The following is a 115343-nucleotide window of genomic DNA, read 5'->3' as shown; positions in this document are numbered from 1 at the left end:
GTAATTGCTCCGCCCCTTGAGCAGAGCAGCCCGGAACGGTGGCAAACCGGCAGCGGCAAAGATTCGTTGCAAGTCGGGAATATCTTTATTGTAAAGTTGATCTTGCAGATTGATCGTGTTGGTCGAAATCACCACGCGCTCGCCACGTTGGGTTGCGTACAACGTGGCCGGCACAAGATAGGCCATACTTTTCCCGGTACCGGTACCCGCTTCTACCATTAATGGCTCACTACTGTTGAATGCTGCGGCTACTGCGCGAGCCATCTCGACTTGGGGCGGACGCGCTTCGTAGCCGGGGAAGGTCCGACCGAACGGGCCATCGGGGCTAAAGAATGCACCGATGGCGTCGAGATCGAGCGGACGCTGATCACCGGTTGGCCGTAAAGGCGGTGGTTCAGGAGTCAGCGCATCGACTGGTTCCGGTGGCGCAGCGATTGGTTCGAGAAAAGCATTCCGCGCCTTTTGGCGCAAGGTTTCTTCAAAGAGATCGCGTAATGGCAACCCGATCTTGCTCATCAATCGCACCATCTCACCCAACGTCGTCAGATCGAGTTGGAGCATACGCTCACTCAGCACCGCAAAGAGCTGGGCCGCGACCTCAGCATCATTAAGGGCACGATGGGCATCAGGATGAGGAATACCGAGTTGGGCGGCCAATGCCGATAACTTATAGCTTGTTGCTTGCGGTAAGAGGAGGGTCGCCAGCTCAAACGTGTCATAGATAGGCTGGTTGAAATTCATACCCTGCGCCCGCAGCATCATCAGATCAAACCCAATTGAATGGCCAACAATCGGACGATTACCGATAAAGCGGGCCAGATCGGCGCCAATTTCGTTGAAACGAGGAGCCTGCGCCAGCGCCGCCGGATCAATGCCGGTCAAGCGCATAATTTTGAGTGGCACCGATTGTCGTGGGCGAACCAGCCGCTCGAAGCGGTCGAGAATGTCGCGTCCACGAAAGGTAACGGCAGCTACTTCGATAATTTCATCAAGACCGCTTTGCAGACCGGTCGTTTCAACATCAATCGCAACGTAAATACGGTTGTTCATGCACAGATCGCTGTTGGGCTAGGAGCTTGCGTGCCGATTGGCGTGGCCCAATTGTACCACGCCCCAGCCGGTGTTGTGCGTCAACGTGACGTGTTACCGACCAAGAAAGGCGTAACCTGTGCGATGAATGCTTCCGGTTGCTCGTCTTGCACCAGCAGACTAGCTTGTGCGATCGTGACCACCTTGACCCCGGTACGGCTACGAACAAAATTACTGACCAGCCGTAACGGACTGATGGTTGCATCGCTGCCCCAGACCAGGAGGGTTGGTATTGTCAACCGGGCAAATGCTTGGGCAATGTTGCAGTTGAGCAGCCCACTAAGAAAACAGATCGGAGCATAGTAAGCTCCGGGTTGACGACAGGTGCGGTAGTATGTCTCGATACGTTCACGGGTGACGTTTGCCGGATTGGCGTAGGCCTGTCTGGTGAGGAAAAGACGAATGCTGGTGCGCGTAGTGAGGAGCCGATAGAGAATCCTGCCGATTGGGCTGCGAAGGTATTGGTAGATCGTATACGCACCAATATCGGGACTACGGTCGAGTTGACCGATCCCGGTTGGACAGATCAGGACCAGCCGACTGACCAATTCAGGCCGATGTTCTGCGGCTACAACCGCGTAAGCGGCGCCGAGTGAACTGGCGATCACGGCAATTGGGGCAGTTGGAGTGCCGATACGTTCGATCAATGCCTGGATCAGATCGACGTAGATCGTAGCGCGGTAACGCCATTGTGGGCGGCTCGAGTTTCCGTAGCCCAACAGGTCGCAGGCATGCACCTGAAAGTGCTGGCTTAACCGTTGAAATGGTTCACGCATCTCGAAAACCGATGCAGCAGCATTGATGCTGTGGATGAGCAATACCGGTTGACCGGTGCCGGCCTGGTACATGGCAACCTCTTCATCTCGCCATGTAAAAAAGGTTGGTTGAACCGGTAGGAGTGGTAATAGCGATTTGTACGTCATCGCTGTATATATTCCTGTTGATAATCGTTGCGCCAATAATGCTTGAGGATGCCGGCGAGAATGTCGGATGTGATGCTATTATGCGATACCGTTAAATAAAATGCAATGATATGTTTTATATGCAAAGAATCCGTATCGGCCACTGACAGGGTATAATGCTCTACAGGAGTCGATCAACACTCGAAGCGTGGCTTCGGCTATCGGATCGCACGTACCTGTGCTTGGCAGAGCTACGACGTTTCTGCCGCTACTGGAAGTCATTATGTCGTCACCAAACCGTTTTATCCCGGCGCCACTCGATGAATATGCCGTCAAAGTAACGTATGGCTTGGCCTACACCGGCGGTCTGCTCGTGTTACCACAGCTCTTCGCCTATCTGGCCAATCTTCGCTGGAACGGCTTACAGGTACCGTTGGGATTAGCTGGAGCACTTGCACTGTTTCTCCTCTTGAGTTATGCGTTTCAGCCCAAAGCGTATCGGATCGACGCCGATACGCTGGTGATTGAACGGCGCTGGGCGCCGGCAGTGCGTATCTCGTTCGATCAGATCAGTGGTGTATCTCTGGCGACAGTGTTGGCCGATATGCCCCGATTCGGGTTGCGTTTTGCCTTCAACCCCGGTGTATTCGGCTATCAAGGACCATTTCACCTTGATCCTTACGGTAAAGTCACGCTATTTGCCACGAACCGGCGCCGGCTCGTAGCTATTGCCCGGTATGATGCTTCGGTCGTGATCATTAGCCCAGATCGACCGCGTGACTTTATAACTGCACTCAACGAACAGCGACTGGCTGCGGCTACAAGCCGTATGCAGGCATTGACGGAGGTAAACTCTAATGTTTGAAAGTGTGGTCTTTCGTGTATTTAGAAACATCGCAAATTACAACCCTTGCGATATATAGACAACAACGTGTCGTTGTGCTTGTCTGAGCAACCGAAGATGCGTGCCTGTCTCATCGAATTGCCCTATCTCCAACACTTCAACAGGCAGAGTACTTCAAACGCGCCTGTGGTCCAGCCAGGTTTGTCTGGAATTGAGCATTGGGACAATATGCAGCAGGGTTAAGACCGAATGTGATGGCGTTGAAAAAGCAATGTAACACCATCAAGGATCGACAATTCCTATGGCTTGCGGATGCACATCTTATAAAGGTTTGGTGGCGGTACGTTACCGATAGTAAGGTGGCTAAACAAGTGTATGCCCCGCGTTTCAAGAAAAAATGTAAGTGTCGTGATAGTCTCTACGTTGCCGATGACCGGTTGGCAATTTTTGATTCGGCTGCCGAACATCGGCGAGGGAGCAATGGACGAGACGTTACGCTTTGCAGGAAAAATCCTCGGTGCAACGGTTTCACGTACTGCTGACCGCCGGTTTGCCACTCTGCCGGTTGCCCTACTGGATCACACCCACGACAGAACACGCACAAAGAACGGCATTGTCGGCGTTGATCTCGGTGTGAAGGCAGCAGCAACGCTTTCAATAGGTGAGATCTTCCACGCGCCGAAATCACAGACAGCCGCACTGCGCCGTCCTCACATTCGCTGTCGCCGCTTGAGTCGCAACATCGCCGCAGCTAACGTAAATCTTGCATTAAAACCACATGCGTCGTTGCCTAAGGGGACAAATGTGCCCATCTGCTAAAACCGTGTCCAAGCGACACCGACGATTGCCCGACTGTATGCATGTATTGGCATTGGTTTTGGGAAGTTTCGCACGCAACGTGTATACAAGGTGCAGTGCTACGGTTTTCAACTCACTATCGCAGATCGCTTTGATCCGATTAGCCACCTGTGCAGCGTGCGTCGCAAACCATGAAGTATTTGCATCGTCAGATCGCAGATGGGCGTGTCCGATACTGCATACCGGACACAACCGCGATTACCATGCAGTGGATAACCTTGCACGGTTGGCAACCGAAACTACTCTACCCGTGGCGAGTTCGGCCGGTAATGGCGAGAACTTGACCGATGATGTTAGGGACGCGAAAGTGACGCCTGTCAGGTACGATTGCGTGGTGCAATCGAGGCAGGAACAGAACCGTGCGCACATTCGTGTATATTCTGGAAAGCAGGTTAATAATGCGGTTTCGCGCTTTGAATCGTCTTGCCCTCCGCTGCCGTTACGAGCAGTTTATTCCCGGTGCGCTACACCCTGACGGCCAACGCTATTTGCCGCAGATTGTCGTAACGCTGCTGGAGGTTGGGCCGGATACTGTACCGGGTACGCAGCTTTGTCTGGTTGATCGCCACCACCGCGTCGATCCGCGGCTGGTCGGTCAGGTAGTCATTGTACGGCTGCTCTGCGCGCTGAGTACCATTCATCTCCAAACGCCACCGATACGGGCCGGTTTCGTATCGTCAACGAATCCACCGACGATGCCGCTCAGTGAACCGGTGGTTTATGGTCAAGTGATGGAGACAGAAGCATGGGAAGTGCAGCGCTCGCATCTCCCGTTCGAGACGCTCTACACCGAGTTAGTCATCGGGCTGGCAGATGAGGTAACAATTGGCTTGCGCACCACGCTCAGTGCGCCGCGCATTGCCGATCTGATCGGCTGTGAGCGACTCACACCCGGTGATTGGATCGAAGTGCGCCGTTCGCGGATCGATATTTTGGCCCTCGAAGCCGATCTCGTCTCAACGTCACCCTAGGTCGAGTGCAGTTATTCATAGCGTAGTGGCGCTAACCTGGTCGTCTTCCCAAGCGGCGATGCGACATTGCTCGCGTGTAATACCCCATGAGTTCATCCATCACACTCGGCCACGATCGTCGTTCGGCAGCAACGCGTCCGGCCAGCCCCTGTGTGATCCGACGGCTGTCGTTGGCGAGTAGTTCGCGGAGGCGGGCGCGCAGATCGGTAACAACGCCGGGAGTAAACAGATACCCGTTGTAGCCGTGGCGTACCAGATCGATCGCACCACCGGCCCGTGCAGCCACGACCGGCAAACCGGATGCCATCGCTTCTTGAATAACTTGTCCGAAGGTGTCGGTATCGGAGGGGAAGACAAACGCATCGGCGCTCGCATAAGCTACCGCCAAAGCCTCTCCCTTAAGATAACCGGTAAAACGCACCGGCAGACCAACGCAACGCCGCTGCAACTCGGCACGGAAGGGACCATCGCCGACAATCACGAGGCGGACGTTCGGTAGGCCGCGGATGGCTTCCGGTAACAGATCAACCCGCTTTTCGGCGGCTACCCGACCTACATAGAGCACGACCCGCTCACCCGGTTGTGTCCCGATAGCGGCCCGCCACGCTTCACTACGATAGCGCGGGTGGAACCGTTCGATATCAACGCCGCGTCCCCAAATCCGCAAGCGGCGAAAACCGGCGGCACGGAGGACGTTGAGGGTAAAACTCGAAGGACAAAGATTCATCCGGCAACGATTGTGAATCCAGCGCAGCCAGGCATTGACGCCGTGTTGTAAAAAACCGAAACCGTAATGTCGGCTGTATGCTCCAAAGTCGGTGTGGTACGAGGCGATCAGAGGTAGTCCGAGCCGACGGACGATACCGGGGACAATTGCCCCTAACACTACCGGTCCGACTAAATGCACGACGTCGGGTTGAAAACTACGCAAGCGGGCCGTTAGGCCGGGTTGTGGTGGGGTGAGTTTGACTTCAGGGTAGAGCGGTAACGGCATGCCGCTGAGCGGTACGACTTCTGTACCGGCATAACTTGCCGGCGCACCTTGGGGTGCGAATAGCACAGCTTCGTGACCGGTGCGCTGTAAATACTCCAGGAGGCGACAAAGTGTTGTCGTTACCCCATTGACATCGGGGAGAAACGTCTCGGCAATGAGCGCCACACGCATGGCATCAACTCCAGACGCGTAAGGCATGTATGATTATTACCATTACGATACAATGATCGTATTAAGGGGGTATGCAGGGTTAGTTAAGTATTGGCTAACTGTTGGCTAAATGTTGCCGGGTCGCCCTACCATCGTTGTGCAGACTCGGTATAATAAATAATGTAGATAGCTGTCAAAATTGGTACGCGCAATGTTGTTTCGTTTTTGGGAGGTAGTACATATGGCTGATGAACTGGCGACCGGTCGCAATGCGTGCTATCAGCGATTAGCAACGATCTTTCCTGCCGGAGCGCTAGTTTGGATTGAGTCTGAAGAGTATGACGCCGAGAATATGTGTTGGCGCGTAACCTTGCTCCACCGGAATACATCTGGTCAATGGGAGCGCTTTCGGTATCGTTACGACGTAGTAGCCGATATCCTTCATTTCACCGGCATGACGCCGGTACGTGATGAGGAAGCAGTCCGAATTCGGCGGACTGCTCCTCGCTTCACTACTGGTCGAACCTTGCAAGCGAGGAGTGCATGACACTGCAACCGATTGATTCACCGCGCCGGTTTGGCAAGCGTAGTCTAATAGCCTTGGCAGTAGTGGGAATATTGCTCGTTTTGATCTTGGTCGCGCTCAGTATTGATGCGGGTGAGCAAACCCGCTTTCTCACCGGCAGCGGTAGTGTGCTGGTATTGGCGCTTCCGGCTTTTTTGGCCGGCGTGCTTAGTTTTCTTTCGCCGTGTACGTTACCGATCTTGCCGGCCTATTTCGCCTTTACCTTCCAAGCCAGCGGGCACGGGCGGGCGCGGATTGCCTTGATGGGAATCGCGTTTTTTCTCGGTCTCGCCACTACGATGACCTTGCTAGGGGCAAGTGCGACTGCGCTGAGTAGCCTGCTCTTTGCCAACCGGAGCGCACTCACATTTTGGGGCGGCTTGATCATTATCGGTTTCGGCGTGATGGGCATGCTCGGTAAAGGTTTTGCCGGGCCGCAACTGCAAGAGCGGCCAGCGGCCACATTTGCCGGATCGTACCTCTATGGGGCAACCTTCGCCCTTGGCTGGACGGCATGTGTCGGGCCGATTTTGGGAGCGTTGTTGACCCTGTTAGCGGCTACCAGCGACATCGCCGTTGTGCAAGGCGCTGTGTTGGCATTCATTTATTCGCTAGGGTTGGGTTTACCGCTGATCTTAATTGCAACCTTCTTCCACCGACTCGGCACCGGCTCGCGGGCCTGGCGCTTCTTGCGTGGGCGTGGTTTTACGGTCAATGTGTTCGGGCGCGAGTTGTTTCTCCATACGACCAGCCTGCTTAGTGGCGCATTAATGGTTGTGATGGGAGTGCTCCTGGCGACCGGACGACTTGAATGGATTTCACAACAAGCAAACGCAACACCGATGGCGCAATGGTGGGTGGAGATCGAATCGGCAATTGGTCGACTGTTTGGACTATAGAGGTACTATGACGGATTCTCCCATTCGCGCTGCCGGTTGTGTCGTGCTAGCCCGTGATGCGACCGGGCGGCCTCTGGTCTTGTTGATACAGGATCGGCAAGGAGTTTGGACACTTCCCAAAGGACACATTGACGATGGCGAGAGTGATGAGGATGCAGCAGTTCGTGAAGTGGCGGAAGAGACGGGGATCGTCTGCACCCTTGCCGAACGGCTTGACCGGATCACATATCCGATCTATCGACTTGGACACTGGCGCGATAAACAGGTGACCTTTTTTCTCGCCAGTGCCTCGCCCGAACCACCGGTGCCGGCAGTGGCTGAAGGCATCCGCTCGGCGGCATGGGTCCCGCTTTCCGATGCTATTCGTCAGATCGGCTATCGTCAGTTGCGTACCCTGCTCCAGCGTGTCGCATATCGGATCGAGCGGGGAAGACGGTGATCTGCACCGACAACCAAGGTGAGCGGCCTATTCATCATTACTCCGTTACATATGACAAGCAGACGTGCTATAATGCAGCATACGGCGCACCGCTATGCTGGTGGCAAGCGTCTGAACCGAGCCTGCGCCTTCGTTGTGTTGCAAGTGCATTGTGGTAAGGATACTACCGTGAAAGTTACGACCGAAAGACTGCCAAAGAGTCTCGTCTCATTGCAGATTGAAGTCGATCGAGACCAATTCGAGCGCAGCCTCGATCAGGCAGCGCGCCGTTTGTCACAAAAATTTCCAATCCACGGCTTTCGGCCCGGGAAAGCACCGCGCTTTCTAATTGAACGCACCTTCGGGCGAGCCGCGCTGATCGAAGAGGCAACAGAAGATTTGATCAATAATGCCTACAAAAAGGCAATCCAACAAGAACAAATCGAGGTTGTCGGTCCGCCACAACTCGAACGGATCGACTCGGTTGAGCCGTTTGTCTTCACCGTCAAAGTCCCCGTCCCACCAACGGTGACGCTCGGCGATTATCGCAGCATCCGCGTTCCGATGTCGGTTGAGCCGATCACCGAGGAGATGGTTGAGGCCGAACTCAGACGTATGCGCGAAGAGCACGTCACCTTGCAAGAGTTGGACGAGCCACGTCCGGCGCAGCAAGGTGATCAGGTGCGGGTGTTGCTCAGCACACGGGTTGAGGACGAAGACGCGACGACTGAGGACGAGGCCGCTGAGGATGATGCGAGCGGTGAGAGCGAAGCGGCTCAAGCGCAGGAAGACGGCGAACCTACCGGATCGGAAGAGACGCTTGATCTCGAACCGGGGCATCTCGTCGATGAGCTGTATGAAGGCCTGATCGGAATGAATATCGGCGAGAAGAAAGAGATCGTTGCCGTCATGCCTGACGATCACGCCGAGGAATCGATCCGCGGTAAGAAGGTGACGTTCAAGGTCGAACTGCTCGGGATCAAGCGGCGCATTGTGCCGGCGTGGGAAGAACTGCCGTCGCTAGTCAATTTTGAGGGCACGCTCGATGATCTGCGCGCCAAGGTACGTGCCGATCTCGAAGAAGCCGAGCGGCGACGGGCCGAACAGGCGCTGCTCAATGCTTACATCGAGCAACTGGTTGAGCAGACGACCTTCGATATTCCTGATGTGATGATCCACGAGCTGGCTCATTCGCTGTTGCACGATCAGGAGCAGCAGTTCGCCCGCTACGGCATTACGCTTGAACAGGTGTTGCAGTATCGTGGGATTAGTCACGATCAGGCGGTTGCCGAATTGATGCCTGAAGCTGAACGGCAGACAAAAGTGACGCTGGCGCTGAGTGAGGTGATCAAGCGGGAAGGTTTGGCCGTTACTCCTGAAGAGATCGATGCCGAAATTGAGCGGATTTTGGCCGACTACGAGGAGGAGCGTCGTCCACAGATCCGCGAAACGCTAACAACCCAGTTGCTCTCTTCGGTTGCCAATATTGTGCTCGATAAAAAGTTGCGGGCGCTGATTTCGGCCATCGCTCGTGGTGAGCAGACCGAGATGACCACCGAGGCTGCCCAGTCGGATGCGTTGGAATCTACTGTTGACGCGGTTACGGCAGCGGAATCATCCAGCCGTCCTACGAATGAAACGTGAGGAGTACCTATGCATTGGTCAACGCGCTATAGCCACGAATGGCGCAGTATGCCGAGTCCGGAATGGCTCTCGCAACGACCGGAATTGCTTATTCCGATGGTTGTTGAGAGTACCAGCCGCGGCGAACGCGCTTTTGATATCTATTCACGGTTGTTAAAGGAGCGGATCGTTATACTGGGAACACCGATCGACGATCAGATTGCTAATCTGATCGTTGCACAGTTGCTGTTCCTTGAGAGTGAAGACCCCGATCGCGATATTTGGCTCTACATCAATAGTCCGGGTGGGTCGGTCACAGCCGGCCTCGGCATCTACGATACAATGCACCACATCCGTCCTGATGTGGCGACAGTTTGTGTTGGGATGGCCGGGAGTATGGCAACCCCAATTTTGGCCGGTGGTGCTAAGGGTAAGCGCTACAGCCTGCCGCACTCAACGATCCATATGCACCCGGCAGGCGGTGGTGCACGCGGCTATGCGCCAGATGTCGAGATTATGGCACGTGAGTTGCTCCGCCTCCAACAATTGGTGCGGGAGCTGCTGGCTAAAGATACCGGCCAACCGATTGAACGGATTGCCAAAGACTTCGACCGCGACTTGTTCATGACGCCGGAACAGGCGAAAGAGTACGGTATTATCGATGAAATCCTCATTCGTGAGGATGTGAAGAAGTAATGACGCCCGGGTGGGCGCAGGTTGTGGCGTCCACCCGCTCGTCTGGAGAACTCCCCATGACTCGTACCCGTAATCCCGGTCGTGATCCGTATGTTTGCTCGTTCTGCGGGCGTGGACAGGATGAAGTGCAACGCTTGATCGCCGGTCCCGGTAATGTGTTTATCTGCGATGGGTGCGTGGCGATGTGCAGTCAGATCATCGCCGAAGAAAACGATCAGAGGGTACCGGCGGCCCGTCGCACGCCTCCGCCCGGCCCAGCGCGCTTGCCCACGCCACGCAAGCTGCGTGAACGCCTCGATCAGTATGTGATCGGGCAGGATCGAGCAAAGGTCGCACTCGCGGTGGCAGTCTATAATCACTATAAACGGGTGCGGGCCGGTGCCCGCATCGATGATGTAGAGATTAGCAAGAGTAATATCTTGCTCATTGGGCCGACCGGTAGCGGTAAAACGCTGTTGGCCCAGACAATGGCTCGCATCCTCGATGTGCCGTTTGCCATTGCTGATGCAACCGCCCTGACCGAAGCTGGGTATGTGGGTGAAGATGTCGAGAATATCTTGCTGCGTCTGATTCAAGCTGCCGATGGCGATGTGGAGCGCGCTCAGACCGGCATTATTTACATCGACGAGATTGATAAGATTGCACGTAAGTCCGATAATCCCTCGATTACTCGTGATGTGTCGGGTGAGGGTGTGCAGCAGGCGTTACTCAAGATACTCGAAGGTGGTGTTGCCCACGTGCCCCCGTTGCCCGGTCGTAAACACCCTCAGCAAGAGTATATTCCGTTTGATACCACCAATGTGCTGTTTATCTGCGGTGGTGCGTTCGAGGGTATTACCAAGATCATCGCCAAGCGGCTGCGTGGGAAACAGTTGATCGGTTTTGGCACCAATCCGGTCAGTCCGCTGGAAGAAGAGGGCGCTCTGTTGGCCCAAATCATCCCCGATGACTTGATGCATTTCGGTTTTATTCCTGAATTTGTCGGTCGGTTGCCGGTGATCGTGGCGCTCGAACCGCTGAGTCGTGAGGCAATGCTTCGTATCCTCACCGAACCGCGCAATGCGATTATTAAGCAATACCAAAAATTGTTTGCCCTCGATCATTGCGAGCTGGAGTTTACCCCCGATAGTCTCGAGGCGATCGTTGATCGGGCAATGAGTGCGCGCACCGGTGCCCGTGCATTGCGCAGTATCGTCGAAGAAGTGTTGCTTGATGTGATGTTTGAGCTGCCTTCACAAGAGCATATCGGACGCTGTATCGTGAATGCTGAAGTGATTCAAGGGCGTGGACGCCCGATTCTGGTGCCGCGGTCCGAGTATCGCCGTCGGCTCGATGAGGCGGTATAGCGCCGAACGGGTAAGCTATGCCTGCGGGTGCCCATCAGTGTTGGCGTCGATAGATAATGACTATGCCACTCTTCCATCGTACAACTCAGCGTGCTGCCGATCAGCCACCGCCAAAACGACGGATTTTGGTGGCCGATGATGATCCCTCGATTGGCCGTCTGATCCAGACGGCATTACCAGCTCAGCAATACGAGACGGTTGTGGTCGCTAATGGGATGGAAGCGCTCGAAGCGTTCGATCGCGGACAATTCGATCTGGTCTTTCTCGACGTGATGATGCCGTTCGTTGATGGATTTGACGCTTGCGAGCGAATCCGCGCCAAGAGTGATGTGCCGATTGTTATCATCACTGCCCGCGATGGCACCGATGATATTGTGCAGGGATTCCGGCGTGGCGCCGATGAGTATATCACGAAGCCATTTCGTGTGGCCGAGTTTGTGGCGCGCGTCGAAGCGATTTTACGTCGGGTTGATATGCAAAAGGCGCGGACTGCGCCGCCGTTGGTGCATGTCGGTGATCTGGTCATTGATGCGACCGCGCATAAGGTGTCGGTGCGCGGCGCCGAAGTCAAACTGACACCGATGGAGTTTGAGTTACTCTATTTTCTTGCTGCAAATGCCGGACAGGTCTTTACCCGTGAGGTGCTGTTCCGTGAAGTTTGGGGCTACGAATACGTCGGGGAAACGAATCTGGTCGATGTGTGTGTCCGGCGGTTGCGCGAAAAGGTTGAAGTCGAACCCTCAAAGCCCAAGATCATTGTCACCGTCCGTGGAGTTGGGTATAAGCTCGAACGCGCGTAGCCAAGAGTAAATATAATGTTGCGAACGCAGAGATGCAATGCCGATCACCGGTGGCAGGCGGCTATACCAGGCCGCTTCGCTTCCATTTCGTTGCGTCTGTGCGTTTTTTGGTAGATTCAGCACGTGGGATTGAATATGTCACCACAAGTCTTTGTTTCACGACATCCGTTAGTTCAACATAAGCTGGCGCTGCTGCGTAGTAAACGGACTGAGCCGAAGAAGTTTCGTGAATTGGTGCGCGAGATTGCTCAGTTGTTGTTTTACGAGGCGACCCAGGACCTCGCCTTGGCACCCCTTACCATCGAGACCCCCCTGGCTGCTTGTGAAGGTTTCGAGGTAGCCGAACGAATCGGTATCATTCCGATCTTGCGTGCCGGCTTGGGGATGGCTGAGGCGATTGTTGATATTTTGCCGACAGTGCATGTCTGGCATCTCGGCCTTTACCGGGATCACGAGACGTTACAGCCGGTGACCTATTACAATAAGTTGCCGAGTAAGCCTGATATCGATTTGACAATCATTGTCGATCCGATGTTGGCAACCGGTGGCTCGGCTGTCGCGGCGGTTGATATTCTCAAACGTTGGGGTGCGCAGCGGATCAAGTTTCTTGGCTTGATTGCCGCACCGGAAGGGGTAAAAGCCCTGAGCGAATCCCATCCCGATGTGGCGATCCATCTTGCGGCAATCGATAGTCATCTCAACGAACGGGGTTACATCGTGCCCGGTTTGGGTGATGCCGGTGACCGACAGTTTGGAACGGGGTAGTTGCTTGGCCGGTATTGGAATACGTTGCCGATGGCGCACTTTGAACGTGAAGCGATGATCACATGCCTGTTATTCTGGCTCTGATTAGTGTACCGCTGATCGCCTTCGTCGTTACGGCCTTGCTCACCCCACCGCTGATTACCTTGGCCCGACGAGAAGGATGGGTAGCAAAGCCCGGCCCACGCCACGTGCATCGCGAACCTACACCGGTTGTTGGCGGTTTGGCGATGATAGCCGGGTTGGTCGTCGCATTGATCGCCAGTCTTGGGTTTGAGCTGCTGACGCCGGTATTGCACCGTTCGCCGTTTGAACACTTACGGATCGGCTTGCTTCTGATCGGTATTGCCATTATTGCCGGTGTCAGTTTGCTCGATGATCTCTATGACTTGCCGGTGTTGCCTCGCTTAGGGGTCCATATCATTGCGGCGCTCGTCGCCATTGGCCCGTATTTGTGGGATCATACGCTCTACTCTGACGCACTTGACCAACCAACAGAAGCGCGCGGGATTATTCTCACGGCCTTCAATTTTCCCTTCGTGTATCAAATCCATCTCCATAACCTTAGTCCGTGGTTGGCGATTGCCGCAACTGTGTTCTGGATTGTGGGGATGCAGAATATGGTCAACTGGCTCGATGGGCTTGATGGGTTGGCTGCCGGTGTGACGTTGATTGCCGGTGTGGTCTTGGCTTTGCATACCCTCACCCTCGAACCACCACAAATCACGGTGGCATTGCTCCCGCTGGCGCTAAGCGGTGTCTGCGCAGCGTTCCTCCTCTATAACTCGCACCCTGCTCGCATTTTTATGGGTGATGTTGGGGCGATGACGATCGGTTATACGCTAGGTATTTGTGCCCTCATCGGTGGAGCTAAATTGGCGACCGTCCTCCTTGTGCTTGGGGTGCCGCTGGTTGATATGACCTGGCTGATCTTAACCCGGACCTTACGGGGGCGCTCGGCAGCGCAAGCCGGACGTGATCATCTCCATCACCGACTCCTCGATCTCGGTCTGAGTCAGCGGCAGGTAGTGGCCTGCTATTACGGGTTGAGCATCGCTTTTGGCGCCATTGGTTTGCTCGACTTTTTTACCCCTCTCATGAAGCTCATTGCGTTGGTGCTGTTGGGCTTGGTTGTCCTCGTGATATTGATCGTCTTACAACCAAAGCCGACAACGCACGCGGCACGACTGTAACAGCAGTGCTGTTGCCATCGCAGCGATAGAGCCTTCCGTCTACAGACTGTTGTGTATGTCTTACCCCTCTCATATCATGAGAGGGGTTACGTCCTACACATCGGATTGCTCAGCAACAGGCAATACCTATGCGACGCTTGTTGATGATCGTCGTTGTGCTCTGCCTGATCGGTGTGGATCGAGTCGTGAGTGCCCCAACTGCCCATACCGACCAGGATGGTCTGTATGTCCGCCCGGCTCCACCCACTCGACCCGGTCCCACTATCGAAGCGTATGTGCGACCCGAGTTTGCTGCCCGTATGCGTCGCTCACGCAGTACGATCCTGGCCGCCGCAGCACGACATAATCATCCGCAGTTATCGGGGATGAGTGACCGCGAATTTGCCATTGTCATGGCGACCATTCTCTATAACGAAAACTTTGGTTGGGCTGAAGAGCTGGCGCCGCCGTTACGGATGGTGACGCCGTTGTATCAAGAGGCGCAACAACAGGTAAACAGCGGGATAGGCGCAAACTTCAGTGTCTGGCCGGCTAACCTACGCCCTTCAGTTGCTGCTGAAATTTTGGCCGGTGAGGTGCCTCTCGCCGATGGCAGCATATTGCACATACCGCTACGAGTCGAAGGCAGCCAGATCGATCTGCGACAATATCACGACCAACGAGCACTTTTCGCTGCGATTACGACCGAAATTAGCCACGACGAACTCGCGATCAACTATCTTGCCGCCAACCTTGAACGTGGGGTGTGGCGTGCGGCGATCGAAGGTCAGCCTATCTCGTGGCGCACGCTGGCTGCCTGGCACAATCAGGGCATCGTCGATCCAGTTGCTATTCGGGCGAATCCAACAGCACGCGACTATGTGCGCCGGGCTGCGGCTTATTTGCCGGTGGCACGTATGTTATTTGCAACCACAGACCCTGCCGAAATGAGCGCTTTGTGAGTGTTGGACAAGTGAAGCGGTAGGGTGAATGGGCCGCCCGCGTGGCGGCCCGCCTTCTCAATCGGGTACTGAGTTACGACATTCCCGAATAGCACCTCACCGGCCTGTAGTACGCTTAGGCAGGGCATCGTGGTTAGCCGTTGGTTTGTCGCCGTAACACCCATTTCGTCATCTCCAACACCGGTACCACCGTTAGCGCGACGAGCGTAATGATCAGCCAATCGATCGGTGACAGTGGGAAGGTACTAAACGGTTCGTGCAGAAACGGGAGATACACCACTGCCAATAGTAAGAGTAATTCCCAGATGATAGCAAGGTTCAGCCAGTGATTGGCAAAGGGCCGGTGAAAGACCGATAGGTGGTCGGAGCGGAAGTTGTAGGCTTTGAAGAATTGAATGAGCACGAGCGATACAAACGTCATGGTCATCGCCTCAACCATACTCCGCCCGCTCTGCATCGCCCACACAAAGAGCGCAATGTTGACCAGTGCTGACCACAGCCCGCCTACCATCATCAGTCCGACGACAGGACGGGTGAAAATGCCACGGCGTGGGTCGCGTGGTGGCTGTTGCATGAGATCATCGTCGGGTGGATCAACCGCTAAGGCGAGTGCGGGTAGGCCGTCGGTAGCAAGATTGACATAAAGAATTTGAGTGGCCGTGAGGGGTAACGGCAATCCGGCAAAGGTTGCGCCGGCCATAAGCGTGATCTCGCCAATGTTCGATGAGAGCAGATACATCAAATACTTTTTAATGTTGCCAAAGATGCGCCTTCCCTCTTCCACTGCCGCAACAATCGAAGCAAAATTGTCGTCGGTGATGGTCATCGCTGATGCTTCTTTGGTCACATCGGTCCCGGTGATCCCCATTGCAATACCAATGTCGGCCTTCTTCAATGCCGGCGCATCATTGACACCATCGCCGGTCATTGCGACCACATACCCTTTCTGTTGCAATGCAGTGACAACGCGCAGTTTATGGATCGGTGCTACCCGTGCATAGACATCGACCGTTTCGACGATGTTGGCAAAGTCTTCATCACTGATGGCATCGAGTTCACTCCCGGTCATCACCTGACCATGCACAAGCAAACCGAGTTCACGAGCAATGGCGGCTGCCGTGAGGGGATGGTCACCGGTAATCATCACCACGCGAATGCCGGCGCGCTGGCAGGTCTGGATGGCCGTCTTCGCTTCAGGACGGGGCGGGTCGATCATACCGACAAGACCGAACAGGGTCAATTCGTGTTCGGCAGTGTCTAAGGTGGCTGGCGTCTTGCCGGCGATTGCCAGGACACGCAGCGCTGTACTAGCCATCGTTTGCGCTGCGTCAAGTATGCTTACCCGATCTTCTGCAGTGAGCGGGGCGAGGCCGGTCGGCGAGAGCCAGTGGCTGCACGCATTGATGATGACCTCTGGGGCTCCTTTCGCATACGCGACGGTAACGCCCTGCTCGGTGTGCAGCGTGATCATGCGCTTAGTTTCCGACGAAAACGGAATTTCGGCAATACGCGGTGCCTGACGAACCAATTCGTCGACGACAAGACCGGCTTTGGCTGCTGCTACGACGAGCGCCGCTTCAGTCGGGTCTCCTTGGGCTTGCCAACGTCCATCGCGATAAACGACGCGCGCGTCGGAGGCGAGGGCGGCACCCCGCAACAGTTGCTGTACCGCGGGATCAGGGGGAGTCGGTTGATCGGCAAAGTAGAACTTGCCGTCGGGGGCGTACCCTGATCCGCTTAGCTCCCACCAGCGCCCGGCCACAAACAAGCGTCGGACGGTCATTTCGTCTTTGGTAAGGGTTCCGGTTTTATCGGTGCAGATAACCGATGTGCTACCCAGTGTCTCGACTGCCGGCAAGCGGCGCATCAAGGCGTTACGCTTTGCCATACGCTGGACGCCGATAGCCAGCGAGATGGTAACAACGGCAGGTAACGCTTCCGGTACAACGGCAACGGCCAAGGCGATCCCGAAGATGATCATCTCGACCAGCGGCTGGCCGCGCCAAAGGCCGAGCACGGTGATGATTGCCACAATGACCAGTGCTGCTCGAGCCAGCATGTGCCCGACTCGGTCGAGATTTTCTTGCAAGGGTGTGCGTCCGGTCTCGATGGTTTGGAGCATTGTGGCAATAGTGCCAAACTCGGTATGCATACCGGTGGCGACGACAATCCCGCGGCCACGGCCATAACTGACTGACGTACCGGCGTAGACCATGTTTTTGCGGTCAGCCACCGGTGCGGTCGGTGGTAGGATCACTGCTGCGTTCTTTTCAACCGGCACCGATTCGCCGGTAAGGGCTGCTTCCTCGATCTGTAAATTGACCGCTTCGATGAGCCGGAGATCGGCGGGCACCCGATCCCCGGCTCGCAAGAGCACAACATCGCCGGGCACCAGCTCGCGCGCCGGAATAGCCTGCTCGCTGCCGTCACGTAGGACGGTTGCATTCGGTGCCGCCATCCGGCGCAAGGCTTCGATTGCCCGTTCGGCGCGATATTCTTGGATAAAGCCAAGAAGGACGGCAAATAACACGATAACGATAATCGCAACCGATTCGATCCCGTGACCGAGCAAGAGTGAGAGTCCGGTGGCGATCAACAGGATGATGATCAGGACGTTTTGGAATTGGGCCAGCAGGATTTTCCATGGCGAGATGCGGATGGCAGCTTGCAACTCATTCGGGCCGTAGCGAGCTAAGCGTTCAGCCGCTTCAGCGCTACTTAGGCCGTTTGGTGAGCTGTTGAGTTGTGTGTACACTTCAAGAAGATCGGTGCTGTGCCAAGCTGGGCGTGTTTCATCACGCCTAAGGGTAGATGTTGCCATTATCAACACTCCTCGTGTTTCCGCCAGAGAGCTATCGATTGGAAACGTATCAGCGTGAGGGTAGGCCACGCCTTACTGTGAGCATAGCACGTTGGGGGTGGTGATACAACCCATACGTATGGATCGGTTTGCTAACCGGCGGTTAGAGGGTTATCTGCCTCTAATCGGCAAATGCGCTCTGCTGTTGGACCGCGCGACGCGCAGCACGACGGTCGGCGACGATCCGGTGGGCGCGACGCAGGGCTGATGTGCGCGCCGGTATGGCCGGTACGGCGAGGGCCAAGATGGTAGCGCCGATGCGCAGATCGAAGGTGGGGGGTATGATTTGAGGAAACGGGTAGTAGACGAGAGCTGTTGGTTCGAGGAGCCGCAACGTGGCGATCACGATGGCTGCACTGACAGCGGTAAGACAGGTGATGGTATCGTGGTGGTGCCACCTTTCACGGCGATACGTCGTTCGGGATACGGTCCGACTGAGTTGGTGGGACGACCACCAGACGAGTGCTAGCCCGATGCCGCCAAGTGGAGCCATAATCGGTAGAACGGTGGGGCCAGCCCAGAGCCAGCTTATCAATGTGGTAGCGAGTATACTAAGCCCAAGCAGCAGGCCGATCATACGACCAGTACTTGGTTTGGTGAGCGTGCGTCCGTATCCGCGGGCCTCTAATGCTTCGGCGAGCTGCAATGCGCGTTCGAGGCTCCCGGCTAACAGTGGTCCGACGAGCGCCCACCAGCTCCGGATGCTGCCAAAGCGGTGGCCGCGTGCGCGTTGCGCGGCGATAATTTCTTGCCCACTGCGCACTAGTCCCGGTGCGAAAGCGATGGCAATCGTGACGGCTAATCCGGCGTGAAAGAGTGAGCGTGGCACGAGACGCAGCAACCGATGGTGATCAACTAAGGCATTGAACGTACCGAAGATCAGCAGAAGCGTCCATAAGCTCAATCCGCGCGTCGCTCCCCACGCTAATGCTTCGGCGGTGATCGGTCCACCCAAGACAATTCCGCCTAACCATACCGGTAATTGGTATGTCGGTGCGTTGAACAAAACTGTGGCCCCGCGTGGCCCACCCACTGTGATCACCGCAAAAACAATGTAACTGAGCCAGATCACTGCTCCGGCACGGGCAAACAGTGGGAAACTACGTGCCAGTGGGCGATCATCACGGCGCGCTACGAATACATAGCCGACCGCTAACATGATCAACAGGTGGTAAAGTGGGTGTGGGGCCAGTATTGCGATCGCTGTAGTAGCAGCCAACCACACCAGCCACGTGCGGGTATGCATGCGCAATCCTTCTTCGTTGTCTTTTGGGCGCGGGGCGGGTGATAGCCTACATCGTCGGTACGTACCGTCTCCGATCCACTACCTCCTATGACAGGTTTGCCGTCAGTACGGCCAGCGCCACAACTTCACCGATTTCACAGAGCGCACCATAGGTGTCGCCGGTGAGACCGCCCAGATCGCGTACCCACCAGCTTGCCAGCAGATGCGCAACTCCTAACACGAATACAGCAGCCACGATTCCGGTGATACCGGCGACAAGCCATGCCGCACCGAGCATCATAGCCGAAGACAACCACAGATCTTGTTGACGTACTTGCGCGTTAAAGGTCCGGCCCAGTCCACCTTCGCGGGCAGCGGGAAAGCGATAGATCCCATAGCAATCGGCCCATCGCCCTAGCATCGGGGCCAACAGCAACGCCGGCCACACGTTTGTCGCTTCTGTGATGAGTGCTACTTTGAACATAATCAGTACGATCAGCGCTAATGCACCCATCGCCCCGATCCGACTATCTTTCATGATTTCGAGTTTACGTTCACGCGACCGCCAACTCATCACCGCATCGAAGGTGTCACTCAGACCATCGAGATGGAGACCACCGGTAATGATGCCCCAGATCGCCATCACCATCACTGCCGCCGTTAGATCACCCCACAGTGGGCGGACTATGCGATCGGTAGCTACCAGCGCACCGCCAATGACCAATCCGACTATCGGAAACCACGGGATGGCCCGTACCACACTCTGTTCATTCATTGGCGGTATGCCGGGTAGGGGGATAATGGTCAAAAAGCGGATCGCTTCGATGAAGCCATTGACCGAGCGGACCGGCATTTCGTTCATAGAAAGCTCCATGCGCTAGCGTATCGGTGGTACGTTGTTAACCATGCGGATAATGATCGATGAGCCGTATATGTCAAGGGCAGTCAGGCTGCCCAGATCGATCCGCCAACGCCAATGTTCGGCTACCGGTGTCTGACAACAGAAACAGAGTACCAATTGGATAGGGGTAGCATGAGTGATAACGATCACTCGTTCGCCGACATAGTGTGAGCGTAGTTCGTGCCAGGCTTCACCAACGCGAGTCGCTACGTCGGCCAGACTCTCGCCACCGGTCGGTTTGCCGTTGATCCCATCGGTCCAGCGCGCTTGGGCATCGCCGGGAAAGCGTTGAAGTACCTCACGGTACGTTAATCCTTCCCATTGTCCCTGATCGATCTCGCGCCAACGCGGGTCTTCGGCGATAGCAATCGATGGGCGGTGTTTGGTGATGGCAACCGCCAGCGCGCGGGTGCGTTCGGTCGGACTAACGATGGCGTGGGTGAATGGCAATGCTCGCAAGCGACAGACGACAGCTTCGTGCTGTCGCTGACCGTAGGTAGTCAGCGGGCTGTCACCGTGACCTAGATAGCGACGGGCGCGATTGGCAACGGTTTGGCCGTGGCGAACAAGCCAAATGCTGGTGCGCATAAGTAAGCTCTTCCAGGTCGGTACGGTTAGGTAGATGACGAGATCGTGCTACCCCAACTACACCATCTGCACCCGTTCATCTGTGTGATCAAGTGGCACCCCTTCGTCTGAGCGTCACGACGATTGCTCCGAGCAAGAGGGCTACTAATGCTACAAAACCCCACCACTGGCTGCTATCGCCTGAAGTAGTCGATGTCTCTTGAGAAACTCCGCCTGCCGGCAGCACAGTTGCAGTTGCCGATGGTACGGGCGTGGACGTGGGCATGACCGGTGCCGTCGCAGTTGCCGATGGTGATGGTACGGGCGTGGACGTGGGCATGACCGGTGCCGTCGCGGTTGGCGGTGGTGTCAGCGTTGGCCCGACAGTTGCCTTCGCGGTCGGTTTGGGCGTAACCGTCGGTGCTGTCGTCGAGTCTGCTACCGTCTCCCGCAGACAAACGTCGGCGAAGGTAAGATCGGGTGGAACGGCCCCACCACTGGTGTCACCTGGACCCCATGCCCAACCATGTAAATCACCATCACCGACCCGCACATTACTCGCACCGAGGTTAGAATAGCGCCACCCATCTTGATCACGCAGGTAAAAAGCCCAGTAAACTACTCGACCCTGCTCGCGGGCACAGAAGCAGCTTGTAGCCGGGTAGTCACACCCTTCGTCCCCGATTTTGCAAACCGCAGCGCCAATCCTGCTCTGCTGACTAATCACCGGCAAGCCACTGCGTTCAAGGAGTTCGAGACCGCTGATACTCGGTTCGCTAAACGTCACGCATGCTGTAAAGACTTCACCGTTACCAAAGCGAACTACTATCCCGGCGCGGTTGACCGCCGGTTGCGCGGCGGCTACGCCGGAGAGGAGGGCGACGGCGAACAAAATCAACAGAAATCGCAGTGATCGCATAGGTAACTGGTAAGAGCTTTCGGTCACAAATTCATACTTGGGCCGATGTGCGTCGCAGCGCTACCCCGGCAACCAGTAATCCCAACCCGCCGACAACCAACAACGGTAGGGGTATAATCGGTTCGCCACCGGTGCGTGGTAACGTGCCGGCAGGTGCGATCAAGCTCTGCGCGGTCGGGATCGTCGTGGTTGCGACCGGCAACGTCCGACGGGCCAGCGCCGGAATGGCTTGATAGGTGGCAAGTGCGTTGTCGTCGGGCATTGCATCTTGATAGCGGAACGCGCCACTACTATTCTGAAATGCGGCTAAAGCGCTCAACGGAGTGGCATCACCTTGCTTCCACGCTGCGTCGTTCGGGTTTTCGCCCAGTGCAAGAATGGCCTGAACGACCGCTGCTGTCGAATTGGCGTCACTGGCGTTACCGAACGCCGACGTTTGTGAGTAGGGGAACCCACCATCGGGGTTTTGCTGACCGCGCAGATAGGATCGTGCTGCCGTCAGTGCATCGGCGGTGCGGGCATAGCCACTCAATGCCATCACCGCCAGGCTCGTGGTGTTGGTGTCGCTGCCGGTTGCTGCTGCCCCATCAAAGCTCCAACCACCGTCGCGCAATTGCAACGCGATCAACCGATTGATGGCGGCTGCCGGTGGTTCAACCCCCATCGCTTTGATGGCGAGCAATGCCAAGGCGTGCCCGTAGACATCACTCCCGTATTGGCCGGTTGCCGGATCGTAGAAGGTGCCGAGTTGATGGGCTAAATTCACGCCACCGAAGGTGAGTGGATCGCGCTGGGCGGCGACGGCAGCCAAAATGACCTTCGCAGTCGCGCCGGCCGAAGAGGTTCCATACGTGGCCGCTTGTCCGGCGAGATAGGTAACGGCGTTCGCCGGTGGTTGTTGCCCGCCGGCGACAAAGGCAACGATTGCATCGGCGGTATCACCGGGACCAAAACCGGCAAAACTGCCATCAGCTTGTTGTTGACCGGCAACCCATGTTAATGCCGCCTCAATGGCGTTGGTCTGGGCAATTACCGGTTGCCAGACGACGAGACTCACAATGAGTGTGACGAGCAGGGCATATATGCGGCGCATAGCAAATCATGTCCTTTCGTTGCAGATCGAACCTACCCTTCCATCTCACGCGCAGATCACGCCCGTTGATCGCAACAAAATACCCTCCACGCCGTGTGGAGGGTGTGAATCGACGAAGGCAAGAATGCATGCCAATCTTGCGACCGCCTCACTCCCTTACCAACGCGGGTGTGATAGCGAACGAGTAGGGACGGGCATTCTGGCTCGTCGCCAATGGCGACCTACAGTAGCGTGGACTGCGCCGGCCTTTGACCGGACTTCCCCCAATTAAGCCCTTCGCTTCCTCCGGGCTCCCTACCGGCGGGGTGATACACACCCCGCAGTTGCTTATATTCAATTGTGGCAATAGTACCACACATGCATCTGTTCGTCAACGACGAATAGATATTGTTGTGAATTTGCAAGTCTAAATAAACTGTATATTACCGTTATCAACAATAAGTGTTCGATAATTGCTTGCTATTAGGTGTTTTCCCAAAATATACTCAGCGCAGTTGCGTCAAGACATCGGCTAACACGGCAATGGCCCGTCCATACTCGGATAACACGATATGTTCGTCGGGAGTGTGATCGAGTCGTGAATCACCCGGTCCATAGGCAACAATTGGACATTGCCACACCGGTCCGACGACGTTCATATCGGCGGTACCGGTTTTATGCAGAAAGGCCGGTTGACCACCATGTTGCCGGATGGCGCGGACAAAAGCGCCGGCGAGTGGCGTGGTGCGTGAGCTTTGAAATGCGGGACATGCACCTTCAAAAGAGATGTCGGCTGAGCCGGCCAAGTGACGGAGAGTCTCGGCGAGTACTGTTGGGTCAAGACCGGGTGGTAAACGTAGGCCGATGGTTGCTTCTACCCATTCCGTTATTCCATCGCTACCGCTGCTCACCCGGCGCAGTGAGGGGATGAGTTGATCGAACAATCGCTCACGTCCGGCATTGACCGTTTGGCAATAGTTCTCAACTGCACGCCAGAAGTCGACCATCACTTCCGGCGCAGCTCGTTGTTCACCGGCGCTATGCGCTGCCGGTTGGTGGTAGTGGTAGTGAGCGAGTAACCGTCCCTTATAACCGAGCGTAACCCGATCCCAGCCGCTCGGTTCCCCAATGATGCAAAAATCGGGACGGTAACGATCGCGGGCTGCATGTGCCCCACGTGAACTGGCTGCCTCTTCTTCGGTAGCGCCGATAATGATTAAGCGACAACGTAAGGTTCCGGCTAACTCGGCTTGCCGTGCCGCCCACACAAATGTTGCCAACGGCCCTTTGGCATCGACCGCTCCTCGTCCATACAGCTTATCGTCGACGATCCGTACCGGTATCTCGCCGGGTACAGTGTCGATGTGTCCGAGGAGTACGACCAATGGCCCGTCTGTTCCCACACACCCAACTGCACTGCCCGACTCATCGACGAAAGCTTCCCAGCCAAACGCCGCCATTTGCTCGACCATGACCTGCACTGCTGCCGCTTCTTGTCCGGAGACCGACGGTGTGCGTAATAGTCGCATCAGAAACTCGATTGCGTCATTCATACCACCTCCTGACCGGTGTTTTGTAACCTGTGAGGCAAGTGTGTATCCTCAGTTCCTATAGTAGCAGGAACTGTTTGTAAATATCAAAATCCCCCTCACCGCTACCGGTGAAGGGGTTATACGACTACGCAGTTGGTTCGCTGTCACTTAGCGTTTGCCGTATATGACACGGCTCAGCGAAATTAAAATGACCGCGCCAATCGTAGCGACTACTATACTGCCGAAAAAACCGGCATTCCCGCTAATACCGAGCAGACCGAAGATGAAACCACCCACAAATGCTCCGATCAAACCGAGTACAAGATCGCTGACCAACCCACGCGAGCTGCCCGTGACCTTTCCGGCCAGCCAACCGGCAATAAGCCCGACTAAAAGCCATGCGATGATACCGCCGGGATCGAGCGTCATCACTTATCCTCCTTCTTGTCGTCTTGCATTGGCAACTCTGATGACTCATACAACCACACTATAGCATGGCCCGGCACTGTAAGGCAATTGGCTGTTGCATCAATTGTTCTGATTCAAACCTCCCATCGTCCGGTCAGTTCGGCGACTTGCGCGTAGCGTGCGTATACGTCGGCCAATACATCTTCATCAACAACCTGCGCGTTCCGATATACCTGCTTGTCGAGCATACGGTTGGGATCACCACCCGGCCAGATCCGCCACGAATCGTTATCGATTACATCGGCGACCAGCAATGTACCGTCGCTTGCCCGACCAAACTCGATCTTGAGATCGACGAGCGTTACGTCAAGTGTTGCCCATGCTGCTTCGAGCGTCGTAAACACCTCTTGTCCGGTCGTTATCATCTGTTCGACTTCAGCGGGCGTGGCGATGCCTTGAGTTACTATCTCGTCGGGTGTGATCTGCGGGTCGTGACGTGCGTCGTCTTTCAGAAAAAACTCGACCAATGGCGGATCAAACCGTTGTCCGGCAGCTTCCGGGTGGCGGCGCAGATACGATCCTGCCGGTACGCGACGCATAACCACTTCGAGTGGAATCATGACACAGCGCCGCACTACCGTCAGCGTCGGTTCCGGCGCATCTACGAAGTGGGTAGCAATTCCAGCCCGGTTGAGTAAGCGAAAGACGTTCGCCGTCGTTTGCCCTGCCAAGGCTCCTTTACCGGCGATCACGTGTCGGCGAGCACCATCGCCGGCGGTAATGCCGTCTTTGTGAAAGAGGATCGCGAGATCGGGATCGGTTGGGTGAGCGTAGACGATCTTTGTTTTGCCTTCGCTAAGGACGTGACCAAGCTCCATCATCGTCTCTCTTTCCTCTGAATGTTCAGATGTTATCCGTCGACCAAGCGCACTGTTGGTGTGGCCGTTACTCTACCGACCAGTTGTGCTTCGGCAACGACCTTTTGAGCGGCGGCAACCGACTCGACGGGGATGATCACCAGCATGCCTAACCCCATATTGAGTGCGTGAAACGCCTCGTGCTCGGCGAGTCCACCGACTTCTACAAGCAGCTGACAGATCGGAGGAACGGTCCAACTATCGCGCACGATTTCTGCGCCCATTCCTTTGGGAAGCACACGGGGGAGATTGTCGTAAATCCCGCCGCCGGTGATGTGACAGAGAGCTTTCACCGGGACAACTGCGCGCAGTGCGTTCACTTCAGAGAGATAACAGCGGTGAATAGCCAGGAGCGCCTCGCCGATGGTTTGTCCGCCGAGCAATGACGGACGCGCGTGGTAGCCTTCGGTAGCGAAGTGTTGGGCGACGATCCGACGGGCCAGGGAGTAGCCATTGGTATGTAGACCGGTGCTAGGGAGGGCCAAGATCGCATCTCCGACAGTCACATCAGGGCGCGGCAAGAGATCGGCCCGTTCGACCACACCGACAATTGTACCGGCCAGATCGAAGGCACCGGGTGCGTAGACATCGGGCATTTCAGCCGTTTCACCACCGATCAGCGCACAACCGACGGCGCGACATCCTTCAGCCACACCGTTGACAATAGCTGCGATCTGGACTGGATCAAGCTTGGCGACGGCAATGTAATCAAGAAAGAAGAGGGGTCGCGCACCCTGCACCAAAATATCGTTTACGGCATGGTTGACTAAATCCTGCCCAACCGTATCGTAGCGTTCTAAAGCAGCGGCGACTAAGGTTTTGGTCCCGACACCATCGGTGCTGCTCACGAGCACCGGGGCCTGCATACCGGCGAGAGCGAGTGCGGCATCAAAACAACCACCGAACGCTCCCATTCCGGCTAAGACGGCCGGCCCATGGGTGCTGCGCACGGCGGTAGTCATAAGTTCTTTGGCCCGGGTGGCGGCGGCAATATCAACTCCGGCGGCACTATATTTCATGATCGCTCCTCACTAAGGCGAGCGCTGAGCCGCGCAAACGCCTCGCTTTCGGCTTGGAAGACATGTTGTACTTGAACGGTTGTAATGCTACTAGCGCTAATGCTGCGCAGATAATCGATGGCCGGTAACAATTCCTCTTGTGGCACGACAATATTGACGGCGTACCAACCACTCGCACCGGCGAACTTGCTCCATACCGGTGCAATCGTTGGCCCCTGCAAACCGGCTAGCTCGTGGCGTGCCGTAACCTTGCGTCCCACCTCTTCTACGGAGGTGCCGGGCAGATTGGCCGTCAGCGAATAGAACTGGCGCCCACGTCGGCGCGCTTCGATCAGGTCGCAAAGCTGTCGGACCAATTCGAGTCGGGCCGGATTGCCACGGAGTGAGCGGCGTGAACCGATCAGGATCGCTTGTGATCGGAGGATCGGTCCCCCGACGATTTTGAGTTGATTCTCGCGAATGGCCGTACCGGTTTCGGTAATGTCGGCAATAATGTCGGCATAGCCAAGGCTGGGAGCTGCTTCGGTAGCGCCTTGCGACTCAACCAGCTCGAAGACGTTGATCCCTTGGGTGTAGCAGAACCGCCGCACCGTATTCGGGTATTTCGTTGCGATCCGTAGTCGGCGGCCTTGGGCTTGAAACTCAACCGCGAGATCGGCTAGATCGGCCCACGAGGTGACGTCGATCCAACTTTGCGGCACAGCAAAGACAAGCTCCACCCGCCAGAAGCCAAGATCATCAATGATGATGAGCACATCATTGTCGTCGTCGCCGTACTGTTCGTGCAACAAGTCGTAGCCGGTGATACCAAGATCAATTGCTCCTTCGGCTACTTTGGCGACAATATCGGCAGGGCGGTGGAGCAAGACCTCGGTGTTGGGCAGGCCGCGGAGGATAGCCGTATACTGGCGCGGGTTGGCACGGGTGACACGCAAACCGCAACTTTCAAGTAAAGCAATGGTGGCATCGTACCCGGAACCCTTTGAGGGAATGGCAAAGCGCAGCGTCATGGTATCGACCTCTGATACTGTACACGGCGTTGTTGGTAGAGTGCGGTTACTGCGGCGACATTCTGCCGTGTGTAAACGTCATGCACGGCGGTGGCTAACCGTTCGCCGGCTAGCACGAGCACTTGTTGACCAAGCGATGGACTGGCGAGATCGCGGACATTCCGTTCGTCGTTGGTGTCAAGTTGATGCAAGTTGACCAGCGTTGGTCGAATTGCCAGCAAGAGCGATGTTTCCCAGAGTGCACCGCGGTCTTGCATCGTGGTATCGACCAGTTCGAGGGGGGATACGGCGAGTGTGAGCAGATGGTGCTGACGTAGCATCGCTTCAGCGGTTTCGATCAACATCAGATCAACCTCGGCGTTGTCGGGGAAGCCGATTACAACGGCTATTTGAAACCCTTGATCGGCGATCGATTGCAGCCGTGCCGTTAGCAATTGGCGAAACAGAGGTATATCTAGGCTAGGATCGCGCCACAAAACGGGATACAGCACGCCGCCTAGACGGTGCATTGCTCGTTCAGCCACAGTTTCGGCGATCAAGCCGGCGGCGCCTTGGGCGAGATGCAACCCGCGCGCTACCAACGTTGCCCATGGCAACCATGCAATGGGGTACTTCTGCACGAGCTGTTGTTGCTGGAGCGGCAGCAGCTCGGTGTAACGCCCCCATGCTAGTGTTGTACTCATAGCCCCTCTCCTAGCTCAGCAAGGGTAATGCGCCGCTCAGTACGGGTCGCTAAATCGCGCCACACGACATACTCCCCTTCGCGTTCGGCAGCTCCGGCGATCACCGCTGCGGCGAAGCCACGGCGCGTGGCATCACGCAAGTTGTCTTTGATGCTGCGTTTGCGCACATCGAGCACGACTGTATGACCACTCATTCGCAGGAGGTTGGCAACCAGCACGGCATACGGGTAGTCTTCATCACTCACGGCGGCCACCAAGACGGTGGGCGGATCGGTTGGCTCTGGGGGTGTTGCGGCTGCAACCACCCGCTCCAGTCCATAGGCAAAACCTACCGCCGGTACAGATTGCCGCCCACCGAGTGCGCCGACCAGATCATCGTAGCGCCCGCCACCGCAGAGTTGATTACCTTCGCTGTCGTAGACTTCAAAGATCAAGCCGGTGTAGTAATGTAGACCACGGCCCAAGGCACCATCGATGATCACCTGTTGGGGGGATACGCCGTGGGCGATGAGCAGATCGAGGATCGCTTGCAATTCGCGAAACGCTGCTGATTCGGTACCGAGTAAATCGGTAAGGGCCGGCAAGGTGTGGTGCGGCGTACCGGTGATGGCGGCTAAGCGGGCCAATTGTGCCAATGCTGCTTCGACCAACGGTTGTTCATCGGCGCGGCGGAGAGTCCGTAACAGCCGTTGGATAACTTCAGCCGGACTGCGCGTACCGGTGCGTAAATCGATCCCCATTGCGGCTAACACCCGTTCAAGCCAGAGTGCGGCCTGCGCGTCATCAAGCCCGGCCGGCAATTCTAGACCCTCCGGTGGTGTACCAAGATTGGTCAAGACACGCTCGCGTACTGGTGCGAGGCCTTCGGCGCGTAACCGTTCGAGGCTCCAAACCAATAACCCGCGGGTTCGTTCGGGTAAGTCAAACCGGCTGAGCAGCTCGCGGGCCAGCCCAATATGACCGATCCGTACTGTGTAATCGGTTACTCCGGCTGCGTTAAGCCCGGCACAGGCAAGGGCTATCACCTCAGCATCGGCCCGTGGTGGCAGTCCACCGATGATCTCGCCACCGACTTGGGTAAACTGCCGGTAGGTGTGACGTTGAGGCCGTTCGTAGCGGAATACCGGTCCGGCATAGCTCAGCCGCAGCGGGAGCGGTTGGTCTTGCATCCTGGCCACGTAGGCCCGTAGCACCGATGCTGTCCATTCGGGACGCAACGCTAAATCACGCCCACCAAAGCTAAATTCATACACTTTGCCGACGAGATCTTCACCTAATTTGCGCAGATACAATTCACGATGCTCGATGATCGGAGCATCGATCATTTGATAACCAAAGCTGGCTATCGTTCGCTCTAATATCGTTTGTATATGCCGGCTGGTGAGATATTCCGCCGGCATCACGTCTCGCATACCGCGTACAAGATCAACGGTCACAGCTCCTCCTCGGTTGGCCGTTCCTGCGTTTATTGTAACCGATTCAGATATGAACAAGAATTGATTGGCGCGCCGAAGGTCGCAGTCTACCGCTCGGCTTCACTCTACTTTATAACAAGCGGAAGCGCGACGCGCGAAACAACAGTCTTTTGTAGCTCGGTGTGCGTACAACGGCAGGCGAGCTATTCAGCAGGAGGTTACAGTTCGAGCTGGGGGGGAGAGACGTCTTGCCGGCGGAAAGAACACGACCGTGCGCGACATCATTAGGATACGCTCACGTGATCTTCGATCCGCCGACGTCGGTATGCGTTACGGGGGGAGGCAGGCATCGCTGCTACCTCACGGGAGGTCATCGCTTTGCCAAATCGCGCACCGTACTCAGTAGATTGGTCAGATTCCCCGTCTTGGGAACATACGCATCAAACCCTTGGGCGACAAACTCTCCCGGTGTCTTTTCGGTACGTGCGGTATGGGCAATAATCGGGCATGTAATCCCTTGCGCACGCAGATCGCGCAACACCATCAGACCATCGCGGTCGGCCATGCTAATATCAAGGACGATCACATCAGGAGCAAATTCGTGAACTTTTGCCAGTGCTTCAGCACCGCTACTGACCGAGAGCACTTCGTGTCGTCCAACATGACGAAGCACACGTTCAAACATCGAACGGGCTGTATAAACGTCATCGACAAGTAAGACTTTGGCCATCGTTCCAGGCTCCTTCGCTAATCTCATGCCGCCGATGGTAAAACGTAGAGAAGATATCTCGCTGCGCTCGCCATGACCGAGGGTGTTGTGTGCGCTATGACCTCGATCTGCCAGGGTTGCGCTTGGTGTAGCCGGTAGTCGTTGGCATGGTGCGGGTGTGTTGCGACTGAGTAGGTTGTAAGATGTCTCGCTGCGCTCGACATGACCGAGGGTGTTACGCTTGCTATGACCTCGATCTGCCAGGGTTGCGCTTGGTGTAGCCGGTAGTCGTTGGCATGGTGCGGGTGCATTGCGACTGAGTAGGCTGCAAGATGTCTCGCTGCGCTCGACATGACCGAGGGTGTTGCGCTCGCTATGACCGAGGGTGTTGTGTGCGCTATGACCGAGGGTGTTGCGTGCGCTATGACCGAGGGTGTTGCGCTCGCTATGACCGAGGGTGTTGTGTGCGCCATGACCGAATTGCTATTCATCTTGACTCGTCTGAAGTTATGCGTGAGCCATGAGGACTAGATCGAATGCATGGTAGTGAGAAGAAGAAGATGCTCCCTTTGCCCACTTCACTCTCGAGCCACATCCGCCCACCATGCAACTCGACCAACCAGCGGCAGATCGAGAGGCCCAGACCGGTACCAGCGTGATGGCGAGTATCGGCATTTTCTACCTGCTCGAATTGCTGGAAGATCCGTTCTTGATCGGCCGGTGCGATCCCGATCCCGGTATCGCGCACCCAGAGTACCACTTGGTCGGTCTCGGCGCGTGCTCCAACGGCAATCTCTCCCATGTGGGTAAACTTGCACGCATTCGAGACCAGATTGAGGAGCACCTGCCGGATGCGCACCTCATCGGCGAAGACGGTTGGCAATGAGTTATGATACTCACGCCGCAACTGGATCGGACGGTCGCCGACTAACGCTTGCGCCGTGCGGATGGTTTCGTCAAGTAACGGTGGCAAGGCGAGATTCGTGCGATTAAGCTCAAGTTTGCCGGCTTCTATCTTCGCCAGATCGAGAATATCGTTGATCAAACCTAACAAGTGCTGACCACTGCGTCGGATTTCGGCAATATCTTGCAAGATTTGCTCGTCAATTTTGACATCACCGTACATTTCAGGGTGTTCGATCATTGCCGTGCTGAAGCCGATGATAATATTGAGTGGTGTCCGCAGTTCATGCGACATCGTCGCCATAAAGTTCGATTTTGAGCGGTAGGCTGCTTCAGCAGCGGCGCGTGCCTCTTCCAGCTCAAGCGTGGTGCGGTACAGTTGCTCGTTGAGCAAATCCCGTTCGAGCAAAGCGCGCTCAAGCGTGGCCTGCGTCTCGCGCAGTAACTGCTCGCGCCGTTCAGATTTTTGCGCAGTATTAATTGCCCAACTAATGGTGCCACGTACCACATACGCTGCGGCCCAACTCAGCGTTGCAGCGCTGAGCAACAGGATCACGAGAAAGAGAATCTCACCGATCGCGGAAAACCATGTTGGGCGTGGTTGGCCGATGATATCGGCAGCCAGGAGCAAGATGATGTAGAGCAGAATAGCCGCTTGCGTCGCTTGATAGGGTGCGCGCGACGAGACCATAATCCCGGCAGCAAATACCCCCAGTACCGATAGATAGACGAAGTTGTTGTCGGTGAAGCCGAAGGCCGCGCAACTCAGTATCGGTAAGAGGGTCGTTGCTGTGACAATCGTGATGCTAGCCCGCTGCAGTTGACCATGTCGCCGTAGCCGGTCACTGGTTGCAGTTGCCAAGATGAGCAACAGAATGATCGCATATGCCCAGCCATTACCGTCCCAGCGGTTCAGCAACAGAATACCGAGTGCTGCACCGGCCAACGTCGCCAACAAAACGAGCATTGGTGGCAAAAGATCAGCGACGAGACTTTCATCAGGTGTTGCGACGGCGGTGCGGGCGGGAACGATGTTGCGCGCAACCATGATGGGTATCCTTGCTATACGTAGGTGGACGAATGTTCGTTCTTAATATTGTAGCGTGTACATCGCGGGTACAACATTGAAAGCTGATGAATTATCTGCTTAGATACCGGTGACAGCGGTGTCAAGCACCTTACGGAAGACTTCCATATCTCGGCGTAAGTCGGCGAGTCGCGTTTGCACTGCACCGCTGGCCGAAGAGATGGCGACTGCGTCGGCTGTACGGAGCCGAATGATCTCGGCCAGCGTCGTATCAAGACTGGCGTCGATGTTGGCGAGTTGGGCCAGAATCCGGTTGAAGTAAGTTTGTAGATCGTTGATGTGCTGTTTCTGGGACAGTAAGGCTTGGCGTCGCTCTTCGAGTTGTTGGCGGGTAAAGGTGTCGATGGTAGCGCTGATCTGCCAATCGAGCTGAGTTATCTGTTGATCGATTCGTTGTACATCATTCGCTGCCAAGTATTTCTCGATAATCTGACCTTTATCGGCCATTACGTAAGCGTCGGTAAGCAGATCACGAGTTTGATTTACAATCGTGCTGAGCAGTCCGGCCAGAGCACTTTGGGCGGTAGCGGCGGCCCGCTCTACCTCACGTTGCGACCGCTCGATCTCGCTAATAGCCGCGCGCAGGCGCGGACTGGTGATCCGTGGCCGTGGTATCGGCGGTGGTGCAGTCAGCATAGGGTCGCGCATCGCCAGCCACGTTGCTACTACGTATACCGCCAGACCGAGCGGTAGCCACCAAATCGTCAGCGTTAAGCCACCAAACAAGGCTGCGACCAGTACGAGCAGGTTTAGTGGTTGAAGAGCAGCAGTGCACAGGATTGTCATACGATTTTACCGATAATACAGGAATTGCTTTTGCAATTATATCACGTTGTTCTTTCGATGCCGAGACAGTCTCACATCACCCGTGTTGCACACATGTGCGATGGTGAGACTGCCGCTTACCGTCCAACATCGTCGGTGGCGTGGGCTGATTAGAAATATCGGCTCAGGTTTTCAAAAATTTGGGCAATATCACCGGTATCGCCGACCACGACAATCGTGCGCGAAAATTCGGCAATCGCATCAAGCACCTGTCGGTCGGCGTCGCTACCATAAGCCACCGGGAAGATGCTGATCCCGCTCTCATCGAATAACGTGCGGATGTCATCGAGTGATTTCTGGCTTGCATTGTCAGCGCCATCCGAAAGCAACACAATCGCGCGAATGCGATCATCGTCTGCAGTTGGTAACTGATCAAGAACCTGCTTCCCGAGTATCAGTGCATCGAACAACGCAGTACGCCCGCTGGCACGCATCGCTTGCACAGCATCTTGTAAGGCGATCCGGTTGTCGCTGAGTGGTGCCATCGGTACCACTAATCGGGCAGTTGAATCAAAGGTGATCAGACCGAGGCGATCTTCAGGCAAAATCCGCATCAGAAAGGTTTCGATCCCGGCCTTGACCATAGTGAGCTTATCTCCTTCCATCGAACCAGAAGTATCAACTATTAGCACGATGTCGGCCCGCTTGCGGTTGAGTGACCACGAGTTCTTGATTGCGACGATCACCTCTGCCGTCGGCACGGCCAAGACGGTCTGCACACCTTGCGGATCGACACCGAACGCCGGGCTGATCGGATCGGTCAATGGCACGTCGGGGTTGGCCGGGCGAAAGCCAAACGACATTGCGGCCCGCTGGCTCTCTTCACTGAGCAGAAATTCGTAGAACCGCTCGGCAGCATCACGTTCGTCAGAATTGGCACTTGCCATAATGATGAAGGGGTTGTCGTGCCAGAAGGTACCTTCCGCCGGATAGATGGCGACCAGCGGTGTCTGTGGTGGATTGAACTTGTTAAAGTCGATGAGCGTGATCTCTTCCATTGGGAAGGCTGAGATGTAGCTCATGCCAAACTTCTTCATGTTTTCGCTGAAGATCAACGTATTGTAGCCGTAGTGCTTAATACTGCGCCCTAAGTCACGGATGAAGCGGGTTGCCTCCTCGCTTTGGACATCGGCGATGGTTAATCCCTCTCGTTTGCCGGTTGCAGCGTAGAATTCGGCAATGAGTGTACTCAGGGCAGTTGTACTTATTTCGGGATCGGTATGGCCCCATGAGAAGCGGCCCCATTCTGGATGGCCGAAGCGGCCCCAGCCCTGCGGGTCGTTGGTGAGGTCGAGAATGTCCTTCCAGCCAATTGGTTTGTTCGGCCAGCCCATCGCCTCGGCCATGGGCTTCCACATCGCAATTACGACCGGGGTGAGCACGAGCGGCTTGTTGGAAACGGCCACATTCTGATTACCGGTCTCTTGCTTCAGCACTTCCAACCACGTGCTGGCCGATGGACTCCACACTGTTACTTGAAGTGTCCCGTTCTTGATCTCGGTGCGGGCTGCGCCCGAAGACTTGTTGATCCCTTCGACGCGCACTCGGCGGTCGTTGACGATGATCCGCTGTTCGTTGAAACGGGAAATCTGCTCGGTCAGCCATTTGTCCTTTTCCGGGCTGTACGCGATGGTAATCGTGATAGCATTAGCGTCACTTCCGTCTAGTAATCCGTCAAGATTACCACAGCCGCCGAACAGGATGGTCAGTAGGGTCAGCAGAATAAGCAGTTTCAGCGGTCGTGCGAGCATAGGAGTTCCTCTTCATGAAATTACTGTTGTCGTTCTGTCGCTGTGCGCCATGTATTAATCAGTGCCGCGACGACGTCGGTTGTTGGTAGCGCGAGTTGTGATGGAAAATCGAGTTGGACGCCGTTGTCGCGGTATCGTCCGAACAAGGATGATGAATCGTCGAGGTCGATCCTTACTTGCGGATTGACCGGACGAAAGCCATACTCACGCATGGCAATAGTCTGTTCAGTTGGACTGAGCAGAAATGTGCGTAGACGTATTGCAGCTTCGCGTTCAGCGTTTCCCACCCATGGCGCATTCAGAATAACAAACGGATGGTCACTGATAATCGGATTCGCGGGGTACGCAATCCGTAGCGATTGTAGGCCACGCCCTTCACCCTGTCGAAATGCTTGCAACGCGAGATTTTCGTAGGTGGTAATGATGTCGTACACGCCAGGCCGGATGACAAAATCGGTGGTGAGTGCCCCGGTGCTGTCCGGCCAGTTGACGACTTGTCGGCTCAAGCGTTTTAGCCAATCGCGGAATCCGCTGTCCTGAGCTTTGGCGATGGTTAGTTCGGTAGTCTGGTGATACTGAGCAGCGAGCGTAATCAGCGTTTGCAGACCTCCATTGCTTAACACCGGTGACGAGATACCGATCTTAAGCGAGTTGATCTGGTCAGGGAGTTCACGCTGCCACAATTGCCACGGATTATCGATGCCCTCGGTACGTATGAGAGCTACTACTGGCGAGAACGCCAATGGTTGGGCCGGTTCGGGTAACCAATCGGCTTGCCACTGCTGCAATTCGGCCAGTTGGAGGGTACTGGCCGGGCTAACGACGGTTGGCTGATAGCCTTCGCGTTCAATCGCCGTGATCAGATCACGTGATCCGGCGACGCGTATACGTACTTTAATGGCACGACCGTTGACGGTTGGGTTGGTGCTGGCAAATCGTTCGAGCGCGCTGCGTAGCCAGGCCTCTTTTTCCGAACTGATCGCAATATCGAGCTGAATCGGTGGGGCGACGGTTGGTAATGGAAGTGGCGCCCAACCTACCGCCCCACTTATGACGGTAATCGCAACGAGAACAAGGGTCGCGATGAGATAGGTGCCGGCAATCAAGCGGGATAGACGGAGCATGCCAGTTTCTCTCTGACTACTGCGGTGCCTACTTCTATGGTAGCACGTCCTGATTATCAGCGCTCTCCAAACGTGAACTGCTAACCTCTGTGAAAAGATACGTTTGGTGCCCGATCCTCGTTGCACATCCATACCGGTTATCGCTGAGTATTGGTGCTTTAACAGTTGTTTAGTGAAAAATTCATTTTTACTTAATACTTCAATGATGATTGATTAATCTTGTTCGAATAGGATAGCTCAGTTACATGTAAAGACTAAGGATCGTGCAACAATGGCCCTGCAAAAGTCCCGTCAAGAGCGCCATCCGAACACATTACGACGTGAACATCGCGAGTGGTTGCTTTTTACACTCTTTATCGGCCCGAATCTCCTACTTTTTGCCGTCTTTACGTATTGGCCGCTGATATACAACGTCTACCTTAGTCTGGTGCGCTGGGATTTTTTGCGCCCGACAATGACGTTCGTAGGTCTACAAAACTACATTACGGCATTTGGTGATCCTCGCTTTTGGAACATCATCTGGCAAACGGCCACGTTTACCGTGTGGTCGGTCGGTTTAACATTGATCTTGGGGTTGTTGTTGGCCTTGTTGCTCAACCAACCGCTCCGTTTCCGCAACACCGCCCGAGCGATTGTTTTCTCGCCGGTAGTGATTTCAGGGGCAGTGGTGGCGGTTGTGTGGAGCTATATCTTCGATCCACGCTACGGCCTCATCGACCAGTTGTTGGCTTTGATCGGTCTAGATTCACCCAACTGGTTGGCCGATCCCTTCTGGGCTATGCCGGCGGTCATTATCGTGTATGTGTGGAAGAATATCGGTTATGCAGTGGTGATTTATCTCGCCGGTTTGCAAAATATTCCCCGTGAGTTGTACGATGCCGCTCGCGTCGATGGCGCCGGTGCGTGGGAACGGTTTTGGCACGTTACGCTTCCTGGCCTTTCGCCGGTGGCCTTCTTTCTATCGGTCACGAGTATTCTCGCCTGCTTTCAAGCCTTTGACATTATTCGCGTGCTGACCAACGGTGGTCCCGCCGATGCAACGACTACCCTGATTTTCCACCTCTACGAGCTGGGTTTTGTCTCGTATGACGCTGGGAAGGCAGGTGTGGTCGCTGTGGTGTTGTTCTTCATTATGCTTGCGCTGACTATCGTGCAAATTAGGTATCTCGAGCGGCAAGTGACGTATGGATGATGGCCGGAGCCACGAATTTACGCGGGTGTAGGTGTAGGTTAGGTATGGCAGTGACAAATGATCTTGAACGTGTGATTACACTGATGACTGCGCGACGACGATCGCAACCACTTTCGCTGCTGTTGTGGCGTATCGCCGGATATGGCGCGCTTGTTATAGCTGTGGTTACGATCGGTCTACCGGTCTACTGGACGGTAATGGCCGCATTTAAAACGAGCCGTGAGATTTATTCGTTGCCGGTGACATGGTGGCCGGCTAATCCGACGCTGACCAATTTTCCGGCAGCGTGGCAGGCGGCGCCATTTGCTCGCTACTATCTCAATAGCTTTATTACGACCTTTTTCGGAGCAGCAGCCGAGGTGATTTTAGCTATCTTCTCGGCTTACGCTTTGGCATATCTGCACTTCCCCCGTAAAGATTTGGTCTTTCTCTTGTTGTTGGCGGCATTGATGATACCGGTCGAAATCACTATTGTGCCGAATTATCTGACCGTAGCTCGTCTTGGCTGGATCAATACCTATCAAGGCATGATCGTGCCGGGTGCAGCCATTGCCTACGGGACCTTCTTGCTTCGGCAGGCGTTTTTGGCCGTGCCACACGAGATTCTCGAAGCAGCGAAGGTTGATGGAGCCGGTCACTTCCGCGTTCTGGCTAGTATTGTTGTGCCAATCGCACAGCCGGCAATTGTGACGATGGCGTTGTTGTCGGTGGTCAGTAAGTGGAACGATTTTCTCTGGCCGTTGATCGTCACCAATACCACCGATATGCGCACGTTGCCGATAGGTGTTTTCTGGCTGCGTAACAGTGAGGGTTTAGCCAATTGGGGCGTAGTAATGGCCGGTTCGCTCTTTCTCATCGTGCCGGTGTTGATCGGGTTCTTGTTGGCGCAGCGTGCCATTGTCGAGGGGATGACCGCCGGTGCGGTGAAAGGTTAGTCCTTCTTACTTGTGCATGATGGCAAGGTAGCCGTATGCAATAGATGCCTTGGTGTATAACTGTACAGGGGAATGATCATGAACATGAAACGTACATTCACCCGGCGCGAATTGTTGCGCCTTGTGGCGGCAGGGAGCGGTGCGGCGGTATTGGCGGCGTGTGGTACGCAAGGCGGGCAGACGGGAACGCAGACCACTCAAGCACCGGCCGTGGTCAGCCAGCCCGGCTCGAAGGTCAAGATTACCTACTGGGGTTCGTTCAGTGGGAATCTGGGCGAAGCTGAGCAGGCGATGGTCAAGGCGTTTAACGATTCGCAGAATGAGGTCGAGGTTGAATATCAGTTTCAAGGTAGCTATGAAGAGACGGCGCAGAAGTTCACCGCTGCCTTGCAAGCTAATACCACGCCCGATGTCATCCTACTCTCGGATGTCTGGTGGTTTGGTTTTTACCTGGCCGGTGCGATCACGGCGCTCGATGACCTCGCCAAACAGGTGAATCTCGATTTCAGTGACTACGAACCGGTGTTGCTCAATGAAGGTGTGCGCAAAGGTGTCCATTACTGGATCCCATTTGCACGCAGCACACCGCTCTTCTACTACAACAAAGACATTTGGGCTGAGGCAGGGCTGCCCGATCGTGCCCCAGAGACGTGGGCCGAGTTTAGCGAGTGGGCCCCAAAGTTGGTGAAGAGTGATGGCAGTCGGGCGGCGTTTGGTCACCCTAACGGCGCAAGCTACATTGCGTGGCTCTTCCAGGGAGTGGTGTGGCAGTTTGGCGGTCAGTACTCGCAACCTGACTTCACCATGACGATGACCGATCCGAATACGTTGCGGGCAGCCCAGTTCTATCAGGATACGGTAGTCCAAAATAAGTGGGCGATTTTATCGCCCAACCTTAATCAAGATTTCATCGGTGGCGCGATTGCTTCGATGATGGCCTCAACCGGTTCATTAGCCGGGATTCAGGCTAACGCTACCTTCCCGGTGGGCGTCGGCTTCTTGCCGAAAGAGACTAACTTCGGTTGCCCGACCGGTGGCGCCGGTTTGGCGATTGTCAGCCGTGCTCCTGCTGAGAAGCAACTGGCGGCCATGAAGTATATCACGTTTGCGACCAACCCTACCAGCGCCGGTGTGTGGTCGCGAAGCACAGGGTATATGCCGGTGCGGATTAGCACCAAGCAGATGCCGGAGATGATCGAGTTCTTCAACCAAAACCCCAACTTTAAGACGGCGGTTGATCAGTTGCCTAAGACTCGTGCGCAAGACTCGGCACGTGTGTTTGTGCGCAACGGTGACCAAATTATCGGTAAGGGACTCGAGCGAATTATCGTCAACGGTGAAGCGCCGAGTGCAGTCTTCACCGAGGTGAATAATGAGTTGACCGAAGGAGCAAAGCCAATCCTTGAAGATCTCAAGGCACGTGAAGGTTGATCGCACGGGAAACGTAGCAGGTACATCGGCATATGCAGGGTGCATGAGCAAAACCCTCTTGTGTCGGTGTACCGCTATCTGGTACCAGGATAGCCGGTCGCTATGTTAACCATCGCCAACCCCAAAATAGCCGGCTTCACCCCACGCTGGGCTACTTTTCGTGGTCTCACTATTCTCTTCGACAATATCGGCCTCCGTCGAGATGGGCCATGGTTACGGCTCGATTGCGCACTCGATGCCATTCCCGAATATACGCTTTACCGTGGTTTGCGTAAGGCGATGTGTGTGCTCGACACCGATCTCCTCTTGCGTCGGTATCTGTTCTGTGCGCTGCCACCGTCTACCTATCACGTTACCCTATGGGATGGACCAAGCGATGGTAATGTTGCTCAGGCCCTACCCCACATCCGGCCACGACTTAATGATCTGCTGATCGATGTACCCGGTGCGCTGCTCCACGGCCATTTTATCAGCGGTACCGTGGCCAGCTCACCGCTCATCCGACGTAAAGGTTGGCGGGTTGGGTTTACCGTTAGTCAGTTGGCGATTGTACATCGGTCGGCACTGGTCGCCTTATTATCCCCTACCGCTGAGATGCACAACGCCTTTGCGATATTGGTCGAACTACGTCGTTCGTGGAATGCTACGTTTCACCGTCGTTTTGGGATTGCCGCCTACGAGCCGTATATGCCACATATAACACTTGGCTACTTCGCCGATCCGGTGCTTGCCGATGAAGCGCAAGCCGAATTGTTGCACTGGGAGGAAGTTGTGCTTCAACAGACTGCCGGTACGCATATCACCTTTACTAGTGCCAGTCTGTATGGTTTGCTGGACATGGTAACGTTTTTTCGTACCGCCCGTTAGTTCTGCTATAACGTGTTCGCTAATGCTATACTACACGTATCGTAGATAGGCTGCGATAATTGTGAAGAGGTGAAAACGATGAGCACAGGTAAAACGTTGGTCGATTTGATTCGGGAGAAGACGGGAGTCAGCGCGGAACAGGCTCAGCAGGCGATTGATGTAGTGATCGGATTTTTGAAAGAGAAGTTGCCGGAACCGATTGCCGGGCAAGTAGATCAGGTATTGAAGGGCGATGTGAGTTCGCTAGCCGAGCAGATCGATGCTGCTAAAGAGATGCTCGGTGGCCTGTTTGGTGGTAAGAAGAATAATTAATTCGGTCAGTGGTGGCACAGCGATGCCTTGGTAGCGCACTTGTGCCACGTGTTGTTATGTGCTAAGTGGGAGGACGCACTACATCGTGCGTCCTCACGTATCCGCGAGAGCGTATGGGTCTGGTTTTTTACCGTGATGCCCACCACGCTGCGACATCGGTGAAGAATGGGTCGCCGGGTTGCAACTGGGCGGCACGCTCCAGATCGGTGTCGATGGCCGGGTCGGTTGGATCGGCGAGAAAACGTCCCCAGGCCCAGATAACGTAAATCGCGGCCCGTTCGGGTGCGACACCGGCAGCTTTTTCAGCTTCAGTGCGCACATATTCACTTAATGTCTCGACCCATCCTTCGGCGACGGTACCGACGATCAGTGGCGACTCGGCATTGAAGATCGCTTGCGGCGAGTACGCACGCATCTCGGCTACAGCGCCGTCGTAATCACCGGCGAACACCTTGTTGAGCAGAGGGTAAGCACTCTCAGCGATTGCGTTCATGTGCGCTGTATGCGTCATCTGGATCAAACGCTGATTCCACCGCAGTGTACCGGCTTGCGTGGTCGGATCGGCGGTACCGGCTTGTGCAACGGCTGCATTGATTGCCGCTAAGGCATCGGCCCATAGATCGGCTTGCGCTGAGGTGATTGCTTGCCGGTTGAGATCGGCGAATGGTTCGGTTTGCCCATCTGTCAGGTCACTAATCTGTAATGCGACCATACGTTCATCTTGCCATCGGTAGACCTGATACGCCGGGTAGTAGACACCGCATGCATAACAGAAGATGTACGGTTCGGAACGATTAAGGACAACCTCACGGATCCCATCGCCGTCGAGATCCTCGGTATGACCAAAACCGGGGTAGGGCGAGAAGGCGGCCACTTCGGTTCGTAACTCAGTACCGTCGAAACTCAGTAGATGATAACTGCCACCGTGTGCACCGATCCCACCTTCAATCTGCAACCAGATGCGTCCAGGGGCGATCGGTACTTGTTGTACACTCCCCACAAAATCTGGTCCATCGCTGAATGACTCTGTGCTCAGCGTAGTTCGTTCCCGTTCTTGCCAGCGATCATTGGTATAGGTGTAGAGTGCTAGCGTATGCGGTACAAGCGGGTTAAGGTCGAAATTGCGCATACCGGTACTGTAGACGATCCAGAGTTGACTGCCGTCGGTGGTTTGTACCGGTTGAGCAGCCAGGTCGTTGAAAGCATTTGCCGGTAGGTTCGCTCGGAAGAGTGCCAGTAGCTCGCCGATCGGTGCGGGGATGCCGGTAGGGTCAGGTCGTATCGTCGTCGAATCATACTGCTCACCGGGGCGACATTCACCACGGTAGAATGCCCATTCTTCGCAGAGGCTGTTATCGGCAAAAAGGCAAACCCCGATTTGCCCACCATCACCAGTAGTCCGAATCTCAAGATAACCACTCTGCTCACTACAATAGACCGCGGCCGGATTCGCGAGGCCGGTCATCGCGGTTGGCACTGGGGTTGTAGTGGGTGGTCGGGACGGAAGTCCTGTCGTGGTTGGCGCGATGGTTGTGGGTTGCGCTGAATTGGGAACAGGGACGCAGCCGGTGTTGAGACCTACCAAGACGATGGCAAAGGCCAGCGTAAGCGTGCGATGTAGGCTAGATGTCATTGGATTTCCCTTTTAATCGAAGTGGCGTCCCATTGCATAGAATTCGTCGTTTGGACGTAATGCGCTCATATTCGCGAGCCGATTACTCATCGCGAAAAAGGCGGCAATCGCGCCGATCTCCCAAATATCCTCTTGAGTGAATCCGTGCTGGTAGAGGGGTTGCCAATCTTCTTCACCGATCCGTGCTGAATCGACGGCGACTTTCAATGCGTAATCGAGCATTACCCGCTGGCGTGGAGTGATCTCGGCACGACGGTAGTTGGTGGCGATCTGTTCGGCGAGACGGGGGTTCTTGCTGCGGATGCGCAGGATCGCACCGTGCGCAATCACGCAGTAGAGGCAATCATTAGCTGCCGAAGTCGCTACGACAATCATTTCCTTTTCGGCTTTGGAGAGGTTCGAGGGTCGTTCCATCAGCGCATCGTGGTAGGCAAAGAAGGCACGAAACTCGTCGGGGCGGGCGGCTAGCGCCAGAAAGACGTTGGGAATGAAACCGCTCTTTTCGGCGACCTTTTCGATACGTTCACGGATGTCTGGTGGTAATTCATTAAGCTGTTTGGGGTACGGAAAACGGCTGAGGGGGCGGTCGTCCATAGTCACCTCACCTTGACTCTGCAATCATCTCATCTAAAATGTGATTTCATTATATACCAAGTGAAGAAGGTGGAACGGATAGTTAACCTGTTCGTTTTTCTGGAGCGCAGTTTTAGCGCTAGATCAGGAACGTTGCCAAGCAGAGGTCATAACGATACAATCGTTTCACGAAACTAAGCGACAAAGGGCAGTTATTCGTATGTTTTACTTCATACTGGTTCGGTATAGGAAATTGTTGTTTGGTATATTACAAATTGTGTTTAGTGTAATCATCGTTCCTTTCATGATATTTATCCTTGCCGCATGGCCGATAGATTATAGTCTTAGTTTTCATCTTCCCATTGATGTGCTATCATCGGGGATTAGCTCAGTTGAGATTGGTGAAAAGGGTGAATTTCGCTGGTTTGCTACCGAAAGTGAGATTGCTTTTCCGCTGCTGAGTCGGGCCGATCATCGGCTCGTGCTTGAAATTCACGGTGGTGGGACCAATTCAAGAACCTTAAAGATCCGGTGGAATGGCGAGCGTTACACTTCTACCGTGCTGCGAGCCGGTTGGAATCGATTAATACTCCACATACCGTCGTCGATCATTCGTGAAGGTGAGAATGTGTTATCCTTTTCAATTCTACCTCTGCCGACTTTGCCACAGGAAAAAAATTTGGTATGGCGGTTACCAAACTACAGGTGCAGCAATGTGAAGCACGGTTAGCACCGGTTACCATTTTAGGGTGGCTAAGTGCCATCGGTTGTATGCTCTACCTGTGGCTAGTGCTTTTACGCTTGTCTGCACACGAACGGCTAGTCATTCCGGTCATTGTCCTTGGCTTTATCGGATTCGGTACAGCGCATATCCGCTTCCAGATGGCCATGTTGTGGATGTGGTTATTAGGTGTTGCGTTATTTATCACCGGCGGTTTTCTCTTTCTTCGGTTTATCCTGTGGTGGCAACGAAAATCATTATCAATATGGCTCGCGCGGTTGTCTCTACTTGCTGCACTTTGGTTCGGATTGCATGTAGTTGGGATGAATGTACCGGTCTTTATCGATCATCGGGCGCGGGCTAATCATTCCCTTTTGATTGCCCAGGGAATGGCCGATGTGGTCCAAAGTCGGTTGGCGAATCAGTACGAGTGGGGGATCGCCACTATTCCATATTCACTCCTGAGTTATTACTTGTTAGTTCCGATAGCGTTTATCTTCCCGGAGACATACGAACTTACCGCTGCAATGAAATGGATTGTCAGTCTGATACATGCAACAACGCCATTCTTGCTCTATCGGCTGGCAGTTCGTTCTGGGTACAGCGCGCGGGTCGGTTTCTTGGCCGGGGCGTTGTTTGTTAGTCTGCCGGTGACCCATCTCTACTTTCACGACGGTAGTTATCCGACGATTATCGGCGTATGGTGGGTTGTTGTCACCTTGACCTTAGTGAACGAGTTCGTCTATCGTGAAAGGTGGTCTTGGGTTGAAGTTGGTCTTATCGGATCGGCATTGAGTGTTGCTCTGCTCATATACGTTACCCATGTGGTGTTTGTACCACTGGTCATCGGCATTGCGAGCCTGTTGGCAATTTGTTATTCGTCTGCACATTACCGGGACGGTGATCTTGCTCACCCTCATATTCAGCACGCTCATAGCAATGGCCGTATACTATGGCCGCTATCTGGTTCCGGTACTCATCGCCGTGCTTGACCGGTTGGCTACCGGTCAGCGGGTTGGTCACGATCGATTACCATCACCTTTGATCGGTTCGTTGGTGGAGCAGATCTGGGGCCATACCCGTGTTATCCCGATATTGTTGCTTCCTTTAGCATTGGTTAGTATCGTGCGGCGTGGAATAACCTGGAACGGGTATGTGCTGATCGGTTATGTCGTAGTACTGCTAGGGGCAATTGTCGTTGATTGGCAGTTTAGCCTCTGGAATAAACATTGGTATTTTAGTCTGCCGGCGTTGGCCTTTTTGAGAGGCATTGCCCTTGATACGGTGTGTATACGTTCGCGAGCAGGGCGGGTGGTCGCAACCGGATTGGTTGGGTATTTGTGGTATGAGAGTGTAGCCGCATGGCTGGTACGAGAATTCTTGCATCAGTGGTCTTTGCAGACACTGTAAAAATTTGTGCGTTCTTTACTCAATACAAATGTTAATTGCATACTGAGTAAAAGTTTATTATGAAACTAATAGAAAATGATGTAATTGAACTTACGATTGACGGGATTGCGCAAGGCGGCGACGGCGTGGGCCGGCTGGGTGAGCTGGTGGTCTTTGTGCGCGGAGCATTACCGGGAGAGCGGGTACGCGCACTCGTGTACGAACGTCATGCTCGGTTTCTACGTGCAACGGTCAGCGAGATCATCCGTCCTTCACCGGACCGGGTAGCACCCTTGATCACTCCCGGCGACCATGCTCTGTGGCAACACATTGCTTATCCGGCGCAGGTGCGATTAAAGGAAGAAATTGTCGTCGAGCAGATCCGCAAGTTTCTGCCCGGAGTTGAGGTGTCTGTCCAACCGGTCATTGCGGCACCACAACCGTGGGGCTACCGTAACAGTGCTCGCTTACACGCTGATCACGCAGCGCTCGGCTATCACGCTACCGGTACAAAGACGGTTATCGATCTGGTGGATGATCCGTTGCTCTTACCGGCGTTACGGGAAGCTCTTGCCGGACTACGACGCTTACCGTTTGCCGGTCTGATCTCCGAAGTGATATTGCGGGCCAGCGCCGTATACGGCTACGCGGCGGCTCGCCTGTTGCCAACGGCGACAGCGCATCGCCATGAAATAGCGCGGTTGGCGGCGGCATGGAAGGCAACCACACCGGTATTAGCCGGTGTCACACTGGCCGATGAACCGCTCGTTGGGGCCGGTGAGATCTTCGATGAGCTAGGCGGGATGGTCTTTCGTCTGAGCTTAAGTAGCTTCTTTCAGGTCAACCATCCCCAAGCCGAGCGCATGCTCGAAGTAGTACGGACCGCGCTGGCCCCGCATAGCGGTCGCTTACTCGATGCCTACAGCGGTGTGGGTAGCTTTGCGCTACCCCTTGCCGCAGGTTACGAGGATGTCGTTGCAGTCGAAGCGCATCGGCCGGCGGTAGCCGATGGTGAGCAGAGTGCGTTCCTCAACAAGGTGTCGAACGTGCGGTTCGTGGCCGGCGTGGCAGAGCGGGTTGTCGGCAACCTGTCCGGCCCCTTCCATGCCGTAATCCTCGACCCGCCCCGGCGTGGGTGTCATCCGGCCGTGCTCACCGCACTCATTGAGCATGCACCGCGCTGCATTGTGTACATTTCGTGTCACCCCGGCCTGATCGGACGCGATCTGGCACCGCTCGTGGCTGCCGGGTATCGTTGCATTCATGTGCAGCCGATCGACCTCTTCCCGCAAACACCGCACATTGAGACGGTGGTGGTGCTCGAACGTTTGTCGTGACCAGAGAATATCACAGAAACGTTTGAAATTGTCTTCAAATGTGTATTCAGGTTGCTTAACGCGATGATCTATATCTTTGTTGAATTGTTAGTTTGTGGAGGATATGATAAGCGGACTGGATTTTGTGTCCGTGCCTGATTCGCCGGCTTGCTGATCACGCATATCCTTTTCCACGATGGGAGCTATCTCACTATTCGCGCGGTATGGTGCATGGTATTACCCCTCACCGTTATCAATAAACCGTCTCGATACAGTTGATGTTGGCGCAGGAGGTTGTGATTATTAGGTTAGTGATCGGTATTGTATTCCTCATTTTGTTACTCCATGCCGTGATTGTGCTGTTTGTGATCGACTTGGCTAATCTGTTGGCAAGCTGTCGAGGTGATCGCAGTTGCGGTTTTGGGGTCAGGGCACATTGGTAGTGGTGCGCGTTGATAGCTTTATCCCATTGATGCTCTATCCTCCTGTTATGCAATGCGTGACGATTTATGAGGGGTACATGGGTTGGACGTGAAGCGCTTCCCTTTACCCTTGGCGGCGTGGAATAACTGCGGATGAGTATATCCTCATTTGATGTTTAGCGCTATTCCTTGGTAAGCTTATTATCGACCAGTAGGATAGTCTTTAAATATTGGCATGTTCGTCTACCAGTATTAGCGAGTCTTGATGAAATCGCTCTGAATTTTTTAAATAATTGATGTTGTTGATCGATTATTTGTTATTTAAGTGCGTGCACGCATGTTTTTTTTGCGGTTATTCTATGCTAAAGGTTATTTTGGACGATATAAACAGTTTATGTATCGTTTGATAATCCTGCTTATGCGTAATAATACTATACTGTATAGTGGAAAATCTTCTCTTTTTGATGACAATTCAATAAATGTTGTACGCTCTTGAATGAATACTTTGTGAGAGGAAACCGGACAACCCTTCGGTCTCGGCTCTGTGAACTGTATATCAACAGTTGCAATTGAAAAAGTTTTCATCGCTCGCGAATCTCGGGCAAACGATCTGTGCGAAGCACGTACTAGACTATGTTATACTGTGAGCAACTTGTAATAATAGCACGTCTGCACGGGCTGTTCTATTGGCGAGTGCTGTGAATCGACTTGTTGCCAAAATCTGCTTGATCGGCGAATTCTCCGTCGGTAAGACTAGTCTTGTTCGCCGCTTTGTTGAAGGTATCTTCGACGAGCGGTATCTCAGTACGCTTGGTGTTCAGATTAGTCGTCACACAATGCATGTTGATCAGACCGAGTTCAGCCTCTTGATCTGGGATACGGCCGGTGGTGAAGAACTTAATCAGATCGTGCAGAATTACTATCGCGGTGCCGCCGGCGCTTTGCTCGTCTGCGATGTGACTCGCCCAGAGACATTGCCGGCCCTGAATGCCTACGCTACCGCCTTCCATCAAGCCAGTCCGGCTACCCCGCTTGTGATTGCAGCCAACAAAGCCGACTTGGTTAACCAACGTCGCCTGAGCGATGATGAGATTAGCAGTGTCGCGGCTGTCCTGTCGGCTGATTGGCTCTGTACGAGTGCTCGTACCGGTGAGGGGGTCCAAGAGGCATTTCATATACTCGGACGCAGGATTAAACGGCAAAGGGAGCGTATATGATCAACGAAGCCAATGGTATCAACAATCCGGATGAAGCTGAAGAACTCGAACGGGTGCGGCAAATTATTCTGGGTACAGGAACACGCCAGCCCCGCCAGGCTGAAGTTGATCGTCTGCGCGACATCATCTTCGGACCGCAGATGGAGGAATACGCTCGTGCTTTCAGTGACATCCGCCGTCAGATTGAGCATCTGACCAATGACGTTCGTCAATTGCAAGACCGTCTGGCAGAAGTCGAGAAAGCAATGGTGCGTCGGTTTGATACTCTTGATAACGAGACGCGCCGTATCAACGACGAATTGCGTCGTGAGGTCGAACGAGCACGGGCACGCGAGGCGTTGTTGCAACAGGTGTCGGCCCAACTTCGCCAGCATGAGGCAGCTTTGAACGGATTGAGCGATGGGGTGAGCGAGTTGCGGCGGGTCCAGGGCCATCACGATCTCGAAATTCGGTCGGGCCGCGCCGGTTTGGCCGAGACACGCGATCTGCTCGAACAACGTACCCAGGCCCTGCGCCGTGAGATCCGCAGTGCCGAAGATGTGTTGCGCTCGGAGCTGCGCCGGATTGCTGACCGCCTCGATAATCAGAAGACCGATCGCAAAGCGTTGGCCAGCATGCTGATCGAGATCGCAACTCGGCTTGAGACCGGGAGCCCAATTGCCGGTTTGCTCGATGGTCTTTCCTCGGCGAAGGATGACTAAGACGCGATTATGGCTACCGATCCGCAGACGAGTCGGGAGATCGAAGAGCTGCGGCGTGTGCTGCTAAAGCCAGAGGCGCTGGTTGATAAAATCAGCCCCGTGATCGCCGATATTTTGGCCGAGCAGATCCATACGTCAAAAGACGATATTGCGCGGGCGTTGGCTCCGGCAATCGGTGAAGCAATCCGCCAGCAGGTGTATCAAGCGCGCGATGATATTATCGATGCACTCTATCCGGTGATCGGTGCCATGATCGCTCGGGCCGTCACCGAGGCCATTCGAGATTTGGCCGCGCAAATTGATGCGCGCATCCGTACTGGCCCACTCCTCTGGCTCGATCCCGGTTATTGGCAGGCACGGGCGCAAGGTGTCTCGGCTGGTGAATATGCCATGCGCAAGCAGTTGCCCTTTTCGGTGCAGGAGGTGTTTTTAATCCAACGCGATTCGGGTATTTTGCTTTGCCATGTCGCCGCACCCGGTATTCCAATCGTCGATCGTGATCTGGTCAGTGGTATGCTGACGGCGATCCGTGACTTTGCCCACGATGCCCTTGGTGAAGGTGATGAACTCGGTGCGATTAGCTATGAGTCGCGCCAGATTGTCATTGCGAGTGGGAGTGCAGTCTATCTTGCCGCTGTCATTACCGGCGTCGAACCTAGCGGGTTTCGTGAAACGTTGAGGCAAACTTTGGTTGCCATTCACGAGGGCCGTTACGACCGCTTACGGGAATTCGCCGGTGATGATGACCGGTTAGTTGCCGAAGTCGAGTCGGTTATTCGGGAACGTATTCCGTTGGCGAAGGTAGAGTTTGCTCCTACCAAACCATCTGCGTCGTTCTGGCAACGTGCAATTTGGGTGTTGTTGCTGCTGATCGTGCTTTCGCCGTTTTTCTTCTGCGGCTGGTGGGTACTGAGTGTTGAAGCGCGGATGGCCGCCTTGTTTGCGCCAACTGCCACGCCGACAGCAACAGCAACCCCGACGGCGACGCCGACTGCCACCCCGACGGCGACGCCGACTGCCACCCCGACGGCGACGCCGACTGCCACCCCGACGGCGACGCCGACGGTGACTCCAACGCCGACGATTACGCCAATCCCTTACGATGGCGTGATGACGGGAAATGTGTATCTGTATAGTTTCCCTGATGAGGCTAGTGAGCGTAGCCTAATTGTGGCGCCACGGAATGCGCCGGTTATTGTGTTGGCTCAGTATGGTGATTGGTATCAGGTGCGGGTCGATGTTCGGGTGGATCAGCAAGCCGTGCAGTTGATCGGATGGGTGCCTTCGCGTTGGGTTGGGTTGGTACGACCGATTCCACCGAATCTCGTGACACCCTTCCCAGTACCCTGATGGTGCGTCGTCGTTTCGTCTCCATGTTTATTTGAGGTACGATACCCTATGACGTTAACGGTTGAACAACGGGTGTTAATGGAAACCGGTAGTGCGTATTTGATCGTTGATCGCGATCTACGGATACACCGTGTCGGTGGTTTGCTGAGTGTGCTCGGTGACGATTCACCGATTGGTTTGTCTTTGACCGAGGTGATACCGGAGTTGTTCGGTAATGAATCGGCATTGGCTGACATCCTTAACGGTCAGCTTGACCGGTTAAGCCTCCCGTTGATCAACCGTTCGCTGCCTGATGGCTCGGTACGTTATCTCGATTTGCTGACGGTACCGCATACCGATGATAATGGTACTATTGTCGGGCTGATCCAAATCGTTGTCGATACGACGCACCGCAGCATAACGGAACAATTGCTCACGCAGCGCCGCAATGAGTTGCATTTGCTGAAAGATCGTATTCAGCGCCAGAATGTGGAGCTTGCGCGGATTAATGCTGGTTTGTTGCGTGTGACCAAACTAAAAGATGAGTTTCTCGCCAGTATGAGTCACGAAGTGCGTACACCACTGACCGCGATTCTGGGCTTGGTCGATGTGTTACGCGCGCAATTGGTCGGGCCGCTGAGTGAGGAACAGATGAATGCGATCAATGGGATTAAACAGGGTGGTCAACATTTACTGGCACTGATTAATGACTATCTCGACATTGCCAAGATTGAAGCCGGGCGCTTAGAACTCGATCTGACGCCGGTGTCTGTGCATGATATTTGTCAGTCGCTGCGCCCTATGATTGCCGATATGGCAAAACGCGCCGGTCTCCAGTTGGTCTACGATTTCGATCCCACGGTACAGGTTATGTTGGCCGACGCGCGCCGGTTGCGTCAAATTTTGATTAACCTCCTCTCAAATGCCATCAAGTTTACGCCGGCTGGAGGGAAGGTCGGGTTAGAAGTACGCGGTGATGCCGAACGCGGGGCCGTCCGCTTTACCGTGTGGGATACCGGGATAGGAATATCAGCTGAAGATGCAGCTCGTTTGTTTGAACCGTTTCAACAGATTGAGAGTGAACGCCAAAAAGAAGTAACCGGGAGTGGGCTTGGTCTGGTATTGGTAGCGAAATTGGCCCGCTTACACGGTGGGAGTGTGAGTTTGGAGAGTGAGGTGGGGGTCGGGAGCCGCTTCCACGTGGCGTTGCCGTGGGAACCCGATGAGCAACAACGGTTGTTAGCGTGGTTTTCGGAGGAACGACAGAAAGAGGCAGAGCTGCCTTTCGATGTGCCTCCTGCATCACCGTTGGCCGGTGATCGTCCTTTGCTGGTGGTTGAGGACGATCTGTCTACCGCCGCCCTCTTTTCCCAATACCTGACACATTGTGGCTATCGCGTGGTTCATGTCGAGTCGGGTGAAGAGGCGTTGGCGTATGTCCAAGGTGATATGCCTTGCCTTGTGCTGCTCGATGTACGCTTGCGGACAATGGACGGGATAGAGGTTATGCGTCATTTGCGCAACGATCCGATGACGCGCAACCTGCCGATTCTGGTATTGACGGCGTTGGCAATGCCGGGTGATCGTGAGCGTTGTCTGGCCGCTGGGGCTGACGATTATCTCGCCAAGCCGGTGCGGTTGCGCCAATTGGCCGAGCGGATTGCGCTGTTGCTCGAACAGAAGGCGTTGGCCGCGAGCTAACACCTACGTGACGAAAAGACCTCTCTGTTCGGTCGCCAATTCCAATTGACGAACGTGCCGATGGTGGGTGATTGGAAGTTCGGCCTGTACTTACCACCTATATGAACTGCAACCTCACCGTCGGGTTTGCCATCCCCACCAACTACCGATCCGATCGGCAATGTTGCTGTCGAACAGCCGATCAATTAAGGCTAGTGGCAATTTTGCTAACCGTGGTCGCCAACCCGCTAAGGTGAAGGCATACCCCGCATAACGCAGCGCCATCGGTGGTTGCCCCCTACGTGCTTCAAGATTGGCCATTGCGGCGTAGATGTTGGCAAGGACGGCTCGCCGTGCCGGACGTAGATGTGGGAGTGCAGCAAAGCTCTCCTCGGCGATCTGTAACCATTCGCGGTAGAAACCGGCAAACTGTGCAACTGTCTTTGAGGTAGTGTGTAAGCGATAGGTCGTAAGGATGGTATCGGTTGCGATGAATGGACCGTACCGTGCGATTTGCATCCAATATGCCGTATCGAGTGCGTAACGGAGCCGACAGTCGAGTGGACCGGCTCGTCCCACCGCTTCGCGACGCAGAAAGACCGTTGGTTGCATTGGGATGAGGAGACGTAACAGCGCGAGTGGATGGTAGGGGCGGGCAGCAATCATCCGCAGAACACGTCCCTGTTCGTCGGTATAGCTTGCGCCGGCATAGGCGGCAACTGCGTGTGGATGCGCGTGTAGCGCTGCAACTTGTGTCGCTACTGCATTTGGGTAGTAGGTATCGTCACTATTGAGCCACGCGACAATCGCACCACGTGCGCGCGCCCAGCCGCAATTGATCGCGTCGGCCTGGCCTTTATCTTCACCCACCACGATATGCAGGCGCTCGTCGTCGGCGAAGGTGCGCAGTACCGCCAGTGTCTCGTCAGTGCGTCCCCCGTCGATTACCCATACTTCGAGGTTAGGATAGCGCTGATCGAGGATGCTGCGCAGCGTTTCGCCGATAAACCGCCCCTGATTCGGCGATGGTACGACAATGCTAACCAGTGGTTGGGTCGGATCACGGATGACCGGTGGTGGGAGTGCAGTTGTCCGTTGCATATAGCCGACCCAGGCCGGATATTCCACGGCAAGTGGCACCATGCAATGAGCCACCTTTAATCCATCCGTCGTTCGCTGAAGTCACGACCATCGAACGACAGTAACCGACGCTTTTCTTCGATCACCGTCTCCAAATGCACCGGACGAGTCCAAATCTTGTAGAGGTTGCGCATGGTCTCACGCGCATAATCCATCTTGAGATCAACCCCTTCGTGACGGTGGCGCAAGTAGAGTTCGCCGCGGTTGCCGTAGTTTCCATCCTCAACCAAAATCACCGGCTGCCCGAAGTTCGTCAGGCGGAAGAGCAATTTCTCCTTCACTTCCTTGAATTCGCGTGACGCAATCTCGTACAGGTCGGTATCGCGATTGTAGCGGAAGGTGAAGAGCTTCTGCTCCATCACAAATTCCGGCGTGAGGAACTCATCAATAAACGTGACATCGTTGTAGAGCCGGCGTACCTCAAAGATCTTCTGGCGGCCAAGCCCTAGCTGCTTATCCCACGAGCGTTTGAGCGCGATGTCGTCGCACTCTTCGTACTCTTTGCCGAACTTCCCTTTATTCCAACGATCCTCAATGTCGCGCAGCAATTCTAACCCAAGCTTATAGGGGTTCAACCGACCACCGCTCGTGGCAACGACTCCGGAGTGCAGGTCGGCAAACGCAATAATCTCGGCTGCCGAAGCCACATGCCTGGTCATGATGGTGCTATGCCAGTAGCTGTTGTGATTGATGAAGCCCTGCGCCGCGTAGCGATGCGTTTCAGTAACTGAGATATCGTAGACATCAGTAGTGCCGTGTTCAATCGCAACGACGTCATCAGTCCATGCGACGGGCGTGGAAGGGACCAGCAGAGCGCGCTCAAGTGCAGCAGCATCAGCAATATACAAGCTGGCATCTCGTCGTGTCGCCAGTACACCCAGATTGAGGAGCAGCAACTGAACCGTTGCGGCAACGCTGTCGGTGGGGCAGGTGATCGTCATGCTGTTGTCGGCCAAGCGTGGAGCACCGACGCAGAAGGTACGCAAAAATGCGACCACCTGTGGTCGTGGTGAACGACAGATGGCAGCGAGCGCACGATGATCGGCACGGATTGCGCATGATCGACCGAGCTGAGCGGCTAGTGCCTCGTCGACCACCACCTCAGCAGTGCGTCGGTAGGAGCGGTGATGCGAGGGAACTGGCTGTGTCACGGTGTTAGCCGGCACGTAGGCCAACACCCGCTTGAGTTTTGGTCGGCGGCGCAGCGTAGCCGGCGTCGTCGCCCACAGCTCGGCGCCACCGGCGATTCTCACCTGATCACCGCAGTGCAATTCATCGAGTCGACGCCATTCACCGTTGGCAAGTAGGATACGATGATTATGTGAACCGGTCAGCGTCAAACCGGTACGGGTACGGATCGTAACTGTCGGATAGGCCGTAAAAACATTCCAGTCGTAAACCGTCTGCTGGCGCTGACCATCGCTCACACGCGCCGTGAGGCGTTGCGTGACTACGTCGCGGATCGGGATCAGGCCACGGTCAGTCACTATCAGACTATCGCCATGAAGGCAAGCCCACCCCTCATTGAGGATTTTGGTCATACCTTGTGGGGCAAAATAATACGCCTCATCGCGGATAATTTCGAGAACAGTATGTTGCCAGTTCTCAAGCGGGGCAAAATTCATGAGGAAGAGCAGTACATCGCGCTGGGGGTTTTCAGGGAACCGGCGCTGACGAGCGCGTTCCTCTTCAAGTTTACGGCGTTGGACTTCGAGAAACTCCGGTGGATTGATATAATCGCGCATATACTCACGCTCTACCGGCAAACCCTCAACCACCGGTGGTTCCTCATCGTTAATCAGCGGGCGTGGGGTGACGGCTTCAGGCCGACGGATATACGGTGCGTGGTAATCGATCAGGTTTTCCAACGACAAGCACGTATCGATAAACTCCTCAACCTGATCGTAGCCGATTCGGTCAATAATTCGCTGGATCCGGGCAGCGTGGTTTGCCATCGTATCGAGCATCTTACGGTTGGTATGGGCAAACCACATATTGTTCTTGAAGAAATCGACGTGACCGGTGACATGAGCCATCACCATTTTCTGGGTCACATCTTCATTCCCTTCCAGCAGATAGGCATACGCCGGGTTATTGTTAATCACCATCTCGTAGATGGTGCTGCCCGCCCAAATATGGCCCTTCAGCAATTGGTCATACTCCATACCAAAGCGCCAGTGTGGGTAGCGCGTCGGGAAGCCGCCGAATGCCGCCGTCTCATAGAGCGTGCGGTAATCGAGCACTTCGTAAATAATCGGAAAGAAATCGAGGCCATAGGAGCGGGCGATCTGCTCGATTTCCTGACGCGCCTGTTCGAGATGAGCGGGAAGGCGGGTACTCTTCATAGACACACCATCAAAACCTGGAATTAGCGACCTTTGCCGAGAAAGGCGCGGATCGCGTCGTAAATATCATCACGATCGGCAATCTCAGCAATAACGATCCGGTCATCACCGCGCAGATACTCTTCCAGATCGTGCGCAAAGCGGCCCGAACCGTAAAGTGAGCGAACCTGACCGTAGCAGAACAGGTTGACCTTGAGTAACAACTCACGCTTGAGCAGCTCGACACATTCACGTGTATCGCCGCCGCCCCAGTTATCACCGTCGGAGAAGTGGAACGGATAGATATTCCATTCGCTCGCCGGGTAGCGCTCGTCGATCATCCGATTACAGAGTTTATACGCCGACGAAATCTTGGTACCGCCACCTTCGCGAATGTGGTAAAAAGTCTGTTGATCGACCTCTTTGGCGGCTGCATCATGCACGATATAGCGAATCTCTATGGACTTATACTGCGAGCGCAACCAAGTCTCGATCCAGAACGCGGTCATGCGCACCAGCTCTTTCTGCTCGGATCCCATTGAACCCGACACATCCATCATATAGATAATGACGGCGTTACTTTCGGGCATGAGGGTTTCTTTCCACGAGCGATAGCGCATATCCTCGGGGATAGGGACGACGAGCGGATTATTTATATCATACTCACCAGAGGCGATCTGGCGTCGAAGGGCCTCTCGGTAGGTGCGCTTGAAATGACGCAAGGAGTTCGGACCGGTACGGCGAATACCGCTATACTTATCCTTCTCGCTGATCAGATTCTTCTTCCCTTTTGGCTGAATATTGGGGAGTTGCAGCTCTTCACCGAGAATCTGAGCCAATTCTTCGATGGTAATATCAACTTCGAGAATATGTTGACCGGGTTCGGCGCCGGCCTGCCCTGCACCTTGTTGGCCGTCACCTTGCGCGATCGGATCACCGACATCGCCATCACCCTGCCCAACACCACCGGCTTGTTTGGCGCCGTAGCGGAATTGGGGAATATCGATCTGCGGCATGGGAATACTGACGTAGCGTTGTCCTTGTCGCCCGATCAGTTCTCCCTGCGACATATATTTGCGCAGATCTTTTTTAATCCGCCCGCGTACAATTTCGCGGAAGCGGCTCAGATCGCGTTCAGCGCGTTTCATTGACATCGACATAGGCGTACCCATCTGGTAAACGAGGGAAGGATGGTCTTATCCTGTCATCTTCCCTCACCATGCGACTGCGATGGCGGAACGACATAAGCGTACCCACAGCTCTCAACGGGTACGGGTTGGGGCGGCTATTAGAGCCGCCCCGGTGACGCTCTTTCATCGTAGACGCGAGCAATCTCATTTGTCACGTGCCGACTCTAGCGGCGTGTATCACCGCGGGCAAAGATCGACGCCACGTAATTCAGAACATCGGTCGCCGACTGCTCGTTGTAGCCGAAGTCACGGATCAACCGGGCCTTGACGACATCGATCTTCTCTTGGGTATCTTTATCGATCACTCGTGAGACGAGCGAGGTGAGCTTGATACTATCCTTCTGATCCTCGAACAGTTTTAGCTCAAGGGCCTTATGGAGTCGCTCGTTGGTACGGTAATCGAACGTCTTCCCCTCGATAGCTAGCGCCCCGATGTAGTTCATAATCTCACGACGGAAGTCATCCTTACGCGACTCGGGGATATCGATCTTCTCCTCAATGCTGCGCATCAGGCGTTCATCCGGCTCTTCGTACTGACCGGTATAGCGGTTGCGAACCTTTTCGCGCTGGGTGTAGGCTTTGATGTTATCGATATAGTTTGCGCACAGCCGCTTGATCGCCTCTTCATCAGCCGAGATAGCGCGTTGGACTTCATTCTTCACGATCTCAGTATACTCCTCGCGCACGACGGCCAGCAGGTCGCGGTAGCGTTTGCGCTGCTCTTCGTCGGTAATCAGGGCATGGTTCTTGAGGCCGCTCTCGAGTTCGTTCAGCACCATGAAGGGGTTGATGTAACCCTCTTCCTGATTGCTGACCAGCGCATTCGAGATCTTGTCTTGGATGTAGCGCGGCGAAATGCCCTCCATACCTTCGCGCACCGCCTCTTTGCGCAGCTCCTTGATGTTGTCCTCAGTAAAGCCGGGCAACGTCTTCCCGTTGTAGAGCTTAAGCTTTTGTAGCAGGGTTAGGTTCGGCTTCTTCGGTTCTTCGAGGCGGGTGAGCACCGCCCACATGGCGGCCATCTCGAGCGTATGCGGCGCGATATGGACACGCACCTTCTTCTTATTGAAGTCGCGCTCGTAGATCCGTACCTCATCGCGCAAGCGGGTGACGTAGGGAATATCGATGCGCACCGTGCGGTCTTTCAGCGCCTCCATAAACTCGTTATTTTCGAGACGGCGATATTCCGGCTCGTTGGTATGGCCGATGATCACCTCATCAATGTCGGTTTGCGCAAACTTCTTCGACTTGATACGATGTTCTTGTGACGCACCGAGCAGATCATAGAGGAAGGCGACATCGAGCTTGAGCATCTCGACAAACTCGATGATGCCACGATTGGCGATATTAAACTCGCCGTCGAAGTTAAAAGCACGCGGATCAGAGTCCGATCCGTAGATCGCAATCTTACGGTAATTGATGTCACCAGTTAGTTCAGTGCTATCTTGATTCTTCTCGTCTTTGGGCTGGAAGGTGCCAATCCCGATCCGATCTTGCTCACTAAAGACAAGACGCCGCACACGAATATGGTTCATGACCTTAAGCCAATCACCATCGTAGCGCTGCATCAATTCGCGGAAGTGGAAGCGGCAGACCGGACACAGATCACCCTCGACCCGGATATGGCGATCGGGATCAAGGTTTTCGTTAATCCGCTCGATGAACGGCGCACGCAACTCACGCGGAATGAGGTGCAGCGGTTCTTCGTGCATTGGGCACTTTTCCCATTCCGACTCGGGGACCTGTTGCCAATCGAAGGTGTCATGGTTTTCGATGACACCGGTGTACCAGTCGTAGGTGTACAGTGCGCCTTCTTCGGTGCGGGAATAGTGCTCGAGACCACGTTTCAGTCGGCGCACGATGGTCGATTTCGACGAACCGACCGGCCCGTGCAAGAGCAGCACCCGCTTTTCGGTGCCATAGCCGCGTGCCGCTCCTTTGAAGAAGTTAACCAGCCGCATGAGCGGGATTTCGAGGCCGAAGATGGCATCATCGCCGTCGAAGGACTCGTCGGAGAAGAACTTGTAGCGAATGAGTCGCTTCTTGGCGTCGATAAATTCCTCGGTGCCATACGACATAATCATGTCGTAGACCCGCTGAAAGGCGTTACGGGCAACTTGTGGCTTGCGGACGACAATGTCGAGATACTCGGCAAAGGTCCCGCGCCAGTTAAGCTGTTGAAATTGGCGGCGATCCTGCTGCTCGCCGATCATCTTCATCAGCTCGAAACCGGATAAAGTCATGCTCATACATCCTCCTGCTGAGGGGTATTCTCACCGACGATCCGGTGAGGTGTGTGATGGGGCGCGGATGAGCATCAACATCGGGGGTGATGCTCTCCCACAACCAGGATGCCAACGTGCAGGGTACGAACTGGCAGGTGGGCGGTGGTGTTACCGCATGCCAGTGAGCTCGCGCGCCGTATGTGACAGCTTTGCGTGCTCTGGGAAGCAAAACGAGGAATCTTTCAGGTGAAGGTATTATATCAAGGTGTTTATCGCCCGTCAAGAACTTTATGTCGTGTTGATCATTTGTTCAGGGAGGTCATCGGTGACAAATGTAGATCTGGTGATAATTGTGGTGGTTGGACTGTTTACGATTTTCGGGATGTATTGGGGTATCATCCGCCAGGTGTTGGCCGTGGTTGGTTTGGTGGTGGGTTTGATGCTGGCCGGTCAGTATGGCTCTGAAGTCGCCGTATGGTTAGGCTCGTTTATCACCGACCCAAATCTTGCCCAGAGTGTCGGGTTTATCCTGGTATTGTTGACGGTCAGTAGTGTGAGCAGTTTGATTGCTTCGTTATTACACTCGTTAGCGGGCCTGGTATTCTTGGGTTGGCTCGATCATCTCCTGGGTGGTGTTCTCGGTTTGGTGCAGGGGGTCTTGGCGGTAGCGGCGGTATTGATCGTGTTGGTGGTATTTCCGGTTGATCCGTACAGTGGTTGGTTACGTAGTTCGTTGCTGGCCGGCTGGGTGTTGCGTTTGGGTGAGCCACTAACCTTACTGCTGCCGGATCTGTTTGCCGCGGCCGTGCGTACATTTAACGAATTTGGTATCTTGCCGTAAGGCGTGCGGGCATGTTACCGGCTGCTATTCCGGTGAGCTAGTGCTGTATAGAGCGCCTCGTAGCGGGGTAGTAACCGGTTGGCATCAAAACGTTCAGCGGCGGTGGCGCGCGCGGCGGTGCCAAGGCGTTGACGCAGAGCCGGGTCGTTAAGTAGTCGGATAACCCACTCTACCATCGTCGTGACGGTTGGGGCGAGGATGCCGGTTTCACCATGCCTGATGATGTCGGGGGTACCGCCGGTCGGCATCGCGATGATCGGTGCGCCGAGCGCGGCTGCTTCGATGAGTGCACGGGCTAGCGGTTCACCCCAATTCGATGGGAAGAGCAGGACATCGCAACGGGCCGTCAGGCGGAGTAATTCATCGTGTTCGACCCATGCCAGTACCCTGCCAGATAAACCACTGGTTGCCAACGCATGATCAATCGCAGGGCGCAATGCACCATCACCGGCAATGAGGAGGGTGAAGGGCGGAAGCTCGTTCCGACGGGTGGCAAGGTCGTTGATCACGTCGATTAGGAGTTCTGCACCTTTGTTTGCTTCGAGTTTGCCGGCAAACAGCACAAGGGTACCTTCCCACGTGGTCTGGGGTGGCGTTGCAGCGATTGCGTCACTCGCGGCAATATCAACCATGTTGGGTAGCACGTGAATGCGCACCGGATCGACGATCCCGGTCAGTCGGCGGGCGATGTAGTTGCTGGGTGCGATCACAGCATCAGCTTGAGCGAGCAGGGTTGCACGCTTGCGCAGATGGGCGACAATGTAGGGAATGGCCGGCCACGCCAATACCCCGCGTAGTGGACCGAGACGACCGATGAGATCGGTGGCAATCGCCGGGAGCGATCGACCCGGGTGCGGAATCCGGTTGCCGTGTAACCCGGTGGCAAAGTAGTCCCACGGCCAATGGTCACGGACCGTCACGACGACCGGTACGCCGAGGGAAGTACCGGCTATTACGGCGGCAGCAGCGGTTTGGGTGTGTTGGGCGTGAATGACATCCACTTCACCGAAGTCGCGCACGGTGGTCATTATGGTCTGGGCTAAGCGCGGCCAGAAGCGTTCGTAGCGAAAATAGTTTTGGATGAAGGGAATGGTTGGTGCCGCATATGGTACACGCTGCACCGGCAGATGACCGTTATGGTCAATGAGAGGCCTACGGCACGGCGTGCGGCAGGGTACGATAACCCGTACCTGATGACCGCGTGCTTGTAAGCCGGTGGCTAAGGCATAAGCACTCCATGCCGCTCCGCCTCGCCCGTCGGGTGGGAAGACATCTGACGGAATGAGGATACGCATTGTTACTCATCCGACCTGCTTAGCAAATTTCTCCACCGCCACGGCAAGATCAGAGAATGTGCGCTGCAAATCGAGCAATTGCTCTTGCTGGGCACGAACAAAGCGGATGAACGGCGCATTGCGCTCACGAATCTGGAGCACGGTCCGTTCGCTCTCACGGTCGATCTGTTGACGCAACGAGGTGCGTAACTGCTCACGCACTTCATCGATCTTTTTATGCAGCGTCTCTTTGGCTTGACGGCGTTTGGCCGGTAAAATAGCGAGACCGAGGCCGGCAACCGTTAATGCCGCCAGAATACCGGTCATATCAAGCAGGACGGTGTGAAAAATAGCGACCAACGTTGCACCAAGGCCCAATGCTCCAACACCGGTAATGGCTGTGGCCGCAACTGAGGATTGGAGTTCACCGGCGAGTTGGTGAGCCTCGGCTTGCCGGTCGTAACCGGCGATAGCGGTATGTGCTGCCTGGCCGATACTTTCGAGTAATGCTTGTCGGTTGTACGCGAAGCTCCCGCCGACACTCCCCACCATCTGTTCGCGATGTGCTAAGGTGCGTTGCCGGATAAACTCATCGACGCTCTGTTGGAGGCGAAGGTTCTTTTCCATCAACCAATCGATGAGTTTTTGCACTTGTTTGTCGATCTGTTGATAGGCATCACCGATCACCGTTTCCTCAAACGCGGCGCGCAGACGGTCGGTGTCGATCAACTCGCGAATACGAGTGAGACGGATCGTCTCATCGCAAAAGCGCTCACCACGTTCTTGTATTGATGTGAGCACACGGTCGATCTCGGCGAGATAATACTCGGCATCTTGGCGCAACTCATCACCAAACAGCGCCAATTGGCGGTCGATCTGGTCGAGGGCTTGAATATCATCACGCAACGTCGCCAGACGGTCTTCGGTTGCGGTGAGATACTTGGTCGTAATCCGACGAGCTACACCGATTGGTGACAGTACCTTGAGGCGGAAACGGGTCTCTTCGTCGAGCGTATCGATGACAAAATGTTCGATGGCCGCCATCCCACTCGCTTGCCACTGTTCATCGGCATCATTGCCGGTTTGCTGACGAGCTTGTAAGGCTCGGCGTGCAGAGACCATAAACAGTTCAGGCGATTGTTCGAGAACACGGTTGACGTGTTCGCGTACAAATTGTGCCACTTGATCTTGCTCGGCGGCGGTGAGAATATCTGCTTTATTGATCACTACGACGATCTTTTTGCCCCACTCTTTGATCAGTTCAAGAAAAGCGCGTTCGCTTTCGGTAAAGGGGCGGTCTGCCGATGTGAGAAAGATCACCAAATCGGCTCGCGGAATATAGTCGCGAGTTAACCGTTCGTGATGACGGATTACGGCGTTGGTACCGGGTGTATCGACCACCGTCAACTGGCGGAGGATTTCGGCCGGATAGTGGTGCAGTCGCAGACCGGGTTCGATCAGCTCGTCGAACGGTTCGGGGCCATATTTGAGCAGCGTAATCGCATCTGTCGTCGGTGTAACCCCTTCAGGAAGAACTTGCGCACCGAGCAAGGCGTTGAGGAACGTTGATTTGCCAGAATTAAACTCGCCGGCTACCACGATCAAAAACAGTTCCCGCAAACTAGCCCGACTGCCTTCGAGCGCGTTACGGTCGGCAGGATCAACATCGGTGAAGCGCTCCAGGGCAGCACCGATCTGTTGTAACAGGTGCTCTAATTCGGTTAGGAGTGCGTCTTGTTGCTCGGTTGTGAGACGACGACGGCGAAAGAGTCCAAAAGGTAGTGTTATCACATTCCTCCTCAGACGTGTTGCAATGTGTGCTCTACACACCAAGATTACGGGTCACGACTGCCAGGGCTGCCAATGCGAGGGCTAACCCGAAGACTCCGTACAACAGGCCGGGGACGAGGTTGGCCCGATTCACTATGAAGCGTCGGGGTGGTCCACTCGTCTCGATGCGACGGCCTCGCCAATAAGTGACTCGGGTCGATGAACGGGTGCCGGGTAGATCAATCCCAAGCGTTTGGGCTGCCTGGTAGAGTAACCAACCAGCGGGTATGGCTAGCGCCAGCGCGGTGAGTGGCCACGGCAGACTGCGGGTGTTCGCGAGCACAACAATAATGATAAGTAGCGCAATCCAGCGCCGGTCAAAACGGAGCGCAGGCATAGATCACTCCTTTCCTACATGGGCATGATAGCACATCTGGAACAGTAGGGTAGTGTGCAATTGGAACGGTGGCGTGGCGGTTGCCGGAGATGAGGCAGTGATTGGAGGCTGGTCGAGGAGAGGCATAGCTCCCTATACCCCTCCCTTTCTCCCCACCTATCACCTAATTGTTCACCACACCATTGGCCGAATGATGCAATGCCTGGACAACCAACGGTGCTAGTTCACGCAGCTCGATTGGCTTGGCTGCGTACAATTCCACTCCAAGTGCCTGCATCCGTGCTCGTAAACCGGGGGTATCGTAAGCGGTGAGGGCAAGGATCGGCAAGTAGGGCCGGTAGGTGCGCACGGCCCGGATTAGCGCAGCAGCGGCGCCGTAGGGACTTGGATCAACGATCAACAGATCAACATTCCCGTTGGCACACGCTAGCCACGCCTCATTTGCGTTCGTGGTTGCCTGCACAATCACCTCATCGCCAAGCAATGTCTGCAAGCCACGCTGGGTGATGAGCGCTGCGGTTGGGTCATCGTCGTAAATCAGAATACGATAAGCCGCCATGGTACCAGCTTCCAGCTTATTGGCGTGTATTGGAGGGAGCCAAAGACTATGCTCTGAGGGTATGCTACTCTGTTGCTCGGCGGTCGGCGATACTTGAGCTAACAACGTATAGTGGTGAAGCGATAACAAAAATAAACTGCGAGCATCGTATGACGATGCCTTCCTTACTCAATCCGTCTCGTAGCGATTACTACCCCTGAGCAACTGCCGTTGGTGGCGGTTCCAGTGGTAGCAAAATCGTAAAGGTCGTACCAACGCCGGGTTGACTGTCGACGGTGATTCGTCCGCCGTGCTGTGTAATGATATGTGCGCTAATCGCAAGACCAAGGCCGGTACCGTGGGGTTTGGTGGTGTAAAATGGCTCGAAGAGATGGGGAATGTGCTCAGGATCGATCCCGACACCCGTATCGCTAATCGAGACAGCCAGTGTCATCGGTTTCTCAGATCGGGTAGCGATCAATTCGCTACGCACGGTGAGGGTGCCACCACCGGGCATTGCATCACAGGCGTTCAGAATAATGTTCAAAAACACTTGACGCAACTGATCGGCATGGGCCACGATCGGCGGTAGATCGGACGCTAGCTGGGTATGTATCGTGACGTGGCTATGGCGTAGATGAGTTGTCACTAATTCGAGCGTCTCGCGCAGCAGCGCATTGATGTTCGCATTGGTCAGTTCACCGCGTGAAGGACGGTAGAAATCGCGCATGCGGGTAATGATGCGTGCGATACGGCTCAGCTCTTGTTGCGCAATCGTTAGAAAGGTACGTTGTGGTGCGTCGGGGGGCAAATCTTGCTCAACCAGATACAGGCTATTGCGGGCTGCGTAGAGGGGATTGTTGATCTCGTGGGCCACTGAAGCTGACAATTCACCAACCGCAGCCAGCTTGGCACTTTGTAGCAGTTGTGCTTGAGCTGCATTAAGGCGAGCTTCAGCTTCGGCGCGCAGCGATTGGGTGAGGGCTAAATCGTGCTGCAACGCGGCAGCACGCTGACGCTGTTGGATTTCATCGATCGCAATGACGGTCAGATCGGCGAGTGCCTGTACAAATGGCAGATCACGCGGGTGATACAGATGCGAGAGTTGCTCGCTGCATACAATCAGCACTCCCATCCGTTGCCGTTCAATTCGCAACGGGGCTAACAAGACGCTCTGCGGCCATTGACGACTGTCACGTACCAACGTCGCCTCAGGTTGCTGCTGATGCAAGAGATACTCCAACTCCGGCCCGTTGAGCAGTAAGGCGCGAGGTACTTTAGCCCCCATCTCGGCCAAGATCGAAACGGGAAGCGATGGGCTATGTTCGGGCACCGAGACCCGTAGTTGCAGCCGCTCTTCCGGTTCGTGCTCGAACAAATAGATATAAGTCGTCGCTGTTCCCGGAAATAACTCTATGGCTCGTTGTGCGACGATCGTGACAATCGTATCAGTATCGTGGGTGATCAAAAGCGCAGCCGATACCGACAACAGTACTTCTAGTCGTCGGTTCAGATCACGGGTGTGTTGCATATGTAATGCGACCTCTCTTTCGAGAGCGGCAATGCGACTGTGGGCTGTCTGCAATTCTCGTTCGAGTTTGGCAATATGTGCAATTGCATCATCGCGCTCGATCATAGCGTTTCACTCCCCTCTAGGGACTGCACCACACGCGCCGTTGACCACACTGCTTGCTCATGCTATGATAAACCAATAATAATCCCAACTATAGTCGCAATTCAGACGGAGTGCAAATGACTATGACCAACCAGCCACGAGTGTTGGTAGTCGATGATGAGCAGAATATTCGCCTAACCCTCAATGCCTTGCTGAGCCGGGCCGGCTATGCGGTGACGACAGCAGCGACCGGCGAAGAGGCTGTTGCGCTATTTGAGCGTGAATCATTTGATCTCATGCTGGTCGATTTACAGATGCCCGGTATGAAAGGGATGGAAGTGGTAGCGAAGGTCCGTGAAGCCGGTCACGATACGATAATTATCGTCTTAACCGGTCACGGTTCGCTCGATTCGGCCGTTGAAGGTATTCGCTATGGTATTTTTGATTATCTCTTAAAGACCAGCGATCCGAACCAAATTTTAGCCCGTGTCGCGGCAGGACTTGAAGAACGGGCTGCTCGCCGGCGCCAAAGCGACTTGCTTGGTACGATTGGGGCCGCAGTGCAAGAGTTGACTGGTGGAAAGGTGACGGTGACACCACCGGTATCGGCACCGCCGACCGCAACCCCACCTTCGTCGCCAAACCCACCTGAACCAACCGGGCGTATCTTGACGATTGGTCCGCTCACCCTCGATACGTGGCATCAGACAGCAACACTTAATGGTCGTTCGCTCAATCTCACCCCGACCGAGTTTCGGCTGTTGCTTTGTCTGGCCGAACACGCTGGACAAATGCTATCGTATACGCAGTTGGTACGATGTGCGCAAGGTTACGAGACGACCGATCTCGAGGCAGGAGAGTTGATCAAGCCACATATTCACCATTTACGGCAAAAGATTGAGCCGGAGCCGAGCGCACCTCGTTATTTGCTTAATGTCCGCGGGAAGGGGTACATTCTGCAAATTTAACGGCTGCTTGACCTTGTCTGTCGCAGTGTTTTCCTCTGTGGCTCAGGTCTTGTAGGTGTCAGGGATATCGTCATGGCTGACGAGTGGCTCTATTTCGATGAGGTGAATGCGAGCTGTGGTGAGTATGCCTACAAGCCACTCGTTATTGTCGAGTTAGCGCACTTCATTGTCGGTGAACGAACATCGTTCGACCAAATCGATCCGAACGCCGAACAAGGTGCTGCACTGCGTGAATGCCATGTAGTCAATACGAGCGTTGCGTTTCAGCCTAGCGAAGGGATCGCTTCGAGCAATTTCGCTCAGGCCGACTGGGGTGTGATCGTTCTGGCAACCGTTGATGCAGCCCGCCCCCTGCGTAAGGTTAAGTAAGCCGTGCATTGGGCGAACGACACGGTCGCTCTGCATGACCACGAGGGTTTTGGCGCGCAAGGCTATCGCCCCGGCGAAAGCAAAGGGCGTTTCTACTCCGACGAGGTGCTGATCAGCGATCTTGCCCCTGCTCAAGCGGCGTTACACCAACATAAGCTTTGTGCTCGCAAGCCGACTTGGTGGCGCGAGGAGGAGCCATCGCCGCCATGATTGCGTCGCCAGCCTGCAGAGCTGGCGTTACTGGCCGTTTGGCAGTTGATCCATGGCTGAAGTTCTCTAACCGATGGTATGATGATCGTAGATAGATCAGAAACCCTAGAGGCTAGCGAGCTTGAAAACGCTATCCGTAGTGCTACAGCGAAAGTTGCATTGTATGTTGCCAATGCCGCGGTAATGGGCGACCGCAATGTGTTGTGGTGGGCCAAATGCTACCACAGACACGCTATGCTCTGCTGCCAAAATGTTCTCCGGCTCGACGGTAACCGTGAGGCGCCGGTGCCGATGTGGGATGTGGAAGGGTCGGGAGGGGTGTTTGACGCTGGCAGTAGTCTATTCGAGATGCGTCAGGCCAACGTTGCCACCGCTATCGGGTGTCGAACGCGGGTCCTTGGTACATTGATTGGCTTTCTGCAACGATGATAAGGTGAGGAGTAAGTATGAACGACCAGACCTTCATCCCGCCGCGCTTAGCCGAGATAGCGGCTGAATTCAGTGCAGCGAGTCGGGAAGAAAAATTAGAACTTTTGCTTGAATTCTCAGAGCAATTACCGCCATTACCCCCAGAATTGCGTGACCATCGCGGCCTGGAGCAAGTTCATGAATGCATGTCACCGGTATTTGTGATTGCACAGCGCCACGGTGAGCAGATTGAATACTACATCGATGTACCACCAGAAGCACCGACGATCCGCGGGTTTGCCGCGATTTTGCGTCAAGGGATGAATGGTCTAACGCCGGAACAGGCACTCGCCGTGTCGAGTGCATTCATTCAACAGATGGGGTTACATCAAGTGCTTAGTCCGCAGCGGCTAAATGGGATTAACGCGCTGCTGGTGTACATGAAACGACAGGCGTTGCGTCTGCTCGAAGGGGAACAAGTGGAAACAATTTAGACGCGCGCGTTGCGCAGCACCTGGGCAATAGTATTGAAGACAACCGCCGGTCGGCGACCATCGGCAATACCAAGCCGGTAGAGTAAAGCGCGCCGGTATACGTGTGGTGAGTTGTGGGCCAACCGACACCGCCGCCGGTGGCTGCTACAAACCGGTGAAGTGGTTGATGAGGTTGATGGAAAAAGTCGTATGATCATTTGAAGTCTCCATCATTTGTGCTATTACTCACAATCTTACTATAGAAGCGACATAAGGCTTCGTCAAGATGAAAAACCTTGACATTTGCTCGACAAAAGGTTGCACTATAGTGAACAACGTCATATTGTCGCGTGTGATCTTCGCAACGTTCACGATGGTCTAGTCCGTTGTTGTATCACAAAGACACTTGAAGGAGGTTTTATGCCGGCAATGCTCATTAACGGTCAATGGCGGGCAGCAGCGCAGGGTGACGTATTCCCGGTACACAACCCGGCGACCGAAGAGATAATCGACTATGTGCCGCGAGCCACTGCTGCTGATGCTGAACAGGCAATGATTGCCGCCGAACAGGCATTTCGTGAGTGGCGACGAACGACAGCTCACGACAAAGCGCATGCGCTCCACGAAATTGCCCACAAAATGCGCGCGCATGCCGAAGAGCTGGCAACGCTGTTGACCCTTGAAGGCGGCAAGCCGCTCGTTGAGAACCGTGATGAGATTGGCTGGTGTGCAGCTTGTTTCGACTACTATGCCGAATTGCAGCGCAATACGCGCGGGCGTGTTATCCCCTCCGTCGAACCGACCCAACTGGCAATGGTGCTGAAAGAGCCGTATGGGGTCGTAGCGGCGATTGTACCTTGGAACTATCCGCTGTTGCTGATGTCGTGGAAAGTAGCACCAGCGTTGGCAGCCGGCAATACGGTTGTGCTTAAACCGAGTGAAATGACACCACTGGCAACGTTACGCTTTGCCGAGCTATGCTGTGACCACTTACCACCCGGTGTTCTTAATATCATTACCGGCTTTGGTGACGTCGGACGGGAATTGGTGGTCAGCCCTCGCACGCAGATGATCGCCTTCACCGGCAGCTTCGCGACCGGGCGCGAGATTGCCCGGCTCGCCGCCGAGCGGGTGAAGAAGACGCATCTTGAGTTGGGTGGTAAAGACGCCTTTATCGTCGCTGAAGATGCCGATCTCGATGTGGCTGTGCCCGGCGTCGCATGGGCGGCGTTGCTCAATGCCGGTCAGGTTTGTACCAGCACCGAGCGAGTGTATGTCCACGAGTCGATTGCGCGTCCCTTCACCGAGCGGTTGGTCGAGTTTGTACGGTCATTGCGGTTGGGGCCGGGCATGGATCCCGATACCGATATTGGTCCACTCATTGGTGAAAAGTATCGCGCTAAAGTTGAGGATCACGTCGAAGAGGCACGGGCACGCGGTGCAACCATCTTGACCGGTGGTCGCCGTCCGCCACAGTTTACCCGCGGCTTTTTCTACGAACCGACGGTACTAACCAACGTCGATCACAGCTTCCGCATTATGCGTGAAGAGACATTTGGCCCGACAATCCCGATTATGACCTACCAAACCTTCGATGAAGCAATCGAGCTGGTTAACGATTGTGATTATGGGTTAGGGGCCAATCTCTATACAAATGATCCGCGTAAGGTCAAGCAGTACTATGAAGAGGTAAAGGCCGGTACCTGTTGGGTGAACGATCCGCTTACCGATAATGATGCTGGCCCGTTTGGTGGTATGAAGTTCAGTGGTGGTGCGCGTGAGTTGGGCGAAGAGGGGTTAGAAGAGTTTTTAGAGACCAAGCACGTCCATTGGGATTTCACCATGGCATACAAACCGTGGTGGTATCCGTATGGCCGCAAATCGTCGTAGATCGCGAGAAGTCATACCTGTGGGCGTCGCACAGGCGTGCGGCGCCTGAAAATCGGGGATTCGCCACCAAATGTTGATATGTATATAATACAAAAACGTTGTCATTTGCTGCCAGAAAGGTGTGCGTAAAACCGTATGGAAGTCTATCCTACCCCGTCCGATATTTCCCTGATCGATGTCTACCATCTTGGGCGTGCCCACGTGATCGGTACGTTTCTGCTCCTTGGTGATGCGCCGGCACTGATTGATCCGGGGCCGGCCAGTACTTTACCCGCCCTGAAGGCCGGTCTCGATGCCCACGGACTATCGGTGGCCGATCTACGCGCAGTAGTACTCACCCATATTCACCTCGACCATGCCGGAGCAACCGGATTGTTGGCGGTGGAAAATCCGCATTTGGTAGTACACGTGCATGAGCGTGGAGCGCCGCACCTGATCGATCCGTCTCGCTTGCTGAACAGTGCTAGCCTATTGTACGGTGATCGGATGGCGCAGCTCTGGGGTGATGTGCGTCCCGTCGCGCCGGAACGCATCCGTGTGTATACCGGCGGTGAAACATTACGGCTCAATGGTCATACCTTGCGCGCCTTTGATGCTCCCGGTCATGCCAAGCATCATCTGGTATGGTTTGATGAGGCAAACGGGGCTGCCTTTGTGGGTGATAATACCGGCGTGCGTTTGCCCGGTGTGCGGATGACCCGCCCGGCTACCCCACCGCCCGATGTCGACCTCGAAGCTTGGGGGCGCACACACGATCTGATCGAGCAACTGCATCCGCAATGGCTGTGTCTCACCCATTTCGGCGCGTATGATGATGTTGCCTTTCACTTAGCCGATGCACGGTTACGGTTGCGCCAGTGGGCCGAGATTGTACGGCAGAGTCTACTTGCCGGCCATGATGAAGCGACCGGAGTTGCCACCCTCGAAGCAGCACTGGCAAGTGAAGTAGCCACCCTTTCGCTGGTCGAGCAAGCAGCGATCATCCAGCAGACCGGTCCGCTTACGCTCAGTTGGCGCGGCTTAGCACGCTATTGGCAAAAACTAGGGGTATCAGGAGTACGTTCATAACGCGCCATGGGTGCGCATACGTGCAACGGATTGCCACGGCTCCAATCCTCCAATTCCCTCCGTCGCATCCGCGTCCTCTGGCGAAAGACGGGCGAGGCAGCACCTCGCCCCTACCCCATTGCCGTCCCTGATCCGTCGCATCCGCGTCCTCTCCCACTATATTTCCCTACAACTTCACCTCACCGCGCAAGAAACGCAATGCCGTTTCGGCCAAGATAGCAGTACCGATCGGTAATGCCCGCTCGTCGATATCGAAGATGGGTGTATGGTGAGCACGTACTATACCGTCGTCAATCGCAGCACCGAGCATCAACATCGCGCCAGGCGCTTGCTGGGTCATGTAGGCAAAATCTTCCGCGCCCATACCGGTGCGCGAGCGATCAATTGCGTTAGGTCCAAGGAACTCACCGGCGACCTGACTCATCCACTCAGCCACCCGTTCGTCGTTCCAGCCAGCAGGATAGCCACGGGTGATCTTCACTTCAGCGCTACCACCGAACGCTTCGGCTACGGCAAACGCACGCTCAACCTCTTTGGCGAGTTTCGCCCGTACCTCTTCGCTAAAACTACGCAGTGTTCCCTGCACGAAAATCTCACTAGGAATAACATTTGAAGCATGACCACCACGCACCGTCCCCACGCTGAGGATCGCCGGCTCCATCGGATTGATCAAGCGCGAGCGAATGCCAAACAGGGCGTTCAGCACATGCGACAGCATAAAGACCGGATCGGTGCCGAGGTGTGGGTACGCCCCGTGACCACCTGTTCCGCGAATATACCCTTTAAAATCATCAACGGCCGCCGACGACCAACCACCGCGAATCGTGACTTGTCCAACGGGCAGGGTTGAATCGACGTGCAGCGCAATGACGGCATCGACCCCTTGCAATGCGCCTTCTTCAACCATACGGAGGCCACCGCTCTTCGCCTCATCGTCCCATCCTTCTTCAGAAGGTTGAAAGAGAAAACGCACACGCCCACGCAAATGTTCGGCGGCAAAACGCTCGCGCAAGAGATGGGCAGCGCCGAGCAGCATCGCCGTATGCGAGTCGTGACCACAAGCATGCATCACGCCGGGGTTCGTTGAGGCATACTCCACGTTGTTCTCTTCCAGAATGGGCAGCGCATCCATATCGGCCCGGATCGCGATGACCGGCCCATCGCCATCACCGAGTTCACCGATCACACCGGTCTTGGCCACGCCGGTGGTAATCTTGATCCCTCCGATCTCTTGCAACGTCTCAACGACAAGTGCAGCGGTACGGTGCTCTTGAAAACCAAGTTCAGGATGGGCGTGAATATCGCGACGGATGCGGATAAGCTCATCGGCGAGTGCCCGAGCGCGTTCAAGCAGCATACAAACTCTCCTGTATTCTTTTCAACCTAACAAAACATCGGCTAAGGGTTATGCCACGCGCGATGGTCGCGTTTGTCCATCATCGCGGTGTTTGAGAGCGTAGAGAATACCGTCTTGCAGCGTTGCCAACGTGCGGATATGGCTCAGATCCAATCCCAAGCCGACAATCGTTTGCGCAACTTCAGGTCGAATGCCGGTGAGCAACACTTCTGCGCCGAGCAAGCGGACCGCTTGGGCTGAACGGAGCAATGTATTGGCGACTTGGGTATCTACGACCGGCACACCGGTGACATCAAGAATCACGATCTGCGCGTTGGTTGTGCTCACACCATCGAGTAGAGTTTCGATCACCTGTTGAGCACGTATGCTGTCGATACTACCAATGAGCGGCATCGCAATAACGCCTTTGCTAATCGGTACAATCGGTGTACTCAACTCGCGCAGGGCCGCTTGTTGGGCTACGATGATCCGTTCATTGAGGGCCTGCCGTTCTTCGGCAGCTTGTCGTTCGGCAGTAACATCGGTCACGAAACCTTCAATAGCCAACAGTTGACCGTTATCATCATAGACCCCTGATCCGCGCTCCCATACCCAACGGATGTTCCCGTCGGCGCGGACGATCCGATACGTGATTTCGTATTGGCGTTGTTGGGCTAGCGCGGTCCTGATGCTATCTCTAACCGGTCCCCGATCTTCTGGTACGATCAGATCGACATAACGACGGCACGGCGGTGATTGATCGGTGGCTTGAAAATCAGAGGCTGGATAGCCGCTGATCTCGGCGACACCCTCACTAAGAAACTCTGGTACCCAACCGGTAGGTGTGTAGCGTAGCCGATACGCGATACCGGGTAAGTTGCGAACTAAACTGGTCAGACGGCGCTGGCTCTCCCGTAACGCTTCCTCAGCACGGATCTGATCGGTAATGTCTTCGGTCTGCGATAACCAACCGGCGACGCGGCCATCAGGGTAGTAGAGCACCGCGTTATACCACTGACAGATAATGATACGGCCATCTTTGGTGATGTTTTCGTTCCGACTATTTTTGGCTTGCCCGTTGAGGAGAGCCTTTACCACATCTTCAACGTGCTCGCGGGCAATGTTGGGTACAAGCAGTTCAATTGCATTTTTGCCGATGGCCTCCTTCGCGCTCCAGCCGAAGATCCGTTCGGCCGCAGGGTTCCAGCGCGTAATGATTCCGTGTTCATTTGCTTCGAGGGTGGCTAACGGTGAGGTGATGAAACTCTGCTCGAGCCGTTGGTTGAGCATATGCTCCTGGTGAAGGAGCTCCTCTTCCTCTTGAATCAGCGTCCGCTGTGCTTCAGCCACAATATCTGCAATAGGGCCGGCTGCGGTCGGTATATCGTTCAACAGTTCGGTTGCCTGCCGACGAATCCTATCGAGTTGATTGAAACGGCTGATGATCGATCCATCTTGTTTGATTGCAACCAACAGATGTGAGGGGTTATCGGTACTAAGTGCATCGGCCAAAGCAATCAGGACTGGCCGTTCAGCAAGGGGAAGATCGACACAGCGGGTACGTAGTGTATCGGCAATGAAGAGTTTGGTGGTATTCATACGATCGGAACCCTATGACCGTAACGTCAAAATATTTGTGACTTAGTATACCATAGAGGTAAAAAAGATGATTCATCAATAATTATGTTGCTCGCTACGGTGCTATGTGCCGATGACGTAGAAAAAAGCCGGTTTTGCGCAAGCGGTAAAACTGCGAACGGTGAGGGAGAGCCTCACCGTTCCTGTGGTTTATTAGCCAAGCAAATCATCAGACCGGCTATTCAGCATTGCGTTTGATCAGCCACACTCCGGCAGCGATCAGCAGTAAGACGGCTAAGCCGATCACAACCGGTAACGGTGGTGGACTGGGTGGAGTCGCTGTTGCCGGACGTTGTTCTTCGGCCTCGGGTGGTAGACCGGCATTACCTCCGCCCCCGGCAAGTGGTGGCCTCACCGCCGGTATGCCGCTTTCTGGGGTCATTTGGACGGTCATCGTCATGGGTTCGTGTTCTGTTGAGTCGGCCTCGCGAGTCGTTGCCTCGTCTTTCAGATTGGCACCTGGCCGACTCGTCTCGGCTGACGACATCGCCATTGCCGGTTCACTCGCCGGTTCGGTTTGCATGACCGCGACCGTCGCTGATGAATCTTGAATGCCACTACGCAGTATCTGCCATCCGAACAGAATGACCAGCACGAGGGCAACCAATCCACCGAACGGTTGCCACCAGTTGACCAGGTTGAACCGCCGTTGACGTACTCCGGCCATTTCTGGGGTCAGCGTGAATGAACGTGGTGGTGTGAGCCATGGTTGCTCGCGCAAGAGATCGCGGGTTGCCTGCAATTCCTCTAGTTCACGGCGCAGACGTGACTCATGTGCCAACCGCTGCTCGAGAGCAGTCCGTTCGGCCTCCGTCAGCTCACCATCTATGTATGCCGAGAGCAATACTAAATCGCGTTCTGGTAGTTCTGTAGAAGAGGGTTGCCGTGTCATTGATTTCTCATCTGGGTATTAGCCGGGTATCATCTTGATGCACCCGTCTCATCATCTAGACGGAATTTTGACGGTAAGTGTTCCCCGGCTCGCAAAATATCACGCAATTTGGCACGTGCCCGGCTTAACCGTGATTTGACCGTACCTAACTGGACGCCGGTAACGCGGGCGATCTCTTCGTAGGCCAAGCCTTGGATATCGCTCAAAATAATCACAATTCGCTGGTCATCGGGTAATTCGGCCAGCGCACGTTGGATGGCTGCTCCCAGTTCTTGCCGTACCATGGTGTCATCGAGACTTTCGCCCGGATCAGGAAACTCACCCCGATGCCCATCCTCTTCATCATGCTCGCGATCGAGTGAGACAACCGGTCGTCGCTTTCGCGCCCGCAGGACATCGTAGCAAGCATTTGTTGCAATCCGTAACAACCAAGCCTTAAATGTACCACCGCGGAAGCTTCGGAGGTTGCGAAAAGCGGCGATAAACGCATCTTGGGTGGCATCAGCCGCTGCATCAGCATCGCCAAGCATCCGGTAGCAGAGATTGTAGATGCGCGTCTCGTACAAGCGCACGAGTTGGTTAAACGCATCGAGGTCGCCCGTCTGCGCCGATTGGATCAGTCGTTGTTCTTCGTCTGCCATGTAATCGCTCTTTCCCCGTGCCTACCCGGCCTTATTATATAGTGTTTCGCCGAATAGCCATAGAGCGACTGCGTCTCTGTTTGCCAGGGGAATGGTGACACGAACTGCTCACTAACCGACGAGCACCTATTGTGCTCCCAATGTGAATGACGCCACCTATCCGTCAGTTGGAAAGACGATGCGAGCTCGTTGGAAGAGAACATCATCTACGCGGCGCAGACTAATCAGGCGAAGACGGGGCGGGTGTTGTGGCGCAAAGGCGACACCTTCGACCAAACCGGGCCGGGGTGGTGTCGGTGGAGCAGGATTGCCGACAATGATCGGGCTGATGGTCAGAAAGACTTCATCGATGAGCTGGTGGACGAGCAGCGAGCCGTAGGTACGTCCGCCACCTTCACTGAGCAAGGTACGGATACCGTACTGTTGACGGAGGGTGGTCATGGCAGCGGTGAGATCGAGTTGACCATCGGCGCCGACCAAGCAGGTAAGATGTGGATGACGGCTACGTGCGCGTTCTGCCCCTTGCGCAGTGGTGATGAGAAACAGGTCACGTGGCGAGGTAAGGGCAGTTGCTGCCGGCACATCACCACTTGCCGAGAGAATGACTAATGCCGGCAATGGTGGGCGTTCTTCGGCGGTGCGGAGCTGGGTAAATGCCGGCCAATCGATCAATTCGCCTGGTACCCACCGATGGCGACGAGCAGCACGTAGGGTCGCAGTACCGACCAAAATTGCATCGGCGCGTGCTCGGATCACTTCCATCAACCAGTGATCGTGGCGATGGTTACGGCTGATCGCATTTCCGCCGTTCCATCCCGGTTGGTTGAAGGCGATCCGACAATCGTGTGAAACCACAAAGTTCGTCCATATTACAGGACGCCGGTCGGGAATAGTCGGTAGTCGCCAATCGCCACGGTAAAGCGTGCGGATCGAGAAGGGCAAGCCGGGACCTGGGTTTGGATCTTCTTCAAATAAAAGGGTGAAGGGTGCGATCATGGTCGCCGATCTCAGACTACCACCGCACCCAACCGGCTTTCTCCGGCGAACATACGTTCACCAGGCGCAACAAGCGGATCAAGCACATCGCGTTGAATGTAGAGATCAACCTGGCCGCCAAAACGCACGCTGGCAATTCGGGTGCCGGGGGTAAGTGTCGCACCCTGTGTCGTCTCGCAACGTAACCAGCGCCCTAGGGGTGCTGCGATAATTGCCAACAGCACCGGCCCCCAGGCTGTCTCGATCCCGATATACAGACGTTGATTACGTTCGGGTGCTTGCGGATCGCGTAGTGGTCGATATTCACCGTCGATATGCTCAAGGTACGCAACCCGACCGGCAACCGGCGAACGACAGATAGGTACGTCAAGCAGACCGATGATGGTGGTTATGCGAAGGCAGTCGCTATGTACAAAGCGATGTTCATACACTTCGCGCACGCCTTGGAGCCGGCCATCGGCAATAGCAAAGATGGTACGTGGTTCGTCGGGTGGGATACGGCGTGGATTGCGAAAGAGTGCCGCTGCCACTGCGGTAAGTGCTAATGTGGCCGGGGCAAGCCGGGGACGCAACCCAAGGGCAAGACCGGTAAGACCTAGACCAATACCGACTACGGCGGTTGCTTCGGCATCGAAACCGGGGAGCGCGACAGGGCGCTGATTGGTTGTCGGCTCTAACTCTGGCATATCCTCACCCGACAGCGTATGCGAAGTTTTGCTGATAGTGTAATCTGATTCTAGCATGAATGGGAACGTGGTGCAAATGCGAGGTAGTACGCGCGTGCATACGAAGTAACGAGAAATTAAATACCGAACGATCTGCCAATTCGTTTACAGCAGATGATAGGTACGATGCACAAAAGGGATCGTAAACGTCATTTGCGAAACCGAACGATGCACCATCTTGGTTTTTGTGTAGCATAAAAGATCCCTCACGGCCTACCTATTGGCTCTCGGCGGATCATCAGTGGTGTGTGCGCATCCGTGGGCGACTATTCGGTTGTGACTCGACCTTCTATCATTAACTTACACTGGCCCAATTGCATATTGACGCGATGTGTCAGATTGAGTACACTATCACAATCATAGCGTTGAAACCGAATACTGTGTCGTGAAAGGAATGTCCTATGGAGCGAACGGTTGGCGAGGTGATGCACGTCGGTGTATTGACTTGCAAGCGCGAGACTCCCATTCAAGATGTTGCCCGTCAGATGTCAGAGCAAGATGTGAGTGCGCTGGTCGTTGTTGATGATGAGGGGTACATGGTTGGCTTGGTGTCGCGCACCGATCTAGTCAATGCACGTCTGTACGAGCAGTATTGGAAGCATTGGCGCGGCTTAACCGCCGGCCATATCATGATTACCGATGTGGTTTCGGTAACACCCAAAGACACGCTCCAGCATGCCAGTCGCCTCATGATGGAGCGACGCATCCATCGGGTCGTAGTGGTTGAACCGGGTGAGAAGGGGCTTCGCCCAATTGGGGTGCTTTCGGTGACAGATGTGGTGCGTGATATTGCCAATGAGTAACTGCAACGCTGGCGGGGCGGTGTTTTGATTCGTCCCGCCTAATGTAGGTAATCGCGGATTTGTCCGATCCACAACGTGAGTCCTTGTCCCCAGATTGCTACGAGCCAAGCCACTACCATAACCTTCCCTAACCTACCCTGTTCCGCAATGCGGTCAAAGGCAATGCCCGCCGTGATGCAGAGGGCCGGGTAGAGGAAGAGTGCCCAACGAATCCCTTGATCGGCTATCAGCAAGAGCGCAAGGCTGCTGAGAGTGCTCCCCCACCATGCGCCGAGCAGCCAGCGGAGACTGCTGACCGTCGGGGTTGTGGCGCGCCACAGGAGCCAGCATCCGACCAGATTGGCAAGCGCTAATCCTACTGGAATCGGCAAGCTACGCCGTTGAGGTGGTTGAAGCCCAAGCAAGGCGCCGGTTGTGTCGGTGATAATCTGGAGCAGTGGTTGCCCGCCATTCGCCCCCTGGCTACTTCGATTGATGACCAATTCAAGGTACGGTGGGGCGGTGTACATAATCATCAGGGCCAGTGCTAACCCACCGGCAGCAGCAACGAAGAGGCGCAACGGCGAGACGATGGTTGACGGCTGTCGCCATGCCAGTAGCCACGCCCAGCCAATGAGGGTACCAAAACTCAGGGTAAGGCCAGAATGTGTCATTAGGCCGGCGGCGATTGCTAATGTTAGGCCAACCAGTGCGCGTCGATCGCTGCTTGGCGCTGCTGCTCCTGCACTGAGACCGATCAGGGCCGGTATGAGCAAGGCTTGACCACCTACATTGGCCAATTCACCAATAGATATTGCCTCGAGCGCTTGGGTTGCCACGATGTAGCCAGAAGCGCTGAGTAGCGCTGTACGCTGTTCAAAACCTGCTTGCCTAACCAACCACCAAATCACCAGACAAAACAGACTATCAAGCACTGCCGCTATCACCGTAACCAGCAGTCGTCGGCTAGCAAAATCATCGTTCAGGAGGAGTTGAAATGGTAATGCGATCAGATAAAATCCGGCCGGATATGGGGCGAGGCCACCTCCCGCTTCAGCAGGCAGTCCGGCGGTGAGGAGGACATGACCAATACCAAGGCGTAACAGATTGTTGGCATGAAAACCGACATCACTACTAATGGCGTGTGGATGGAGTAAGCCGGTGAGACGCACAATCACGGCGATAAGGGTGAGCGAGATGGCTTGCCGCCACGCCAGTTGATGTGGCCGGCGCAGCGTGACGATCGCACTGATGGACGTCGCGAGGATGGTCAGCGTAGTGAGGATCGGCATAAGCAGCGCGAATGCCGGTCGTACCAAGCCAATGGCGAAGAGCGCCGCCCCACCTCCGATCGCCAATGCAGTCATGCTCCAGCGTGCCGGCAGACCGACCGTTCCCCCCCACACCAATATTGCTACCAACCATAGCCCAAGCCAACCGAGTTGACCCCAGTCTGGTGGGCGCCAGCCATTGACCGGTTGCACGTGTACTGCGTACAACACAAATCCCAACACACGCGGATCGGTGGCAACCCGTAGCGGTTCGCTCCGCAACGTCAGGTGAACTGCACCATCGGACGGGACGAGGACGGTATAGCGACGAGGAGCAGTTGCCGGAAGTATCAGTTCAAGCGGCGGCCACGTGCCGGCTTGCCAGTGCGTAGCAGTCGGAGCACCATCGGGTCGTCCTCCCTGGGCGCGTACCGTGATCAACCAGTGTCCGCCCCCAAGACCGGGCACGTGGATCACACTTTCCGGTTGGGTCCAGCGGTAGGGGTTGTCGGCACCGGGCAAAGTCCACCACTCCACCGTCGTAGGTGCAGCCGGCTCCGCTGCGTGGACCATCTGTAAAAACGGGGCATCATCTTCACGCCGGTGGCTCGTTGGATCACCGCCGACCGCCAAATGGACTGAGGTCGGTATCTGATACGCCAACCCACAGCCGATCATGATTAGCGTGAGTAATCCCACCATAATCGGCCACGTCTGGCGATATGCTGAACAGATAACGGCTAACAGTGACATAGGTCGGGTGAGTGTCACGATTTTCCGCTACCCCACGTAATCACGATCACCCCGATCACGATGATTAATGCCCCCACGAGCCGCATCCACGAAATTGATTCATTGAGTAGCAGGCGTGACGGAATGAGGATAATCACATAATTCAACGCCAACAGTGGGTAGGCAAACGAGAGATCAACTCGTGAAATCACACCAAGCCAAAAGATGGCACCGCCAAATACGAGTACAAAGCCGAGCACAACACGCCAGTCGGTGAAGGTTGCCCAAAGAATCCGTGGATCGAGCGAAAACGCTCCTACCCGCTCGGTGACGTGGTTGATCCCTATCTTGAGCAACACCTCACCGGTGACGGTCAAAGCACTTGCCGTCAGCAACAAGGTGAGAACTAGCAGCATAGTTCGTACATTGGGTGAATGAGCAAACAACTTCATGATGGTCGCCGGCGCAACACAAAGACTGCGTAATCGCAAATACCCGAACGGAGATGATAGTTTCGCACAATATCAAACCCATCACCGAATATTGCCTGATAGTCGGACTCGAACCGAATATACCCACCACGATCGAGGGCATGCATCAGATGACCAAGAGGGTTTTCATTCGCCGGCGGCGGCGTATCCTCCATTACGAGTATCGTGGCTCCCGGACGCATCACCCGATAGACTTCGTGCATGACTGTGCGAGCCGTTGCATCGGGCAAATGGTGTAATACGCCCAGAATGAGACCGGCATCAAACGTCTGGTCGGCAAATGGTAGTGCTTCGCCGTTTGCTGCCAGATAATGGCCGGGCCGGTGTCGAACGGCAAAGCGCAAGTAGGTAAGCGAAGGATCAATGCCAACGTAGCGACGTGCCGGAAAATCGCCGGCAAATTCGCCGGTACCACATCCGAGATCGAGAAACCAGCGTTGATCACCTCGCCATGGCCGTAATTCGCGGGCGATTGCCATATGCTCGCCGGTAAAACCGGCTTCCACCAGCCAGCGCAGTCGATTCCAAAGGGTTGGAGTCGTACTTAAGCGGTCAAGAACAGGGTTGAGCATGCGTAGTGTCCACCGTGTATTTGCAATGGTTGTATCCAGACGACCTATTTATGTTCTTGGCCGGATCCATCACTGCGATGATGGTCGATCTGGGCTAGGGCCACGATTGATAATCCAAACGGTAATCTGCCGCCATGCGCAAGATATGCCGCTTCAAGCTGCATCGGTAAGCGAAGTGCGGCGTTGATTGGAGGCGAAGGTAATGCCATCGCCGATTCGCCGGTATTGGCCGGCAACACGCGCTCGAACAAGCGGATGGCTGCCGAGAGTGGGAAGAGGATGGTCAGTGCGTAGGTCAACTGTTCGATGACAAAGCCATTCGCTTGTAATAATCGGGTCACTTCACCGGCCGTATACCGATGACGGGTATGTACTTGGCGGTCATGATGCGAACGTAACCACTCATACGCCGGTAACCTGAGGAGCAGCCGGCCATTGGGACGTAATACGCGCCGTACTTCAGCCAACGCTTGCCGCTCGTCAATGACCGCACGATGGTACAACACATCGAATGATGTGACAAGGTCGAAGCTCTGGTCGGCGAAAGGTAAGTGCAATACTGAGCCACGCACTAATCGTCCCGGAATCCGTTCCCGCGCCAGTGCAATCGCCGCTACCGCCAGATCGAGTCCGACAACGGTACCGTAGCGTTGGAGAAAGAGTGCATCGCCGCCGGTACCACAACCGGCATCGAGAATGCGGAGGTCGCGTCTACCGGCAAAAACGCGATTGAGCAAAGCGGCATTGATCGCTCGCATCCCGCCGTACCACCAATGTTGCAGCTCGACTGCTGCCATTGTTGTGTATTCGTTTGGTTCCATACGTGAGGTGATTGCACGGCGATGTCGTTCCCGACAGCCGCTCCCTTCTGGAGATGTACTTGTTCGCCGGTAACCCTACGTTCGTTACCACCGCGCGGACTATACCAGATGGCGGGCAAGCTGGCAAGTAACTATCCTTATCGCTACTGTGCTCATAGCGTGTTTGCACCTGTTTTTACGCCGAATCTACGCTAATCGCCATCGTCTGGTATTCGCTGTGATCATCGTGTGTCAAAACAGCTCATCCGTCTGCCCGATCGGTGAGCGTAGGCGACCGAGTTCATGACACTCAACCACGATCTCGTCACCGGCGCGCAGCCATGGGCCTTCATCACCGTAGTGATCGAGAAGACAACCACCGGTCGCGACTCCACTGATCAATACCTCACCCGGGTAGAGGGTTGTATCGCGGCTCGCGAATGCAATCAGTTCACCAAATGAAAACCGCATGAGAGCGGTGTTACACTGCCCAATCTCACGCCCATTCAGCAACAGTCGAAGGGTCAACATCAGCCGACCATCGTCGTCGCGGTAGCATTCTACTTCATCAGGTGTTACCAGCCATGGTCCCAATGAGGTACCAACATCACGCGGACGTAGAGCAGCTTGCACCGGATCGCGGATAGTCCACGCATTGACGAGAACATACCCGGCGATGTAGGCATCAGCTTCATCGGGAGGAATATCACGACCGACCTGCCCGATCACGCACCCTAGTGCCATTCCGCAATCAAGTGGGCCGCTCATCGGTAATGGGATAGGATTGTCGGGGCCATAGATCGCGGTGTGATTAGCAAAGCGGAATGCCGGCCAGCGTTGGTCACCTACCCAATAGCCGGCTGCTCGGCGTAGGGCAGTCGTTGGTTCATCGACAAGCGTATCAAATTCACGCAGCGACAGCGCCTGTGGTAATGGGGCAACAAGGCGTACTTGAGTCGCCGGCAACACCAATGCCGTCTCGCCAATGGTTAGACCGGCCTGCCACGCAAATTCGGTCAGTGGTGCTTCTGCCGGCTCTTCACCAGCCATCACATTCACAACCGCCTGCACAATATCGGTAGCCGTAGCGATAGTAACCTCAGGGTGATCACCACGAAGAAGGGTGAGCATGTCCCAAGGTGCTGCGGCTGTTTCTTCACTCACCAGTGCTGCTGCCGCCGCTAGATCGATAATTGCCTCACCGAGCAAAACGCCGGTGCGGGCTGTAGTTTCTGCAGGCGGAATGAAACTTACCAGTCGCACGGATGTCTCCCGTTTTCAATATAAGTGCAACAATGACGCCGATAGACGGGGTGCCGTCCTATTATACTCTTTGCAGTCTGCTGCACAGTAAGGTGTATCTGAGTCTATCTCCATAGCGGTGATATTTCCTCTAGGCAAGATGTAACTGGTATGCTAATATATTGCATATAGACAATTCTTGTATATCACAATAAAAACGATATGGAGTACTTGCTTTATGGAGTATGAACTGACGAAACAACGCACCCTTAGCCGTCTTGATCAGTATATTGTGCTCTACTGGCTGATTTCGTTAGTCATCGGCATCCCACTCCTCGGTGATTGGCTCCGTAGTTGGAATGTGCCGGTTACTCTCAGCAATCCCTTGTTTGTCGCCTTTCTGCTCATCAGTTTTGCGTTCAGTCAAGTGTTATATGTCATGGTCGCCCGCCATGATGGTCGTCCATTTTTGGTAGGGCCGACGGTAATCTTTAGTATTGGCAATGGTGTGATCGAGACCTTTGCGTTTGCGACCGTCTATCGGATCGGGGCGTGGATCGGTGATGGGCTGGCAGCGCAATTTTGGCCTAGTCTGGTTGGTTCACTCGGTTTTGCGGTTGGATTTACCGCGTTTGTGATTTATGGCGGTGTTATCCATGGGATGTTTTGGTTGCAACAACTCCCACCCCATCTCGATGACACGCCACGGTCAATGCGGATACGCAAACTGCGACCTCTTGCTGAGATGGCGCTTGTGTTGGGCTGGAGCCTCTGTTTGTATTTATATAAGGATATTTGGACGGTCATTTTTATCCATATTTTGGTCGATCTTGGTTTGATGTTGCGGGTACGACCACCGGTCTTTCTCGGTGCAAGCCGACGCTCTGATCAGGCGCTTGATTAGTGTTGTGTACGGACTAGGTTTGATACCCGTTGTATAGATGCTGCCGGCGACGGTTAGTGTGCGCGCACCGCCGATGGAGAAGCCGCAACCGGGTGGAGGTTAGTAGTTCCATCCGTGTTGGAGTTACATCTAATACAAAACCACATTCGAGGAAGCGGTTAATGTTACGGCATCTCTACGGGTATGCGGTTCAGACGGAGGCGAACTGTTGCTCCTAACCAAATATCTTCATGAGCGACATATGTAGGTGTATGGGGTCGTAGCCGTTGTCGTACTGGTCCACTGAACACGCCCGCCGGACTGGCGAGATCGACAATCTGCGCTGTCTGCTCACTCAAAATAATCTGCGCGTGACGTGGCGCGATGTCCGCTGCGATCACGATCAGGTGGCAAGCCGGATCACTGCCGACAGTGAGTAAACTGGCGGCGAGCGTGATTGTCCGTTCACCTTCTTCATCACAAATCTGGGCTTGCCAGCGTGCAGTGGTGGGTACCACTGAGGGTTGGCGAGGTGCTGCACGCGGCATTCTGAGTAGCCGAAGGCTGAGCCATCCAGTAACGGTGATACCAATGATGACAAGGCCGCTGAGCCATTGTACAGATCCCGCTGCAACGATCAGCGCGGCTTGTTGACCACACCCGTATACCGTTGCTGAAGCCGGTAGTGAGCCGGTAAATTGTACCCGCCAGCGATGGTGGCCCGAGGCAGTAATTGTTTGTGGATGCTGCGGTGGTGCCGTCTCTGTCCAAACGCGGATGTCGTGCGGTGAATAGTGGCAACCGACCAACAGCGCCCATGCAACCGGTGAGATTCGTTCAACACCGAGAATGAAAGGAAGGGGCGATGCAGATGGTACCGACGGCGGGAACATGGCAGCGGTGAGAGTCGGCCAGCTTACCAGTAGTACCAGCAGACATAAGACAAGGTTACGGTGACCCATAACGCTCTCCTCAATACGGGTAGTGCTCTCTTCATGTACACCGTATGAGGAGCGTAAAAGTTGCGCGATGACGCAATAGTTGTTAGTCGTTCATTCGTTGGTGGTGGGCATCAAGCGCAGCGCGATGTTATTGCAAGGATAGGCGAATCAGAACGTCTTGTGGTGAGCGTGCCGTATTGAATGTGGGAATGCCGGCAACATCGATCACCACCAGCTTGATGCGACGCGAACTAACAACTTCGAGCAGTCGTTGCGTTAGTTTCGACGTGCGTTCACTATCGATGTGGCCGACGATCGGTGCGAGCATCACATCTTGACCAATCTCGACAGTTGGCGTCTCGAGTGATTGCACGAGATCGCGTGGGGGCGAGGCATGCCTCGCCCCTGTGTTGCGCATTAAGGCGGGCGCGTGCGGCTTCGGCTGTAGCCTGATGCGCCAATCGTTCTAACCGCTGCACAAGTATGTTAAACGGTACGATGATCAGTAGTGCGATTGCGGGGTAGAGGAAGATTGAGCCGGCCCATTCTTCAATCGAATCTTGTACGGTTACAACGTCGGTGAACGCCAAACCGACGTTACCGGAGATGTAGAGCGCTGCTGCAATGACCAATGTGATGAACGAGATCGCTAAGGTGATGATCCCACCACGGAGGCCAAAATAGCCTAGCGCCAGTACGATGACACCAATCCAGAGTAAGCGACCACTACCGACTAACCCAAAGAAGATGAGCAGAAAGGTGGAGCTTGCACCGAGGACGCTCAGCATAAGGATCGCCCGTATGTTCAGGCTAAGTTGCCGAAGGGCTGCTGCACCAACAACAAGCCCGTAAGTGAGCGCGTAAACGGTAATGTACGGCCAGGCACGATGACCCAGGGTGAGGTAATCTGACCACGATCCGATGATTAGTGCTAACCCACCAAACACAGCGAGGACCTATAAGAGGTTATTGAGAATCTGTAGGCGCCATTGGGTGATGAGGCTGGTCGCATTCATTGATTGGTCAGTGGACGATGGTTGAGACACGCTAATCACTCCAAAAATTGATTACATCTGCAATTATAACATTGCTACAACGGATGGTGCCTCGGCCTGAGAGATTGGTAAACAGACGAGGATACCATCACGGAGTTGCAGCATGATCTGGTTACCGTGTACCATCACAGGAACCGCGAGTTGTTCACCGACACGATAATCGATCGCGTCGCCAATCGTAGCCGTCTGACCATTGGCAGCAACGTAGGTGAAAGGTTGCCCCCATTCGGCAATGGCACGCACGAAAGCGTAAGCTTGCACTACCGACCATGCCGTAGTGAAGTGTAAATCGGTGGCTTGTGGCGCTGGGTAGGTGCTACCGCCGGTAGCTTGCGGTTGCGGCTGCCACGTCGATGTTGCCAGATCGGTTAGTACGGCCGGGAGTAAGTGTGCCGCGCGTTGTCCGGCCACCGTCTCGATCACACTCAGTCGTTCGCCGAAAGGAAGATCAAACCATGCTTGACGCACAATTGGGCCGTGGTCAAAGGCTGCATCCATCAGATGCCACGTGATCGCAGTACGCTGCCAACCCAACCGCAAGGCCCAAAAGAGTGGTTCTGGCCCGCGCAGTTCTGGCAACGGAGAGGGGTGCATATTGAGAAAACCTAGCCGTGGTATCGTGAGCAGTGGTGGACGAATGCGCCACGGCCAGCACACGACGACGGCTAGATCAACCCGTTGTTGCTCCAATTGTGCGGCTAATGCGGTCATACCGTCACGGCTGACGGCGAAGCGAGGGACGTTAGCTTGTGCTGCGCGTGAACATAGCGTGATCGGTGTTACGATCTCTTGACGGGGAATTGGCGATGTCGGCGGCAGGATGGTAAGCGCCGGCATACCCGGTGGCGCCGGATGAACCAAGCCCACAATTTCTACCGGCAGCTTGGTGAGCCTGTGCCATACTGTCCATGCTAATGGCCCTGGTATAGCAAAAAAGACAATTCGCATGCTCATGCTTTTCTTTCAGGTATAATGGAATAGATACCGCCGATTGAAAAAGTGAAAGAAGAGCCTATGCCTCGTATGGTACATTGTGTGAAGCTTGGTCGCGAACTACCCGGTCTTGAACGCCCACCCTTCCCCGGCCCACTCGGTCAGCGGATTTACGAGCAGGTCTCGGCGCAGGCATGGCAGATGTGGCCGCAACAGGCGACACTGATCATTAATCATTACGGTCTTAGCTTGGGCGATCCAAATGCGCAGCAGATTCTGATGAAGGCCATGGAAGAATTCTTCTTCGGCGAACATGCGCAGGTGCCTGAAGGGTGGACGCCACCAACCGCTGCCCCGGCCAAGGGTGGACCACGCCGTAAGTAATTACATCCGTGCTTCGGTCAATTCAATTGACGGCACGATTGTAAACTGCAATTGGGCGTGGGCCGTGCGCAACGCTGCTTCGACCGTTGTCGGATCAGGGCCATGGGCAAAGATAAAACCGAGATAACTATCGCCCTCCGGCAGCGGCGTCAAGGGGTAGTGGAGTGGGGCGGTGATCTCTACCGCCTCAATTCCGGGAATTGCTTGCGCTGCTTCAATACCGGTAACTCCGCGCAAGATGCCGGCTTGTGGGATGGGGATCATCATCACACCCCCCGCCTGACTGGCTCGGCTGAGTGACTCGATTGGCAAGCCAATCGCTTGGCGCAAGATCAACTCTTCGAGCGATGCGTCGATGCCAAAGCGCAAGGTGCGCGAACATAAGCCGCCGATACTGCGATTAGCCAGCTCGATCATCCATGGCCCGCGCTCGTTGATGCGTAATTCGGCATGCAGCGGCCCCTGTTCGAGACCGACAGCCTGTGCCGCTGCTGCCGTTACCGCACAAATCGCCGCCTGGATCTCTGTTGGTAACCGCGATGGTGTAACGTAGATCGTCTCCTCAAAGAATGGCCCGTCAAGCGGATCGGGTTTGTCGAAGAGAGCCAAAACCTGCACTTGCCCACGGTTGATCAAGCCTTCCAGGGCTACCTCAAAGCCCGGGATAAACTCTTCGACCAAAAACTGGTGGGGTTGCGGACCTTCAATGCGGTCGAGTAATGCGGCTAAGCGCCGCACGGCAGCATAAAACTGATCAGGGTTATCGGCCCGCATCACTCCACGACTACCGTTAAGCCGCAGCGGTTTCACAACGCATGGGAAGGAAACAGATTGGGCTACTGTCGTGAGATCATCGGCAGTGGTACAGAGGCGAAACGTGGGTGACGGTACACCGGCGCGGGCAAAGAGTTGTCGCATCAGATGCTTGTCACGGGCTGCGGCCGCCGCTTCAGGTCGGTTGAACGGTAGCCCAAGTTCGGTACAGGCGATGGCCGCTAATTCGACCCCACTGTCATCGACCGGGATAATTGCGGTCAGCGGTTGCACGGTGTGGAGGTCGCGAATTGCACGCAGTGCTGCCGATTGGTCGGTAAAGTCGATGGGCAACCGGCCTGGTCGTGGGCGGGCGAGCGCTGCCGGCGTATCCTCAGCAATCGTTGTGTATGCACCGATGCGCTCGGCGGCGGCGAGGAATGCAGGCAACCGATACGACGAAGGGGTTGTAAGCAACAGCAGGTGCGGATGCATACCAGGCCTCTACAAGAAACTGGCAATTGATTGGTGGCTGACCGGTTCGGCACAACAGTACCACGGCTCGCTGAGGTATGGACCAGGTGGCAGCGGTGGAATCGTGGCGGGACGTGGCCCTGGTCCGAGGACCTGATCGCACAGATCGAGGAGGTGACGGTAGAAATCGCCGCGTGCAGCTCCGTACTGCTCACTACGCTGCGCAAGATTCAGCACTGCCTGCTGCAATGCATCCATTGCTGGATCGGGATGTTGCCACGGATAAACCAGCGCTGTAGGATCGAACGGTTCGACGATGGCCCGCACTTCCGGCAAGGTCAGCAACCGTGACCCAGCGGGAATGAGCAGACGCAAACCGTACTGCACCGGAGCGACGCTCTCGATCAGGCCTAGATCGGCGATGCCCAGTAACAGATCGCGATAGACTTGGCGCGTTGTCCATGGCGTAAACGCCACAAACGTTGCGTTCAGGGCAATATCGTTCGCCCGCAGCAAAGCGATAGCTTGGGCAATATCGGCGCGGGTGTGGCGTTTATCAAAACGGTCAAGGATCGTGTCATCGAGCGATTCAAGCGCACTCACCACCAGCACACAACCTGTCGCACGCAATTCAGGCAACAAATGAGCGTAGCGCAGAATATGTTCAACCTTAATCGTAACGTCGTAGGTCAGGTCGGGAAACTCGGTATGCATCGCCCGCACAATTGGCAAGATATGACCAGGTCCATTGAGAAAATCGGGATCGCCGAACGTGATATGGCGAGCACCGGCAGCTACCTGAGCGCGAATATCGGCCAAAACCGTCTCACGTGGGACAACGCGGAACCGACCATTGTAAATCGGCACGACCGGGCAGTGCCGGCAGAGATGTTTACAACCGCGCGTTGTTTCGGTATAGCCGGCAAGTCGCGCCTCGCCGTTCATGATCAGTTTAGCGTAGCGGTTGAGCGGTGGTAAGTCACTACGGTCGGGAGGGATTAGATCGAGTCGATTGAGCACAATCGCGTTGCCCGTGGGTGGCCGTTCACCGGCAGAGAGCCGTTGCCAGATCGACGTTAGCAGCTCTTCCACTTCACCACCCAAACAGCAATCAGCGCCGGCATCACGTAGGATTGCCGCATTGAGCGGTGCATACAAGCCGTAACAGACGATAAATGCTTGCGGTGTAGCGGCCCGTAGGCGTGGTAACAGTGACAATGCCAAGCGAGTCGCGGTATGCATCGGTACTGAGATCGCGATCAGTCCGGCATCGGCGACTTGCTCCGAGGTCAACGGTGTGAGGCTAGCATCAATACACGTCACATGCGCCCCGGCTCGTCGTAGCCATGCTGCCGGCGAGGCTAAGCTGAGTGGTTGATGACCGAGTTCGTAGGTCGAGATAAGTAAGACGTTCATGTTCTATATTGTACCCCAAAGCGGTTGGACGGTTGCGGTTATTGCAAAGACGCGACGTGGGTCAAGCAGGGGGTTGGCGGTGTCCGTTAGGGCGGTTGGGGTGGCATATAACGCAAAGACGCGACGTGGGTCAAGCAGGGGGTTGGCGGTGTCCGCTAGGGCGGTTGGGGTGGCATATAACGCAAAGACGCGACGTGGGCCAAGACACCGATGGAACACAGGGGATAAAGTGCGGAGATTATACGTAACACTTGTAGAGGGTCAATGCATTGACCCTCTATACACCTAGCTACCCAGTATCTTGGATGCTTCAGTAGTTAATCGCCCATCACCTCTTGCAACGCCGGTGCAATCTGGCGCTTGTGGAGGTCCTCCGGTTTAACGCGATGCACATTCCACACCAAACCGAGTTTTTCGAGGCCACGGATAATATAAGCCGAGATGTCGATCTGCCACCAACGCAAACCGTGGAAAGCTGAGCGCGGGAAGGCGTGATGGTTATTGTGCCAGCCCTCGCCGAATGCGAGTAATCCGACGATAAAATTGTTGCGGCTAGCATCACGTGTGTTGAAGTCGCGGCGACCAAACGTATGACAGATCGAGTTAACACTCCATGTGATGTGGTGGGTCAGGAAAATCCGTACCAATCCCCCCCAGATCAACCCACTCCAGCCGGCAATGAGGGTTGGGATAATAATACCCAGCGCGGCCCATAGCCACCACGTTTTCGTTACCCACACGATGGTCGGATCCTTCGTCAGCCATTTGCCGTACATCTCGATATTGTGTTTGTGGGTGAAGAGCCAACCTACATGTGAATGCCATAGGCCTTCGAGTGGGCTGTGTGGATCATCTTCATCATCGGAGTGGGCATGATGCTGAATATGGGTCGAGGCCCACGATGTTGGATCACCTTCGAGAGCCATACATCCCATAATCAATAAGAGCGCCTTCAGCGGACGGCTCGTCTCGAAACTTTTGTGTGTGAGCATTCGGTGAAAACCGATGGTAATGCCTAGTCCTGATATGACGTACAGCGTGAGCATGAGGGTCACATCGAGCCAATCAACGTATTGTTGCCAGAGCATGACCATCGCGTAAATGGTGCCCAAAAAAGGGAGGACGACGATCAACAAGACGACAAATTTTTCGAGCGGCGATTTTTCGAGTTTGGGTTCGGTGCCAGGAACGGTGCGAGCCATAACAAAACACTCCTTAATGTTGTGGGGTATTGGTGTCGGCTAACAAAATTGTTTTGCCTATCACAAGAATAGGGGTACAGAGGGAGCGTGCGAAGTAGCCGGTGGCTAATCTTCGGTCACGATATGAGGAGGAGAGAGGATGACAATAGTCATAGGTCGGTCGATTTGCAATCTTTGCTAACCTATGGTATACTTCAAGCGTGTTGAGGGGTTGGCCCCATCGTCTAGCGGCCCAGGACGCCACCCTCTCAAGGTGGAGATCGCGGGTTCGAATCCCGCTGGGGTCACCAACGGGCCCGTCGTCTAGCGGTTAGGATGCCACCCTGTCAAGGTGGAGGTCGCGGGTTCGAATCCCGTCGGGCCCGCCAAAAAGGCGGAAATAATACCAGCCTGTAACTACCGGCTGGTATTATTTTTGGGTCTAGCATACGTTGGATCACCTGACTGGGCGTTGCCGTCGGTTGGTTATGGCTGCGCAAATACCGTCATTGCAGCCCGCAACTGAACATCTCCAGACTCAGCAAGTTCGGCAGCGCTCAGGTTACGCACTTCCGATGGCCAAAGGATCGGTACATCGGGTGGCTGTGCCACGACCCGATCCGGTTCGATCCCCTTACCACGAATTTGGCGCCCCGACGGTGTGCGCCACTCTTGTGTTCCTAAGAGCAATTGGGCGCCGTTACGGAGGCGGAACGGTGTCAAGACCGTACCGGTACCTACCGTCGTTTCTCCGATCAACACCGCCCGTCCGGCATCTTGTAATGCCCCGGCTAAAATCTCGGCAGCGCTCGCCGACCCGCCATTGATCAGGACGACGAGCGGTATATCTTGGGCAATCCCTGCTGTGTGCGTCTTAGAAATGTGCTGTGTGCCATCACGGTTACGCTCGATGAGTACCGGTGTCTCGGCGGGCAAGAACTCTCCGGCAATCGTCAATAACGTGCTGAGTAATCCACCGGGGTTATTGCGTAAATCGAGGATGATCCCCCTGATGCCCGCCGCCTGCGCTTCAGTTAAGGCCTTACGCAACCCACTGGCTGCCTGCTCATCGAACGAAGTGATGCGAATCAGGGCAATCTGATCGGGCAACATTGCCCATGTTACACTCTGGGCAGTGATCTTCGCGCGGGTAATGGTAAAGCGTAACACTTCGTCATTCGCCCGCACGACTTCAAGGGTAACCGGTGTTCCCGTCGGGCCACGGATGCGTGCGACCAACTGTTCAATTGTCCAGTCCTCAACTGAGGTGCCATCGACCGTTACGATCCGGTCACCGGCACGTAAACCGGAAGTTGCTGCCGGCGATCCCTCAATGAGGTCTAAAACGAGTAACGCGCCGTTCCGTTGCCCAACGTAAATACCGATGCCCTCAAACGAGCCGGTAAGCGACTCTTGCCATTGCGCTGCTTCTGCAGCCGTCAAGAAACGGGTATGACCTTCATCACCCAATGTCGCCAGCATGCCATCAATAGCCCCTTCGAGCATGCGGTTAGGCTCGGCGGCAGCAGGATCAACATACCGTTCGCGGGCCAGTTGCCACACATCCCAAAAGACGGCAAAATCGGTGCAAACCGCAGCGGTTTCGGGGCAAGCACTGATGGTGTGAGGGCGGTTGAGCCAGATTCCCAACCAGACCCCACTACCCATGCCGCCGATGAGGGTGATCAGCAACACCGGCGTGATCAACCAGAGCGGGAGACGAAATTGTAAGAAGCGGATTAGGGCAGGCATAGCGTTATCTACGTCTCCGAACTAGATTAGGTGGTCTACATCCCCTGCCGAATCTGACGCACCGTTTCACTGTTAAGGCGCTGGATCAGCGCTAAGAGGAGCTGCACCGTTTGCTCAATGTCACGGCGGTGAACAATCGCTGATGCTGAATGGATGTAGCGCGCCGGTGGACCGATCACCACGGTTGGTACGCCCTTGCCAAAGATGTGCATCCGGCCACCATCAGTACCACCACCGGGCATCAGATCGAACTGGAGCGGGATACCCTCTTCAGCAGCGACATCGATCACCAGATGGCGGAGTGTCGCGTGTGCGATCAGTGATCCGTCGATCAAGAGTAATGCCGGACCTTGTCCCAGACGGCTCATCGCGTCATCGGGGCCAACCCCTGGTGTGTCGCCGGCGATAGCGGTATCGATGGCAATCCCGATGTCGGGTTGAATCGTATAGGTGGTGGTTGCGGCGCCACGTAAACCAACCTCTTCTTGCACATTTCCAACCCCGAAGACGATATTGGGGTGGGTGACGCCTACTAATCTGCGCAGGGTTTCGACGACAATCGCACAGCCGACACGGTTATCGATCGCTTTGGCCATCAGTAAATCGGGATTGCGCATTGGGGTAAGTGGACCGACCGGCACTACCGGATCACCGGGTCGTACTCCCCACGCAACTACTTCATCACGCGACGTGGCCCCAATGTCGATGTACATTGTTTTCTTGTCAACCAAGCGGCTGCGTTCGTCGTTGCTCAAAATGTGTGGGGGTTTGGCCCCGATCACGCCGATAATAGGACCGTTCCGACCAATCACCTCGACCCGCATGCCCAGCAGCACATGATCCCACCAGCCGCCCAGCGGTTGAAACTTGAGAAAGCCATCGTCGGTGATGCGGGTCACGAGTAGTCCGATCTCGTCAAGATGAGCAGCGAGTGCCACCCGCGGGCCGTCGGGGTTACCTGTGCGGTGTGCGATGATGCTACCTAGATAATCGATCTCGATCTCGCTGATCGGTTCAAGGTAGCGGCGCATCACCTCTCGTACCGCCCCTTCATAACCGGAGGGGCCGGGTGCAGCAATGAGATCGTCAAAGAGTTGCAGCATTGCGTCCACAGACAGTTCCTTCTGTTCATGAGCGAGCAGCAGCTAGTTGCTGATGTACCCATTGCTCGGCAGTGGCACGGTCGGTCACCGTACCGTCGAGGGTAGCCGCACGCAGATCGCGCAGCAGGCGGCCTAATTGTGGCCCCGGTGCAACGCCCATGGCTTGCAGATCGTCACCGGTGAGTGGTGGGCGCAGCGGACGCCATTCGCGCAGATAGCGTGCGGTTAGGGATGCCGTCGATGTTGTTGCAGCGTAGTGTAGCACAACAATTGTGGCCGTACTATAGCTATGCAACAGTGCGTCAAGCCGACTAGGACTGAGGGTTGTGGTAATGCTTGGTGCAAGTGAACGTAGCCGGCTCAGTTCGATCAATAAGCGCCGGAACGGCGTAGGCAGATGGTAGCGTTGCAGGATAGCCTGTAGATCGCCTTCGCTCAGATCGTAAAGTAATAAGCCGGCGATCACCAGTTCAGCCGGAGCCAGGTCGGCAATCCCAGCTTCATCATATCGGTAGCGCGCCAGTCGTTCCGCCAGCGCCGACGACCAGTGTAAGCCGGGGATGATGTGCGCGGTCACCTGCCATCGATCGGCCAGGGCCACGACTGCTGCTGGGTCGGGTTCGCTGAGAGTAAGGCATAATTCCGTTTGGATGCGTTCCGGCGTCAGGAGTGCGAGATAGCCGTTGGTAAGGGCAGTTTTCATCTGAGCAGCAGTCGCCGGTTCGGGAATGAGATGGAGGCGGGCTGCTAAGCGGGCACCTCGCAGAATCCGAGTCGGATCATCGCGCAGACTAAGGTCGTGGAGAAGACGTAGCCGGCGCGCAGCGAGATCAACAGCACCGCCGAGCGGATCGAAGAGGGGCATCGGCAACAACCGGCCATCGTCGGCTACAAGCCGGATCGCCATTGCGTTGATGCTGAAATCGCGGCGGGCGAGATCGGCGGTGAGGCATGCCGGTTGAACAACCGGTAACACAGCAGGTTGCGGATAATATTCGGTGCGCGTCTGGGCTAAATCAATTGTCCAGCGATCAACGGCGAGGGTGGCAGTGCCAAACGTCGGATGGCGGGCGGTGATCGTGCCGCCCCATGTCGTGGCCAATAGGGGAGCTAAACGATTGACATCACCTTCAACTGCGAGATCGATGTCACGTCCGATCGGTAGCTCAAGCAGCAGATCACGCACGACACCACCAACTAACCAAAGGGTGGCATCGACGGTAGCAGCTAGTTCGGCGGCGTGGGCGAGGATGTGCTGCAACGATGGCTCAAGCCGGTTGGTCAGATAATCCATAGGTTGCTTGACAGCGTGGGCATTCAATGATACGATAATGCACGCATGGGCGATTAGCTCAGTTGGTTAGAGCGCCACGTTGACATCGTGGAGGTCAGTGGTTCGAATCCACTATCGCCCACCATCTTTCTCCTTCACTTTCCATTGTATCACGCCTCATCATCACTATCGCGCGTTATAGTAAACCTCTTGCATGATAAAATAAATGAAGAACAAATCTCCGCTCGTCATATTTAGCGTCGGAATATTTTTATCTCCACTTTGTTTCCTGTTGTCGCAAGTCTTCTGCCAGTTACTACCGTCCTCCCTTGGATTGGTGCATTGGATGTATTTATTGCACTAATCGTTGTCAGTTTATTGGCAATCGCTACAAAACAGGCTCGTGGCAAAATTAGCGAGACCGTTAAATATACCAGTTCTAATTCTAATGTCTGTCAATCTTTAGCAGGGATTCCGTTATTGCTATTAGCGATATACTTCATGTTTGGAAATAAAATCCATTGGGAGATTTTACTTCCTGGTCTCGCATGGAGAGCATGGGTGCTTCTTTATTCTATTCCTTCAATGGTTGTTCTTTGGAAAAGTAAATAGAAAAATCACAATTCAAGATATTAGGTTAAGGTCTTCTGATAATTATTGCTAGAGATACGGTTGTTTGTAAATGTTTTGATGTGCTAATAATGATATTTGATTTACACATCGAGTCTTGTGTCCATTGAAAACGCCCAACAAAGTGTGCACCTGACTGGCGAGATTCTGCGGTATTTTCGGGCTTTACCGAAACCCAAACAGAATCCTGCTCCTGGAGTTTTATCTCGTCCCGCCCCACCACCACGAACACAAACCGTTCGCCGCAAGGTGATCGAACCCTGAAAAGGAACATGAACGCCGGGGCAGATGGGCGGTATCGCCTGTCGTGGGGTATCGCCTGAGCAGGCCGCTTGCGGACGATAGACGGGATGGGCGGGGCGTCTTGCCTGGTGAGTCCACCCGTGGCTCATCCTGCGGGTAACCGGCTTGGGCCGCGGTTCGCCCGCCGAGCGAAGGGGAGTGTCCGCTGCCGGGCGGATTCTCAGTCCCTGGGGTGGACCTGCGGGTGGCAACGGTCACGTGCCCGTTGGGTCTTTGCCTGGCGTGGGGAGGGAAGGTTGGCGGGTGTTGAGGTGGTAGCGCTTTACCTGCTGTTGTGCTACAACATTGGCAGATGTGATGGTTGTTGGTGCTTTGCCAGCAGAAAAAGGTATGTGAAGGCGGTGGTGTGTTGTTCCAGTCAGTGGGGTGCGCCCAACAAGTGCTTGCAGGCCGATCGCCTGTAGCGTGGGGATGTGGGCACGAGGGGCGTAAGTTTGGTAGTAGTTTACAGGTGTTGGCGTCTTGCGTATCACGGCGGCGGCTGAAGCACGGGCCGTTGACTGGCTCTTTGCGAGATTATAGAAACAGGAGATTTAGATTCATGGCATACAAACGACAAGCGGGCAAATCCACTCGTGAGATAGCAGCTCAACGTCGCAAATCTGCCTTGTAGATTGCAGGTATTGGAATTGGCATACTTAATCGTAGTAGTTTTATTTGTAAACAATGCACAGGCTTTCGGAATTGGCGGTGTTGGCATCCTTGCGCTCCTTGTTTTTATGCGCGTTTTTAGTGACTTCATCGTAGGGCAAGTGGACAGGAAAATAAAAATGGAAAAGCGAGCCATTGGCGGGGCAAAAGCCGAAGAGAAAGTTGGTGAACTAGTAGACGAGTGATCCGATGATGAATATGTCGTTTTGAATGACATTGAAAGCCCGTATGGAAACATCGATCACGTTCTTATTAGAAAAACTGTGGAATATTTTTGCTTGAAACGAAAGCGCATGGCGGCAAAGTAGAAACAGATGGAGAAACTCTTTTCGTGAATAGAAAATTACCTAAAAAGAACTTCGTTGCTCAAGCATTTCAAAACTCGTATTGGTTATGCGATAAGATAAGCAAGATAATCGGTTCAAAACCCTAGGTAACACCTATTATTGTGTTTACGAACACTTTTGTATAATCTACCAAGCCAGTAAAAGATGTCTATGTGATGAATAAAAAGCATCTATTGCCGTTGGTGCGCAAGACAAACAGGAACGACCCCATTTTGAACAAAATCTGGGAAGCCAGGGAAAAATTGCCGGTGAATTGTTGAGAAACCGGTGAGTCTTTCAACCAACGTCAGCCAACACCGTTTGCAGGCGGACACATTCGCTTCGCTCAGTGCAGGCAGCAGCTTCGTCGCTTCAGGATATGCGCCGCGAGCTAGCAAAATGGTTTTGGGGCGAAAGTGTCTTGCCTGCACCGCCGCTGCCGCGGAAACCAACCGTTCGCACGCGGTTCTCTTCCAGTCGCTTCATTTCAAGCCGATGTTTGGCGTGCACAGATGGCATCCAACGATGCAGGATTGAGACACAAACCTCTCATCGTAATAATTGGTTTCATTGCCTCGTGCATGGAGAGCATTCCTGACATTCACCAACACCCATCGTTCGTATTAATACCCGTAGTTCAGTCAACATTTTCTCCACCTCAACCAACACCCACGCCAGAGAGTTTCCACACAACAGCAGTGGGGTTTCGGTCAACGGTAGGCAATGTACTTATAGACGCCAGAGATGGCTGAGTGCAGGCTGATTTCTGGTCTCCTACACGCACTCTTATACCAGGATATAATGAAGGAGCAGTGATGTTTGAACCTGGTCTCAAAGTTGAAGTTATGGGTGCTGCTGGTAATGGCTAGAAATATGCCGGCCACCGGACGCGAGAGCAAAAACTTTATCCACCTTCGAAATCAGAGAGTGTTTTCAAGGCGCTCATTGATAAGGTTAATGAAAGCAATGAGCACATCTATGGAAGGCTTGAAGCAGCCGCAGGCCGCGCTCGTCACAATGAAGAACACGGGTGGTCGTTTATCAACCAATGTCTGAGAGATGAATATCTCTAACATAGACTGGAAGCTGTTATTGTTTTGGGAGAGATTCCAAACGATACATCCTGCCAACTGTTATGCCGCGTTCTGACCGATAATCAGCAGCATCCTGAAATTCGCGCCGGAGCTGCTTGGGCGCTCGGTGAACTTCACAACAGCTTGGCTCTGAGTGTTCTGATCGTATAGTTTTTCTGCCGTAGATAAAGGTATTTGCCTCGAGGCTGCCAGGGCTCTCGCGAAATTGGCCTCACGTTTTACTGGGAAGATCTTGGATGAGTTTCCTCGGGCTGCTCCAGATAAACGGCCGGGCATAGCGTGGGCATTGAGCAAGTCAGGGAAGTTCGAACTTGAGAACTTGCTAAACGTACTCGTTGATGAGGACACCCGTCAATGGGTATCATACATCCTTAGCACGAAAGATCAGCAACGATGCATCGATCAGATAGAGAAACTGAAGGGGCGAGACTCAGAGGTATATTTCGCCGTAACAGTCCTGTGGAAGATCATGACGAGTTGGGTTTACAACCTGGAGGAATACTGATGAAATCTCTGCCGGAGCCGCTCTATACAATTCACTATGGAAGCAGCCTATGTTGGTAATGCTCTTGAATTCCTGCAGGGACTTCGCGATGAGAGCATCGACCTTGTGCTCACTTCGCCACCTTTTGCCCTGCAACGTCAGAAAGAATAATGTTGACCAGGACGAGTATGTAGATTGGCTGTTATCGTTCACCATCGAAATAAAACGTGTACTCAAAAGCACAGGCAGTTTTGTACTGGACCTTGGAGGTGCTTACTGCAATACTATACCGGCATTTATCTACAAAACCAGGATTACATAACCTTTATTGAAAGGTTTTGGAACAACACAAGTTGCAGTCTTTTGGTTTTTGTAGATTTGGGTGAATTGAACGTATCTTCACGAGATTGGCTCGTGCCAGATTGATGGGTTCGGAATAATATCTACTTGGTGTACAAGTCTTACTTGGACAAGCACGGTGGTAAATTGCACCCACAACCAAGACTCAACGCATCATTTCGTAGGCGAGAGCAGACTAAAAGCGTGGTAAGATCGATGAGGTATTCTTGACGTCTTCGGGTAGGAGTTTTACAATTTCAGCAAAGGTAGGGTTTTTCAACCGTACAGTCGCTTGCAGAGCGTTGAGCGGCTATCGCCATACGTAAAATTGTGTCGTATACCTCAGAAAGGGATGTCTGATGAATTTTATTATGCGTCTGGTCGACAATCGTGATCCTGCTTCTTTGGCGGCTAAGTTCAGGCGACGAAGATTTGAAAAGTTCAAAGATTTGATACAGAAACTCCCGAGACCAATCAAGATACTAGATGTGGGTGGAACTGAAACCTTCTGGAAAGTAGTTGGCGTTGGGGAGATGGAACACGTCGAGATCACCCTGTTAAACTTACAACTCGTCCCAACGAGTCTTCCCGGTTTTCGGGCTATCGTCGGAGACGCAACCGATCTTTCGCAATTTAGCGATGGGTATTTTGACGTTGTGTTTTCAAACTCTGTGATAGAACACCTCGGTACTTATTCGAATCAAAGTCGAATGGCTAAAGAAGTACAAAGGGTCGGAAAGTGCTACTGGATTCAGACACCAAACTATTACTTTCCCATTGAGCCACACTTTCTCTTTCCTGGTTTTCACTGGTTGCCTTTGAAGGCGCGTGTCTGGCTAGTCGCGCATTTTGATTTAGGTTGGTATAAGAGAGCAGAGAATGTGGAAATGGCAAAGGAAATAGTGCAAAGCATACGATTGTTGAAAAAAGAAGAATTGCTCAAATTATTTCCAGGCGGAAAATTGTATTACGAAAGACTATTTGGATTGGTTAAATCATTCGTTGTTTATGATGGTTTTTGAACGGTGAAGAAAAAACAGATCTGGAGATCCACCCAACTCGCGGCTAGAGCCTACGACCACCGTCGGCGGTGCCACTTAGCTGCAACCCGTTAGGCGCACAAATGTCCGTCTAGGAGCGGCAGCCACCCCGCCAACCGGAGTGACAGGCCCACCGCAACCGTCCCCGCCCCAGGAGCTGGAGTCTGTATCGGCACAGACGTAAATGTTTCATACTGAGCTTCAACCTATTGCTGCGATGTACAATTTGGAACTTCAATCAGGTGCTACCATGACTTTTGCAAGAGTGCTGGTGTTTGCTATTGTTGCCGTCGCCTTGTTGACGATAGCGCAGCAAACGTATGCCCAACCGCCACCCATCGCTTGTCCAACTAACCAAACCGTTGTCCTCAGTGGCACCAATGCCCCACCACAGCGAAGTTTAGTTGTCGTCTTTGCCGGTCAACCGGTCGGCGGTGGCTTTAGCGATGCTGCCGGTCATTGGCGTATCCCATTGCGCGTCAACGAACCTCCTGGGATTTATCCGGTTACTGTACAGGTGCGGGGTACTGAACAGGTCGTGGCGAGTGTTCTTTGTTATGTTGATGTGTTCCTACCGATGCTGGCTACCGGCGGGCCGACGGAGCCGTCATTTACCGCTACTGCAACCGCTCGATCATCTACTAATCTGACAACCACACCCACACCGCTTCGTCCTACTCAGACCTTCACCGCTATGCCGCGGACACCTACAGGACTGCCGGTGACGAACACACCGACGACAGCAGTTACGATGGTGCCCGTCACACCAACCACGGTAGCTACCGTAACGCCGACGATAAGGGTGACAAGCGTGACTGCCACCGTAACGCCCACTGCAATAGGTGATACTAGCGTACCTACCCGCACCCCGACGCTAGTTCCGGCTAATCTAGCGGTGAGCTTGGCAATCGTACCGTATGATCCCGCAACATCAACTTCGTTGAATGATGAATATGTGCAGATTCGCAGCGAAGAAACTATCGATCTGAGTATTGCCGGTTGGCGCATTGTCAATATTTCACGCTCAGACCGACCGACATTTATCTTTCCAACCTTCATTCTGGCCCCTGAAGTTGACGCCTATCTTTATACCGGTAGCGGTACCAACAATTTTGCCACCGGCGACTTCTATTGGGGACGGAATGCGGCTGTTTGGCGTAAAGGTGATATTGCTCATTTGCTCGATGCGCAGGGTAGGTTGGTAAGTGCGTATCAGGTACCGTGAGCGTCGCTACCGGTGAGAGCACCATAACGGAACGTGCGTCGAGATAACGTCGCTTGACATTGCCCATTCTGTTAATCAGCTATCCTGGGCATGTTCCCTGCCTGGGCTGTGCGATTCCTGTCAGCTCGTAGCCCCACAGGCATCACGTTTCCGACCGGCTCAGGCTCCCCTCTTCCGCGAATGCTGCTAGTACCTAACGAACCCGTTACGAAGCGGGCAGGTGCAGTTGTCGACCGTGGCAGATTGAGCGTGGCGTTGTGGTCACGATCATGAATCGCGTTGTTCCCACCACAGATCGCATCACGGTGGCGATGTGGATACCGCTGACCGGTCCATGATCTACGTGTCGGAGCATTTAGCATTGCTGTCATCTAAGCGCACCATACCACTGCCCACGTCGCTGATAGTATGGGTGAGAGTGTTGTTCACCAACATCCCTTAGCCAGGTACGTCCTCAATCACCAGCGTTGGTTTTCGCAGCAGAGTCGTGTGGTGAGCCTGTGGCGAATATCGGTGCGGATGTGAGCAAGGTACGCGGGCAACCGTGCCCGGTGAAAGCCACGTGCTGACGGTTGTTGGAGACAGGCCATCGCGGACAGTTGGGAAATCTGAAGTTGAGCGCACAACCTACCCTTCGTTTGGTTGCTAATCGTGCTGTTAAGGCGACGGCTACGAACGTGAGCCTGCACAGCTCTACTGTACGCGGTGTGCGATACGAGCACTGGTCACCGGTGTCAACCTGCCTGCGAGTTCTTGGCACTGCACGGTCTTCGCCGTTCTGGTTGGACGCATAACGCTTTCCGTATAACTATGATACGCTATTTAAACGATGCGCAATACGAGCGTCCAGCTCCCGATTCCGGCAAATGTTTGATCTAACTATCTAGACCGCTACCGATAATCGCAGAGGAAATAGTCTTGCCTGCATTTTCTGGATGCTTTTCATTCCTGTGAAGGCTGAACGCCGGCTCATCACACTCGCTTGAAGGGATATGAGTGCACGAACCATCAAACGGTTGCGGTCATAATACCATGAGTCAACTTATGACCGACATCATCACCATCACAAAATTGTAAACCCCATGCACGATTGCTGCTGTGGTTGTATTGGTATGCTTTCGCACAAAGCCGCATGCTATCCCAACCACAAATACCACCAGCAACGCATCCCAATGGTACTGGAATGCATGCAGGCTGGTAAAGAAGAGATTTGAGAGCCAAAGGCCGAGTCGTGGCTGCAAGACACCGCGCACACCTAACTCTTCACCAAGACCGGCAGTAATGCCGATCACCACGGCCCCAATTGGGCTAATCGCAAAGGCCATCAATTCGCCAAAGGCTTCATCATCGGTCGTCGACCATCCTAATGCCTGCCAGAGCGTCTCTATCAGTGGCAAGGCAATTGTTATCAGTCCGGCTAATCCTAATCCGATACCGACTCCTAACAATCCTTGGCGAAGTGTAGGCCGCACGAACCCTAAACGCGCTAGGGTCTCTGTCAGATTGCGTCGAACACCGAACCCTACGGCAAGCAAGGAGGCTGGGATCGTCCACACTAAGCCATATATCTGGTTGCGCAATTGCTCATCGTTGTTCAGGTCGCTGAAGGCATCGCTACCGACCATATTGACTAACGCGAGCAACGGTGGTTGTCCGGTGATAAGTAAGGGTACGAACATCATCAGCGTGATAATGACGATGGTGGTGAGTGCAACGGTATGAACAAACGATGAAGGATTGATAGGAATGAAATGGGCTAATCTATGCCGTATCGATGGTAGCAGAGTTAGAAGGCCGAGTGCGATAGCACTCACGATACCAATAATGAGCAGCAAGACAGGTAGAACTGCCGGTGGCGATAAGCTCGGTGGTTGATCGGGATTCAACCCTCCCGGTGGGATATCAAGCAGGCTGGCTACGCCGAGAATAAAGGTATAAACGGAGACAGTACCGATCAACAGCGTTGCCCATATCCCGGTAGCAATCCATGCCCAATTGAATTGAGTGCCGGCAAAATAGGCGAGAATGGCTAAACCGGCAAATGGCAAGACATTAAAGCTGGCAGTGATAAAGAGAGCGAATTCACCGCCAAGATTAGTACCAATACCGATCAACAAAATATACAGCGCGATACCACCGATCCAGAGACCTGGACGGTGTGTAGGCGGTTGTTCATCGGTAATGACGAGAGGTTCTATCATACAGAGTATCCTTTTGCCTAAACCGGATTGCAAGGGTAGTATGCCAAAGATACGTTTGTCATGCAAGTGACGGAGCGGGAGTGTAGTAAGGTTGTCAAGCCTGACCAAGGAGACAGATAAAGGGTTCACCGGGTACCATTTCGCTCACCGCTTCAACTTGTAACCACCGGTCTCGATCTGGTTCTGACGATAGTGTCGTCGGCAATTCTGCCAGGATTGTCATTCACTATAGCTATATCAATAGTATGCCCCTGCCTGCGTGCTGTCGGTTTCCCAGGAATGTGAGAGAAATGGTCGGAACCATCGACACCGGACACGCGCACGACACAGCGTGGAATGATGATAGCGACGATCTGATCAACGGCTACATGATATCGTCTTCCATACCGATACCTTACAAAGGCGGTTGCCGGGCAAGACCGTCAGCGTGGTGATGTCCAGACCGTAAAAACGAACATTAGTTCGGTAGATTCTACCTATCGCTAGGGGAGTCAAATGCTCCGGCAACCCCTTGTGTGCCGCCAGATCGCGCTACCGGCATTGCTAGATACTCATCCCCCATCGCTAGGGGAGTCAACACTCTGGCAGGGTATACCGGTGTGGCTTTGCTGTCGGCTGGTTGGCGCCGATCTCGCCTTATGCTCATCTTCAACAGTCTCGGGTAAAGAGCACTGCCAGTCTGCCGCACTGTAGCTTATCAAGGCTGATACTGGCTACAGAAGGTTCCCTCAAAGGTAGCTTCTTCATCGACGATGTGAGTCTCTACGTCTGCGGAGAAGGTTAGAAAGTGTTCAGCTTTGCTTCTGGCGCTCCGGTGGGCGACTGAGCTTGGCCGTTAGGCGGAACAATATGCCAGAAGGTTTGTCTTGACAGATCATATCTGCGACAAAAAGGGAAACAAGAGAGGGCGAGTTACGAGCTATAGTGAAAAAAGCTGGATCAATAGTCGGAGATATTCTTCTCATCTTTTGCCGGTGTTCTTGCCATTAGATATTATGGCTTTATACCAAACTTCTGTCCATGGGCAAGATCATTGTTATGATAACATCTCTAGCATTACAATAGTCACTATAAATTACAAGATTTGTAGTGGTATTTATTTTAACCAGGAGTAGAAATACCTTTTGCGAGAACAATTCAGCGTCAGATAAGATTTTTAAAAGTATTGGTTGTCGACTTGATGACGGTCTTCGTTATTTGTATAGGATTTAAATTTTTATTATTTTTTAATAAACATTTTCATCATTTCAAAAGATATTCTCTAGATTTATTTAATTTTGTCTATTATTGTTAATTTTTTATTTAGTATAAACTTATCAAAATTTGATTTGTTTAGTTATTTATATTTTGATCCTAACGAATTTCATTCAATTAACTATAGATTGACTAATAAAGTAGTTATTAATATAATAATTTTGATCCAATTTATTACATTGTTTATAGTAAAAAATTATTAAAGCTTTTCACTATAAAAAATATCAATTTCAGTTCAAAATCTTCCGATGTCACGGCATAAATATATTTAGGCAATAACATTGTTCACTACGGTTTCAACCATTTTACGGTGACGGACTTAAAGATAGCGCTCCCACGGAGTAGTGGCCGTTTAGAGTTTTTGCATCGAATGGAGTGCAGGTAGCCACCTGCCGTCATCCCAGGCCCAGCAGGTGACGCACCGCCTCCTGGAAGCCAGCACAGTTCTCCACATCCACCACATAGCTTGCGTCCTGGTGGATGCTGGCCCGCCACTCTGATAGGCTGTGGCGCATAGCATCCAGGATGAGCGCGGCTGCGATCAGCACACCCTCCAGCAGGCCGCCAGAACCTGGCGTTCGCAGGCCGGGTCGGTCAGCCGCAGTATGAGCATATCGTCCTAGGCAGGGTACACCGTGCTGATTCCCAGAAATACGAGGTCGCTGAAATATCGTGGAGACCTCTACGGGTATGCCCAGGGCCGATGACCCAGCTCTGCCCGGAGTCTAGGTCCGCGTGCGGCTACCTTGGGACAGTAGTTCAGCTCCTAGATGATGACCAACACCTGTTGACACTTGGACTCGCGCAGCTGGGGACATTGTTGACGACCCGGCAGACGCTAGAGGAGGAGACGCGCTTAGGTGGGCGATGCCCTCTCCTCATGGCGTTGTGTCCCGGACAATAGCCGGTTCAGATTTGCGCGGCACAAGTGGGGGATTTTGGGCACACTTCAAAGTAGCACCGAGGAAAAGGGATTTGTCAAACAGAAACGGAAGGTAACTGCCTACCCATTTTCCGGGAAATGAGTTAACCTATCGCCATGGTCGAGAATCTGCTGGAAATCGACGCCCTGCTCAAGCGATTGACTTCGCTGGAAGCCGAAATTGCCCGCCTGCAAGCCGCGAATGCTTGTCTGCAGGCGGAGAATAGCCGCTTGCAAGCCGCGAATGCCGAATTGCGGCGTCAGCTGGAGCTGAACAGCGGAAACAGCCACAAGCCGCCGAGCAGCGATGGGTATCGAAAGAAGCGAGTGCAGCCGGCCTTGCCCAAGGGCGAGCAGCGGGCGATGGGCGGCCAGTTGGGGCACACCGGCGCGACGCTGCGCCAGGTGGCGCAGCCTGATCGGGTGCGGGTACATTTGCCAGAGCGCTGTCAGGGTGGTGGGCGGGAGGGTGCCCCGAACGAACGGCACGCGGTGGTGAGCCGGCACCAGGTGTTCGCCATTCCGGAGCCGAAGCTGGCAGTGACCGAGCATCGGCTGGGGCTGCACGAATGCTGTGGGCAGCAGCAGCTGGGAGCCTCTCCGGCCGCAGTGGGTAGCCAGGTGCAGTATGGGCCGGGGGTGCGGGCATTGGTCGTGCAGTTGTCGGTGGCTCACAAGATGCCGTTGGCCCAGATTGGCAGTCGGTTCAGCGACCGGTATGGCTACGCACTGAACGACGCGACGGTGGCGGCGCCGCAGGAGCAGCGGTGGCAAGCTGCGGTGGCTGATTTGGACGAGATCGGCCTGCGGGTTGGTGGGCGACTGCAATGGTGGCACACGGCGAGCGACGCCCAGTCCCCCGATTTGGTTGTACATGCGCAGCGCGGCGACCAGGCCTTGCGCAGGGCGTCTTCGATCTTGCCCTTGTTCACCGGCTGGGCCATTCATGACCATCTGGCGGCGGATTACAAGTTCCCGCAAGCGCCACACGGGGCCGGCAATGCGCACATTTTGCGTGCATTGCCGGGCTTGGTGGACAACGGGTCGTCGTGGGCCGGTGCCATGCACACCTGCCTGTTGGAACGCCATGACCAGGCTCGCCCTTTGCCAGGGGAGGCGGCGACAGCGGCACAGCAACGGGATCGGCACATTCTGAGCCAGGCTGAGCAGGAAGCGCCACCCCCTCAACCCCAGACGGGCAGAGGAGGTCCGACAAGCACGCCGGGGCGGAAGCTGCTCCGCCGTCTGACCGAGCATGCGGAAGCCGTTCTGGCCTTCACGCGGGGAGGGCGTGCCGTTCACCAACAATCAGGCCGAACGCGACGTCCGCCCGGCAAAGGTCAAGCAGAAAGTGAGCGGTTGCTTTCGCACGGACCAGGGAGCAAGAGGCTATGCTCGCTGGCAAGCGCTGATTTCCACCTGCCGCAAACAGGGGTGTACTGGCTTTGGGACGCTGCGCAGCCTCTTTGTCCATCACGCAGTCTCCCTACTCGCAGGAGGGTAGGCAGTTACAACGGAAGAGAAAATTACATCTGGGTCCGACCGGGTCGTTGTTCTGCTACATTCAGTTACAATGGTAGCAAAACCCGCTCCAATTGCCTTTCAACCCTGTATACAAGCACGTATGTGTGGAATAAAATCTTACGACGTTATACTGTTCCAGTCGAACCATCTCCAGGATCGACCCCATCTCACTCACCGAATCATAGCCCACTTTTCTGCGGAGCCGGTGGTCATAGTGGCTGGAGCCGGATATGGCAAAACTGGCCTCCTGCATTTGCTGGCTCAGCACCTCCCCAGCGTCTGGTTGCCCCTTTCCTCAGCCGACCAAGACGTAGCCTACCTCTCTGCGCGGTTGGCGCCGCACCTGGAAGACGGCCGTTCCCTGCTTCTGGATGACTTGCATGAGTTGGAGGGTGCGCAGGAAGCCATTACATGGCTGGAGCAGCAGATTCGTGCACGGCCAGGTTGCTGGGTGCTGAGCGGCCGCCACATTCCCGTAGTCTTGCAGGCCGCCTTAGATAACGCCTCGCCCTTGGTGCTGGACGAGGACGACCTGATGCTCTCTCCTGCCGAGACGGCCCTCTGGCTGGCTCCCGCGGGCTATAGTGAGGTAGAGGCTCAGGCCTGGCACGCCTACACCCGGGGTTGGCCCCTGGCGGTAGCCGTGCTGGCCCGCCTGGCGGCTCACTTTTCCGTACCCCGCGAGCAACTGGTCGGCACCCTGGAGACCTACCTGCATGAGACTCTCTTTGCCCGTCTGTGGGCTGAGCAGCCGCCAGGCGTGCGCAGGCTCTTGCAATTGAGCAGCGTCGCCCTGCGCTTCAACCGGGCGCTGGCCGAGTACCTCTGGCGGTGGGCCGAGGAGGCGGATGCTTTCCAGGATGCCTGGACAGCGATCTTTGCGCGCCGGCTTTTTGTGGAGCCAGCGGAACAACCGGAGCAATGGCGCTATCATCCCCTCTTCCGGGACTTTATGCGCGCGCAGGAGACGCAGGTCGAAACGGTGGCACGCACCGTCATGACCTGGGCGCGGGAACAAGGTGATTGGGACCTGGCAATAGAACAGGCCCTTGCCGAAGAGCTGTGGGAGGATGCGGCTGCACTGCTGGAGGTCATACCCATGCAGGTCATCTGGCATTCCGGTCGAGTGCTCACCTTGAGACGCTGGGTGCTCAGTCTGCCGCGTGCCGTGTCCCATGCACATCCCATGCTGCTGGCCCGCCTGGGCATAGAACTATGCCGGGTAGGTGCTGTGGCGGAGGGCGCCAAGTGGATCGAAGAGAGCGCGGCCTTGCTGGAAGCCCGGGAAGACCCCGAATCCCTTTTCCGCGCCTGGCAGACCCGAAGTTACCTCAGTTTTACCACCGGCCGCTACACAGAGGCCATCGCCCGCGCCCAGACCGTTCTGTCCTGGGTGAGCCACCCCAAACAGCGACTGGAAGTCCTCACTCGTCTGGGCAATGCCTACGCTTGTAGCGGTCAACTGCCCGCCGCGCGCCTGGTCTACCGGGAGGCAATTCGCCTGGCAGAGGCGGTCGGCGACCAAACTTACGCCGTCTTTATGCGGGACAACCTGGCGGCCAACGTGCTGGCGCCCATGGGGTACCTGCCCCAGGCCGCCGCGTTGTTGGAGCAGAACCGCCCCTTCTACGATCGGGAAGCTCGCCCGGCTAACCAGGCCATCCACCTCGAGGGTTGGGCCACCCTGGACATCGAGATAGGCGATTGGGAGCGTCTGCAAGCCCGCCTGACCACGATTGACCACCTTCTGTCCCAGGTGGAAGCCCCCGCGGGGAGCGCCCTTTTCTGGCTCTACGCTTTCAAAGCGACCCTGGCGATCGCCCAGGGCGCATGGGAAACGGCCGAGGCGCACTTGACCCAGGCCGAAGCCTGGCATGTGAACCGGCCAGACCGCCTGCTGGCGCTGGCTCAACTACGAGCCTGGCTCGCCCGCCGTCGGGGAAGGCCGGATGAGGCGGTGCAGGTGGCCGAGGCCGCCCTGGCCCAACCGTGGCAAGAGCCACTCCCCCGGGGGCTGGTAGCTCTGGAACGGGAGATCGCGCTGGAAGAGCAAGCAGCCCGCGCACCGCTCACGCTCCATCCAGACCTGCACGCTCTGCGTCAGGCGCGGGCCATGCCGCCCCTGCTGCGGTTACGGGCGCTACTGCTCTGTCGCTGCTATCGCGCCGGACAGATGGACGCCGCCCGGCGGCACCTGCAAGCGTTGAAGGCCGTGCTGAACCGCTTGCCTCACCTGCGCCCCGTGCTCACCGACCGGGACCCAGAACTGGGACACCGGGCCTGGCGTGTGGCCCTGCTGCTGGGCGACGAGGAGGAGGCCGTCCCGGCGTTGGGGCGCATCAGCAACGTAGCCGGGCTGACCGACCTGTTGCACCATGCCGACCCGGCCGTGCGCCGTCGTGCGGCTCAGGCCCTGGCTGCCACACGGCGGGAAACGGCTATGCCACCCCTACACGCGATGCTGGAACAGGAGTGCGACCCCGGCGTGCGCCGGGCCTTGGAGGAAGCCCTGGCCCAGTTGGAGGCTGCACCTCCCCCGCCCCTGCGAGTGCAGTTCTGCGGCCGCTTCCGCGTCTGGCGGGGCGAGGAGGAGATCCCCGATCACGCCTGGCCACGGCCGGCCGTGGTGCGCCTCTTCCAGTACTTCGTTCTGCATCGGGGGCAGCCCCTTCTCCGTGACCGCATTCTGGAAGACCTGTGGCCCGATCAGCCACCCCAACGCTCAAAGTCCCTTTTCCGCCGGCTGCTGAGCTGGATGCACCAGGTGCTGGAGCCGCACATGCGCCCCCGGGGTCCCTTCCGTTACTTCTCCGTGGCCTGGGAGGTCTACACCTTCGACCCATTGGGCCGTGTCTCGGTGGACGTGGAGTGCTTCGAGCGGGTGGTGCGGGAGGCGTTGCAAGCACGGGATCTCCCCGACCTGCCCCCTGTGCCCGGCGAGTTGCTGGAAGTTTTGGAGGCCTGGCAGCCGCCGGTGAGCGCCGCGCTGTACGAGGCTTGGTGGCTGGAGCGGGCGGAGCGCTGGCAGCAGCTGTACGCGCAGGGGTGCCTCTACGTTGCCCAGGCCTACCTGGTGCGGGGCGCCCTGCAACATGCTGTGGAGTGGAGCGACCGGGCCATCGTTGCGACCCCCTGGCTTGAGGAAACCTATCAGATAAAGATGCGTGCTCTGGCCCGGCTGGGCCAACGTAGCCAGGCCCTGGCCGTCTACGCTGCGGCGCGCCGGGCTTTGGCCCAAGAGTTGGGCATCCTCCCTTCCCCTCTCACCGAGCACTTGGCCGAACGCCTCCGCCAGGGCGAGCTGATCTGAGGGCGCGATAGCCTAAGGCCTATCGACGCATCGCACCAAGGCGGCTGCGGGCAATGCCCTTGAGCCGATTACGAGTGTCGCGAGCAATCCGCCGACGGCCCTGCGTCGTGGACAGCCCAGCGATCTGCTCGTTCACAATTTGTTCCTACCCTTACGCTACATTTCGATCAGGAAACTCAAAACACCTTTTGTACCAGATGGACAACAAAGGCCAATAGCGCAGGACAGGGTTTGGCAGCTCTTCTCGTAGAAGAGACCGGTCATTTCGCAGAAGAGACCGGTCAGGTCTCTTTGCGCCTTTGGAGAGCAGCGGGAGATGACGACGGGACCACACGCCATGGCTCATATACAAACGTCGAAAAGCTTTGGGTCTAGGAGGGCTTGTTATGACGAATCTCCTCCTTTTATTGCCCATGGTTCTTGGGCCATTTGCCTACTTCATCTTGATGGTCATCGTGCGTTGGCACGCTGTTGCGGTCCCCACCCGTCGTTTGGCTCAAGCCCAGATTGAAGGGCTCCGCCAGCGGTGGAAGCAGGAATGTGTCTCGCCCGCGACGCAAGACGCGGAGGAGCAGGCTCTGGGCGAACGAATCGAACGGTTGCTGGAGCAGGCGGAAACGGTACTGAGCGACTCCATCTTGGAGAAACTGCTCTGGCCCCGAGGCGCGGAGCTCCAAGCCTGGCGTCTCATTCACGACGCCGAATCCCTGATTGCCCTGGTCATGGACCAGGAGCTGGCCAAAGAGAAGTTGGCCCAGATCCAGCCTAAATCCGCCCAAGATCCGGTCTCCGTGCCACCAGCCCGGGCCAATAACTCTACCAATAACGACATTCGCAAACGACTGTACTGGGAACTACGCCGGTCTTACGACGAAAAGGACACCAACTTCGCGAGGCTCTCCACAACGCATGCCAAGATCGCCTGGCTGACATACGTGGGGCTGGTGTTGGTCGGCCTTTTCCTGGCGCTGGGGCCGGGTCATCTGCAGGAGCTTCCCGCCTGGATGTTGTTCGGCGCCCTGGGGGCTTTGCTGAGCCGTTGCCTTCGGTTTTTGAAAGCAACACAACTCCCCACGGAGTACGGCGTCTATTGGATCCTGCTCTTTCTGGCGCCGGTCTACGGCGCCCTGGCCGGCATCGCCGGCGTGCTGCTGTTCCACCTATTGGTCGAGATGAAGATCCTATCCTCGGATACATTTGGCAGCCTCTCGTTGAACCAGGCAGCCGGGATGTACGGCCGCTTCGCCCTGGCCGCGCTGGCCGGTCTCTCCGAACGCTGGTTAGACCAATTGATAACCCAGGTTGAGGAGAAGAGTTTACAGACACTTCAAAAAGAAAAAGAAACGAGCGCGGAAGAACCGCCACGGCAGGACAGGAAGCAAGACGACCCTAACAAGGTTTGGGTACCAGGATCACGGGCTCGGTGAGCGGGATGTAAACCTTACCAACCTGTTCCCTCGCCTACAGGAGGGAGGCCGGAGAAAGAGGGTTTTCCTGTAGCCGGAGGGCCGTTTGAGAAAAGGAAGCAAAATCGTGAAGCGCAGCATCTTTCTGATCGTCACAGGCGTCGGCATGACCCTGCTGGGACTGTCCGGCATGGCCTTTGGTGGGTGGTTCTTCTGGCACGCCGGCGGCTGGTGGCAAGAGGTTAGTGCGCTCCTCGTCTTCTTAGCAAGTTTTATCCTCTTTGGAGCAGGCTTATGGGCCACTCAGGAAGGATTCATTGCAACGGCCGTGGCGCAGCGGCAGGTGACAGTCGAGCCACTCGAGGCACGCTTGGGCCAGGATCTAAACGTGCAGGCCATCCTCACACCTCGCCGCACCCTGCAGGCCGGGCCGGTCGTTTTCACTCTGGTCGGACGGGAGCGGATACGAATCCGACAAAGCCACCGCTGGATAAGGGAGAAAACCGCTGAGCCGGTCAACCTGACGACCACTCTGGCCGAGGCGGTTACCCTGTTGGCGGGCCACCCCCAGACCTACACGGCCCGACTCACCGTCCCGCCCGAAGCCATGCCCTCCTTCTCTCGGGACGAATCCCTCGGCGAGGCGTGGGCCTTTGAATGGTTCGTGCGCTTTCGGCTGGGCCTGCCCCGGCTGCCGGATGTGGAGGAGGAGATTCCCATCCGGGTGGTACCTGTCCGCGTCGCAGCCGGGCCGCTGGAAGTTCTTCCCGAGGAATTCGGCTCTGTCTCGGCTCCGCAGACATCGGAGCCCCTGCGCCTAGTCGTGGACCGTACAACCCTGACCGTGGGTGACGTGTTCTCTGGCCGGGTGGCCTGGCAAGGGGAATTGGGCGAGCAGCCAGGTCGTGGCCTGCGGGTCGAACTGGGCTACCGTGCACTGGCCGGTGAAAAGCCCTGGGAGCGGCGGCGCTGGGAGCACGTAGCGGCCCGGACGGCAGCTTTCGAGCCCACACCCGGCCGGGAGTGGCCGTTCACCCTCACTGTCCCTCTGGAAGACCCTATCACCTACACCGGCGCCCTCTACCGGGTGGAGTGGTTTGTGCGGGCAGTGCTGGACCGTCCGCTCATGCCGGATGTACGGGTAGAACTCCCCGTGCAGGTCCTGCCCCGGATTGAGGAGGGGATCAGGTCGTTGGCGGAGAAACGGGTAGCTTCATTCTAAGTCTGTGGAATGGGAGATAGGCCATGAACAAGCGGAACGTGCGAGTAGGACGGCAATTGTGGTGCCAGCTGTTGCGGGCTGTACTTGTACTTGCGATGGCGGCGGGATTGTGGGCAAGCGTTTTCCACGAGCTTGCTCGAGCACAAACCAGCTTCACGTTGACGATAACAGGCATGGGCCTTGGAAGTGGGGTGGTCTCAAACGCTTTCGGCATTAACTGCACGATTACTGCGGGAGTACCTTCAGGCAGTTGCACGCAGAGCTACCCATCAGGAACCTATGTGTCACTGAACGCTATACCTGCGCCTGGTTCTGCTTTTGTGCGCTGGCTGGGTGACTGCTCCGGCACCTCCCCCAACATTATGGCAGGTCCCATCGACCGGAACATGACCTGTACTGCCTGGTTTGCGCCACCGGTAACGGTGTTTGAAGAAGGGTTTGACCAAGGCATTCCCACCACATGGCAGATTGTGGACGGAGGGAATAACGCCGGCAACCAGGCGGCCCGAACCTGGACCACCAACAACCCCGGCAACCGCAATTTCGGCCCACCCTTCGATCCGCCGTTCGCCATCGTGGATTCGGATGCCGCCGGTCCCGGCGCTACGCAGGACGAGCAGTTGATCACGCCCTGGATCTCCGTGGCATCGTGCCCGGGGAAGGTGTTCGTCTCCTACGCCGATTACATGCATGGCGGGAAGGTTGAGCTCGCCGACACAGACATCTTGACCGGCACCACCTGGGTGCGGCTTCACTGGTGGAGTGGTAACAGTTTTCCGGTTGGGCCGCAGATAACAACTCTCCACCTGACACCCAAGCTGGGCGGCGCCACCTCCTTCCGCCTGCGCTGGCACTATTACAACACCAGTAATGAGTTGTACTGGGCGATTGACAGCGTGCGCGTTTTCTGTGAGCCGCCTATCCCTCCAGGTGGCTATCCGCTCTACCTGCCGCTGGTGGTGAAAGCGCCGTGAGAGATCAAGGCGGTCGGAAACGGGATGGGTGAAGGCCAGGCTTTCGCCCTCCCCGAAGATCTAATAAGCAGAGGTCAGGCTATGGGTGGTCATCTAACGATATTCAACCATTCAGATCAAGGCAGGCGAGCACAGCCGCAGCGAGCCGTATTGGTCCTGACGGCCCTGCTCGCACTGATGCTGGGCGGGTGGTGGGGGCTTCCCCTCACGGGAGCCTCCGGCGGGCCGGCGGCGGTCTGCCAGGTCGCGACGAGCACCGCAGCGGCTGGAACCCGCTTCCAGCGAAGCTACGGTCTGGCAGGGAGCAGTGAGACGATCCGCACGGTGCTACCTACTTCCGATGGGGGCTTCCTGCTGGTCGGGCAAGTTGGGGAAGTTTATCAAACATCCTCGCTTTACCCTTACGTCGTTAAGGTGGACGCTGCGGGGAATGTGCAGTGGAGCCGGACGTATGGGGACGGGAACCAATGGACCGGCAGCGCTGTGGCCGCCGCGGATGGGAGGTTCTGGCTGGTCAGCTCGCTGATCAGCTCTACCGACCGCGACATCTACCTGGTGAAGATGGATGCGGACGGGAACGTGCAGAGGGCCATCACCTACGACATAGGGGCTATTGAGGGAGCAAGCACCATCCTGGCCACCTCGGACGGTGGTTTTCTGCTGGTGGGCAGCACTTCGCCTGGCTACCCCTCTCCTTCTCAGCCGCTGGTGGTGAAGCTGGACGGTTCAGGCAGCGTGCAGTGGAGCCGCACCTATATGCTCTCATCTTCCACAGCGCAAACGTTCCTGTTTTCCGTGGTTCAGACCGCGGACGGGGGATTCCTGGTGGGAGGCGACCGATCCTTTTACGACTATCGGACCGGCCAAACGACGTATTCTATTGTCCTGTTGAAATTGAACCCGGACGGGACGGTTCAGCAGGGGTGGGAGCTAACGGGCGGAGACCCTACCTTGGGAGGTATGGTGACCACAGCCGACGGGGGCGTTCTGCTGGTGGGGACTACGGTGGTTGGAGTGAATTCCCAGAACCTGAAAGACGACGATATCCTGACGGTGAAACTGGATAGCGCGGGGAACGTCCAGTGGAGCCGGACCTACGGGCGGCCTGGCGTTCTGGATGAGGGAGGCACGGCCGTGGTGCGGACGCCGGATGGAGGCTTTCTGCTGGCCGGAAATACCCACAATTCCAGTTCGGGTTTTGATGCCTATGCGGTGAAGATCGATGGAGCGGGAAACGTCCAGTGGAGCCGGACCTATGACGGCGGCGGAGGCGAGGGGATTACCACACCCCCATCCAAACGTTCTCAGGCCAAGGAAGCTGTGGGGACCTATGACGGCGGCGGAGGCGAGGGGATTACCACGGCCGTGATGGCTGTCGATGGGGGCTTTCTCCTGGCAGGCGATACATGGCCGGACCCTACTGCCTATGACGACATGTATGTCGTGCGGACGGATGCGGTGGGCGAAAGCGATTGCAACGCAGTCCCTGTGGTCACCGGGACGACAACACCGACGATCGCCGTATCGACGTTTGTGCCGGATAGCAGTCCGGTTTCCCTGACCGCTGGAACGTTGGCGTTCCCGAGCACGGTTCCGGCGACCCACTCGGAGAACCGCTGCCGGTATCGGCTCTACCTGCCGCTGGTGGTGCGGGAGCCGTGAAGGGGATTTCCGCGATCACCGGGAAATAGTTTTTTGTCCGATTCACCCAAGCCGAGTTCGAGGAGACCTGCCGGCGCATCCGACAGGAACAGAAGAAGCTTGAGGCGGTCACCC

At 55.2% G+C, this 115343-nt stretch carries 102 protein-coding genes, 3 tRNA genes, 1 pseudogene and 1 riboswitch (1 of these 107 running past the window's edge); of the genes and pseudogenes, 51 read left to right on the top strand and 55 right to left on the bottom strand.

Annotated features, from left to right (window positions below):
• Together ACP5OT_RS00530 and ACP5OT_RS00525 are read right to left on the bottom strand one after the other, a co-directional pair.
• Positions 1 to 1050: the beginning of a helicase C-terminal domain-containing protein gene (locus tag ACP5OT_RS00530; protein WP_424674546.1), read on the bottom strand. Its footprint begins 1767 nt before the window's first position; the window shows 1050 of its 2817 coding nt (coding positions 1-1050); the start codon lies at positions 1048 to 1050; its stop codon lies beyond the left edge, outside the window.
• 80 nt (positions 1051 to 1130) lie between these two features.
• Entirely contained in the window at positions 1131 to 2012 is an 882-nt protein-coding gene (locus ACP5OT_RS00525; protein ID WP_424674545.1) for an alpha/beta fold hydrolase, read from the bottom strand.
• 262 nt (positions 2013 to 2274) lie between these two features.
• Between ACP5OT_RS00525 and ACP5OT_RS00520 the strand changes: the two genes are divergently transcribed.
• From ACP5OT_RS00520 to ACP5OT_RS00505, 4 genes are all read left to right on the top strand, one after another.
• Entirely contained in the window at positions 2275 to 2856 is a 582-nt protein-coding gene (locus tag ACP5OT_RS00520; RefSeq protein WP_424674544.1) for a PH domain-containing protein, read from the top strand.
• Positions 2857 to 2960: 104 nt separating this feature from the next.
• Entirely contained in the window at positions 2961 to 3050 is a 90-nt protein-coding gene (locus ACP5OT_RS00515) for a helix-turn-helix domain-containing protein (RefSeq protein ID WP_424674603.1), read from the top strand.
• 193 nt (positions 3051 to 3243) lie between these two features.
• A complete protein-coding gene (locus ACP5OT_RS00510) occupies positions 3244 to 3654 on the top strand; it encodes a hypothetical protein (protein ID WP_424674543.1) in 411 nt (136 codons plus the stop codon).
• Between the two features lie 437 nt (positions 3655 to 4091).
• The gene (locus ACP5OT_RS00505; protein ID WP_424674542.1) at positions 4092 to 4664 is read left to right on the top strand and encodes a hypothetical protein; all 573 of its coding nucleotides are present in this window, start codon (positions 4092 to 4094) and stop codon (positions 4662 to 4664) included.
• 31 nt (positions 4665 to 4695) lie between these two features.
• Here ACP5OT_RS00505 and ACP5OT_RS00500 read toward each other — a convergent pair whose 3' ends face one another.
• Positions 4696 to 5829, bottom strand: a complete 1134-nt coding sequence (locus ACP5OT_RS00500; RefSeq protein ID WP_428113265.1) for a glycosyltransferase family 4 protein — start codon at positions 5827 to 5829, stop codon at positions 4696 to 4698.
• Positions 5830 to 6049: 220 nt separating this feature from the next.
• On the opposite strand from ACP5OT_RS00500, the gene ACP5OT_RS00495 reads away from it, so the two are divergent.
• The 10 genes from ACP5OT_RS00495 (at position 6050) to ACP5OT_RS00450 (ending at position 15051) form a co-directional block, all read left to right on the top strand.
• The gene (locus tag ACP5OT_RS00495; RefSeq protein WP_424674540.1) at positions 6050 to 6355 is read left to right on the top strand and encodes a hypothetical protein; all 306 of its coding nucleotides are present in this window, start codon (positions 6050 to 6052) and stop codon (positions 6353 to 6355) included.
• Positions 6352 to 7272, top strand: a complete 921-nt coding sequence (locus ACP5OT_RS00490) for a cytochrome c biogenesis CcdA family protein (protein WP_424674539.1) — start codon at positions 6352 to 6354, stop codon at positions 7270 to 7272. The genes ACP5OT_RS00495 and ACP5OT_RS00490 overlap by 4 nt, the downstream gene beginning before the upstream one ends.
• Before the next feature lie 7 nt (positions 7273 to 7279).
• Positions 7280 to 7711 (top strand): NUDIX hydrolase, encoded by a 432-nt coding sequence (locus ACP5OT_RS00485; protein WP_424674538.1) that lies wholly within the window; start codon positions 7280 to 7282, stop codon positions 7709 to 7711.
• A gap of 168 nt (positions 7712 to 7879) precedes the next feature.
• Positions 7880 to 9334: a trigger factor gene (tig, locus tag ACP5OT_RS00480; protein WP_428113260.1), complete on the top strand. Its 1455-nt coding sequence runs from the start codon at positions 7880 to 7882 to the stop codon at positions 9332 to 9334.
• Between the two features lie 9 nt (positions 9335 to 9343).
• Positions 9344 to 10009, top strand: a complete 666-nt coding sequence (locus ACP5OT_RS00475; protein ID WP_424674536.1) for an ATP-dependent Clp protease proteolytic subunit — start codon at positions 9344 to 9346, stop codon at positions 10007 to 10009.
• A 56-nt stretch (positions 10010 to 10065) separates the two neighbouring features.
• Positions 10066 to 11355 (top strand): ATP-dependent Clp protease ATP-binding subunit ClpX, encoded by a 1290-nt coding sequence (clpX, locus tag ACP5OT_RS00470; protein ID WP_424674535.1) that lies wholly within the window; start codon positions 10066 to 10068, stop codon positions 11353 to 11355.
• Between the two features lie 62 nt (positions 11356 to 11417).
• Positions 11418 to 12155, top strand: a complete 738-nt coding sequence (locus ACP5OT_RS00465) for a response regulator transcription factor (RefSeq protein ID WP_424674534.1) — start codon at positions 11418 to 11420, stop codon at positions 12153 to 12155.
• A gap of 135 nt (positions 12156 to 12290) precedes the next feature.
• A complete protein-coding gene (gene upp / locus ACP5OT_RS00460) occupies positions 12291 to 12920 on the top strand; it encodes a uracil phosphoribosyltransferase (protein WP_015940910.1) in 630 nt (209 codons plus the stop codon).
• Between the two features lie 62 nt (positions 12921 to 12982).
• On the top strand, positions 12983 to 14110 hold the full coding sequence (locus ACP5OT_RS00455; protein WP_424674533.1) for a glycosyltransferase family 4 protein: 1128 nt from the start codon (positions 12983 to 12985) through the stop codon (positions 14108 to 14110).
• A 128-nt stretch (positions 14111 to 14238) separates the two neighbouring features.
• Positions 14239 to 15051 (top strand): hypothetical protein, encoded by an 813-nt coding sequence (locus tag ACP5OT_RS00450; RefSeq protein ID WP_424674532.1) that lies wholly within the window; start codon positions 14239 to 14241, stop codon positions 15049 to 15051.
• A 133-nt stretch (positions 15052 to 15184) separates the two neighbouring features.
• Here the strand turns inward: ACP5OT_RS00450 and ACP5OT_RS00445 are convergent, their stop codons facing one another.
• From ACP5OT_RS00445 to ACP5OT_RS00360, 18 genes are all read right to left on the bottom strand, one after another.
• On the bottom strand, positions 15185 to 17872 hold the full coding sequence (locus ACP5OT_RS00445) for a cation-translocating P-type ATPase (protein WP_424674531.1): 2688 nt from the start codon (positions 17870 to 17872) through the stop codon (positions 15185 to 15187).
• Between the two features lie 160 nt (positions 17873 to 18032).
• Entirely contained in the window at positions 18033 to 19157 is a 1125-nt protein-coding gene (locus ACP5OT_RS00440) for an energy-coupling factor transporter transmembrane component T (protein ID WP_428113255.1), read from the bottom strand.
• Between the two features lie 85 nt (positions 19158 to 19242).
• A complete protein-coding gene (gene cobS / locus ACP5OT_RS00435) occupies positions 19243 to 19998 on the bottom strand; it encodes an adenosylcobinamide-GDP ribazoletransferase (protein WP_424674529.1) in 756 nt (251 codons plus the stop codon).
• 15 nt (positions 19999 to 20013) lie between these two features.
• Positions 20014 to 20625, bottom strand: coding sequence for a histidine phosphatase family protein (locus ACP5OT_RS00430; RefSeq protein WP_424674528.1), 612 nt, complete (start codon positions 20623 to 20625; stop codon positions 20014 to 20016).
• A gap of 88 nt (positions 20626 to 20713) precedes the next feature.
• Positions 20714 to 21523, bottom strand: coding sequence for a hypothetical protein (locus ACP5OT_RS00425; protein WP_428113251.1), 810 nt, complete (start codon positions 21521 to 21523; stop codon positions 20714 to 20716).
• Positions 21524 to 21554: 31 nt separating this feature from the next.
• Positions 21555 to 22616: a cell wall anchor protein gene (locus ACP5OT_RS00420; RefSeq protein WP_428131044.1), complete on the bottom strand. Its 1062-nt coding sequence runs from the start codon at positions 22614 to 22616 to the stop codon at positions 21555 to 21557.
• 171 nt (positions 22617 to 22787) lie between these two features.
• Positions 22788 to 22928, bottom strand: a riboswitch (cobalamin riboswitch).
• 173 nt (positions 22929 to 23101) lie between these two features.
• On the bottom strand, positions 23102 to 24148 hold the full coding sequence (locus ACP5OT_RS00415) for a [LysW]-lysine hydrolase (RefSeq protein ID WP_424676745.1): 1047 nt from the start codon (positions 24146 to 24148) through the stop codon (positions 23102 to 23104).
• Positions 24149 to 24295: 147 nt separating this feature from the next.
• The gene (locus ACP5OT_RS00410; protein WP_424676746.1) at positions 24296 to 24556 is read right to left on the bottom strand and encodes a GlsB/YeaQ/YmgE family stress response membrane protein; all 261 of its coding nucleotides are present in this window, start codon (positions 24554 to 24556) and stop codon (positions 24296 to 24298) included.
• A 113-nt stretch (positions 24557 to 24669) separates the two neighbouring features.
• On the bottom strand, positions 24670 to 25413 hold the full coding sequence (locus tag ACP5OT_RS00405) for a phosphoribosylaminoimidazolesuccinocarboxamide synthase (protein ID WP_424676770.1): 744 nt from the start codon (positions 25411 to 25413) through the stop codon (positions 24670 to 24672).
• Between the two features lie 32 nt (positions 25414 to 25445).
• Positions 25446 to 26471: a phosphoribosylformylglycinamidine cyclo-ligase gene (gene purM, locus ACP5OT_RS00400; protein ID WP_428131040.1), complete on the bottom strand. Its 1026-nt coding sequence runs from the start codon at positions 26469 to 26471 to the stop codon at positions 25446 to 25448.
• Entirely contained in the window at positions 26468 to 27481 is a 1014-nt protein-coding gene (gene hisG, locus ACP5OT_RS00395) for an ATP phosphoribosyltransferase (RefSeq protein WP_424676748.1), read from the bottom strand. Before hisG ends, purM begins: the two co-directional genes overlap by 4 nt.
• The gene (locus ACP5OT_RS00390; protein ID WP_424676749.1) at positions 27478 to 28164 is read right to left on the bottom strand and encodes a hypothetical protein; all 687 of its coding nucleotides are present in this window, start codon (positions 28162 to 28164) and stop codon (positions 27478 to 27480) included. The genes hisG and ACP5OT_RS00390 overlap by 4 nt, the downstream gene beginning before the upstream one ends.
• Complete coding sequence (hisZ, locus tag ACP5OT_RS00385) at positions 28161 to 29600, bottom strand: ATP phosphoribosyltransferase regulatory subunit (RefSeq protein ID WP_424676750.1); 1440 nt, start codon at positions 29598 to 29600, stop codon at positions 28161 to 28163. Before hisZ ends, ACP5OT_RS00390 begins: the two co-directional genes overlap by 4 nt.
• 349 nt (positions 29601 to 29949) lie before the next feature.
• Complete coding sequence (locus tag ACP5OT_RS00380; protein WP_424676751.1) at positions 29950 to 30309, bottom strand: response regulator; 360 nt, start codon at positions 30307 to 30309, stop codon at positions 29950 to 29952.
• 466 nt (positions 30310 to 30775) lie between these two features.
• The gene (locus ACP5OT_RS00375; protein ID WP_428113627.1) at positions 30776 to 32239 is read right to left on the bottom strand and encodes a sensor histidine kinase; all 1464 of its coding nucleotides are present in this window, start codon (positions 32237 to 32239) and stop codon (positions 30776 to 30778) included.
• 99 nt (positions 32240 to 32338) lie between these two features.
• On the bottom strand, positions 32339 to 33064 hold the full coding sequence (locus tag ACP5OT_RS00370) for a hypothetical protein (RefSeq protein WP_424676753.1): 726 nt from the start codon (positions 33062 to 33064) through the stop codon (positions 32339 to 32341).
• A gap of 149 nt (positions 33065 to 33213) precedes the next feature.
• The gene (locus ACP5OT_RS00365) at positions 33214 to 34854 is read right to left on the bottom strand and encodes an extracellular solute-binding protein (protein WP_428131036.1); all 1641 of its coding nucleotides are present in this window, start codon (positions 34852 to 34854) and stop codon (positions 33214 to 33216) included.
• 20 nt (positions 34855 to 34874) lie between these two features.
• Complete coding sequence (locus ACP5OT_RS00360) at positions 34875 to 35978, bottom strand: substrate-binding domain-containing protein (protein WP_424676755.1); 1104 nt, start codon at positions 35976 to 35978, stop codon at positions 34875 to 34877.
• A gap of 271 nt (positions 35979 to 36249) precedes the next feature.
• On the opposite strand from ACP5OT_RS00360, the gene ACP5OT_RS00355 reads away from it, so the two are divergent.
• The 5 genes from ACP5OT_RS00355 to ACP5OT_RS00335 all read left to right on the top strand — a co-directional run bounded on the left by ACP5OT_RS00355 (position 36250) and on the right by ACP5OT_RS00335 (position 40715).
• Positions 36250 to 37170: a carbohydrate ABC transporter permease gene (locus tag ACP5OT_RS00355; protein ID WP_424676756.1), complete on the top strand. Its 921-nt coding sequence runs from the start codon at positions 36250 to 36252 to the stop codon at positions 37168 to 37170.
• Between the two features lie 44 nt (positions 37171 to 37214).
• On the top strand, positions 37215 to 38105 hold the full coding sequence (locus ACP5OT_RS00350; protein WP_424676757.1) for a carbohydrate ABC transporter permease: 891 nt from the start codon (positions 37215 to 37217) through the stop codon (positions 38103 to 38105).
• 84 nt (positions 38106 to 38189) lie between these two features.
• Positions 38190 to 39536, top strand: coding sequence for an ABC transporter substrate-binding protein (locus ACP5OT_RS00345; RefSeq protein ID WP_428131034.1), 1347 nt, complete (start codon positions 38190 to 38192; stop codon positions 39534 to 39536).
• 102 nt (positions 39537 to 39638) lie between these two features.
• The gene (locus tag ACP5OT_RS00340) at positions 39639 to 40403 is read left to right on the top strand and encodes a hypothetical protein (RefSeq protein WP_424676759.1); all 765 of its coding nucleotides are present in this window, start codon (positions 39639 to 39641) and stop codon (positions 40401 to 40403) included.
• Between the two features lie 78 nt (positions 40404 to 40481).
• Positions 40482 to 40715 carry a DUF2267 domain-containing protein gene (locus ACP5OT_RS00335; RefSeq protein ID WP_424676760.1) on the top strand — a complete coding sequence of 78 codons (234 nt, stop codon included), beginning with the start codon at positions 40482 to 40484 and terminating at the stop codon, positions 40713 to 40715.
• 127 nt (positions 40716 to 40842) lie between these two features.
• Here the strand turns inward: ACP5OT_RS00335 and ACP5OT_RS00330 are convergent, their stop codons facing one another.
• Positions 40843 to 42348 (bottom strand): DUF333 domain-containing protein, encoded by a 1506-nt coding sequence (locus tag ACP5OT_RS00330; protein WP_424676761.1) that lies wholly within the window; start codon positions 42346 to 42348, stop codon positions 40843 to 40845.
• Between the two features lie 12 nt (positions 42349 to 42360).
• Positions 42361 to 42942 (bottom strand): peroxidase-related enzyme, encoded by a 582-nt coding sequence (locus ACP5OT_RS00325; protein ID WP_424676762.1) that lies wholly within the window; start codon positions 42940 to 42942, stop codon positions 42361 to 42363.
• Between the two features lie 663 nt (positions 42943 to 43605).
• On the opposite strand from ACP5OT_RS00325, the gene ACP5OT_RS00320 reads away from it, so the two are divergent.
• The 8 genes from ACP5OT_RS00320 to ACP5OT_RS00285 all read left to right on the top strand — a co-directional run bounded on the left by ACP5OT_RS00320 (position 43606) and on the right by ACP5OT_RS00285 (position 51717).
• Positions 43606 to 44634, top strand: coding sequence for a hypothetical protein (locus tag ACP5OT_RS00320; protein ID WP_428131032.1), 1029 nt, complete (start codon positions 43606 to 43608; stop codon positions 44632 to 44634).
• Entirely contained in the window at positions 44627 to 45052 is a 426-nt protein-coding gene (locus tag ACP5OT_RS00315; protein ID WP_428131030.1) for a hypothetical protein, read from the top strand. The genes ACP5OT_RS00320 and ACP5OT_RS00315 overlap by 8 nt, the downstream gene beginning before the upstream one ends.
• 59 nt (positions 45053 to 45111) lie before the next feature.
• Positions 45112 to 46368 carry a class I SAM-dependent RNA methyltransferase gene (locus ACP5OT_RS00310; protein ID WP_428113637.1) on the top strand — a complete coding sequence of 419 codons (1257 nt, stop codon included), beginning with the start codon at positions 45112 to 45114 and terminating at the stop codon, positions 46366 to 46368.
• Between the two features lie 275 nt (positions 46369 to 46643).
• The gene (locus ACP5OT_RS00305) at positions 46644 to 46790 is read left to right on the top strand and encodes a hypothetical protein (RefSeq protein WP_424676766.1); all 147 of its coding nucleotides are present in this window, start codon (positions 46644 to 46646) and stop codon (positions 46788 to 46790) included.
• Between the two features lie 677 nt (positions 46791 to 47467).
• Positions 47468 to 47986 (top strand): Rab family GTPase, encoded by a 519-nt coding sequence (locus ACP5OT_RS00300; RefSeq protein WP_424676767.1) that lies wholly within the window; start codon positions 47468 to 47470, stop codon positions 47984 to 47986.
• Positions 47983 to 48687, top strand: a complete 705-nt coding sequence (locus ACP5OT_RS00295; RefSeq protein WP_424676768.1) for a hypothetical protein — start codon at positions 47983 to 47985, stop codon at positions 48685 to 48687. The genes ACP5OT_RS00300 and ACP5OT_RS00295 overlap by 4 nt, the downstream gene beginning before the upstream one ends.
• A 9-nt stretch (positions 48688 to 48696) precedes the next feature.
• Positions 48697 to 50037 carry an SH3 domain-containing protein gene (locus tag ACP5OT_RS00290; RefSeq protein ID WP_428131027.1) on the top strand — a complete coding sequence of 447 codons (1341 nt, stop codon included), beginning with the start codon at positions 48697 to 48699 and terminating at the stop codon, positions 50035 to 50037.
• A gap of 48 nt (positions 50038 to 50085) precedes the next feature.
• Entirely contained in the window at positions 50086 to 51717 is a 1632-nt protein-coding gene (locus ACP5OT_RS00285) for an ATP-binding response regulator (RefSeq protein WP_424675431.1), read from the top strand.
• 114 nt (positions 51718 to 51831) lie between these two features.
• On the opposite strand, the gene ACP5OT_RS00280 is transcribed toward ACP5OT_RS00285, so the two are convergent.
• The 4 genes from ACP5OT_RS00280 to ACP5OT_RS00265 all read right to left on the bottom strand — a co-directional run bounded on the left by ACP5OT_RS00280 (position 51832) and on the right by ACP5OT_RS00265 (position 58593).
• Positions 51832 to 52839 carry a glycosyltransferase family 2 protein gene (locus ACP5OT_RS00280; protein ID WP_424675430.1) on the bottom strand — a complete coding sequence of 336 codons (1008 nt, stop codon included), beginning with the start codon at positions 52837 to 52839 and terminating at the stop codon, positions 51832 to 51834.
• Positions 52840 to 52853: 14 nt separating this feature from the next.
• Positions 52854 to 55181, bottom strand: coding sequence for a SpoVR family protein (locus ACP5OT_RS00275; protein WP_428112678.1), 2328 nt, complete (start codon positions 55179 to 55181; stop codon positions 52854 to 52856).
• Positions 55182 to 55204: 23 nt separating this feature from the next.
• Positions 55205 to 56314 carry a DUF444 family protein gene (locus ACP5OT_RS00270; RefSeq protein ID WP_424675435.1) on the bottom strand — a complete coding sequence of 370 codons (1110 nt, stop codon included), beginning with the start codon at positions 56312 to 56314 and terminating at the stop codon, positions 55205 to 55207.
• Positions 56315 to 56514: 200 nt separating this feature from the next.
• Positions 56515 to 58593, bottom strand: coding sequence for a PrkA family serine protein kinase (locus ACP5OT_RS00265; RefSeq protein WP_424675434.1), 2079 nt, complete (start codon positions 58591 to 58593; stop codon positions 56515 to 56517).
• Positions 58594 to 58900: 307 nt separating this feature from the next.
• On the opposite strand from ACP5OT_RS00265, the gene ACP5OT_RS00260 reads away from it, so the two are divergent.
• On the top strand, positions 58901 to 59416 hold the full coding sequence (locus ACP5OT_RS00260) for a CvpA family protein (RefSeq protein WP_424675428.1): 516 nt from the start codon (positions 58901 to 58903) through the stop codon (positions 59414 to 59416).
• A 14-nt stretch (positions 59417 to 59430) separates the two neighbouring features.
• Here ACP5OT_RS00260 and ACP5OT_RS00255 read toward each other — a convergent pair whose 3' ends face one another.
• The 5 genes from ACP5OT_RS00255 to ACP5OT_RS00235 all read right to left on the bottom strand — a co-directional run bounded on the left by ACP5OT_RS00255 (position 59431) and on the right by ACP5OT_RS00235 (position 65031).
• Entirely contained in the window at positions 59431 to 60711 is a 1281-nt protein-coding gene (locus ACP5OT_RS00255) for a glycosyltransferase family 4 protein (protein WP_428112680.1), read from the bottom strand.
• A 6-nt stretch (positions 60712 to 60717) separates the two neighbouring features.
• A complete protein-coding gene (locus ACP5OT_RS00250; RefSeq protein ID WP_428112682.1) occupies positions 60718 to 62481 on the bottom strand; it encodes a dynamin family protein in 1764 nt (587 codons plus the stop codon).
• 31 nt (positions 62482 to 62512) lie between these two features.
• Complete coding sequence (locus tag ACP5OT_RS00245; protein WP_424675425.1) at positions 62513 to 62857, bottom strand: hypothetical protein; 345 nt, start codon at positions 62855 to 62857, stop codon at positions 62513 to 62515.
• Positions 62858 to 63020: 163 nt separating this feature from the next.
• Positions 63021 to 63416, bottom strand: a complete 396-nt coding sequence (locus tag ACP5OT_RS00240; protein ID WP_424675424.1) for a response regulator — start codon at positions 63414 to 63416, stop codon at positions 63021 to 63023.
• Between the two features lie 190 nt (positions 63417 to 63606).
• On the bottom strand, positions 63607 to 65031 hold the full coding sequence (locus ACP5OT_RS00235; protein ID WP_428112683.1) for a sensor histidine kinase: 1425 nt from the start codon (positions 65029 to 65031) through the stop codon (positions 63607 to 63609).
• A 122-nt stretch (positions 65032 to 65153) separates the two neighbouring features.
• Here ACP5OT_RS00235 and ACP5OT_RS00230 point away from each other — a divergent pair, with 122 nt between their 5' ends.
• The 5 genes from ACP5OT_RS00230 to ACP5OT_RS00210 all read left to right on the top strand — a co-directional run bounded on the left by ACP5OT_RS00230 (position 65154) and on the right by ACP5OT_RS00210 (position 67459).
• Positions 65154 to 65978, top strand: a complete 825-nt coding sequence (locus ACP5OT_RS00230) for a response regulator transcription factor (RefSeq protein WP_424675433.1) — start codon at positions 65154 to 65156, stop codon at positions 65976 to 65978.
• A 72-nt stretch (positions 65979 to 66050) separates the two neighbouring features.
• A complete protein-coding gene (locus ACP5OT_RS00225; protein ID WP_424675422.1) occupies positions 66051 to 66347 on the top strand; it encodes a hypothetical protein in 297 nt (98 codons plus the stop codon).
• 3 nt (positions 66348 to 66350) lie between these two features.
• The gene (locus ACP5OT_RS00220) at positions 66351 to 66557 is read left to right on the top strand and encodes a hypothetical protein (RefSeq protein ID WP_424675421.1); all 207 of its coding nucleotides are present in this window, start codon (positions 66351 to 66353) and stop codon (positions 66555 to 66557) included.
• A 78-nt stretch (positions 66558 to 66635) separates the two neighbouring features.
• Complete coding sequence (locus ACP5OT_RS00215) at positions 66636 to 66986, top strand: hypothetical protein (RefSeq protein WP_428131024.1); 351 nt, start codon at positions 66636 to 66638, stop codon at positions 66984 to 66986.
• 17 nt (positions 66987 to 67003) lie between these two features.
• The gene (locus ACP5OT_RS00210; protein WP_424675420.1) at positions 67004 to 67459 is read left to right on the top strand and encodes a SufE family protein; all 456 of its coding nucleotides are present in this window, start codon (positions 67004 to 67006) and stop codon (positions 67457 to 67459) included.
• Here ACP5OT_RS00210 and ACP5OT_RS00205 read toward each other — a convergent pair.
• Positions 67456 to 67656, bottom strand: a complete 201-nt coding sequence (locus tag ACP5OT_RS00205; RefSeq protein WP_424675419.1) for a hypothetical protein — start codon at positions 67654 to 67656, stop codon at positions 67456 to 67458. The genes ACP5OT_RS00210 and ACP5OT_RS00205 overlap by 4 nt on opposite strands.
• Before the next feature lie 202 nt (positions 67657 to 67858).
• On the opposite strand from ACP5OT_RS00205, the gene ACP5OT_RS00200 reads away from it, so the two are divergent.
• Together ACP5OT_RS00200 and ACP5OT_RS00195 are read left to right on the top strand one after the other, a co-directional pair.
• A complete protein-coding gene (locus ACP5OT_RS00200; RefSeq protein WP_428112686.1) occupies positions 67859 to 69328 on the top strand; it encodes an aldehyde dehydrogenase family protein in 1470 nt (489 codons plus the stop codon).
• A 135-nt stretch (positions 69329 to 69463) separates the two neighbouring features.
• Positions 69464 to 70396: an MBL fold metallo-hydrolase gene (locus ACP5OT_RS00195; protein WP_428112688.1), complete on the top strand. Its 933-nt coding sequence runs from the start codon at positions 69464 to 69466 to the stop codon at positions 70394 to 70396.
• 166 nt (positions 70397 to 70562) lie between these two features.
• On the opposite strand, the gene ACP5OT_RS00190 is transcribed toward ACP5OT_RS00195, so the two are convergent.
• The 6 genes from ACP5OT_RS00190 to ACP5OT_RS00165 all read right to left on the bottom strand — a co-directional run bounded on the left by ACP5OT_RS00190 (position 70563) and on the right by ACP5OT_RS00165 (position 76585).
• On the bottom strand, positions 70563 to 71753 hold the full coding sequence (locus ACP5OT_RS00190; protein ID WP_424675416.1) for a M20 metallopeptidase family protein: 1191 nt from the start codon (positions 71751 to 71753) through the stop codon (positions 70563 to 70565).
• 48 nt (positions 71754 to 71801) lie between these two features.
• The gene (locus ACP5OT_RS00185; RefSeq protein ID WP_428131022.1) at positions 71802 to 73331 is read right to left on the bottom strand and encodes a PAS domain S-box protein; all 1530 of its coding nucleotides are present in this window, start codon (positions 73329 to 73331) and stop codon (positions 71802 to 71804) included.
• Between the two features lie 217 nt (positions 73332 to 73548).
• Positions 73549 to 74262 (bottom strand): anti-sigma factor, encoded by a 714-nt coding sequence (locus ACP5OT_RS00180; RefSeq protein WP_424675414.1) that lies wholly within the window; start codon positions 74260 to 74262, stop codon positions 73549 to 73551.
• Between the two features lie 29 nt (positions 74263 to 74291).
• The gene (locus tag ACP5OT_RS00175; RefSeq protein ID WP_424675413.1) at positions 74292 to 74903 is read right to left on the bottom strand and encodes a sigma-70 family RNA polymerase sigma factor; all 612 of its coding nucleotides are present in this window, start codon (positions 74901 to 74903) and stop codon (positions 74292 to 74294) included.
• Between the two features lie 156 nt (positions 74904 to 75059).
• Positions 75060 to 75899, bottom strand: coding sequence for a RibD family protein (locus tag ACP5OT_RS00170; protein ID WP_424675412.1), 840 nt, complete (start codon positions 75897 to 75899; stop codon positions 75060 to 75062).
• An 11-nt stretch (positions 75900 to 75910) separates the two neighbouring features.
• Positions 75911 to 76585, bottom strand: a complete 675-nt coding sequence (locus tag ACP5OT_RS00165) for a phosphatidylserine decarboxylase (protein WP_424675411.1) — start codon at positions 76583 to 76585, stop codon at positions 75911 to 75913.
• Between the two features lie 440 nt (positions 76586 to 77025).
• On the opposite strand from ACP5OT_RS00165, the gene ACP5OT_RS00160 reads away from it, so the two are divergent.
• A complete protein-coding gene (locus ACP5OT_RS00160) occupies positions 77026 to 77427 on the top strand; it encodes a CBS domain-containing protein (RefSeq protein ID WP_424675410.1) in 402 nt (133 codons plus the stop codon).
• Between the two features lie 38 nt (positions 77428 to 77465).
• On the opposite strand, the gene ACP5OT_RS00155 is transcribed toward ACP5OT_RS00160, so the two are convergent.
• The 5 genes from ACP5OT_RS00155 to ACP5OT_RS00135 form a co-directional block, all read right to left on the bottom strand.
• Entirely contained in the window at positions 77466 to 79448 is a 1983-nt protein-coding gene (locus ACP5OT_RS00155) for a hypothetical protein (protein WP_424675409.1), read from the bottom strand.
• On the bottom strand, positions 79445 to 79825 hold the full coding sequence (locus tag ACP5OT_RS00150; protein ID WP_424675408.1) for an EamA family transporter: 381 nt from the start codon (positions 79823 to 79825) through the stop codon (positions 79445 to 79447). The genes ACP5OT_RS00155 and ACP5OT_RS00150 overlap by 4 nt, the downstream gene beginning before the upstream one ends.
• A 32-nt stretch (positions 79826 to 79857) precedes the next feature.
• On the bottom strand, positions 79858 to 80472 hold the full coding sequence (locus ACP5OT_RS00145) for a class I SAM-dependent methyltransferase (RefSeq protein WP_424675407.1): 615 nt from the start codon (positions 80470 to 80472) through the stop codon (positions 79858 to 79860).
• A gap of 44 nt (positions 80473 to 80516) precedes the next feature.
• Entirely contained in the window at positions 80517 to 81269 is a 753-nt protein-coding gene (locus ACP5OT_RS00140) for a class I SAM-dependent methyltransferase (protein ID WP_428131020.1), read from the bottom strand.
• A 255-nt stretch (positions 81270 to 81524) separates the two neighbouring features.
• Positions 81525 to 82535 (bottom strand): fumarylacetoacetate hydrolase family protein, encoded by a 1011-nt coding sequence (locus tag ACP5OT_RS00135; protein WP_424675405.1) that lies wholly within the window; start codon positions 82533 to 82535, stop codon positions 81525 to 81527.
• A gap of 217 nt (positions 82536 to 82752) precedes the next feature.
• On the opposite strand from ACP5OT_RS00135, the gene ACP5OT_RS00130 reads away from it, so the two are divergent.
• A complete protein-coding gene (locus ACP5OT_RS00130) occupies positions 82753 to 83418 on the top strand; it encodes a hypothetical protein (protein ID WP_428131017.1) in 666 nt (221 codons plus the stop codon).
• A 164-nt stretch (positions 83419 to 83582) separates the two neighbouring features.
• Here the strand turns inward: ACP5OT_RS00130 and ACP5OT_RS00125 are convergent, their stop codons facing one another.
• From ACP5OT_RS00125 to ACP5OT_RS00110, 4 genes are all read right to left on the bottom strand, one after another.
• A complete protein-coding gene (locus ACP5OT_RS00125) occupies positions 83583 to 84359 on the bottom strand; it encodes an FHA domain-containing protein (RefSeq protein ID WP_424675403.1) in 777 nt (258 codons plus the stop codon).
• A gap of 127 nt (positions 84360 to 84486) precedes the next feature.
• Positions 84487 to 84666, bottom strand: a complete 180-nt coding sequence (locus tag ACP5OT_RS00120; RefSeq protein WP_424675402.1) for a hypothetical protein — start codon at positions 84664 to 84666, stop codon at positions 84487 to 84489.
• Positions 84635 to 85285: a hypothetical protein gene (locus ACP5OT_RS00115; RefSeq protein ID WP_424675401.1), complete on the bottom strand. Its 651-nt coding sequence runs from the start codon at positions 85283 to 85285 to the stop codon at positions 84635 to 84637. Before ACP5OT_RS00115 ends, ACP5OT_RS00120 begins: the two co-directional genes overlap by 32 nt.
• A gap of 132 nt (positions 85286 to 85417) precedes the next feature.
• A complete protein-coding gene (locus ACP5OT_RS00110; RefSeq protein WP_424675400.1) occupies positions 85418 to 86347 on the bottom strand; it encodes a formyltransferase family protein in 930 nt (309 codons plus the stop codon).
• A gap of 60 nt (positions 86348 to 86407) precedes the next feature.
• On the opposite strand from ACP5OT_RS00110, the gene ACP5OT_RS00105 reads away from it, so the two are divergent.
• Positions 86408 to 86710 (top strand): oxidative damage protection protein, encoded by a 303-nt coding sequence (locus ACP5OT_RS00105; protein ID WP_424675399.1) that lies wholly within the window; start codon positions 86408 to 86410, stop codon positions 86708 to 86710.
• On the opposite strand, the gene ACP5OT_RS00100 is transcribed toward ACP5OT_RS00105, so the two are convergent.
• The 3 genes from ACP5OT_RS00100 to ACP5OT_RS00090 form a co-directional block, all read right to left on the bottom strand.
• Positions 86711 to 87958: an ATP-grasp domain-containing protein gene (locus ACP5OT_RS00100; protein ID WP_424675398.1), complete on the bottom strand. Its 1248-nt coding sequence runs from the start codon at positions 87956 to 87958 to the stop codon at positions 86711 to 86713.
• Between the two features lie 9 nt (positions 87959 to 87967).
• A complete protein-coding gene (locus tag ACP5OT_RS00095; protein ID WP_428112697.1) occupies positions 87968 to 89353 on the bottom strand; it encodes a CUAEP/CCAEP-tail radical SAM (seleno)protein in 1386 nt (461 codons plus the stop codon).
• Positions 89354 to 89670: 317 nt separating this feature from the next.
• Positions 89671 to 90555 carry an acyl-CoA desaturase gene (locus ACP5OT_RS00090; RefSeq protein ID WP_424675396.1) on the bottom strand — a complete coding sequence of 295 codons (885 nt, stop codon included), beginning with the start codon at positions 90553 to 90555 and terminating at the stop codon, positions 89671 to 89673.
• 213 nt (positions 90556 to 90768) lie between these two features.
• On the opposite strand from ACP5OT_RS00090, the gene ACP5OT_RS00085 reads away from it, so the two are divergent.
• A tRNA-Glu gene (locus tag ACP5OT_RS00085) sits at positions 90769 to 90845 on the top strand.
• Between the two features lie 2 nt (positions 90846 to 90847).
• A tRNA-Asp gene (locus ACP5OT_RS00080) sits at positions 90848 to 90923 on the top strand.
• 97 nt (positions 90924 to 91020) lie between these two features.
• Here the strand turns inward: ACP5OT_RS00080 and ACP5OT_RS00075 are convergent.
• Genes ACP5OT_RS00075 through ACP5OT_RS00065 form a run of 3 tightly spaced genes read right to left on the bottom strand, consistent with a single transcriptional unit; the run spans position 91021 to position 94683 of the window.
• Positions 91021 to 92286: a S41 family peptidase gene (locus ACP5OT_RS00075; RefSeq protein WP_424675395.1), complete on the bottom strand. Its 1266-nt coding sequence runs from the start codon at positions 92284 to 92286 to the stop codon at positions 91021 to 91023.
• 35 nt (positions 92287 to 92321) lie between these two features.
• A complete protein-coding gene (locus ACP5OT_RS00070; RefSeq protein WP_428131015.1) occupies positions 92322 to 93398 on the bottom strand; it encodes a M42 family metallopeptidase in 1077 nt (358 codons plus the stop codon).
• A gap of 16 nt (positions 93399 to 93414) precedes the next feature.
• Positions 93415 to 94683, bottom strand: coding sequence for a CCA tRNA nucleotidyltransferase (locus ACP5OT_RS00065; protein WP_424675393.1), 1269 nt, complete (start codon positions 94681 to 94683; stop codon positions 93415 to 93417).
• Positions 94684 to 94730: 47 nt separating this feature from the next.
• On the opposite strand from ACP5OT_RS00065, the gene ACP5OT_RS00060 reads away from it, so the two are divergent.
• The 5 genes from ACP5OT_RS00060 (at position 94731) to ACP5OT_RS00040 (ending at position 100754) form a co-directional block, all read left to right on the top strand.
• Positions 94731 to 94807, top strand: a tRNA-Val gene (locus ACP5OT_RS00060).
• Positions 94808 to 96224: 1417 nt separating this feature from the next.
• A complete protein-coding gene (locus ACP5OT_RS00055) occupies positions 96225 to 96431 on the top strand; it encodes a hypothetical protein (RefSeq protein WP_424675392.1) in 207 nt (68 codons plus the stop codon).
• Positions 96432 to 97651: 1220 nt separating this feature from the next.
• Positions 97652 to 97816, top strand: a complete 165-nt coding sequence (locus ACP5OT_RS00050) for a HEAT repeat domain-containing protein (RefSeq protein WP_424675432.1) — start codon at positions 97652 to 97654, stop codon at positions 97814 to 97816.
• A 1032-nt stretch (positions 97817 to 98848) separates the two neighbouring features.
• The gene (locus ACP5OT_RS00045; RefSeq protein WP_428131013.1) at positions 98849 to 99511 is read left to right on the top strand and encodes a class I SAM-dependent methyltransferase; all 663 of its coding nucleotides are present in this window, start codon (positions 98849 to 98851) and stop codon (positions 99509 to 99511) included.
• Positions 99512 to 99779: 268 nt separating this feature from the next.
• The gene (locus tag ACP5OT_RS00040) at positions 99780 to 100754 is read left to right on the top strand and encodes a lamin tail domain-containing protein (RefSeq protein ID WP_424675390.1); all 975 of its coding nucleotides are present in this window, start codon (positions 99780 to 99782) and stop codon (positions 100752 to 100754) included.
• A gap of 1037 nt (positions 100755 to 101791) precedes the next feature.
• On the opposite strand, the gene ACP5OT_RS00035 is transcribed toward ACP5OT_RS00040, so the two are convergent.
• Positions 101792 to 102955, bottom strand: a complete 1164-nt coding sequence (locus tag ACP5OT_RS00035; RefSeq protein ID WP_428112704.1) for a CPBP family intramembrane glutamic endopeptidase — start codon at positions 102953 to 102955, stop codon at positions 101792 to 101794.
• 2293 nt (positions 102956 to 105248) lie between these two features.
• Between ACP5OT_RS00035 and ACP5OT_RS00030 the strand changes: the two are divergent.
• The 6 genes and pseudogenes from ACP5OT_RS00030 (at position 105249) to ACP5OT_RS00005 (ending at position 115229) form a co-directional block, all read left to right on the top strand.
• Positions 105249 to 106635, top strand: a pseudogene (locus ACP5OT_RS00030) (IS66 family transposase).
• A gap of 396 nt (positions 106636 to 107031) precedes the next feature.
• Positions 107032 to 109965 carry a BTAD domain-containing putative transcriptional regulator gene (locus ACP5OT_RS00025; protein WP_428131117.1) on the top strand — a complete coding sequence of 978 codons (2934 nt, stop codon included), beginning with the start codon at positions 107032 to 107034 and terminating at the stop codon, positions 109963 to 109965.
• Positions 109966 to 110351: 386 nt separating this feature from the next.
• Entirely contained in the window at positions 110352 to 111392 is a 1041-nt protein-coding gene (locus ACP5OT_RS00020) for a hypothetical protein (protein WP_428131010.1), read from the top strand.
• A gap of 106 nt (positions 111393 to 111498) precedes the next feature.
• Positions 111499 to 112593, top strand: coding sequence for a hypothetical protein (locus tag ACP5OT_RS00015; RefSeq protein ID WP_428131007.1), 1095 nt, complete (start codon positions 111499 to 111501; stop codon positions 112591 to 112593).
• A 23-nt stretch (positions 112594 to 112616) separates the two neighbouring features.
• The gene (locus ACP5OT_RS00010; protein ID WP_428131005.1) at positions 112617 to 113567 is read left to right on the top strand and encodes an InlB B-repeat-containing protein; all 951 of its coding nucleotides are present in this window, start codon (positions 112617 to 112619) and stop codon (positions 113565 to 113567) included.
• Between the two features lie 81 nt (positions 113568 to 113648).
• The gene (locus tag ACP5OT_RS00005; protein ID WP_428131003.1) at positions 113649 to 115229 is read left to right on the top strand and encodes a hypothetical protein; all 1581 of its coding nucleotides are present in this window, start codon (positions 113649 to 113651) and stop codon (positions 115227 to 115229) included.
• The last annotated feature ends 114 nt before the right edge of the window (positions 115230 to 115343 follow it).

The organism is Chloroflexus sp., from assembly GCF_049970315.1.
Lineage (GTDB): Bacteria > Chloroflexota > Chloroflexia > Chloroflexales > Chloroflexaceae > Chloroflexus.
This window is presented reverse-complemented; position numbering and strand designations above follow the sequence as displayed.

What these genes read in the sequence shown, in the direction of transcription:
- ACP5OT_RS00525 (WP_424674545.1), bottom strand. Translation starts at nt 2,012, where the DNA reads ATGACGTACAAATCGCTATTACCACTCCTACCGGTTCAACCAACCTTT.
- ACP5OT_RS00520 (WP_424674544.1), top strand. Translation starts at nt 2,275, where the DNA reads ATGTCGTCACCAAACCGTTTTATCCCGGCGCCACTCGATGAATATGCC.
- ACP5OT_RS00505 (WP_424674542.1), top strand. Translation starts at nt 4,092, where the DNA reads ATGCGGTTTCGCGCTTTGAATCGTCTTGCCCTCCGCTGCCGTTACGAG.
- ACP5OT_RS00500 (WP_428113265.1), bottom strand. Translation starts at nt 5,829, where the DNA reads ATGCGTGTGGCGCTCATTGCCGAGACGTTTCTCCCCGATGTCAATGGG.
- ACP5OT_RS00495 (WP_424674540.1), top strand. Translation starts at nt 6,050, where the DNA reads ATGGCTGATGAACTGGCGACCGGTCGCAATGCGTGCTATCAGCGATTA.
- ACP5OT_RS00490 (WP_424674539.1), top strand. Translation starts at nt 6,352, where the DNA reads ATGACACTGCAACCGATTGATTCACCGCGCCGGTTTGGCAAGCGTAGT.
- ACP5OT_RS00485 (WP_424674538.1), top strand. Translation starts at nt 7,280, where the DNA reads ATGACGGATTCTCCCATTCGCGCTGCCGGTTGTGTCGTGCTAGCCCGT.
- ACP5OT_RS00475 (WP_424674536.1), top strand. Translation starts at nt 9,344, where the DNA reads ATGCATTGGTCAACGCGCTATAGCCACGAATGGCGCAGTATGCCGAGT.
- clpX (WP_424674535.1), top strand. Translation starts at nt 10,066, where the DNA reads ATGACTCGTACCCGTAATCCCGGTCGTGATCCGTATGTTTGCTCGTTC.
- ACP5OT_RS00465 (WP_424674534.1), top strand. Translation starts at nt 11,418, where the DNA reads ATGCCACTCTTCCATCGTACAACTCAGCGTGCTGCCGATCAGCCACCG.
- upp (WP_015940910.1), top strand. Translation starts at nt 12,291, where the DNA reads ATGTCACCACAAGTCTTTGTTTCACGACATCCGTTAGTTCAACATAAG.
- ACP5OT_RS00455 (WP_424674533.1), top strand. Translation starts at nt 12,983, where the DNA reads ATGCCTGTTATTCTGGCTCTGATTAGTGTACCGCTGATCGCCTTCGTC.
- ACP5OT_RS00450 (WP_424674532.1), top strand. Translation starts at nt 14,239, where the DNA reads ATGCGACGCTTGTTGATGATCGTCGTTGTGCTCTGCCTGATCGGTGTG.
- ACP5OT_RS00445 (WP_424674531.1), bottom strand. Translation starts at nt 17,872, where the DNA reads ATGGCAACATCTACCCTTAGGCGTGATGAAACACGCCCAGCTTGGCAC.
- ACP5OT_RS00440 (WP_428113255.1), bottom strand. Translation starts at nt 19,157, where the DNA reads ATGCATACCCGCACGTGGCTGGTGTGGTTGGCTGCTACTACAGCGATC.
- cobS (WP_424674529.1), bottom strand. Translation starts at nt 19,998, where the DNA reads ATGAACGAAATGCCGGTCCGCTCGGTCAATGGCTTCATCGAAGCGATC.
- ACP5OT_RS00430 (WP_424674528.1), bottom strand. Translation starts at nt 20,625, where the DNA reads ATGCGCACCAGCATTTGGCTTGTTCGCCACGGCCAAACCGTTGCCAAT.
- ACP5OT_RS00425 (WP_428113251.1), bottom strand. Translation starts at nt 21,523, where the DNA reads ATGCGATCACTGCGATTTCTGTTGATTTTGTTCGCCGTCGCCCTCCTC.
- ACP5OT_RS00420 (WP_428131044.1), bottom strand. Translation starts at nt 22,616, where the DNA reads ATGCGCCGCATATATGCCCTGCTCGTCACACTCATTGTGAGTCTCGTC.
- ACP5OT_RS00415 (WP_424676745.1), bottom strand. Translation starts at nt 24,148, where the DNA reads ATGAATGACGCAATCGAGTTTCTGATGCGACTATTACGCACACCGTCG.
- ACP5OT_RS00410 (WP_424676746.1), bottom strand. Translation starts at nt 24,556, where the DNA reads ATGACGCTCGATCCCGGCGGTATCATCGCATGGCTTTTAGTCGGGCTT.
- ACP5OT_RS00405 (WP_424676770.1), bottom strand. Translation starts at nt 25,413, where the DNA reads ATGGAGCTTGGTCACGTCCTTAGCGAAGGCAAAACAAAGATCGTCTAC.
- purM (WP_428131040.1), bottom strand. Translation starts at nt 26,471, where the DNA reads ATGAAATATAGTGCCGCCGGAGTTGATATTGCCGCCGCCACCCGGGCC.
- hisG (WP_424676748.1), bottom strand. Translation starts at nt 27,481, where the DNA reads ATGACGCTGCGCTTTGCCATTCCCTCAAAGGGTTCCGGGTACGATGCC.
- ACP5OT_RS00390 (WP_424676749.1), bottom strand. Translation starts at nt 28,164, where the DNA reads ATGAGTACAACACTAGCATGGGGGCGTTACACCGAGCTGCTGCCGCTC.
- ACP5OT_RS00380 (WP_424676751.1), bottom strand. Translation starts at nt 30,309, where the DNA reads ATGGCCAAAGTCTTACTTGTCGATGACGTTTATACAGCCCGTTCGATG.
- ACP5OT_RS00375 (WP_428113627.1), bottom strand. Translation starts at nt 32,239, where the DNA reads ATGGTTGCGCGCAACATCGTTCCCGCCCGCACCGCCGTCGCAACACCT.
- ACP5OT_RS00370 (WP_424676753.1), bottom strand. Translation starts at nt 33,064, where the DNA reads ATGACAATCCTGTGCACTGCTGCTCTTCAACCACTAAACCTGCTCGTA.
- ACP5OT_RS00365 (WP_428131036.1), bottom strand. Translation starts at nt 34,854, where the DNA reads ATGCTCGCACGACCGCTGAAACTGCTTATTCTGCTGACCCTACTGACC.
- ACP5OT_RS00360 (WP_424676755.1), bottom strand. Translation starts at nt 35,978, where the DNA reads ATGCTCCGTCTATCCCGCTTGATTGCCGGCACCTATCTCATCGCGACC.
- ACP5OT_RS00355 (WP_424676756.1), top strand. Translation starts at nt 36,250, where the DNA reads ATGGCCCTGCAAAAGTCCCGTCAAGAGCGCCATCCGAACACATTACGA.
- ACP5OT_RS00350 (WP_424676757.1), top strand. Translation starts at nt 37,215, where the DNA reads ATGGCAGTGACAAATGATCTTGAACGTGTGATTACACTGATGACTGCG.
- ACP5OT_RS00345 (WP_428131034.1), top strand. Translation starts at nt 38,190, where the DNA reads ATGAAACGTACATTCACCCGGCGCGAATTGTTGCGCCTTGTGGCGGCA.
- ACP5OT_RS00340 (WP_424676759.1), top strand. Translation starts at nt 39,639, where the DNA reads ATGTTAACCATCGCCAACCCCAAAATAGCCGGCTTCACCCCACGCTGG.
- ACP5OT_RS00335 (WP_424676760.1), top strand. Translation starts at nt 40,482, where the DNA reads ATGAGCACAGGTAAAACGTTGGTCGATTTGATTCGGGAGAAGACGGGA.
- ACP5OT_RS00330 (WP_424676761.1), bottom strand. Translation starts at nt 42,348, where the DNA reads ATGACATCTAGCCTACATCGCACGCTTACGCTGGCCTTTGCCATCGTC.
- ACP5OT_RS00325 (WP_424676762.1), bottom strand. Translation starts at nt 42,942, where the DNA reads ATGGACGACCGCCCCCTCAGCCGTTTTCCGTACCCCAAACAGCTTAAT.
- ACP5OT_RS00320 (WP_428131032.1), top strand. Translation starts at nt 43,606, where the DNA reads ATGGCGGTTACCAAACTACAGGTGCAGCAATGTGAAGCACGGTTAGCA.
- ACP5OT_RS00310 (WP_428113637.1), top strand. Translation starts at nt 45,112, where the DNA reads ATGAAACTAATAGAAAATGATGTAATTGAACTTACGATTGACGGGATT.
- ACP5OT_RS00295 (WP_424676768.1), top strand. Translation starts at nt 47,983, where the DNA reads ATGATCAACGAAGCCAATGGTATCAACAATCCGGATGAAGCTGAAGAA.
- ACP5OT_RS00290 (WP_428131027.1), top strand. Translation starts at nt 48,697, where the DNA reads ATGGCTACCGATCCGCAGACGAGTCGGGAGATCGAAGAGCTGCGGCGT.
- ACP5OT_RS00285 (WP_424675431.1), top strand. Translation starts at nt 50,086, where the DNA reads ATGACGTTAACGGTTGAACAACGGGTGTTAATGGAAACCGGTAGTGCG.
- ACP5OT_RS00280 (WP_424675430.1), bottom strand. Translation starts at nt 52,839, where the DNA reads ATGGTGCCACTTGCCGTGGAATATCCGGCCTGGGTCGGCTATATGCAA.
- ACP5OT_RS00275 (WP_428112678.1), bottom strand. Translation starts at nt 55,181, where the DNA reads ATGAAGAGTACCCGCCTTCCCGCTCATCTCGAACAGGCGCGTCAGGAA.
- ACP5OT_RS00270 (WP_424675435.1), bottom strand. Translation starts at nt 56,314, where the DNA reads ATGTCAATGAAACGCGCTGAACGCGATCTGAGCCGCTTCCGCGAAATT.
- ACP5OT_RS00265 (WP_424675434.1), bottom strand. Translation starts at nt 58,593, where the DNA reads ATGACTTTATCCGGTTTCGAGCTGATGAAGATGATCGGCGAGCAGCAG.
- ACP5OT_RS00255 (WP_428112680.1), bottom strand. Translation starts at nt 60,711, where the DNA reads ATGCGTATCCTCATTCCGTCAGATGTCTTCCCACCCGACGGGCGAGGC.
- ACP5OT_RS00245 (WP_424675425.1), bottom strand. Translation starts at nt 62,857, where the DNA reads ATGCCTGCGCTCCGTTTTGACCGGCGCTGGATTGCGCTACTTATCATT.
- ACP5OT_RS00240 (WP_424675424.1), bottom strand. Translation starts at nt 63,416, where the DNA reads ATGGCGGCTTATCGTATTCTGATTTACGACGATGACCCAACCGCAGCG.
- ACP5OT_RS00235 (WP_428112683.1), bottom strand. Translation starts at nt 65,031, where the DNA reads ATGATCGAGCGCGATGATGCAATTGCACATATTGCCAAACTCGAACGA.
- ACP5OT_RS00230 (WP_424675433.1), top strand. Translation starts at nt 65,154, where the DNA reads ATGACCAACCAGCCACGAGTGTTGGTAGTCGATGATGAGCAGAATATT.
- ACP5OT_RS00225 (WP_424675422.1), top strand. Translation starts at nt 66,051, where the DNA reads ATGGCTGACGAGTGGCTCTATTTCGATGAGGTGAATGCGAGCTGTGGT.
- ACP5OT_RS00215 (WP_428131024.1), top strand. Translation starts at nt 66,636, where the DNA reads ATGATGATCGTAGATAGATCAGAAACCCTAGAGGCTAGCGAGCTTGAA.
- ACP5OT_RS00210 (WP_424675420.1), top strand. Translation starts at nt 67,004, where the DNA reads ATGAACGACCAGACCTTCATCCCGCCGCGCTTAGCCGAGATAGCGGCT.
- ACP5OT_RS00205 (WP_424675419.1), bottom strand. Translation starts at nt 67,656, where the DNA reads ATGATCATACGACTTTTTCCATCAACCTCATCAACCACTTCACCGGTT.
- ACP5OT_RS00200 (WP_428112686.1), top strand. Translation starts at nt 67,859, where the DNA reads ATGCCGGCAATGCTCATTAACGGTCAATGGCGGGCAGCAGCGCAGGGT.
- ACP5OT_RS00195 (WP_428112688.1), top strand. Translation starts at nt 69,464, where the DNA reads ATGGAAGTCTATCCTACCCCGTCCGATATTTCCCTGATCGATGTCTAC.
- ACP5OT_RS00190 (WP_424675416.1), bottom strand. Translation starts at nt 71,753, where the DNA reads ATGCTGCTTGAACGCGCTCGGGCACTCGCCGATGAGCTTATCCGCATC.
- ACP5OT_RS00185 (WP_428131022.1), bottom strand. Translation starts at nt 73,331, where the DNA reads ATGAATACCACCAAACTCTTCATTGCCGATACACTACGTACCCGCTGT.
- ACP5OT_RS00180 (WP_424675414.1), bottom strand. Translation starts at nt 74,262, where the DNA reads ATGACACGGCAACCCTCTTCTACAGAACTACCAGAACGCGATTTAGTA.
- ACP5OT_RS00175 (WP_424675413.1), bottom strand. Translation starts at nt 74,903, where the DNA reads ATGGCAGACGAAGAACAACGACTGATCCAATCGGCGCAGACGGGCGAC.
- ACP5OT_RS00170 (WP_424675412.1), bottom strand. Translation starts at nt 75,899, where the DNA reads ATGATCGCACCCTTCACCCTTTTATTTGAAGAAGATCCAAACCCAGGT.
- ACP5OT_RS00165 (WP_424675411.1), bottom strand. Translation starts at nt 76,585, where the DNA reads ATGCCAGAGTTAGAGCCGACAACCAATCAGCGCCCTGTCGCGCTCCCC.
- ACP5OT_RS00160 (WP_424675410.1), top strand. Translation starts at nt 77,026, where the DNA reads ATGGAGCGAACGGTTGGCGAGGTGATGCACGTCGGTGTATTGACTTGC.
- ACP5OT_RS00150 (WP_424675408.1), bottom strand. Translation starts at nt 79,825, where the DNA reads ATGCTGCTAGTTCTCACCTTGTTGCTGACGGCAAGTGCTTTGACCGTC.
- ACP5OT_RS00145 (WP_424675407.1), bottom strand. Translation starts at nt 80,472, where the DNA reads ATGCTCAACCCTGTTCTTGACCGCTTAAGTACGACTCCAACCCTTTGG.
- ACP5OT_RS00140 (WP_428131020.1), bottom strand. Translation starts at nt 81,269, where the DNA reads ATGGCAGCAGTCGAGCTGCAACATTGGTGGTACGGCGGGATGCGAGCG.
- ACP5OT_RS00130 (WP_428131017.1), top strand. Translation starts at nt 82,753, where the DNA reads ATGGAGTATGAACTGACGAAACAACGCACCCTTAGCCGTCTTGATCAG.
- ACP5OT_RS00125 (WP_424675403.1), bottom strand. Translation starts at nt 84,359, where the DNA reads ATGGGTCACCGTAACCTTGTCTTATGTCTGCTGGTACTACTGGTAAGC.
- ACP5OT_RS00120 (WP_424675402.1), bottom strand. Translation starts at nt 84,666, where the DNA reads ATGCTCGCACCGATCGTCGGCCACATCGATAGTGAACGCACGTCGAAA.
- ACP5OT_RS00110 (WP_424675400.1), bottom strand. Translation starts at nt 86,347, where the DNA reads ATGAGCATGCGAATTGTCTTTTTTGCTATACCAGGGCCATTAGCATGG.
- ACP5OT_RS00105 (WP_424675399.1), top strand. Translation starts at nt 86,408, where the DNA reads ATGCCTCGTATGGTACATTGTGTGAAGCTTGGTCGCGAACTACCCGGT.
- ACP5OT_RS00100 (WP_424675398.1), bottom strand. Translation starts at nt 87,958, where the DNA reads ATGCATCCGCACCTGCTGTTGCTTACAACCCCTTCGTCGTATCGGTTG.
- ACP5OT_RS00095 (WP_428112697.1), bottom strand. Translation starts at nt 89,353, where the DNA reads ATGAACGTCTTACTTATCTCGACCTACGAACTCGGTCATCAACCACTC.
- ACP5OT_RS00090 (WP_424675396.1), bottom strand. Translation starts at nt 90,555, where the DNA reads ATGGCTCGCACCGTTCCTGGCACCGAACCCAAACTCGAAAAATCGCCG.
- ACP5OT_RS00075 (WP_424675395.1), bottom strand. Translation starts at nt 92,286, where the DNA reads ATGCCTGCCCTAATCCGCTTCTTACAATTTCGTCTCCCGCTCTGGTTG.
- ACP5OT_RS00065 (WP_424675393.1), bottom strand. Translation starts at nt 94,683, where the DNA reads ATGGATTATCTGACCAACCGGCTTGAGCCATCGTTGCAGCACATCCTC.
- ACP5OT_RS00045 (WP_428131013.1), top strand. Translation starts at nt 98,849, where the DNA reads ATGAATTTTATTATGCGTCTGGTCGACAATCGTGATCCTGCTTCTTTG.
- ACP5OT_RS00040 (WP_424675390.1), top strand. Translation starts at nt 99,780, where the DNA reads ATGACTTTTGCAAGAGTGCTGGTGTTTGCTATTGTTGCCGTCGCCTTG.
- ACP5OT_RS00035 (WP_428112704.1), bottom strand. Translation starts at nt 102,955, where the DNA reads ATGATAGAACCTCTCGTCATTACCGATGAACAACCGCCTACACACCGT.
- ACP5OT_RS00020 (WP_428131010.1), top strand. Translation starts at nt 110,352, where the DNA reads ATGACGAATCTCCTCCTTTTATTGCCCATGGTTCTTGGGCCATTTGCC.
- ACP5OT_RS00010 (WP_428131005.1), top strand. Translation starts at nt 112,617, where the DNA reads ATGAACAAGCGGAACGTGCGAGTAGGACGGCAATTGTGGTGCCAGCTG.
- ACP5OT_RS00005 (WP_428131003.1), top strand. Translation starts at nt 113,649, where the DNA reads ATGGGTGGTCATCTAACGATATTCAACCATTCAGATCAAGGCAGGCGA.